Source organism: Cytobacillus sp. Hz8 (assembly GCF_042263505.1).
Classification (GTDB): Bacteria; Bacillota; Bacilli; order Bacillales; family Cytobacillaceae; genus Bacillus_BE.
This window is the reverse complement of the sequence record NZ_JBHKFI010000003.1, coordinates 1-115,343: the sequence shown is the minus strand read 5'-3', so window position 1 is coordinate 115,343 and position 115,343 is coordinate 1. Positions and strand designations below refer to the sequence as shown.

At 39.6% G+C, this 115,343-nt stretch carries 112 protein-coding genes (1 of these 112 running past the window's edge); 99 read left to right on the top strand and 13 right to left on the bottom strand.

The genetic code is table 11. The features are described from left to right. The 8 genes from ACE38V_RS05725 to ACE38V_RS05690 all read left to right on the top strand — a co-directional run. Nucleotides 1-165, top strand: the 3' end of a protein-coding gene (locus ACE38V_RS05725; protein WP_375840246.1) for an NAD(P)/FAD-dependent oxidoreductase. The gene continues 729 nt to the left of window position 1, outside the view; only the last 165 of its 894 coding nucleotides appear in the window; the start codon falls outside the window, past its left edge; it ends in the stop codon at nt 163-165. A gap of 433 nt (nt 166-598) precedes the next feature. After that, nucleotides 599-2,260, top strand: coding sequence for a glycoside hydrolase family 13 protein (locus ACE38V_RS05720; RefSeq protein ID WP_375840245.1), 1,662 nt, complete (start codon nt 599-601; stop codon nt 2,258-2,260). A gap of 113 nt (nt 2,261-2,373) precedes the next feature. Beyond that, nucleotides 2,374-2,853: a Cys-tRNA(Pro) deacylase gene (ybaK, locus tag ACE38V_RS05715; RefSeq protein WP_375840244.1), complete on the top strand. Its 480-nt coding sequence runs from the start codon at nt 2,374-2,376 to the stop codon at nt 2,851-2,853. Between the two features lie 120 nt (nt 2,854-2,973). Next, nucleotides 2,974-4,065, top strand: coding sequence for a PRK06851 family protein (locus ACE38V_RS05710; RefSeq protein WP_375840243.1), 1,092 nt, complete (start codon nt 2,974-2,976; stop codon nt 4,063-4,065). Nucleotides 4,066-4,430: 365 nt separating this feature from the next. Then, nucleotides 4,431-5,096: a DNA alkylation repair protein gene (locus tag ACE38V_RS05705; RefSeq protein WP_375840242.1), complete on the top strand. Its 666-nt coding sequence runs from the start codon at nt 4,431-4,433 to the stop codon at nt 5,094-5,096. Nucleotides 5,097-5,125: 29 nt separating this feature from the next. Beyond that, nucleotides 5,126-5,989, top strand: a complete 864-nt coding sequence (locus tag ACE38V_RS05700) for a Cof-type HAD-IIB family hydrolase (RefSeq protein ID WP_375840241.1) — start codon at nt 5,126-5,128, stop codon at nt 5,987-5,989. Next, on the top strand, nt 5,990-7,066 hold the full coding sequence (locus tag ACE38V_RS05695; protein WP_375840240.1) for a PQQ-dependent sugar dehydrogenase: 1,077 nt from the start codon (nt 5,990-5,992) through the stop codon (nt 7,064-7,066). A 686-nt stretch (nt 7,067-7,752) separates the two neighbouring features. After that, nucleotides 7,753-8,487 carry a Crp/Fnr family transcriptional regulator gene (locus ACE38V_RS05690; protein WP_375840239.1) on the top strand — a complete coding sequence of 245 codons (735 nt, stop codon included), beginning with the start codon at nt 7,753-7,755 and terminating at the stop codon, nt 8,485-8,487. 53 nt (nt 8,488-8,540) lie between these two features. Here ACE38V_RS05690 and bshB2 read toward each other — a convergent pair whose 3' ends face one another. The 3 genes from bshB2 to pdxK all read right to left on the bottom strand — a co-directional run bounded on the left by bshB2 (nt 8,541) and on the right by pdxK (nt 10,830). Next, the gene (gene bshB2, locus ACE38V_RS05685) at nt 8,541-9,206 is read right to left on the bottom strand and encodes a bacillithiol biosynthesis deacetylase BshB2 (RefSeq protein ID WP_375840238.1); all 666 of its coding nucleotides are present in this window, start codon (nt 9,204-9,206) and stop codon (nt 8,541-8,543) included. Between the two features lie 101 nt (nt 9,207-9,307). Next, on the bottom strand, nt 9,308-9,655 hold the full coding sequence (locus tag ACE38V_RS05680) for a YojF family protein (protein WP_375840237.1): 348 nt from the start codon (nt 9,653-9,655) through the stop codon (nt 9,308-9,310). Between the two features lie 338 nt (nt 9,656-9,993). Next, nucleotides 9,994-10,830 carry a pyridoxine/pyridoxal/pyridoxamine kinase gene (pdxK, locus tag ACE38V_RS05675; RefSeq protein WP_375840236.1) on the bottom strand — a complete coding sequence of 279 codons (837 nt, stop codon included), beginning with the start codon at nt 10,828-10,830 and terminating at the stop codon, nt 9,994-9,996. 193 nt (nt 10,831-11,023) lie between these two features. Between pdxK and ACE38V_RS05670 the strand changes: the two genes are divergently transcribed. The 13 genes from ACE38V_RS05670 to ACE38V_RS05610 all read left to right on the top strand — a co-directional run bounded on the left by ACE38V_RS05670 (nt 11,024) and on the right by ACE38V_RS05610 (nt 21,200). Then, a complete protein-coding gene (locus ACE38V_RS05670) occupies nt 11,024-11,695 on the top strand; it encodes a response regulator transcription factor (protein WP_375840235.1) in 672 nt (223 codons plus the stop codon). Further along, nucleotides 11,692-13,047, top strand: a complete 1,356-nt coding sequence (locus ACE38V_RS05665) for a HAMP domain-containing sensor histidine kinase (protein WP_375840234.1) — start codon at nt 11,692-11,694, stop codon at nt 13,045-13,047. Before ACE38V_RS05670 ends, ACE38V_RS05665 begins: the two co-directional genes overlap by 4 nt. A 97-nt stretch (nt 13,048-13,144) precedes the next feature. After that, nucleotides 13,145-14,059, top strand: coding sequence for an ABC transporter ATP-binding protein (locus tag ACE38V_RS05660; protein ID WP_375840233.1), 915 nt, complete (start codon nt 13,145-13,147; stop codon nt 14,057-14,059). Beyond that, nucleotides 14,059-14,769, top strand: coding sequence for an ABC transporter permease (locus tag ACE38V_RS05655; RefSeq protein ID WP_375840232.1), 711 nt, complete (start codon nt 14,059-14,061; stop codon nt 14,767-14,769). The genes ACE38V_RS05660 and ACE38V_RS05655 overlap by 1 nt, the downstream gene beginning before the upstream one ends. 10 nt (nt 14,770-14,779) lie before the next feature. Further along, nucleotides 14,780-15,496 (top strand): ABC transporter permease, encoded by a 717-nt coding sequence (locus ACE38V_RS05650; RefSeq protein ID WP_375840231.1) that lies wholly within the window; start codon nt 14,780-14,782, stop codon nt 15,494-15,496. Nucleotides 15,497-15,684: 188 nt separating this feature from the next. Further along, a complete protein-coding gene (mobA, locus tag ACE38V_RS05645; protein ID WP_375840230.1) occupies nt 15,685-16,302 on the top strand; it encodes a molybdenum cofactor guanylyltransferase in 618 nt (205 codons plus the stop codon). Between the two features lie 25 nt (nt 16,303-16,327). Beyond that, entirely contained in the window at nt 16,328-16,789 is a 462-nt protein-coding gene (locus ACE38V_RS05640; RefSeq protein WP_375840229.1) for a molybdenum cofactor biosynthesis protein MoaE, read from the top strand. After that, entirely contained in the window at nt 16,786-17,019 is a 234-nt protein-coding gene (moaD, locus tag ACE38V_RS05635) for a molybdopterin converting factor subunit 1 (protein ID WP_375840228.1), read from the top strand. Before ACE38V_RS05640 ends, moaD begins: the two co-directional genes overlap by 4 nt. 59 nt (nt 17,020-17,078) lie before the next feature. After that, the gene (locus tag ACE38V_RS05630; RefSeq protein ID WP_375840227.1) at nt 17,079-18,098 is read left to right on the top strand and encodes a thiazole biosynthesis adenylyltransferase ThiF; all 1,020 of its coding nucleotides are present in this window, start codon (nt 17,079-17,081) and stop codon (nt 18,096-18,098) included. A gap of 151 nt (nt 18,099-18,249) precedes the next feature. Beyond that, nucleotides 18,250-19,011 carry a DUF4230 domain-containing protein gene (locus tag ACE38V_RS05625; protein WP_375840226.1) on the top strand — a complete coding sequence of 254 codons (762 nt, stop codon included), beginning with the start codon at nt 18,250-18,252 and terminating at the stop codon, nt 19,009-19,011. Nucleotides 19,012-19,022: 11 nt separating this feature from the next. Next, nucleotides 19,023-19,700, top strand: a complete 678-nt coding sequence (locus ACE38V_RS05620; protein WP_375840225.1) for a uracil-DNA glycosylase — start codon at nt 19,023-19,025, stop codon at nt 19,698-19,700. 697 nt (nt 19,701-20,397) lie between these two features. Further along, entirely contained in the window at nt 20,398-20,691 is a 294-nt protein-coding gene (locus tag ACE38V_RS05615; RefSeq protein WP_375840224.1) for a YwdI family protein, read from the top strand. 137 nt (nt 20,692-20,828) lie between these two features. Further along, entirely contained in the window at nt 20,829-21,200 is a 372-nt protein-coding gene (locus tag ACE38V_RS05610) for a DUF423 domain-containing protein (protein ID WP_375840223.1), read from the top strand. Nucleotides 21,201-21,244: 44 nt separating this feature from the next. On the opposite strand, the gene gerQ is transcribed toward ACE38V_RS05610, so the two are convergent. Next, nucleotides 21,245-21,754: a spore coat protein GerQ gene (gene gerQ, locus ACE38V_RS05605; protein ID WP_375840222.1), complete on the bottom strand. Its 510-nt coding sequence runs from the start codon at nt 21,752-21,754 to the stop codon at nt 21,245-21,247. Nucleotides 21,755-21,966: 212 nt separating this feature from the next. Beyond that, entirely contained in the window at nt 21,967-22,713 is a 747-nt protein-coding gene (hemQ, locus tag ACE38V_RS05600) for a hydrogen peroxide-dependent heme synthase (RefSeq protein WP_375840221.1), read from the bottom strand. A 288-nt stretch (nt 22,714-23,001) separates the two neighbouring features. Between hemQ and pta the strand changes: the two genes are divergently transcribed. The 3 genes from pta (at nt 23,002) to lipL (ending at nt 26,109) form a co-directional block, all read left to right on the top strand. Next, a complete protein-coding gene (pta, locus tag ACE38V_RS05595; protein ID WP_375840220.1) occupies nt 23,002-23,979 on the top strand; it encodes a phosphate acetyltransferase in 978 nt (325 codons plus the stop codon). A gap of 575 nt (nt 23,980-24,554) precedes the next feature. Next, on the top strand, nt 24,555-24,824 hold the full coding sequence (locus ACE38V_RS05590) for a hypothetical protein (RefSeq protein ID WP_375840219.1): 270 nt from the start codon (nt 24,555-24,557) through the stop codon (nt 24,822-24,824). Nucleotides 24,825-25,275: 451 nt separating this feature from the next. Further along, a complete protein-coding gene (gene lipL / locus ACE38V_RS05585) occupies nt 25,276-26,109 on the top strand; it encodes an octanoyl-[GcvH]:protein N-octanoyltransferase (RefSeq protein ID WP_375840218.1) in 834 nt (277 codons plus the stop codon). Between the two features lie 561 nt (nt 26,110-26,670). On the opposite strand, the gene ACE38V_RS05580 is transcribed toward lipL, so the two are convergent. Then, nucleotides 26,671-27,405 carry an RsfA family transcriptional regulator gene (locus ACE38V_RS05580; protein WP_375840217.1) on the bottom strand — a complete coding sequence of 245 codons (735 nt, stop codon included), beginning with the start codon at nt 27,403-27,405 and terminating at the stop codon, nt 26,671-26,673. A gap of 365 nt (nt 27,406-27,770) precedes the next feature. Between ACE38V_RS05580 and ACE38V_RS05575 the strand changes: the two genes are divergently transcribed. From ACE38V_RS05575 to ACE38V_RS05565, 3 genes are all read left to right on the top strand, one after another. Continuing rightward, complete coding sequence (locus ACE38V_RS05575; protein ID WP_375840216.1) at nt 27,771-27,995, top strand: YuzB family protein; 225 nt, start codon at nt 27,771-27,773, stop codon at nt 27,993-27,995. A 170-nt stretch (nt 27,996-28,165) separates the two neighbouring features. Beyond that, nucleotides 28,166-29,464 carry an HD domain-containing protein gene (locus ACE38V_RS05570; protein ID WP_375840215.1) on the top strand — a complete coding sequence of 433 codons (1,299 nt, stop codon included), beginning with the start codon at nt 28,166-28,168 and terminating at the stop codon, nt 29,462-29,464. A 43-nt stretch (nt 29,465-29,507) separates the two neighbouring features. Next, a complete protein-coding gene (locus ACE38V_RS05565) occupies nt 29,508-30,020 on the top strand; it encodes a YwgA family protein (protein ID WP_375840214.1) in 513 nt (170 codons plus the stop codon). A gap of 403 nt (nt 30,021-30,423) precedes the next feature. Here the strand turns inward: ACE38V_RS05565 and ACE38V_RS05560 are convergent, their stop codons facing one another. Continuing rightward, on the bottom strand, nt 30,424-30,609 hold the full coding sequence (locus ACE38V_RS05560; RefSeq protein WP_075983231.1) for a 2-hydroxymuconate tautomerase: 186 nt from the start codon (nt 30,607-30,609) through the stop codon (nt 30,424-30,426). Between the two features lie 285 nt (nt 30,610-30,894). On the opposite strand from ACE38V_RS05560, the gene ACE38V_RS05555 reads away from it, so the two are divergent. Next, nucleotides 30,895-31,494, top strand: a complete 600-nt coding sequence (locus ACE38V_RS05555; protein WP_375840443.1) for a site-2 protease family protein — start codon at nt 30,895-30,897, stop codon at nt 31,492-31,494. Between the two features lie 21 nt (nt 31,495-31,515). Further along, on the top strand, nt 31,516-32,025 hold the full coding sequence (locus ACE38V_RS05550; RefSeq protein WP_375840213.1) for a YwhD family protein: 510 nt from the start codon (nt 31,516-31,518) through the stop codon (nt 32,023-32,025). 290 nt (nt 32,026-32,315) lie between these two features. On the opposite strand, the gene ACE38V_RS05545 is transcribed toward ACE38V_RS05550, so the two are convergent. Next, nucleotides 32,316-34,394 (bottom strand): transglycosylase domain-containing protein, encoded by a 2,079-nt coding sequence (locus ACE38V_RS05545; RefSeq protein ID WP_375840212.1) that lies wholly within the window; start codon nt 34,392-34,394, stop codon nt 32,316-32,318. Between the two features lie 253 nt (nt 34,395-34,647). Here ACE38V_RS05545 and speE point away from each other — a divergent pair, with 253 nt between their 5' ends. From speE to ACE38V_RS05520, 5 genes are all read left to right on the top strand, one after another. Continuing rightward, nucleotides 34,648-35,475 carry a spermidine synthase gene (speE, locus tag ACE38V_RS05540; protein ID WP_375840442.1) on the top strand — a complete coding sequence of 276 codons (828 nt, stop codon included), beginning with the start codon at nt 34,648-34,650 and terminating at the stop codon, nt 35,473-35,475. 40 nt (nt 35,476-35,515) lie between these two features. Continuing rightward, complete coding sequence (gene speB / locus ACE38V_RS05535) at nt 35,516-36,388, top strand: agmatinase (RefSeq protein WP_375840211.1); 873 nt, start codon at nt 35,516-35,518, stop codon at nt 36,386-36,388. A gap of 214 nt (nt 36,389-36,602) precedes the next feature. Continuing rightward, on the top strand, nt 36,603-37,046 hold the full coding sequence (locus tag ACE38V_RS05530) for a YwiB family protein (RefSeq protein ID WP_375840210.1): 444 nt from the start codon (nt 36,603-36,605) through the stop codon (nt 37,044-37,046). Continuing rightward, on the top strand, nt 37,043-38,713 hold the full coding sequence (gene argS / locus ACE38V_RS05525; protein WP_375840209.1) for an arginine--tRNA ligase: 1,671 nt from the start codon (nt 37,043-37,045) through the stop codon (nt 38,711-38,713). The genes ACE38V_RS05530 and argS overlap by 4 nt, the downstream gene beginning before the upstream one ends. A gap of 208 nt (nt 38,714-38,921) precedes the next feature. Continuing rightward, nucleotides 38,922-39,101, top strand: a complete 180-nt coding sequence (locus ACE38V_RS05520) for a XapX domain-containing protein (protein ID WP_375840208.1) — start codon at nt 38,922-38,924, stop codon at nt 39,099-39,101. Nucleotides 39,102-39,278: 177 nt separating this feature from the next. Here ACE38V_RS05520 and cls read toward each other — a convergent pair whose 3' ends face one another. Then, complete coding sequence (cls, locus tag ACE38V_RS05515; RefSeq protein WP_375840207.1) at nt 39,279-40,475, bottom strand: cardiolipin synthase; 1,197 nt, start codon at nt 40,473-40,475, stop codon at nt 39,279-39,281. Nucleotides 40,476-40,724: 249 nt separating this feature from the next. On the opposite strand from cls, the gene ACE38V_RS05510 reads away from it, so the two are divergent. The 10 genes from ACE38V_RS05510 (at nt 40,725) to ACE38V_RS05465 (ending at nt 55,288) form a co-directional block, all read left to right on the top strand. Continuing rightward, the gene (locus tag ACE38V_RS05510) at nt 40,725-42,836 is read left to right on the top strand and encodes a (Fe-S)-binding protein (protein ID WP_375840206.1); all 2,112 of its coding nucleotides are present in this window, start codon (nt 40,725-40,727) and stop codon (nt 42,834-42,836) included. 552 nt (nt 42,837-43,388) lie between these two features. Continuing rightward, complete coding sequence (locus tag ACE38V_RS05505; RefSeq protein WP_375840205.1) at nt 43,389-44,576, top strand: acetyl-CoA C-acetyltransferase; 1,188 nt, start codon at nt 43,389-43,391, stop codon at nt 44,574-44,576. 67 nt (nt 44,577-44,643) lie between these two features. Then, the gene (locus ACE38V_RS05500; protein ID WP_375840204.1) at nt 44,644-45,495 is read left to right on the top strand and encodes a 3-hydroxybutyryl-CoA dehydrogenase; all 852 of its coding nucleotides are present in this window, start codon (nt 44,644-44,646) and stop codon (nt 45,493-45,495) included. Nucleotides 45,496-45,544: 49 nt separating this feature from the next. Then, complete coding sequence (locus ACE38V_RS05495; protein WP_375840203.1) at nt 45,545-46,675, top strand: acyl-CoA dehydrogenase; 1,131 nt, start codon at nt 45,545-45,547, stop codon at nt 46,673-46,675. Nucleotides 46,676-46,888: 213 nt separating this feature from the next. Further along, the gene (locus tag ACE38V_RS05490) at nt 46,889-48,031 is read left to right on the top strand and encodes an acyl-CoA dehydrogenase (protein WP_375840202.1); all 1,143 of its coding nucleotides are present in this window, start codon (nt 46,889-46,891) and stop codon (nt 48,029-48,031) included. A gap of 71 nt (nt 48,032-48,102) precedes the next feature. Beyond that, nucleotides 48,103-48,723 carry a TetR/AcrR family transcriptional regulator gene (locus tag ACE38V_RS05485; protein ID WP_375840201.1) on the top strand — a complete coding sequence of 207 codons (621 nt, stop codon included), beginning with the start codon at nt 48,103-48,105 and terminating at the stop codon, nt 48,721-48,723. Between the two features lie 118 nt (nt 48,724-48,841). Next, nucleotides 48,842-52,108, top strand: coding sequence for a fused isobutyryl-CoA mutase/GTPase IcmF (icmF, locus tag ACE38V_RS05480; RefSeq protein WP_375840200.1), 3,267 nt, complete (start codon nt 48,842-48,844; stop codon nt 52,106-52,108). A 331-nt stretch (nt 52,109-52,439) separates the two neighbouring features. Continuing rightward, nucleotides 52,440-52,640 (top strand): hypothetical protein, encoded by a 201-nt coding sequence (locus ACE38V_RS05475; RefSeq protein WP_375840199.1) that lies wholly within the window; start codon nt 52,440-52,442, stop codon nt 52,638-52,640. A gap of 228 nt (nt 52,641-52,868) precedes the next feature. Further along, on the top strand, nt 52,869-53,426 hold the full coding sequence (rpoE, locus tag ACE38V_RS05470; protein WP_375840198.1) for a DNA-directed RNA polymerase subunit delta: 558 nt from the start codon (nt 52,869-52,871) through the stop codon (nt 53,424-53,426). A gap of 257 nt (nt 53,427-53,683) precedes the next feature. After that, the gene (locus ACE38V_RS05465; protein ID WP_375840197.1) at nt 53,684-55,288 is read left to right on the top strand and encodes a CTP synthase; all 1,605 of its coding nucleotides are present in this window, start codon (nt 53,684-53,686) and stop codon (nt 55,286-55,288) included. A gap of 116 nt (nt 55,289-55,404) precedes the next feature. Here ACE38V_RS05465 and ACE38V_RS05460 read toward each other — a convergent pair whose 3' ends face one another. Then, nucleotides 55,405-55,935 carry a DUF2529 domain-containing protein gene (locus ACE38V_RS05460; protein ID WP_375840196.1) on the bottom strand — a complete coding sequence of 177 codons (531 nt, stop codon included), beginning with the start codon at nt 55,933-55,935 and terminating at the stop codon, nt 55,405-55,407. A gap of 306 nt (nt 55,936-56,241) precedes the next feature. Between ACE38V_RS05460 and ACE38V_RS05455 the strand changes: the two genes are divergently transcribed. From ACE38V_RS05455 to ACE38V_RS05300, 32 genes are all read left to right on the top strand, one after another. Further along, a complete protein-coding gene (locus ACE38V_RS05455) occupies nt 56,242-56,613 on the top strand; it encodes a response regulator (RefSeq protein WP_375840195.1) in 372 nt (123 codons plus the stop codon). Between the two features lie 224 nt (nt 56,614-56,837). Next, a complete protein-coding gene (locus ACE38V_RS05450) occupies nt 56,838-57,695 on the top strand; it encodes a class II fructose-bisphosphate aldolase (RefSeq protein WP_375840194.1) in 858 nt (285 codons plus the stop codon). Nucleotides 57,696-57,848: 153 nt separating this feature from the next. Continuing rightward, entirely contained in the window at nt 57,849-58,490 is a 642-nt protein-coding gene (gene fsa / locus ACE38V_RS05445; RefSeq protein ID WP_375840193.1) for a fructose-6-phosphate aldolase, read from the top strand. 603 nt (nt 58,491-59,093) lie between these two features. Continuing rightward, nucleotides 59,094-60,380 carry a UDP-N-acetylglucosamine 1-carboxyvinyltransferase gene (locus ACE38V_RS05440; RefSeq protein ID WP_375840192.1) on the top strand — a complete coding sequence of 429 codons (1,287 nt, stop codon included), beginning with the start codon at nt 59,094-59,096 and terminating at the stop codon, nt 60,378-60,380. Nucleotides 60,381-60,462: 82 nt separating this feature from the next. Then, entirely contained in the window at nt 60,463-61,425 is a 963-nt protein-coding gene (glpX, locus tag ACE38V_RS05435; protein ID WP_375840191.1) for a class II fructose-bisphosphatase, read from the top strand. A gap of 361 nt (nt 61,426-61,786) precedes the next feature. After that, a complete protein-coding gene (rho, locus tag ACE38V_RS05430; protein ID WP_375840190.1) occupies nt 61,787-63,052 on the top strand; it encodes a transcription termination factor Rho in 1,266 nt (421 codons plus the stop codon). 158 nt (nt 63,053-63,210) lie between these two features. Further along, the gene (rpmE, locus tag ACE38V_RS05425; RefSeq protein WP_375840189.1) at nt 63,211-63,411 is read left to right on the top strand and encodes a 50S ribosomal protein L31; all 201 of its coding nucleotides are present in this window, start codon (nt 63,211-63,213) and stop codon (nt 63,409-63,411) included. Nucleotides 63,412-63,565: 154 nt separating this feature from the next. Next, nucleotides 63,566-64,183: a thymidine kinase gene (locus tag ACE38V_RS05420; RefSeq protein WP_375840188.1), complete on the top strand. Its 618-nt coding sequence runs from the start codon at nt 63,566-63,568 to the stop codon at nt 64,181-64,183. Nucleotides 64,184-64,339: 156 nt separating this feature from the next. Beyond that, the gene (locus tag ACE38V_RS05415) at nt 64,340-64,780 is read left to right on the top strand and encodes a putative periplasmic lipoprotein (RefSeq protein WP_375840187.1); all 441 of its coding nucleotides are present in this window, start codon (nt 64,340-64,342) and stop codon (nt 64,778-64,780) included. Between the two features lie 259 nt (nt 64,781-65,039). Beyond that, complete coding sequence (prfA, locus tag ACE38V_RS05410; protein ID WP_375840186.1) at nt 65,040-66,113, top strand: peptide chain release factor 1; 1,074 nt, start codon at nt 65,040-65,042, stop codon at nt 66,111-66,113. After that, complete coding sequence (prmC, locus tag ACE38V_RS05405) at nt 66,106-66,987, top strand: peptide chain release factor N(5)-glutamine methyltransferase (RefSeq protein ID WP_375840185.1); 882 nt, start codon at nt 66,106-66,108, stop codon at nt 66,985-66,987. Before prfA ends, prmC begins: the two co-directional genes overlap by 8 nt. A 743-nt stretch (nt 66,988-67,730) precedes the next feature. Next, a complete protein-coding gene (gene spoIIR, locus ACE38V_RS05400; RefSeq protein ID WP_375840441.1) occupies nt 67,731-68,495 on the top strand; it encodes a stage II sporulation protein R in 765 nt (254 codons plus the stop codon). Between the two features lie 149 nt (nt 68,496-68,644). After that, nucleotides 68,645-69,088 carry a GNAT family N-acetyltransferase gene (locus tag ACE38V_RS05395; RefSeq protein ID WP_375840184.1) on the top strand — a complete coding sequence of 148 codons (444 nt, stop codon included), beginning with the start codon at nt 68,645-68,647 and terminating at the stop codon, nt 69,086-69,088. A 189-nt stretch (nt 69,089-69,277) separates the two neighbouring features. Further along, nucleotides 69,278-70,333, top strand: a complete 1,056-nt coding sequence (locus tag ACE38V_RS05390) for an L-threonylcarbamoyladenylate synthase (protein ID WP_375840183.1) — start codon at nt 69,278-69,280, stop codon at nt 70,331-70,333. A 113-nt stretch (nt 70,334-70,446) separates the two neighbouring features. Next, nucleotides 70,447-71,004, top strand: coding sequence for a manganese efflux pump MntP (locus ACE38V_RS05385; protein WP_375840182.1), 558 nt, complete (start codon nt 70,447-70,449; stop codon nt 71,002-71,004). Between the two features lie 266 nt (nt 71,005-71,270). Next, a complete protein-coding gene (locus ACE38V_RS05380; protein ID WP_375840181.1) occupies nt 71,271-71,717 on the top strand; it encodes a low molecular weight protein arginine phosphatase in 447 nt (148 codons plus the stop codon). A 20-nt stretch (nt 71,718-71,737) separates the two neighbouring features. Further along, a complete protein-coding gene (locus tag ACE38V_RS05375; RefSeq protein ID WP_375840180.1) occupies nt 71,738-73,033 on the top strand; it encodes a methyl-accepting chemotaxis protein in 1,296 nt (431 codons plus the stop codon). A 124-nt stretch (nt 73,034-73,157) separates the two neighbouring features. Further along, a complete protein-coding gene (gene rpiB, locus ACE38V_RS05370; protein WP_375840179.1) occupies nt 73,158-73,601 on the top strand; it encodes a ribose 5-phosphate isomerase B in 444 nt (147 codons plus the stop codon). Between the two features lie 34 nt (nt 73,602-73,635). After that, nucleotides 73,636-74,211 carry a TIGR01440 family protein gene (locus tag ACE38V_RS05365; protein WP_375840178.1) on the top strand — a complete coding sequence of 192 codons (576 nt, stop codon included), beginning with the start codon at nt 73,636-73,638 and terminating at the stop codon, nt 74,209-74,211. A 270-nt stretch (nt 74,212-74,481) separates the two neighbouring features. Further along, entirely contained in the window at nt 74,482-75,723 is a 1,242-nt protein-coding gene (glyA, locus tag ACE38V_RS05360) for a serine hydroxymethyltransferase (RefSeq protein WP_375840177.1), read from the top strand. A gap of 711 nt (nt 75,724-76,434) precedes the next feature. After that, the gene (upp, locus tag ACE38V_RS05355) at nt 76,435-77,064 is read left to right on the top strand and encodes a uracil phosphoribosyltransferase (RefSeq protein ID WP_375840176.1); all 630 of its coding nucleotides are present in this window, start codon (nt 76,435-76,437) and stop codon (nt 77,062-77,064) included. Between the two features lie 20 nt (nt 77,065-77,084). Beyond that, nucleotides 77,085-78,227 carry a non-hydrolyzing UDP-N-acetylglucosamine 2-epimerase gene (gene wecB, locus ACE38V_RS05350; RefSeq protein WP_375840175.1) on the top strand — a complete coding sequence of 381 codons (1,143 nt, stop codon included), beginning with the start codon at nt 77,085-77,087 and terminating at the stop codon, nt 78,225-78,227. 457 nt (nt 78,228-78,684) lie between these two features. Then, nucleotides 78,685-78,906 (top strand): AtpZ/AtpI family protein, encoded by a 222-nt coding sequence (locus ACE38V_RS05345; protein WP_375840440.1) that lies wholly within the window; start codon nt 78,685-78,687, stop codon nt 78,904-78,906. Nucleotides 78,907-78,909: 3 nt separating this feature from the next. Beyond that, nucleotides 78,910-79,284: an ATP synthase subunit I gene (locus ACE38V_RS05340; RefSeq protein ID WP_375840174.1), complete on the top strand. Its 375-nt coding sequence runs from the start codon at nt 78,910-78,912 to the stop codon at nt 79,282-79,284. A gap of 20 nt (nt 79,285-79,304) precedes the next feature. Beyond that, the gene (gene atpB, locus ACE38V_RS05335) at nt 79,305-80,018 is read left to right on the top strand and encodes a F0F1 ATP synthase subunit A (RefSeq protein WP_375840439.1); all 714 of its coding nucleotides are present in this window, start codon (nt 79,305-79,307) and stop codon (nt 80,016-80,018) included. A gap of 69 nt (nt 80,019-80,087) precedes the next feature. Next, nucleotides 80,088-80,300: a F0F1 ATP synthase subunit C gene (gene atpE, locus ACE38V_RS05330; RefSeq protein ID WP_375840173.1), complete on the top strand. Its 213-nt coding sequence runs from the start codon at nt 80,088-80,090 to the stop codon at nt 80,298-80,300. Between the two features lie 161 nt (nt 80,301-80,461). Beyond that, complete coding sequence (gene atpF, locus ACE38V_RS05325; RefSeq protein ID WP_375840172.1) at nt 80,462-80,992, top strand: F0F1 ATP synthase subunit B; 531 nt, start codon at nt 80,462-80,464, stop codon at nt 80,990-80,992. Beyond that, nucleotides 80,989-81,525 (top strand): F0F1 ATP synthase subunit delta, encoded by a 537-nt coding sequence (locus ACE38V_RS05320; protein ID WP_375840171.1) that lies wholly within the window; start codon nt 80,989-80,991, stop codon nt 81,523-81,525. The genes atpF and ACE38V_RS05320 overlap by 4 nt, the downstream gene beginning before the upstream one ends. 24 nt (nt 81,526-81,549) lie before the next feature. Beyond that, a complete protein-coding gene (gene atpA / locus ACE38V_RS05315; protein WP_375840170.1) occupies nt 81,550-83,058 on the top strand; it encodes a F0F1 ATP synthase subunit alpha in 1,509 nt (502 codons plus the stop codon). 139 nt (nt 83,059-83,197) lie between these two features. After that, nucleotides 83,198-84,064 (top strand): ATP synthase F1 subunit gamma, encoded by an 867-nt coding sequence (gene atpG, locus ACE38V_RS05310; RefSeq protein WP_375840169.1) that lies wholly within the window; start codon nt 83,198-83,200, stop codon nt 84,062-84,064. 86 nt (nt 84,065-84,150) lie between these two features. Further along, nucleotides 84,151-85,572 (top strand): F0F1 ATP synthase subunit beta, encoded by a 1,422-nt coding sequence (gene atpD, locus ACE38V_RS05305; RefSeq protein WP_375840168.1) that lies wholly within the window; start codon nt 84,151-84,153, stop codon nt 85,570-85,572. Between the two features lie 22 nt (nt 85,573-85,594). Continuing rightward, nucleotides 85,595-85,999 (top strand): F0F1 ATP synthase subunit epsilon, encoded by a 405-nt coding sequence (locus tag ACE38V_RS05300; RefSeq protein ID WP_375840167.1) that lies wholly within the window; start codon nt 85,595-85,597, stop codon nt 85,997-85,999. Nucleotides 86,000-86,381: 382 nt separating this feature from the next. Here the strand turns inward: ACE38V_RS05300 and ACE38V_RS05295 are convergent, their stop codons facing one another. Further along, nucleotides 86,382-86,999 (bottom strand): PBECR4 domain-containing protein, encoded by a 618-nt coding sequence (locus ACE38V_RS05295; protein WP_375840166.1) that lies wholly within the window; start codon nt 86,997-86,999, stop codon nt 86,382-86,384. Nucleotides 87,000-88,969: 1,970 nt separating this feature from the next. On the opposite strand from ACE38V_RS05295, the gene ACE38V_RS05290 reads away from it, so the two are divergent. The 16 genes from ACE38V_RS05290 (at nt 88,970) to spoIIQ (ending at nt 107,074) form a co-directional block, all read left to right on the top strand. Beyond that, nucleotides 88,970-89,344: an NADH-quinone oxidoreductase subunit A gene (locus tag ACE38V_RS05290; RefSeq protein WP_375840165.1), complete on the top strand. Its 375-nt coding sequence runs from the start codon at nt 88,970-88,972 to the stop codon at nt 89,342-89,344. Beyond that, entirely contained in the window at nt 89,335-89,847 is a 513-nt protein-coding gene (locus ACE38V_RS05285; RefSeq protein WP_375840164.1) for a NuoB/complex I 20 kDa subunit family protein, read from the top strand. Before ACE38V_RS05290 ends, ACE38V_RS05285 begins: the two co-directional genes overlap by 10 nt. Before the next feature lie 3 nt (nt 89,848-89,850). After that, on the top strand, nt 89,851-91,098 hold the full coding sequence (locus tag ACE38V_RS05280) for an NADH-quinone oxidoreductase subunit C (RefSeq protein ID WP_375840163.1): 1,248 nt from the start codon (nt 89,851-89,853) through the stop codon (nt 91,096-91,098). A 4-nt stretch (nt 91,099-91,102) separates the two neighbouring features. After that, entirely contained in the window at nt 91,103-92,203 is a 1,101-nt protein-coding gene (locus ACE38V_RS05275) for an NADH-quinone oxidoreductase subunit D (protein ID WP_375840162.1), read from the top strand. After that, nucleotides 92,203-93,210 (top strand): NADH-quinone oxidoreductase subunit NuoH, encoded by a 1,008-nt coding sequence (nuoH, locus tag ACE38V_RS05270; protein WP_375840161.1) that lies wholly within the window; start codon nt 92,203-92,205, stop codon nt 93,208-93,210. The genes ACE38V_RS05275 and nuoH overlap by 1 nt, the downstream gene beginning before the upstream one ends. Nucleotides 93,211-93,294: 84 nt before the next feature. Further along, nucleotides 93,295-93,714, top strand: a complete 420-nt coding sequence (nuoI, locus tag ACE38V_RS05265) for an NADH-quinone oxidoreductase subunit NuoI (RefSeq protein WP_375840160.1) — start codon at nt 93,295-93,297, stop codon at nt 93,712-93,714. Beyond that, nucleotides 93,711-94,232 carry an NADH-quinone oxidoreductase subunit J gene (locus tag ACE38V_RS05260; RefSeq protein WP_375840159.1) on the top strand — a complete coding sequence of 174 codons (522 nt, stop codon included), beginning with the start codon at nt 93,711-93,713 and terminating at the stop codon, nt 94,230-94,232. The genes nuoI and ACE38V_RS05260 overlap by 4 nt, the downstream gene beginning before the upstream one ends. After that, on the top strand, nt 94,229-94,543 hold the full coding sequence (gene nuoK, locus ACE38V_RS05255) for an NADH-quinone oxidoreductase subunit NuoK (RefSeq protein ID WP_375840158.1): 315 nt from the start codon (nt 94,229-94,231) through the stop codon (nt 94,541-94,543). The genes ACE38V_RS05260 and nuoK overlap by 4 nt, the downstream gene beginning before the upstream one ends. A gap of 1,286 nt (nt 94,544-95,829) precedes the next feature. Further along, nucleotides 95,830-97,698 carry an NADH-quinone oxidoreductase subunit L gene (gene nuoL, locus ACE38V_RS05250; RefSeq protein WP_375840157.1) on the top strand — a complete coding sequence of 623 codons (1,869 nt, stop codon included), beginning with the start codon at nt 95,830-95,832 and terminating at the stop codon, nt 97,696-97,698. Next, the gene (locus ACE38V_RS05245; RefSeq protein WP_375840156.1) at nt 97,695-99,215 is read left to right on the top strand and encodes an NADH-quinone oxidoreductase subunit M; all 1,521 of its coding nucleotides are present in this window, start codon (nt 97,695-97,697) and stop codon (nt 99,213-99,215) included. The genes nuoL and ACE38V_RS05245 overlap by 4 nt, the downstream gene beginning before the upstream one ends. A gap of 6 nt (nt 99,216-99,221) precedes the next feature. Then, complete coding sequence (gene nuoN / locus ACE38V_RS05240) at nt 99,222-100,736, top strand: NADH-quinone oxidoreductase subunit NuoN (protein ID WP_375840155.1); 1,515 nt, start codon at nt 99,222-99,224, stop codon at nt 100,734-100,736. A gap of 685 nt (nt 100,737-101,421) precedes the next feature. Beyond that, nucleotides 101,422-101,661, top strand: a complete 240-nt coding sequence (locus ACE38V_RS05235; RefSeq protein ID WP_375840438.1) for a DUF1146 family protein — start codon at nt 101,422-101,424, stop codon at nt 101,659-101,661. A 332-nt stretch (nt 101,662-101,993) separates the two neighbouring features. Then, complete coding sequence (locus ACE38V_RS05230; protein ID WP_375840154.1) at nt 101,994-102,737, top strand: YwmB family TATA-box binding protein; 744 nt, start codon at nt 101,994-101,996, stop codon at nt 102,735-102,737. A gap of 32 nt (nt 102,738-102,769) precedes the next feature. Then, on the top strand, nt 102,770-104,080 hold the full coding sequence (murA, locus tag ACE38V_RS05225; protein WP_375840153.1) for a UDP-N-acetylglucosamine 1-carboxyvinyltransferase: 1,311 nt from the start codon (nt 102,770-102,772) through the stop codon (nt 104,078-104,080). 250 nt (nt 104,081-104,330) lie between these two features. After that, nucleotides 104,331-105,362 carry a stage II sporulation protein D gene (gene spoIID, locus ACE38V_RS05220; protein WP_375840152.1) on the top strand — a complete coding sequence of 344 codons (1,032 nt, stop codon included), beginning with the start codon at nt 104,331-104,333 and terminating at the stop codon, nt 105,360-105,362. 782 nt (nt 105,363-106,144) lie between these two features. Then, nucleotides 106,145-107,074 carry a stage II sporulation protein SpoIIQ gene (spoIIQ, locus tag ACE38V_RS05215; protein WP_375840151.1) on the top strand — a complete coding sequence of 310 codons (930 nt, stop codon included), beginning with the start codon at nt 106,145-106,147 and terminating at the stop codon, nt 107,072-107,074. Between the two features lie 107 nt (nt 107,075-107,181). Here spoIIQ and ACE38V_RS05210 read toward each other — a convergent pair whose 3' ends face one another. Further along, a complete protein-coding gene (locus tag ACE38V_RS05210; RefSeq protein ID WP_375840150.1) occupies nt 107,182-108,468 on the bottom strand; it encodes an N-acetylmuramoyl-L-alanine amidase family protein in 1,287 nt (428 codons plus the stop codon). A gap of 585 nt (nt 108,469-109,053) precedes the next feature. Here ACE38V_RS05210 and spoIIID point away from each other — a divergent pair. The 7 genes from spoIIID (at nt 109,054) to ACE38V_RS05175 (ending at nt 115,143) form a co-directional block, all read left to right on the top strand. Next, nucleotides 109,054-109,326, top strand: a complete 273-nt coding sequence (spoIIID, locus tag ACE38V_RS05205; RefSeq protein WP_075983156.1) for a sporulation transcriptional regulator SpoIIID — start codon at nt 109,054-109,056, stop codon at nt 109,324-109,326. Between the two features lie 455 nt (nt 109,327-109,781). Further along, on the top strand, nt 109,782-110,783 hold the full coding sequence (gene mreB / locus ACE38V_RS05200) for a rod shape-determining protein (protein ID WP_375840149.1): 1,002 nt from the start codon (nt 109,782-109,784) through the stop codon (nt 110,781-110,783). 259 nt (nt 110,784-111,042) lie between these two features. Continuing rightward, complete coding sequence (locus tag ACE38V_RS05195; protein WP_375840148.1) at nt 111,043-111,879, top strand: flagellar hook-basal body protein; 837 nt, start codon at nt 111,043-111,045, stop codon at nt 111,877-111,879. A gap of 53 nt (nt 111,880-111,932) precedes the next feature. Continuing rightward, nucleotides 111,933-112,775: a flagellar hook-basal body protein gene (locus ACE38V_RS05190; RefSeq protein ID WP_375840147.1), complete on the top strand. Its 843-nt coding sequence runs from the start codon at nt 111,933-111,935 to the stop codon at nt 112,773-112,775. Between the two features lie 14 nt (nt 112,776-112,789). Beyond that, on the top strand, nt 112,790-113,068 hold the full coding sequence (locus ACE38V_RS05185) for a DNA-directed RNA polymerase subunit beta (protein WP_375840146.1): 279 nt from the start codon (nt 112,790-112,792) through the stop codon (nt 113,066-113,068). Between the two features lie 889 nt (nt 113,069-113,957). Next, on the top strand, nt 113,958-114,383 hold the full coding sequence (gene fabZ, locus ACE38V_RS05180; protein ID WP_375840145.1) for a 3-hydroxyacyl-ACP dehydratase FabZ: 426 nt from the start codon (nt 113,958-113,960) through the stop codon (nt 114,381-114,383). Nucleotides 114,384-114,807: 424 nt separating this feature from the next. Then, entirely contained in the window at nt 114,808-115,143 is a 336-nt protein-coding gene (locus tag ACE38V_RS05175) for a hypothetical protein (protein WP_375840144.1), read from the top strand. A gap of 113 nt (nt 115,144-115,256) precedes the next feature. Here ACE38V_RS05175 and ACE38V_RS05170 read toward each other — a convergent pair. Continuing rightward, the coding region (locus ACE38V_RS05170; protein ID WP_375839666.1) for an IS3 family transposase at nt 115,257-115,343 on the bottom strand (87 nt) is incomplete at its 5' end.

Sequence of the window (115,343 nt, the reverse complement as noted above, 5' to 3'; positions counted from 1 at the left end):
CGTTTGGAAAATAAACATATCGTAACGAACCCAAGAACCAAGATGACAAGTGTCCAAAATGTTTGGGCTGCCGGGGATGTTGCAGCACATTCGGAGCAGGTCACCATTGCTATGGGAGAAGGATCCCAAGCGGCTATTTGGATTCATAAATCAATCATAAAGTGAAACTTCCATCAGTGGGGGTTTTCGACGCACAGGACGTGAAGCGTGCAGACGTTGTGATTGACATCGCGCTTTTAGTCTGCCATTCATCCCCCACTGATGGTTAGTCACGCAGAGCCTGATTGATTTTTCTAAGGGCTGAAGCCCAAAGAAAAATCTTATTTCACTTATCACGCTCATAACGCCACGTCCTGTGGCTTCGCCTGACTAGGACCTCCAGTCCGTCGTCGGACCTTTACGGACAGTTGATCTCCCACTTACCTTCTTCGTATTCTCAGAATTTTGAAGTAGGAGTCAAAATGTCCGTTAAGAGTGGGATAAATGAATAGAAGCAAATAACGAGGATTGAAAAAGGATTGGCTGACGGTACACTAATAGTACAAGGGAAATGCAAACGATTGCACAATAAAATTTTTTCTAAAAAAGGAAGTAAGATATGGAGAAAATTTGGTGGAAAGAAATAGTGGCGTATCAAGTCTATCCTCGTAGCTTTCAAGACTCGAATGGTGATGGAATTGGTGATCTTCAAGGGATGATTCAAAGATTGGATTACATCAAGGATTTGGACATTGATGTCATCTGGATTTGTCCAATGTATAAGTCGCCCAATGATGATAACGGCTATGATATTTCAGACTATCAGGATATTATGGCTGATTTCGGGACGATGGCTGATTTTGAACAGCTATTAACGGAGGTTCATTTGCGAGAGATGCGCTTAATCATTGATTTAGTTCCGAATCATACTAGTGATGAACATCCATGGTTTATTGAATCCCATTCCTCAAAAGAAAGTTCAAAACGAGATTGGTATATATGGAGAGATGGGAAAAATGGAGCCGAGCCAAATAATTGGGATAGTATATTTGAAGGTTCTGCGTGGGAATATGATGAACGGACCCAACAGTATTATCTACACATTTTTTCAAAAAAACAGCCCGATTTAAACTGGGAGAACTCAGAGGTTCGAGGAGCCATTTATGAAATGGTGAACTGGTGGTTGGATAAGGGGATTGATGGCTTTCGCATTGATGCCATCAGTCATATTAAAAAGCGGCATGGTCTTCCCGACATCCCGAATCCTGAAGGGAAAAGATATGTCCCCTCCATTGATATGCATCTAAACCAAGATGGAATTCTTGACTTTTTGCAGGAGTTTAAGGAGAAAACCTATGCAAATTATGATGTTATGACAGTGGGTGAAGCCAATGGGGTTTCGGCAGATGAAGCCCATCTTTGGGTTGGCAAGCAAGGAAAAATGGATATGATCTTTCAATTTGAACATTTAGGCCTGTGGGATGCAGTAAAAAGCAAAGAAATGGATATTGTCAAATTAAAGCAGGTGCTTACCTGCTGGCAGAATTCGCTTGCTGAGGATGGCTGGAACGCCCTATTTGTCGAAAACCATGATAAACCAAGAATCGTATCAACCTGGGGTGATGAGGGAGCATATTGGAAGGAAAGTGCTACTGCAATCGCCTCGATGTATTTTCTTATGCAAGGAACGCCGTTTATTTATCAAGGTCAAGAAATTGGAATGAAGAATGTTCATTTCCCTTCCATTGAGGATTACGATGATGTTCAAGTCAAAAATCAATACCGAATCTGGAAGGAGCAAGGAATGGCAGAAGAGGAGATTATGGAAATCATTTGGGCTTCTGCACGGGATAATAGCAGAACTCCCATGCAATGGTCTGATGCCCCTAATGCTGGTTTTACAGAAAGCATTCCATGGATGAAGGTCAATCCGAATTACAAGGAAATTAATGTTTACAAGCAAATTTCTGAGGAAGATTCGATTTTATCTTTTTATAAAAAAATGATCCGTTTGAAAAAGGAAAATGACATTTTTACTTATGGAAGATATGATCTTCTATTAGAGAAAAATAAGCAGATCTATGCTTATACAAGAACACTTGGTGAGGAGCAAGTGTTGATTATCACAAACCTCACAAAAAGGGAAGCCTTGTTTACTGAGGTTGACTTGATGCTGGAAATAGATCATTTATTATTAAATAATTATCCAGTAGACTACCATGAGCCGCTCCAAAGCTTTAGCTTAAGACCGTTTGAAGCAAGAGTATATCGTGTTAAATAAATTTACGTGAGCTCCAATGATTTGGGGCTCTTTTCTATGGTGCTAGATCATTTTTTTCTTAATGTAGATGGTGATAAAATGAAGATAACTAAATTTGTTGGAGGCATGAACTTATGGCACAGGGGAAGACCAATGCAATGCGAATTCTGGACGCAAATAAAATCAACTATCAGATGATTACCTATGAAAATAAAGATGGAAAAATAGACGGTTTATCCGTTGCTGGAAAAATTGGCAGAGACCCGAAAAGCGTATATAAAACTCTTGTTGCTCAAGGGAGCAGTAAAAATCTTTATGTGTTTGTGATCCCTGTCGCAGCTGAGTTGGATTTGAAAAAGGCAGCAAAGGCAGTTGGAGAGAAAAAGGTTGAAATGATTCATGTCAAGGATATTCAAAAATGGACAGGCTACATTCGCGGAGGCTGTTCCCCAATCGGGATGAAAAAGCAGTATCGGACGTTGATCGATCAAAGTGCAGAAAATCTTGAGACAATCATTGTCAGCGGTGGAAAAATAGGCATACAGATTGAGTTAACGGTTCCGGATTTACAAGCTGCTACTGAAGCAGGGCTGGAGGCAATCATTAAAGATTAAATGGTATCTCCAATGCAAAATGTATCAGATTTTCTCCATATGGGCATACACCTATGTCAGATTTTCTCCATAAATTAAAATGTGAAATGAAAAACGCTATAAGTGAAAAGGAGTGTTATAGTGGCTGGGAAAATCAAGAATTACTTTGCAGGTGGAAATACAGCTCGTGGATTTTTCAGCTTATATGAATCAAATCTTCAAGGATTATCCCGTGTATATATACTTAAGGGAGGACCTGGGACAGGAAAATCAACGCTAATGAAAACAATTGGCAATAATTGGTTGAAAAAAGGGTTTAATATTGAATTCTTGCATTGTTCCTCCGATAATGATTCCATTGATGGCGTGATTATTCCAGCCTTAAAGGTAGGAATTGTTGACGGAACTGCTCCCCACATTATTGAACCAGCGGCCCCTGGTGCCATTGAGGAGTATGTAAACCTTGGTGAAGCGTGGGATTCAGAAAAATTATCTTTACAAGCAAGTGAAATTATCTTCCTAAATTCACAAATAAAAGAGGCCTTTCAATCCGCATATCGAACCTTTAACAGCGCACTTTCCATCCATGATGATTGGGAGAAAATCTATATTGAAAATATGGATTTTAAAAAGGCAGATGAGCTAACCGCGACGCTTAAAAAATCATTTTTTGCCAATATGTCATTAAATAAAAAGGCAGATATTCGCCATCGTTTTTTAGGTGCGGCCACTCCAAAGGGAGCAGTGGATTTTGTTCCAAATCTGACGGAAGATATTCCGAAAAGGTATTTTATTAAAGGTAGAGCAGGAAGCGGCAAATCTACACTACTCAAGGAACTGGCCACTAAAGCAGAAGCACGCGGCTTTGATGTGGAGATTTATCATTGCGGTTTTGACCCTCATAGCTTAGATATGGTGATTGTAAGAGAATTAGGGATTGCGATATTTGATAGCACAGCCCCACATGAATATTTTCCATCACGTGATGGCGATGAAATTGTGGATATGTATGAAAAAGTCATCATGCCAGGAACGGATGAGATTTATGCAGAGCGAATTGCCGAAATCGCAAAGCTTTATCGTGCAAAAATGAATGAAGCTACTGGATATCTCGCACAGGCTAAGGAACTGCATGATCATCTTGAAGCTATTTATTTGGAGGCCATGGATTTTCAAGTGGCGGATGGAATTCGTGAAAGAATAGATCAAAAAATCCAGCAACTTGCCAAGTAATAAAATAGGAAGAGCTGACTCACAATGTTGGGTCAGCTTTCATTTTTCAGGGTGAATATTTCTCCTTTGTAAAGGGATCTAATTTCTCCTCTATTCGATCTAATTGTACTTTTTATTTTTTTAAGGAACGAATGAAGAAAATGATCAAAATAATGAAAAATATAGGAACAAGAAGGGCGAATAATTGAAAAATGATATCTCCAATATTATAGTGCAACTATAAACACCTCCACAGAAACAGTATGCTAAAATGAAATCAAAAATTTTATTTTGGTTAATAGCTAATTATCATGAGAATGTGGCAGCGAAGAGAATGGTGCCTAGGCCTTAAAAGATGACGATAATAAAATCTATTAGGAGGAAATATGGAACCAATCGACGCAATCCGCCTATTATTAGAGGCACATCAAAATGAATCGAATGCCATTCCAATGGGAAACTATATGAAAAACCATTTTCCTTTTTTAGGGATAAAAAAACCGGAGCGCGAAAAGCTTGTGAAGCAATTTTTCAAGGAAAGTGAAATCCTAAAGCAACCGCTGGATTTTGATTTTATTCAGGAGCTCTGGAAAAAAGATGAGCGAGAATATCAATACACTGCCTTAGATTATTTAGAAAAATCACTAAAAAAGTTGAAAAAGGACAATCTTCCCTTTCTTGAAAAGCTAATTACAACCAAATCATGGTGGGATACCGTTGATATCATTGCACCAAAGCTAATCGGTAAATTAGCCCAAGATTACCCTGAAATCATAGAAGAGGTGATTAACGGTTGGGCGGTGAGTGAAAATTTTTGGCTTATACGGGCGGCAATCTTATTTCAACTAAAATGGAAGGATCGTACAAATGAAAAACTTTTATATCACTATATTGAAAAAAACGCCAGTACTAAGGAGTTTTTTATTCAGAAGGCGATGGGATGGGCGCTTAGAGAATATTCGAAAACCAATCCCGATTCAGTCAAGCAGTTTATAGAAGGACATGCCCTTCCAAAACTCACGATACGAGAAGGAAGAAAATACTTAACATAAGAAAATACTGACATAGAAGGAGAATGTAAATGATTAAATGTATTGCAACCGATATGGATGGAACATTGTTAACCGCACAGCAGAAAATTACAGAGGAAAATATTAAAGCCATTCGAGAAGCACAGTCAATGGGAATTGAAGTGGTGGTCGCAACAGGGAGATCTTATTCAGAAGCCTCTTCTGTTCTGAAAGAGGCAGGATTAACGGTTCCCTATATTTGTGTGAATGGAGCCGAGGTGAGAACATCTAAGGGGGAAGTATTAACTTTCAATCCATTGGAAAAGAAGATTGCTCGGGAGGCAACGAAAACCCTCGAACAACATGATGTTTATTATGAAATCTATACGAATCATGGAACATTTACGAATAGCTTTGCCCAATCCGTCCGCATTTTAGTAGATATCATTACGACAGCCAATCCTAATGTAGACCCAAGTTTTATTACAAAGAGGGCTGAGGGACGATTACATAATGGACGAGTAAAGGAAGTCCATCATTATGATTTACTCCTTAATAGTGATGATCACCATATTTATAAGCTTCTGGCATTTGCCAAGGGCGAGGAGCAGTTAGCAGCTTCTGCAACCAATCTTAGGAAAATTGCAGGTTTATCTGTGAGCTCATCTGGTTATAACAATATTGAACTAACTAGTATTCATGCACAAAAAGGCATTGCGTTAGAGGCATTTATTAATGAAAGAGGAATATCATTAGAAGAAACAATGGCGATTGGCGACAATTATAACGATCTTTCCATGCTATCAAAAGTAGGGAGATCCGTCGCGATGGGGAACGCAGATGAAAACATTAAGGCTCAATGTCACTTTGTAACGGCATCAAATGAGGAAAGCGGGGTGGGAAAAGCGATATTTGAAGCAATAAGGAGGAACTAAATGAAAAAAGGGTTGTTGGTTGGACTGTGGGCTATGATTTTTTTGGTAGGTTGTTCGATCGGAAATCACCATAATCAGGCGGATGATGAAAAGGAAACGGTTGCACCTTCAAAGGATGTCAAGGTGATAGCCAATCAACTGCAAATTCCATGGGCAATTGCCAAAATTGGCGATACTTTTTACATAAGTGAAAGAACAGGAACCATTGTGAAATATTCAGGTGAGGGTAAAATTCGACAGAAGGTGTACTTAAAGAAGCCATTAGCACAGGCAGCTGAGGCAGGATTGTTAGGATTTGTACTTTCTCCTGATTTTCAAAAAAATGGGATTGCCTATGCCTATTATACTTATAAGGATGAGAGCGGGCAGTTTAATCGGATTGTCACTCTTCATTTATCCGGAAATGAATGGCAAGAGGAGAGCCTTTTACTCGATAGAATTCCAAGTGGAGCCTATCACCATGGTGGGAGACTGGCCATTGGCCCTGATGGCATGCTCTATGCGACCGCAGGAGATGCTGCAAAAAATCCTGAAGTAGCTCAAGATCTTCATTCTTTAGCTGGAAAAATATTAAGATTAAATTTAGATGGCTCCATTCCAAAGAATAATCCCTTTCCCAATTCCTATGTGTATAGCTACGGCCATCGCAACCCTCAAGGGCTCACTTGGGCACCGGATGGCACCCTCTATGCCAGCGAGCATGGTCAATCGGCCCGCGACGAAATTAATCGCATTCAGAAGGGGCACAATTATGGTTGGCCGGTGATTCAAGGAGACGAAAAAAGCGAGGGGATGGAAACACCGTTATTTCATTCAGGTGCAAACGATACATGGGCACCATCTGGCATGGCCTATTATAATGACAAGCTTTATGTTGCCACTCTCCGAGGTAATGCCGTCCGCGTTTTTGACTTAAAGTCTGGAACTACGGAAAAGGTCATTACGGGTTTAGGACGAATCCGCGATGTCTTCATCGAAGGGAATACTCTTTATTTTATCAGTAATAATACGGACGGACGCGGCACCCCGGATGAAGAGGACGATAAGCTTTATCAAGTTTTACTAGAGGAATTATAAGATCCTTGAGTGATAGCTTAGTTTACTACTTGCCATAAGTGAAGAAAAAATGGTATAGTGACAAAGCGATGAGCTAAATTGTGTAAGTCGACAGACACTCCATTTATGGAAATGCACGATGTGGCGTGCAGTCTCGGTCGCCTCAATACGTAAAAAAGATGTCCTTTCTTGTGAAGGGCATCTTTTTTGTTTGAATGAAATTGAAGCTAAAGATAAAAGATAAACGGGAGTTGGTTCCATCCATTGTGGGCAGCAGAATAAGAAAACGGGTAAAATGCATGTTAATAAGGAGCTATAATTAAGCTAAAAGAATTAAAAAGGGCATCATGCTCTGTTCAACTTTCACAAAACACAATGCCTCCTTATAACGAATTAAAAAATCTCAATCCCAGAGAATTCACTTGTGAAACAAGTAAGTCCTCATATTTCTTTTGCGCTAAATAATAGATTTCCTGGTCACTGACCTTGAATGAATATAAGTACATTTCTAATCTTAAGTGGAAGAAAATGGTGTGTTTGTGATGTAAATCATATTTTCCTGTGAAGTTTCTGTGAAAAATAAATAATGACAAGGATGGAAGCGCTTAATAAATTGTTGATAAATTGTGAAAAAAATCACGCAAAAATAGGATTATACCATTTAGAATAAAAGAAACAGAGAAAAGCAGGAAAATGGGGTGATACACATGTTTGATGAAGTAGTAGATCCACATATCAGAATTATAAAAAAATCAAATATCGAGGAATTTCTAGGAAAAATAAAGGCCTTTAAAGATCTTTCAAAGGAATCCATTAGACTTTTAGATAAACGAATTCAAAAGCTAAAGTTCAAAAAGGGCGAAATCTTATTTACGGAATTTGATGAAGCAAGAGGCGTCTTTTTTGTCGATCATGGAATCGTAAAGCTCACCAAATTAGACGAAAATGGGAATGAAATTATTGTCTGTATTAAGAAGGAGGGCGAAATCTTTGCGGAGGCTTGTCTGTTTAATGAGCAGATGAGCAACTATCCGGCAACAGCCACAATGGTCCAGGCTGGGGAAATTTTCTTCCTCAATACCGAGAAATTAGAGCAGGAATTATTGCATTCACCGGAGCTTGGGGTCAGAATCATTCATTATATGAGCGAAGCGTTAAGAGATATGACGCTCTCATTGCGGGATGTGACCATGCTTGATGTTCAAACCAAAACAATAAAGACACTTGAGAAGCTCGCAAGGAAATTCGGCGAAAGAGTCCATAATGAAGTCCATGTGGAGCTTCCAGTTACCGTTCAAGAATTTGCCTCCTTAGTTGGCAGTTCACGGGAAAGCGTCAGCAGGGTATTTTCAAAATTGAAAAAAGAAGGAATTATTGTGGCATCTGGGAAAAAAATAATTATCCCCGACTGGAATCACTTTTGTTCGCTGACAACAAAATAAAAATAAAAATAACCCTAGTGTATCCCTAAGCATCACTAGGGTTATTTCGTTTATTATATTTGATAAGTCCAGAAGCGTTCCGTGTTAATTCTCGCCATCACTTGTGGATCCTTACTATTTAGCTTTTCTTCCGTGTCTGAAATCATGAACTGTGTTTGAGAGAGATGGGCTTTCATTGCTGCAATTTTTTGATCAGCAACGGCGCTTACATCATTCATGATATCGGGCTCACCTAGTTCTTCGATGCAATTATTGGAAAATGCGACACAGTGGAGTCTTGGCCTTTTTTCTTTAGGCATGCTCTTGACGGCTCTAATGACTGCCGCACCGGTGGCATCGTGATCAGGATGGACAGAATAACCTGGATAGAAGGTGATAATTAAGGATGGCTGGGTTTCAGCGATAATCGCGGAAATATCATTTGCTAATGCTTCCTCGTCTTCAAATTCTACGGTCTTATCTCGATATCCAAGCATGCGCAAATCCTGAATTCCGATGGCTTTGGCCGCATTTATTAATTCCTGCTTCCGAATAAGTGGAAGCGATTCACGGGTAGCAAAAGGAGGATTTCCTAAATTTCTCCCCATTTCTCCGAGCGTTAAGCATGCATAGGTAACGGGTGTCCCATTTTTCGTATGGGATGCAATCGTACCCGAAACCCCGAAGGCCTCATCATCCGGATGAGGGAACACAACTAAAACATGACTTTCTTTTCCCATTTTGGAGCTCCTTTCTAATTTAGGGTTTGGTTTATCATATGACTAACGTTTATCAGTGAATTCAACTCTCTTTGCCCATGCTACTATCGAGCTGTCTGCCATTATTCAAAAGGTGTTTTGCTAATTTCTAATGCAACCGCGAGTTTTCCTTCAAAATCATGCCCCGCTAAAAGCAGACGATCCTTCTCATCAACCTCAAAATGAGTTATTCCTTCTGCATAAACCCAACCAATTCCCATCTTCAGGCCAATTCGATAGGGACCGCTACCTGTTATTTTTCCATGCTCATATTGAATGAGTGCATTACGAATATAGGCACCAGAAGAAAAGAAAGACTCATCACGATGCGCGGCATAGGCACCATTGGTTGTTTCTAAATGAAGATAAACATCCTGCTTGCTAAATCGATCCAACTCTTTTTGAACTTGTTCGGTAATGACCTTTTCCATTTGCATGACCTCCTTTGATATAGGGTAGAAGTGTATGGACTTTAAAGATAATAATATCTTACTAAAAAGAGGGGAAAAAGCGAAATAGATTGGCTTGAGATTTTGGAAAGAGCGGAGGACAGAAGGAAGGAAAGTATGGGAGCGAAAAGGATCTCAAAGGGCAACAGCCAAGAAAATATAAGAAAATTGTCCGAAAACAGCAGAAAAACATGAATAATATAGGGGTCCTAGAAAAATGTATCATTAAAATCAAACTCAATTAAATCTGCAATTGCCCGTTACGAAAAAGGCACAAAAAAAGATAGATAACGTCTTCGTCACCTATCTTCAAGATCTCATTATTTAGAAGTTTGCTCTGCTTCCAAGCGACCAGCACCAAAGATACGGTAAGCGCCATGCATTGTAGGACCAACATATTCATTAAGTTTAAATCCGTGGCTGATGGCAGCTGTAATAAAGTCTTTAGCTACCGCAATCGCCTCAATAACAGATTTTCCTTTTGCTATTTCAGCTGTAATAGCAGCGGAGAAAGTGCATCCGGCTCCATGAATATACGTGGTATCGATTCGTTCACTTTCGTATAGTTTAAAATCATTGCCATCAAATAATAGGTCAACCGCTTTTTCATGTTGTAGCTTGCTGCCACCTTTAATCATGACATATTTTGCACCAAGTTCATGAATTTTTACAGCGGCTTCCTTCATGTCGCTAACGGTGCGAATCGGGCCAGTTTTCGATAATTGCCATGCTTCAAAAAGGTTTGGTGTCACAACGGTTGCACGTGGAACTAGGAGTTCACGAAGGGCATCGGCAGTATCTGGCTGAAGTACTTCATCTTCACCTTTACATACCATAACCGGGTCAATGACTACTTTATCCAATTTGTTTTCGTCAATCGCTTTTGCCGTAAGTTCAATCGTTTCAACAGAGCCTAACATCCCTGTTTTCATCGCATCAACACCTATGGAAAGAACCGTATCTAGCTGTGCTTTTAATGTTTCAATCGCAATAGGAGTAACGTTATGATGCCATCCGTTTGGCTCCATCGTTACGATCGTTGTTAAAGCGGTCATTCCATAGACGCCAAGTTCTTGGAATGTTTTTAAATCTGCCTGCATGCCTGCGCCGCCACTTGTATCAGAGCCGGCAATTGTTAAAGCTTTTTTCATGGTCATATGTAAAAAACCTCCTGCACCTTAAATAAGTTAAGCTATTAGAGTTTAGTTTATCACATCTGTCTTCTTATAAAAAAGAATGTGGATGGATTTTTGCTATCAATTAAAATTTTTGCCCAATTAGAAAAAAATGGCTAGTATTTCAAAAATTCATTTACTATGATAGGTCTGTGGAAAGGTTAGGTGAAGACGGATGAAATCTATTTTATACATAGAAGATGATCTTGAAATAGGCAAATGGGTAAAGGATGACTTAGAGGCAAGGGGTTATAAAGTGAATTGGCTAGTATCCGGGGAGAAAGCGATGAGCTTTATCAATGATGTAGATTTAGCAGTATTAGATATCATGCTTCCGGGGCTAGATGGGTTTACGATTGGGCAAAGGTTGAAAAAGGAAAGAGCAGAGGTTCCGATTCTGTTGCTTTCTGCGCGCACAGCGGTGGATGACAAGCTGCAAGGGCTTCAGTTTGCCGATGATTATTTAACAAAACCTTTTCACCCAGAGGAACTAGCCGCTAGAATTGAAGTCCTGCTTAGAAGATTTGGCCATAATTTGAAACAGGAAATACAACTTGGTCATATCAAGGTGTTATTAAATGAAAACCGTATGATAGATGGTAGAACAGGTAAAGAATTGATTTTAACAGGGAAGCAATATCAAATCTTTATGTTTCTCTTAAAACATCCAAATCAAATTTTAACGAAGGAACAGATTTATGAAGCTGTTTGGGGTGAACCATACTTGGAAGGAGATAAGACTCTAATGGTTCATATTCGTTATTTACGAGAGAAAATAGAAGAAAATCCAAGTGCTCCAACAATTATTGAAACTATTCGTGGAATTGGGTACAGGATAAAATTATGAGATTAAAGAGTTCCTTACTATCCAAGTATTTATTGCTTATTTTCATAGCGATTATGATTATGCCTGTCACATTTCCTATCCTTAGTTTGTTAATTTATGTTCCTAATGATGACGCTCAGAATCAATATAAAAATGGGACGGATATAGAGAAACTATGGCATCAGGAGGCAGGAAGGCTTAATCAGGCTTCAGATAATGAAATCAATTTGCGAATAGAAACTCTTCACAGGAAGTATAGGAAAGCAATTATGTTTTGGGTTGATCAAAAGGGGAATACAAAGTACAGCATCCCCTTCCAAAAATCTATTCCTGCTCATTGGAATAGTAGTTATACGATTGATTTTTTGAAGAAGAGCTACGATGGGGACCCTTTTACTGTAGTGGCTTTTATTGGTGCTAATAAAAATCAGGGATTTATGGTGATGCAGGTCCCACGGTCAGAAATGAAAGCTTCTGGGAATCAAGCTCAGGAGAAATACAATTATATTATCATTATTGGATTGTTCCTCATTTTGGCAGCTTTTATATTTGTGTCATGGATTTTTTTCTACCGAATTCGAAAAAGGCTATTGCGTTTACAAGGGGCAATGATTGAACCAACGGACAGAGGAATACCAACTGCCCTTCAAGTAGGGAGATTGGATGAGATTGGGAAATTGGAACAGTCCTTTAATGGGATGATTGGAAAGCTTGAGGAAGGAAGAAAACGAGAGCAGGAAGAAGAAGACTTAAGGCGTCGATTAATCGCGAATTTATCCCATGACTTACGAACTCCTTTGACAACGATGAGGGCCCAGGTCTATCAGTTACAAAAGGAGCCGTTAAATGAGGATGGGAAGCAGTCATTAAAACTGATTGATAATAAGATTTCATTTCTTGCAGAATTAATTGAGAATTTGCTGTCATACTCTCAATTAACATCCGGGAAGTATCCTTATCATCCTCAACTTATTGATATTGTGAGGCAGATTCGCGCCTCAATCGCAAATTGGTATCCTGTTTTTGAAAAGGATGGATTTATTATTGATGTTGATTTACAGGACGAGCCGATGCAATGGTTGATAGACCCTCTTTGGTTGGAAAGAATTCTTGATAACTTCTTTCAAAATATTAATAGGCATGCTAAAAAGGGGAAATATATTGGGGTTAAACTGCAAAAACAAAAATCCGGTAAGATGCTAGTGATAGAAGATAAGGGGCCCGGTATAGAAGCTGATTCTACTGAGAAGGGAACGGGAATGGGGTTAACCATTGTCACTCTCATGCTAAAGGAAATGAATCTAGATTGGGAGATTGAAAGCAATCAACAAGGAACAAAGGTCATTATATGGTTCAAGGAAGAAGTTGCCTAGTTTAAATAGGGCAGCTTCTTTTTTTAAACAAAATTTAACCTTCCTAGACCTCTTGATTTAACCTTCAAAGGATAAAATCCGTATTGAGGTGAAGGAAATGAGTGACATAATTGTTCAAACAAATGGATTAACTAAGAATTTCGGGTTAAGAACGGTGGTCGAGAATGTTGACTTGCAAATAAGAAAAGGGGATATATATGGATTCCTTGGTCCAAACGGGGCGGGAAAGACAACAACCATTAAGATGCTTCTTGGCCTTTCTAAGGCAACAAAAGGCTCTATTCAAATTTTTGGTCAGGATTTGAAAAGGGAAAAATTGAGCATTTTGAAAAAGGTGGGTTCTCTTGTTGAATATCCTTCTTATTATGGCCATCTGAATGCTTATGAAAATTTAGAAGTTTTAAGAAAATTACTGGATGTACCAAAATCTAGAATAGATGAAGTATTGTCTATTGTTCGTTTGAAGCATGAGGCGAAGCGTCCTGTAAAGGGATTTTCCTTAGGAATGAAGCAAAGATTAGGAATTGCAATGGCCCTTCTGGGAAATCCGGAGTTATTGATTCTAGATGAACCAACAAATGGATTGGATCCGGCTGGAATTATCGAAATTCGCGAGCTGATTAAAAGGATGCCAAAGGAAAATGGAATCACGATTCTTGTTTCCAGTCATCTTTTGTCGGAAATAGACCAAATGGCGAATGAAGTTGGAATTATATCCAATGGAAAGATGATCTTTCAAGATTCCATTGAAACCTTAAGGAAAAGCTCTTCTAATCAAATACGCTTAAATGTGAGCCATGAATCCGGTGCATTATCTCTTTTGATTGCAAATGGTTATAAAGGAGAGCTAAAAAACGGACAGATCTATTTTCAAGGAATTGATGATGAACGTGTTGCAAAAATGATTCATATCCTTGTCGACCATTCTTATTCGATTTATCGAGTGGAAGAAGAAAAGCAATCACTAGAAGATATTTTTCTAAAGCTTACGGGGAAAGGAGGGGGCCTATAATGATGGGTATCTTTGCTTCTGATTTCATTAAGATTCGAAGGAAAGGGATTATCTTTCTAATGATTCTTGGCCCAGTGGGAGTGATTGGTTTAGAGGCTGTAAACTTTATTCTTCGCTATGATTATTTAACAAAGGAATATGAAAAGGATTTGTGGAGGGGTCTTATTGATGATGCCCAGTTCTTGGCGGTCCCTACGTTAGTGATTGGTTTAACGATTATCATCTCAATGATTGCTAATATTGAGCACCAAACAAATTCGTGGAAGCAATTGCTGGCATTGCCAATTTCAAGATGGAAGGTCTTTACAAGTAAATTCACACTAGCTTTTGTCCTTCTTTGTACCTCAAGTATCCTTCTTGCTGTAGGAACCGTAGTTTTAGGGTATGTATTACAGTTTGGAACGGATATTCCCTTTTCGTATTTAATTAGAATGTGCTTTTATCCATTTCTTGCAGCAATGCCTTTTATCGCCTTACAGATGTGGCTTTCCATTATGATTCAAAACCAGGCCATTCCCCTTACGATAGGCATTCTTGGAACGGCTCTCTCTCTTTACGGATCTGCTCTTCCTGATTGGGTCCCTTATAAATGGCCGACTTTAATCAATGATTGGAATGAACCCCTTTATTCGGTTGTAGCAGGTATTTTTGTTGGAGCGGTGATCTATGCGATTGGGATTTTCAATTTTGTGAAGAGGGATGTGAAATAGGGTGCTAAAGATGTTTCAATCAGAGTTTCTAAAAATCAGAAAATCATCCATATGGTTGTTAATCTTTGTGAGTCCGCTATTAGCTACAGTGGCAGGTTTTGCTGAGCCAATTGTGAAAAATGAAGGTCAATGGGCATTTACGCTTTCCTTGATGACTTTTGTACACGCTCTGCTTTTTTTACCGCTGTTAGCAGGTGTTTTCTCTGCCTTTGTTTGTCGGTATGAGCATATTGGAGGTGGCTGGAAGCAAATGCTCTCTATGCCTGTTTCAAGGCACCATATTTATATAGTTAAATTCGGCATTGTAATTGGATTGCTTTTTTTAACACAGCTTTTATTTTTAGTGGGACTTTTGTTTATTGGTGAGGTAAGAGGTTTTTCTGGAGATATCCCATGGAAAATGGTATTGATAAGTGTTATGGGCGGCTGGATTGCGACCATGCCAATAGCTGCGTTACAAATGCTTGTTTCTGTTGCCTGGTCTAGCTTTGCTGCCCCTTTAGCTATCAATGTTATTCTTACACTCCCCAATATTTTGGTGGTTAATTCGGCAAAGTATGGTCCCGTCTATCCATGGGCACAGCCTTTCTTAGCCATGATTCCACATAGGGGTGATGCTTATTTTGCTCTTAATATTTCGGTAGAAACTTTGTTTTTTGTCATTTTAGGAAGTTTATGTGTCTTTTTCTTGTCAGGAATTATTTATTTCCAGAAAAAAGAAGCATAACGGTTATTTTATGAATCATTTCCTCCTAAAATGGATGGGAGTGACACCATAGACTAGTTTTTTATTTTTGAAGGAATTTGAGATAAAAAAGAAAGAAAAAGCATAAAAGTCATATTATATCGAACGTAAATCAGGTACATTAGTATAGATAGGCTCCTGAACTTTACAAGAATAGAGAAGGTGAAAGCATGGAAGCAACGGCCATCATTCTTGCTGGAGGGAAATCTAGTCGAATGGGTAGGAATAAGGCCCTCCTTGAAATAGGGGGTATGTCAGTTATTGAGAGAATTGTAACGGAATTATCGAAAGTGACGAATGAGATTATACTGGTTACGAATTCCCCTGCGGAATATCAATTTCTAAACCTCCCGATGGCTGAAGATGAATGGAAGGGTATGGGACCTCTTGCCGGGATTCATGCAGGTCTCCATTTTTCCAAAACAGAAAAAAATCTTGTTGTGGCATGTGATATGCCGTTTATTTCACCTGCATTAGCTTCTTTTATACTGGGAGGCTTGAGTGATATTTACGATGCAGTAGTGCCAGAAATAGCGGGTAAGCTTCATCCTCTTTTTGCGGCTTATCATAAAAGGATTCTTCCTGTTATATCAGAGTCATTACAGAATAAACAGCTCCGAATTCGTAGTATTTTTGAGCAAATTCCTGTTAAGATAGTGAACGAGGGAGATTTTCTCCATGTTCAAGATATGAGGAATGAGTCTAGTTTTTATAATATGAATGAACCTCATGATTTCAAAAGAGCTCAGTTGATCATGCAGGAATTAAAAGATTTAGATAGAATGTAAGAAATCAATAAATGAGGTGTGCAGATTGAATTACCAAATTTCAAAAGAACCGATTAACATTCAATCCGTGATCGAGAAGGTTGTAGCACGGGAGGCTGGGGCAATTACCACCTTTATAGGAACAGTGAGAGAACTAACTAAAGGAAAGAAAACGCTCTATTTAATTTATGAAGCATATGAATCCATGGCAGTGAAAAAGCTAGAACAAATTGGTAAAGAAATAGAAGAGCGCTGGAACGGTACAAAGGTGGCCATAACGCATCGGGTCGGAAAGCTAGATATTACGGATGTGGCGGTTGTTATCGCGGTCTCAACCCCTCATCGTGCAGATGCTTATGAAGCCAATCGTTATGCTATTGAACGAATTAAGGAAATTGTACCAATTTGGAAAAAGGAACATTATGAGGATGGAGTAGAATGGGTGGGAAATCAGCTAGAAACGGTAGCCTATCCATCTGGAAAGCCGCAAGAGGAGGATTTGAAATGAATAAAATCTTATTTTTTGCTCATTTAAAGGATATCGTAGGAAAGGACTTTATTTTGCTTGATTTAGCAGGGAAATCTGTGGCAGAGGTAAAGCAAATCATTTCTGAAACCTATAAGGTCATGAATCTGGAGACTGTGATGACGGCGGTCAATGAAGAATTTGCATCAAATGAGGAAATCATTCGAGCTGGGGATGAAATTGCCTTTATCCCTCCTGTTAGTGGTGGCTGATTACATATTTAGGGGAGATTAACTCGTAAAGATAGAATACAAACGGAGATGAGCTCAAAATGCAAGAGCGCTATTCAAGACAAACATTATTTGCTCCAATCGGCCTATCAGGTCAAGCAAAAATCAGATCCAAGCATGCACTGATTATCGGTGCGGGTGCTCTGGGCTCAGGGAATGCAGAAATCCTCGTAAGATCAGGAATTGGCAAGCTGACGATTATAGACCGCGATTATATTGAGGCATCCAATTTACAAAGGCAGCAGCTCTACACGGAAAAGGATGTCGAGGATAAATTGCCAAAAGCCATTGCGGCAAAAAAACGTCTGCAAGAAGTAAATTCCGATGTTGAAGTGGACGCCATTGTTGGTGATGCTACCCCTGAGGTGTTAGAGCAATATGGTCAAAATGTTGATCTCATCCTTGATGCAACGGATAATTTTGAAACAAGGATGGCCATTAATGATATCTCACAAAAGTACCAAATTCCTTGGGTTTATGGGGCCTGTGTTGGCAGCTTTGGGATGAGTTTCACCATTATTCCGGGAATAACGCCATGCTTAAACTGTTTGCTTAAAACTATTCCCATTCAAGGAATGACTTGTGATACAGGAGGAATAATTGCCCCTGCAGTCCAAATGGTGATTGCTCATCAAGCAGCAGAGGCCCTAAAGGTTTTAGCTGAGGATTGGAATGCGATAAGACAAACGCTTGTAAGCTTTGATTTATGGCGCAATCAATACACGGCGATAAAGGTATCCAAAGCAAAGGATGAGCATTGTTTATCCTGTGGGTCAAACCCAACCTATCCTTATTTAGCGAAAGAAAATTTAACGAAAACAGCTGTGCTGTGTGGAAGAGATACAGTGCAAATACGTCCTCCAAAAAAGATTATGATTCAGCTTCAGCAGCTAGCTGATAAGCTGCAACAACTAGGATATGAAGTGAAAGGCAACCCTTATTTATTATCGGTTGATATCGAGGAGAAGAGAATGGTTATTTTTCAAGATGGAAGAGCTTTGGTTCATGGCTTAAAAAATGAAGACCAAGCGAAATCCATTTATCAGCGTTTATTAGGATAATTGTACCTGCAGCTTATTAGCTTGCAGGTTTTTTTGCCTTTACAAAAACCACTACCAGCAAAAATTCGATTCATTTCAACAAAATTAAACAAAAAATGCACCGTTCCACTTATAATGAAGGAGAATGCCGTTTTAGAGAGGTGTGATAATGATGAGTGAAAAAGATCAAGAATTACATGATCAGCTAGAAGCCATTAGGAAGGAATTACATGAAGCAAAACAACAATCGGCAAGTGCCATCGCAATAGATCAAGGGAATGCCACCTTTACCTTTCCCCGCTCTTTGAAATGGGGCATGAAGAAATGGAGCGGGAAGCTAGTATTGTTCTTTGTTATTTTTCTTCTCCTAGGAGTTTTAATTGGCTCTGGCTTGTTTTATCTTTTTTCTGGAGGAAAGGCGGAAATAGCAAAGGGCAGCTTTGTGGAGCAAATGCGTGATTTATCCTCTCTTGCTACTTCCCAGGCCTATGTAAAGGCTGTGATTGAAAAAGAAGATAATCAATTGTTTGGGAAAGAAATTCAAACCAATATCCCAGGAACGAAAAGGAAGCTGCTCTTGATTGTACCAGGGACAGTCACAGCGGGCGTTGATTTTCAAAAGGTAGGTAAGAAGGATATCGATATTAATCAAGAACAGAAAAAAATAACGATTACCCTCCCTAAGGCAACGATGATTCAAGAGCCCTCTCTTGATTTAAAGAATGCGCAAACCTTCTCTGTGGAAGGAATTTTTCGGAAGGACGTTAATTGGGATGAGGCATATAAGCTGGCGGATGAAGCCAAGGATCAAATAGAACAAGAGGCCATTACCCAAGGAATTTTACAAATAGCAGAAAAGAATGCGGAAAAAACATTAAAGGGATTCACCAAGCAACTGGGTTATACCATGGAAATCAACTACCGTCATGAATAGAGATGAAAAGAATGAAGAAGAAAATAGTTTTGCCGGATGATTGGTTAGAGATGCTTGAGGAGGAGTTTGAAAAACCATATTTAATAAATCTTAAGCATTTTTTACTAAAGGAATACAAGCAGGGTACGGTCTATCCAAAACAGTCAGATGTGTTTAATGCTTTAAACTATACACCATATAAAAATGTGAAAGTTGTTATTCTTGGACAGGATCCTTATCATGGGGAAAATCAGGCACATGGCTTAAGCTTTTCAGTTAAGAAAGGTGTTGATATTCCTCCATCCTTGAGAAATATTTTTAAAGAATTGCGGGATGATTTAGGATACGAGATTCCGCATCATGGAAATCTGCTTAAATGGGCACAGCAAGGAGTGCTATTATTAAATACGGTTCTTACCGTTCGAGCGGGGGAAGCCAATTCACATAAAGGGAGAGGCTGGGAGAGGTTCACGGATGAAATAATCCGGAAATTAAATAATCGGGAAAAACCTATTATTTTTCTCCTTTGGGGACGTCCGGCACAGGCTAAACAAGGCTTGATCGATCGGAATAAGCATATTATTATTACATCCTCACATCCTAGTCCATTATCTGCACACCGTGGTTTTTTTGGCAGTCGGCCTTTTTCACAAGTTAATCACTTTTTAAAAGAAATGAATGAAACAGAGATCAATTGGAAAATCGAATAAAGTGAAACTTCCATCAGTGGGGGTCTTCGACGCACAGGACGTGAAGTGTGCAGACTTATGTGTTGACATCGCGCTTTTAGTCTGTCATTCATCCCCCACTGATGGTTAGTCACGCAAAGCCTGATTGATTTTTCTAAGGGCTGAAGCCCAAAGAAAAATCTTATTTCACTTATCACGCTCATAACGCCACATCCTGTGGCTTCGCCTGACTAGGACCTTAATCCCTCGTCGGACTTTTACGGACAGTTGATCTCCCACTTATCTTCTTCGTATTCTCAGAATCTTGAAGTGGGAGTCAAAATGTCCGTTAAGAGTGGGATAAATCTGACTTCATTTGACATGTTTCACGTGAAACAGACAAAAAAGGCTATTTTTCGCTCATGGAAAATGGCCTTTTTCATAAGGGGTTGAATTAGTACAGAGGGGGAACATAATTGGAGCGTGTGGATTGCTATAAATGTCGTTACTTTTTTGTCACATGGGACCCCAACTTTCCAAAGGGGTGTAAGGCTTATCAATTTAAAACAAAGCAGCTACCGGCGATAGAGGTAAAGAAGGCCTCTGGACAGGTCTGTCTTCGATTTGAAAAGAAGTAATCGCTTTTTAAGGTTATGAGTTTTATCTTCAACAGGAAAAAATAGATAAAGTAGTTTACTATAGAGATAAAAAAAACATGAATGAAAAAGAGGTGTAAAGATTGGCTATTTCGATTCAGCAAATTATGACAAAAATCGAAGAGGAGCTTAAATCTGCAAAGGCGAGCTCTTCAGAGGAAAAAATAAGAGAAAGAATTTATTCAATTAAAACTTTATGTGAGCTTGTGCTTGAGGAACAACCCAGTCAGGCGCATTACTTTCAAGAAGCGAAGAGGATGTCAGTGACACCTCTCCATTCTCCTTTACCAACCTCTGTTCAGCCTCTTGCCACTTCCCAACCGAAAAAAATGGAAATGGATGATGAAGCAAACGGCGATTCCCTCCTGGATTTTTAATTTAGCTATGCAATCAAAATGGTTTCATTTCAAATAGGCTTGTGTTTAAATAAAATTGCAGAATAATTTTCTTAATTTTCATATTTTAACGTGGGAAACTGCTTATTTTTTGGCTTTGGGGAGGAGAATACGAACACATGAAAACATTTATTGTAATTGGGGCCATTAGTGCGTTATTATCAGTCGCATTTGGAGCTTTTGGGGCACATGGTCTAGATGGGAAAATTGAGCAAAAGTATTTAGACATTTGGAAGACCGGTGTGACTTATCAAATGTTCCATGCGACAGGATTACTTATCATTGGGATTTTATTAGGAAAATATCCATCCAGTTCTTTATTAACCTGGTCTGGATGGCTGATGTTAATTGGGATCATTTTATTTTCAGGAAGTCTTTATATCCTTAGTGTAACGAAAATTGGAATCTTAGGGGCGATTACACCATTTGGTGGAGTTTCTTTTATCGTCGCCTGGGCATTAATAGCCATTGCGGCTGCTAAATTATTCTAACAATAAAAAAGATGCTGAATGAGGTGCTCAGCATCTTTTTTATTTTATCTTGGAGGAAAAGTTGTAATCCCCGGAGATGCTCCGTAAGGATACTCGTATTCGAGCTCCTCATCAAATGTAGCGTAGTTAAAAAATACCATTGGAATTAAGGTTCTTCTGCCTGTTTGCGGATCACTTAAGATGAGATGGTCGCGTCCAGCCGCTTCGATAATGCCTGTAAATACTTTTCTGTCTGTCGAACCTTCACCATCAAAAGAGGCATAGACGGTTGTCAGTTTCCCTTTGTTTAATCGTAAAATATTTTCAATATAGGATTGCTCCAAAGGCAGCATTCCTGGTATTTGGGGGGCAGCTGCCCCAGCGATTGTGACTGTACTAGGTGGAGGTGGTGAAGGTATAGGTGTAGTTGGTACTCCAGCACCTGTTGGCATTTGCGGAAAAAAGGGCTGTGCTCCAAAGGAAGGAGCTTGACCTGTTCCTCCATAATAAGGCTGCTGATAGCTTATTCCTGTTTGCCGATAATCAACATATTGATTTTGATATGGTCCTTTCAAACGTTTTCCCTCCTAAAACATTCAGTTTAAGTATCGTTTTGACATAGGGGTATGGCTTTTTGAAAAACTTTTAAAGATGGCTTAACGATCTGTAAATGGACATGCGGATATGAAGTTGATGAAGACTCACTAATTTAAGTTATGAAGGGTTTAATGGATTTATGACAAAAAAGGCTAACTCTATTAGAGAAGAGTTAGCCTAGAATGATTTATTAGTTGATATGAAGGAATGGAATGATACGGTCTTCATCTAGTAGATTTCCAACAAAGAAGGAACCGAATTCTCCATATCGTGCGCTCACTTCATCAAAACGCATTTCATAGACAAGCTTTTTAAATTGCAGAACGTCATCTGCGAATAGGGTAACGCCCCATTCATAGTCATCGAAGCCGACAGAGCCTGTAATGATTTGTTTTACCTTTCCGGCATATTTACGACCAATCATACCATGGCTGCGCATTAAATTGCGGCGATCCTCCATCGGAAGCATGTACCAGTTATCCTCTCCTTGGCGTCGCTTATCCATTGGATAGAAGCAAACATGCTTTGCTTTAGGTAGGATTGGGTAAAGTCTAGCTAATACATCAGGGTTTTGATATGGATCCTGATCAGAAGGTAGATAGTTGCTAAGTTCGACTACGGAAACATAAGAAGTCGTTGGAATCGCATACTCCGCTAATTTGGATTTATTAAATTCCGTTTCGATTTCATTTAATTCTTCCATCGTAGGTCGTAAAATCATCATCATAAAGTCCGCTTTTTGACCAACAATCGTATATAATGCATGACTTCCTTCCTTATCAGCCTGAGTTGTATTCCATTTTTCAACAAGACCTAGAAATTCATTGATGGCTGCTTGACGTTCATCAGGGGGTAACATTTTCCATGATGTCCAATCAATCGCACGGAAGTCATGAAGACAATACCAACCATCAAGCGTAGTTGCTGCTTCACTCATTGCAATCACTCCTATTATTTTCATTAACACCATTTTCACCATTACTATATCACAGTTTCACCAAGACGCCCTTGATTAAACCTTGAAGATCGACAAGATTCGCGGGACATATGGAAAAATTTGAAAACAAAAGTAAAAATAGGTCTATTAAAATTGCATTTCTAACATTTATAATATTTTAAAAAAAGAGACTTTTCAATGTAAACGATAACAATTTCGATATTTGTTGAAATTATTAAAAAGAGATGGGTATGCTAAGGACGTATTGTAAAAGGAGGATATATAAAGATGAGTGATCTATTTTCAAGCTTAAAGGAAAAAGTAACAGGACAAAATCTAAGAATTGTTTTTCCAGAAGGTCTTGATGAAAGAATTTTAAAGGCAACTAGTAGATTAGCTTCCGACAAAGTTCTTACACCAATTTTAATAGGAAATAAGGAGGAAATCGAAGCAAAAGCTAGTGAATTACAAATTTCTGTTGAAGGAATTGAAATTCATAATCCAAAAGACTATGGGTTGATGGACGAGCTAGTTGCTTCTTTTGTTGAGAGAAGAAAAGGAAAAGCAACAGAAGAAGACGCGCGTCGTATTTTACTAGATGAGAATTATTTCGGTACGATGCTCATTCATACAAATAAAGCAGACGGATTAGTAAGTGGGGCTGCCCATTCTACTGCAGATACAGTGCGTCCAGCATTACAAATTATTAAAACAAAACCAGGCGTGAAGAAAACATCCGGTGTTTTCATTATGGTTCGCGACGACGAAAAATATGTATTTGCTGATTGTGCCATTAATATTGCCCCAGATAGCCAGGATTTAGCAGAAATCGCAATTGAAAGTGCAAAAACAGCAAAAATGTTTGACATTGAACCAAGAGTTGCCATGTTAAGCTTTTCAACAAAAGGTTCTGCGAAATCTCCTGAAACAGAGAAGGTTTCCGATGCCGTTGAAATCGCCAAGGAATTGGATGCTAACCTTGTTTTAGATGGGGAATTCCAATTTGATGCAGCGTTCGTTCCATCTGTTGCACAGAAGAAGGCTCCAGATTCTCCACTTCAAGGGGATGCCAATGTATTTGTATTCCCAAGCCTTGAAGCAGGAAATATTGGTTATAAAATTGCACAACGCTTAGGCAACTTTGAAGCAGTTGGACCAATTCTTCAAGGTTTAAATCGTCCTGTGAATGATCTTTCTCGTGGCTGTAATGAAGAAGATGTTTACAAATTAGCTTTGATTACAGCAGCACAAGTGCTAAGTAAATAAACAATGAATAAACGATGGCTGTCTCAATTAGCGAGACGGCCTTTTTTTTGTTGTTTTGGAAAAATATTACTTTCTAAGACTGTGAGGTTAAGCGAGAAGAGTTCAAGAGGTGTCCGGTATTGGACAGGAGTCGAGGGAAGAAGAGAAAGTGAGCTGTTAATGGACAGGAAAGCAGGAAAAAGAAGAGACGGGGTCCATAAGCGAGCTGTTAATGGACAGGAAAGCAGGAAAAAGAAGAGACGGGGTCCATAAGCGAGCTGTTAATGGACAGGAAAGCAGGAAAAAGAGGAGACGGAGTCCATAAGCGAGCCGTTAATGGACAGAAATGCGGGAAAAGGAGGAAAAGGAGTCCATAAGAGTGCTGTTAATGGACAGGAATTAGGGAAAAAGAGGAGACGGAGTCCATAAGCGAGCCGTTTATGGACAGAAATGCGAGAAAAAGAGGAGACGGAGTCCATAAGAGTGCTGTTAATGGACAGGAAAGCAGGAAAAAGAGGAAAAGGAGTCTATAAGCGAGCTGTTAATGGACAGGAAACGAGGAAAAAGAGGAAAAGGAGTCCATAAGAGTGCCGTTAATGGACAGGAACCAGGGAAAAGAAGAAAAGGAGTCCATAAGAGTACCATTTATGGACAGGATTGCAGGAAAAGGTCGGAAAGGAGTCCCAAAGCGAACCGTTAATAGACAAAAATCAAGGAAAATGACCAAAAAGGAGTCCAAACAGATTCAGACGTCCAAAATGGATTCTGCAGCAACCGAATCCGAAACAAGCCCCATCCGGACAGTTTACATAATTCCAAAAGCAAACAAACCAAATTCGAAAAGCCCGTCGATGAAATCCATGTAAGAGTTCCTTGAAAAGCAATCCTTGCAAAAATAGAAACAGCATCTCTACCCTCAACAGTCATGATGCACCCCTTTTAATCCAAAGGCTAAGGGGGGACTGTTCCATTCAACCGCAATTGATCATGCTTTTTTTAACCCAATAATTCGCGATTTCTGCAAAAAGCTAGGTAGTTGAGCAACTAAATCTCACGGTGCTCAATAGGATACAAGCCATAATCAATAAACCAATCAAGGTTGTCGTAGGAATGACAAAAAATAAACCGATCCAAACATCGGAAACATCCTTGCAAACGGGGCTGGTTCCTAAGTGATTCTATTCAAAGCATGGATTTGTTTTACCGCAAGCTTTTCCCCTTCATTAAGAAATCTTTTATGGAAAATGGTATAATGATATCTCCAAAGAAAACGGGATAGTGAGAAATTTTTTAAATCAGGAAAAAGGAGCTAAAGCCATGGATGAAGCACAAGAATTATTGTATCAGAAGGAATGGAGGGTCATTGACCAATCTGTTACGGGACTCCATTTAGATCCCCTTCAATCATTTGGAATGGATGATACATTATGTGCATCAGTTGGTTCTGGTACTACTCCTGCAACAGCAAGGGCATGGGTCCATCACAATACGATCGTATTAGGGATACAAGATACAAGATTGCCTTATTTAGCGGACGGACTAACTTATCTAAAAGAGCAAAACTATCATTACATTGTGCGGAATTCAGGTGGGCTTGCGGTTGTCCTTGATGAAGGGGTATTGAATCTCTCATTAATTTTTCCTGAGAAGGAAAAAGGAATTGATATTAATCGGGGATATGAAGCAATGTTTCAGTTAATCAAGGAAATGTTTGCCGATTTCCATCAAGAAATTGAAGCAAGGGAAATCGAAGGGTCCTATTGTCCAGGAAGCTATGATTTGAGTATTGATGGAAAAAAATTCGCAGGAATCTCCCAGCGCAGAATCAGAAATGGTGTGGCTGTTCAAATCTATCTTTGCGTGAAAGATAGTGGCAGCAAGAGAGCGGAGCTGGTGCAAAACTTTTATTTCCTTGCACAAAAAGGCGAAGAAACGAAGTTTAAATACCCCTTTATCAATCCGAGTGTAATGGAATCTTTATCGGAGCTTCTTGGCGTATCATTATCTATTCAAGATGTTATGCTACGCTTTTTGCAAGCTCTTCAGAAAAAGAGTGAGACTTTGTATATGGGACAACTAATGGATCAAGAATGGCCCTTATTCGAAGAGTATTATCAGCGGATCATTGAGCGGAATGAGAAGTTTTTTTGAGAATGTGGAATTTTTCTTCAGTTTGTGCGGGAATAGCGTTATAAAGATGTGGTGTTATGGTATGGCAGATTGCGAATAAGTGTTGGGAAGTGCGAGAAGGGCAGGCAGGTCGCGAATAAGTGTTGGGAAGTGCGAGAAGGTTAGGCAGATTGCGAATAAGTGTAGAAAATCGCGAGAAAGCTGGGCAGACCGCGAATAAATGTAAGAAGTCGCGAGAATGCTGAGAAAATCGCGAATAAACGGCCTATTTCGCGAATAAAATCAGCGCTCGCGAATAAAAGTACCATTTTCGCGAATAAAAATTAAAAGTCGCGAACAAATATAGGAGATTCGCGAATAAAAATCAAATATCGCGAATAAATAGTTCCCATTGCTCTATTTTCATATCCTAAAGCTTGAATCCATCAAATAAATGATGTTTTTTGCATAAATTAGGCGTTTTCCACTCTAAAAGGCTGCTGCCAAAACTAAATCTGGTAGCAGCCTTTCTAAATTCGAGGGATTGTTGCCGAATACTCCTTGGGTTTTTTGCATTTAGGCGGTAGGCCCTGAAAGAACCGATTATTCAGCGACCTTTTCCAAGTTGCCGTTTCTGTCCATCTTGAACTTCGTGGTGGCTGGCCTTTCTTCTTCATCAAATAAGACTAGCTTTCTTGCACGGTTCATGATTTTCATTAATGTCTCGTAATCTTCTTGCATTGTGACGGAGTTTTGCTCTAACTCCCCTATCTTTTTCTCTAATGATTCATTGCGATTTTTGATTTCAGCCATTTCTCTTTTTAATCTTTCATTCTCACTTTTCAAAATATCCACTTGAAAATTGGAATTTTTTAAGCGATGTAAATAACCAATCACTTGGTCGAGATTGAGATCACTTTGAACCGGCTGATATGAAGGTGGAATGGTTGGAGCCATTTCCTGGCTCATTTCAACGGTTTCCATCACTTCGTTCACATCAGTAGTTGCAGGCTCAGAGACCTCAGAAACGATAGGTTCTACTTCTTCCATCGTTGGAATCGGTGGAGCATATAGTAGTTTCTTTTTCCCACTTTGTTCTTTACCTAGCATTCTTTGTCTTTGCTTTCGTTGCTTTTTAGCAAGGGAAAGGGCTTTTTCATAGCGGTGACGCACAACGGCATTCCATCTGAAACCGCAGGCTGCGCTTGTTCTATTAAGTTTGTCACCCACCTCTTCAAAGGCATTTAGCTGCGTGCTTCCTTCTCTTACATGTCTAAGCACTGTTTCAGCTAGTAATAAATCATTTTCATCTGTCCAAGCATCTTGGCGAACTTTCATATTTCCTCAACTCCCATTTTTTAGTATATTTTTGAATGTTCTAGTCTAATGATTGCCAGAATCTGAAAGCTTTATACAAAAAAGGTTTGAAAGGATAGTAGATTTTTTACAAGTAATAAGAAAAGAAGGTCACATGCGGAGATGAACTTAGCCTTAGAAGAATCAAATTGCACGGGCTCCATGAATATTTTTTTCATGAAAGACAAAAGCTTTTACTAATGATTTCAACTTGCATTAAAAAATAAGAAAATGTAAAATACCCTGTAGATTAATTTTTCAATCGGAAGAACATGCGCTTTTTTAGAAGTGATAAAATAGAGCTTGAATCGTTCAAGCATGTTGTTCAGTAGAAAGGGATGTAAAGAATGGCAAACGAATTTCGAGTTTGCGATGATTGTCAGGGAGTAAATTTAAAAACGTTAATTCCTATGCTAAAAGAGATTGATCCAGATGCTAAGATTGAAATTGGCTGTCAATCTTATTGTGGACCAGGAAGAAAGAAAACATTTGCTTTTGTCAATAATCGCCCAGTTGCAGCATTATCAGAAGCTGAATTAAAGGATAAAATCAATCAAAAATTAAAAAAATAAATGAGAATCGCCTTGTGGATCAACGCTTAGGCGGTTTTTCTTTTTCTGTTCATCGCTTTAAGCCTGTCTTTTGGCAGAATAATTTTTGTCGAAAGGACATGAATTTTTTAGCAAATTGTGGAGATTTGGCTTTATAATAAGAATAAGATTACTAGGAAGTGGGGGAGAAGATGGTTTATTCGGCTGAAAAACTGATGGAAGAAAAGGTTTTTAAGGATCCAGTTCATCGCTATATTCATGTACGCGATCGAGTCATCTGGGATTTAATCGGTACGAAGGAATTTCAGCGGCTAAGAAGAATCAAACAGCTCGGTACGACCTATTTGACCTTCCATGGTGCCGAACATAGCCGATTTAACCATTCTCTAGGTGTTTATGAGGTGGTCCGAAGAATTGTGGATGATGTGTTTGAATGGCGACCAGATTGGAACCATGATGAAAGACTTCTAACCTTATGTGCAGCGCTGCTTCATGATTTAGGGCACGGTCCTTTTTCCCATTCCTTTGAAAAGGTTTTTGATCTTGATCATGAATATTACACCCAGCAGATTATTTTAGGAGATACCGAGGTTCATCAAATCCTAACAAGGGTTAGTGCGGATTTTCCCAAAAAGGTGGCAGAGGTGATTGCCAAAACTTATGAAAATAAGCTTGTCATTAGCCTTATTTCTAGTCAAATTGATGCCGACCGTATGGATTATTTGCAAAGGGATGCCTACTTCACAGGGGTGAGCTATGGTCATTTTGATATGGAACGGATTTTGCGTGTTATGCTCCCAAAAGAGGATCAAGTGGTGATTAAGCATACCGGAATGCATGCTGTTGAGGATTACATTATGAGCAGATACCAGATGTACTGGCAGGTCTACTTCCATCCAGTCACAAGAAGCGCAGAAGTGATTTTGACCAAAATCCTTCATCGAGCGAAGTATTTGTATGAGCATGCTTATTCCTTTAAACAGCACCCCATCCATTTTTATTCATTGTTCGAGAACAAAGTAACGTTAGAAGATTATTTAAAGCTAGATGAAGGGGTTATCCTCTATTACTTTCAAATCTGGCAAGAGGAAGAGGATGTCATCTTAAGAGATTTGGCCAATCGCTTTATGAACAGAAATTTGTTTAAGTATGTCGAATTTGACCCTGCTAAGGAATATAAGAAACTGACGGAACTTTCCATGCTCTTCACCAAAGCGGGTTTGGACCCGGATTATTATTTAGTTGTGGATTCTTCTTCAGACCTCCCTTATGACTTTTATCGTCCAGGTGAGGAAGAAGAGCGTTTGCCGATTCAGCTTTTGATGAAAAATGGCGAGATTCATGAGCTATCACGAGAATCCGAGATTGTCGATGCCATTTCAGGTAAAAGGCGAACCGACCATAAATTATATTTTCCGATGGATTTACTATTCGATGAAAGGTCTAAACGCAATATTAAAAGACAAATACGGATGATTTTAGATATTTAAAGGGTTTAGTTTGTGGAATTAATGGAGTAGGAGATGACAAGTAGTGCTTAAAGACCACGCCAAGATCATGCACGCTATCGAAGTTTCTGGCGAGATTGCCGGAAGAAAAAAGCTGCAGAAAATGATTTATATTGCCAAAAAAATATCTTTTCCATTTCAAGAAAGATTTCAATTTCATTTTTACGGACCTTACTCCGAAGAGCTTACCTTACGAGTGGAAGAACTGTGTAATATGGGATTTTTACATGAAGTGAAAGAGAAAAAAAGCGGGTTTTATCAATATCGCTACACATTAACGGAGAACGGGAAGGAATTTTTAAATCTGAATGAGGATATTGAAATGCCCTCTTTAGAGGATTGCTTAACGGATATGAATCGTCAAAATGCTAGATTTCTTGAGCTCGTCTCTACTGTATTATTTTTCGATAATTTGCTGCGTGAAGAGGTGCAGGACAAGATTTTTACCTTAAAAAGCAAACAGCATTATACTGAAGAAGAAATTGAAGAGGCTTATCAATATATTGAGAGTCTTAAGGGGAAAGTGAAGATTTCATAGCGAGAATGGTTTAAGCTGGGTCTCTATCGGGGCTTGGCTTTTTTGTTCTGGAGAGGGGATAAGTGGAGGGGGCGGGCAAATTAAAGAGAGAAGCGTTCTCAATAAAGTGTAAATGTAGCGCTCATAAGAATAAACGATTTTTCTAAGGGTAAAATCAAAGTAAATATTGTTCATTAGAGGAATCAACCCGCCTTGCAGTCAATAAAAATCAAAATAACGACCATAAATCCCCAAAAAAAAGAGACTTTTGGACAACCAACAATGGTTGTCCAAAAGTCTCTAATAATTTATCAACACTACTCATTAGGCATTCCCTCGATTGACTTATTATTCTCTTTAAAGGGCTGCCGAATGGATAGGTAAAAATCATGTTCTTGCTCAAATTCCCAAAATAATCATATGCTTATTCATCACTTAAACGTTTTCCGCCAACTGCATAATGATTTTTTGTCATTTCCTCAATAAACACAACGATTTTTTCCTTTGGTGCCCCTGTTGTTTCATTGACAGCATCCGTTACTTTTTCAACTAATGCCTTTTTTTGTTCTTCGGTACGGCCTTCTAGCATTTTTACGGTTACGTATGGCATGAAAATCAAGCTCCTTCATATGGTTTAGTATGGTGGCAACCTTAGATAGGAATAACAAGTCTTCACTAAAAGGTTGCTTTTGTTCTATAGTTTTTCATTATTTTGCAAAAATTGCAACCACGATGAGGGACTCCTTTTTCACATCAGGACCAGAATCATGTATAATTTAGAAAAATAAAGCGATCATTTCATTTGGAATATATAAAGGGGGGATAATGATTGGATCAATGGAGTCAGTTTCTTGCTTATGATATAAGACAAATACCCTATGTGGCCATTACTTTGATGATTGCCTTTTCGCTTCATGAATTCTCTCATGCTTTTGTGGCTTATAAATTTGGTGATATGACGGCCAAAAATCAAGGGAGGCTAACACTTAATCCATTGCAGCATTTGGACCCTCTTGGAACTCTTTTCATCTTTATTGCAGGGTTTGGTTGGGCCCGACCTGTACCGGTGAATCGTTATTTTTTTAAAAAACCAAAGCTTGCAGGGGTTTTAGTTTCGATTGCGGGGCCAATAAGTAATTTATTGCTCGTTATTCTGGCCATTCTCATTTGGTACAGCTTGGCAGCCAGTGGGATTGCTTCAACCCTTCCGACATTTGTACCGGATTTCTTGAACATTTTTATTAGCTTGAATGCCCTCTTGTTTATTTTTAATCTATTGCCTTTTCCGCCACTTGATGGCTATCGAATTATTGAGGACTTAGCACCAGTGAATGTTCGGGCAAAGATGACGCAATATGAGCAATATGGGGCGTTAATCTTTTTGATTTTGGTGGTGACACCTCTGGATCAATATACGATCCATCCCATTTTGAATACCGTTACACCTTATATTGTGCAAACCATTGATCAGTTTTTCTATCAATTGCTGATGTAAATAGATGGAGGTTTTTAGGGAATGGAAGAAAAAAAGAAAAAAAACATTGGTTTTAATATTATTAAAAATGACCCAATGGATGGGCATAAAGGTTTTGGAAAGGGGTCATTAAGTCTCGATAATGTCTCACCAGTTATCATTGATGTTGATGAAGGAGAAGCTTTTGTTGATATCGGAGCCATGCATGCCAGAAGTACGGTCGAGAAAGGTATTAAGTTTTTACCGAATAAGGATGAGGTGCCAAATGGCAAGCCTTATTGGATAGTCTGGGTTACAATCGATCGGAAAGAGGAAGGTTCTTATTATGCAGGAGTGGCAGCTTGCGAGATGACGGTGGACCGTGAAATTCGTAGAGGATATAAGCTATTGCCTGAGCATGTAAATCGTTTGGATAAATCAATTAAACGTCATATCATCGTCGATCATATGGACGCAAAATCGAAGCAGATATTGGCCCAGTTTCTTCGCCAACATGATGAAGGAATGTGGGACCTTGCAGAATCCAAGCTGAAACAGGATTTGCAAGCTTAATTTTTCTAAAAAACAATGTCCTATCTTCAAAGTATTGTCTAAAAAAACTGTTTTATTTGAAATGTGACAGTTTTTTGAATTTCATTTAGCATCTACTTGCTCATTTAATCGAAAAAAAGTAAACTTAAAATCAGTTCAAAGCACGCAGTAATACTAGGACAGGAAAAGCCTCGGATCTCATGCACCCGAGGCTTTTCTATTTCTACTGTTGCAACAGATAAGATAGGGAAAACTTATATTCTTTAGCATTCCCTCATCACGAATTGTAAGGAGGCGAACCTGCCCAAATTTCACGCACCCCATTTGAATAATTTTTTATACCAAGGAGACTTTTCTTGCTCCGGTTTCTTTTCTTTGTTCTTCGTTTTTTGGCTCTCATTTTCAGATAAATGATCGGTACAATAGTCAGTCGGTTCGGTTCCTGAGACAAAGTAAGTTAATCTCTTAACAGGACAGTTTTTGGTAGCAAGTTTGCCGTTTTCAGGATCGAGATAGACTCCGACCGTTTCTTTTGGCGCCTTAAAATTCTTCTTTGGCTCTTTCTCCAATGCTTTTTCCATAAAATGAACCCATATGTTTTTTGCATAGGATTTTTCCGCTGTTAATTCGATTGGTTTTCCTTTGTCATATCCTGTCCAAACGGCAGAAACGAGCTGTGGTGTATAGCCAATCATCCAGCTATCCGACTCCGTCGTACCTGATTTACCGGCATAATGCCTCGTCATATCTTTAATAATCGAATATCCCGTCACATGAGCATAACCATTTAATTTTGGGTCGAACATTCCTGTCAGCATATGAGTCATGACAAAAGCCGTTTTCGGATTAAGCACCTGCTTTGTTTCATGCTCATTCTCATAAATGACTTCTCCCTTATGATTGACGACCCGTTTTATGAAAATGGGAGAGACTTGTTTTCCGCTATTTGCGAGCATACTGTAGGCATTTGCCATTTCGATGACTCGAACCCCTGAGGTCCCCAGTGCAAGTGATGGAACCTTGGCCATAGGCGTGTGGATTCCAAACTTCTTTGCTGCTTCAATCAATGTATCCTCACCTAAAAAAAGGTGAGTTTTGACCGCAAACACATTATCAGATAGGGCAAGTGCCTGAGCCATGGTGATATCGGATTCCGCATATTGGTTATTGAAATTATGCGGGGTGTAATCGTCCCGTTCGTCATCAAAGCGGAATGTGGTTATTTCGCTACGCATTAAGGTAGCTGGAGTAAATCCATGCTCTAAAGCAGCGTAATAAAGGATCGGCTTGATGGTGGAACCCGGCTGGCGAACCGCCTGCATCGCACGATTATAAGGGCTTTTTTCGTAATCCCGTCCACCAATCATCGCCCGGACATAGCCTGTTTTAGGGTCCATCGCAACCATTCCTACCTGGATATCCGATTCGTCTGAAATAAGTTTGGATACCGTACTTTCAGCTTCTCTTTGTTTGTCTAAATCAAGCGTTGTATAGACTTTTAACCCTCCAAGCTCAATTGTTCGCTCATCGAGATGCAGCTCCTTTTTTAAGGCTTGGCGAACAGCATCCTGGAAATAAGGGGCAACAGCGGCCTTTGGATTTGGATATTCGCCCACTAAATGCAATTTCTTCTTCATTGTAGAATCCGCCGTTTTTTGATTGATATATCCGTCGCGGACCATGGACTGTAAAATAATCCTTTGCCGTTTTTTTGCATCTTCTAGGGAAACGAATGGGGAGTAGATTCCTGGCCCTTTAGGGATTCCCGCAAGTATCGATGCTTCTGCCAGATTGAGCTTTGCGGCGTCTTTTCCAAAATAATATTGGCTTGCTGCCTGAATTCCATATCCGCCATTTCCATAGTAAATCGTATTTAGATATCCTTCCAAAATATCATGCTTCGAATAATTCATCTCAATTCGAAGGGTATAAAAAGCCTCTGAAATCTTCCTTTCCCATGTTTTGTCATGCTCAAGGAATAAATTTCGCGCATATTGCTGGCTAATTGTGCTTGCCCCCTGAACCTTTGAGAAGGCCTTTACATCGGCAAGAGCAGCCCCGGCAATACGTTTGAAATCAAAGCCATGGTGGTCATAGAAGCTTTTATCCTCAATTGAAAGAGTTGCTTGAATTAAATCAGGTGAGATTTTTTCAAGTGGAACCCAATAGCGCTTTTGGCCATTATTGCTTTCTCCCATTAATTTTCCATCCTCGGAAAAATACAAAGTCGATTGCGGGACGGCCAGAGGAGGAGGACCGAGAATTTTGGCATAGACTAAAATGCCAAGCACGAGAACAAAGCTTATGGCTACAGCAAATGAACTGATAATGATGATTGCCCGTAAATACTTCAATGTCTTTCGAAACCGATGGTCGGTCATGAGTTCCATTTTGAGTCACCTCGCTGTTTTTCAACTAAGGAAAAACAATCCAGTAAAGTTTGTATTCTCAGTATGAAAAAATCAGAAGGGTTTTAAACCCATTTCTATTAAAAATAAGAAATTTTTCTTGCTTTTTTGCTAGATTCAACTATACTTTTTCTGATGTTTGTAAAATTTTTGTTAGGGTAGTATAACAATAAAAGAAGCATGGCTTAAAGGATGAGCCAAAAGCTTGAATGTACTTGTGAAAGGGATGATTGATTTGAGTATTTGGTTTACAGAAAAGCAAACAGAGAATTTTGGGATTACAATGAAAATAAATCGTACTTTACATACGGAGCAAACGGATTTTCAAAAGCTTGATATGGTGGAAACAGAACAATGGGGCAATATGCTTCTTTTAGATGATATGGTGATGACAAGCGTGAAGGATGAGTTTGTCTATCATGAAATGGTCGCACATATCCCATTGTTCACACATCCAAATCCAGAGAATATTCTTGTTGTTGGTGGTGGCGATGGCGGTGTCATTCGCGAAGTATTAAAGCATCCAAGTGTGAAAAAAGCAACTCTTGTCGATATTGATGGAAAAGTGATCGAGTATTCTAAGAAATTTTTGCCTGAAATTGCAGGTAAATTAGATGATCCCCGTGTAGAGGTCAAAGTGGACGATGGCTTCATGCATATTGCCCAAAGCGAAAATGAATATGATGTCATCATGGTTGATTCAACAGAACCTGTAGGACCAGCAGTAAACTTGTTTACAAAAGGTTTTTATGCTGGAATTGCAAAGGCGTTGAAAGAAGATGGACTATTTGTTGCTCAGTCTGATAACCCTTGGTTCAAAGGAGATTTAATCCGTCATGTTCAAAAAGATGTAAAGGAAATTTTCCCAATTACGCGCCTTTATGTGGCCAATATTCCGACATACCCAAGTGGCCTTTGGGCATTCACATTAGGTTCAAAGAAATATGATCCTCTAGAAGTAAGCGAAGACCGCTTCCATGAAATTGAAACAAGATATTATACGAAAGAGCTTCATAGAGCAGCCTTTGTTTTACCTAAATTTGTTCAAGACCTTGTGAAATAATCATACTCCCTATAAGCTCGTAGGATTGGAGGATAAGAACATGCGATTTGATGAAGCCTATTCTGGCAATGTATTTATTGGCAGTCATCCCAATTTTGAAGAAAGCAAGGTCGTACTATATGGGATGCCAATGGATTGGACCGTGAGTTATCGTCCTGGATCTAGATTTGGTCCAGCGCGCATTCGCGAGGTTTCCATTGGGCTTGAAGAGTATAGTCCTTATTTAGACCGAGAATTACAGGATGTTAAATATTTTGATGCCGGAGATATTCCACTTCCATTTGGAAATCCCCAAAAAAGCTTAGACTTGATTGAGGAATATGTGGATAAAATATTAGCCCATGATAAGTTTCCGCTTGGCATGGGGGGAGAACATTTAGTTTCTTGGCCTGTGTTTAAAGCGATGTATAAAAAGTATCCGGATTTAGCGATTATCCATATGGATGCTCACACCGATTTACGTGAGAGCTATGAGGGAGAGCCGCTTTCTCATTCAACCCCGATTCGAAAAGCGGCTGATTTAATCGGACCTGAAAATATTTATTCTTTTGGCATTCGTTCAGGAATGAAGGAGGAATTTGAGTGGGCAAAGAAGGTTGGACTTCATATTTCTAAGTTTGAGGTTCACCAGCCGCTTAAAACGATTCTTCCAAAGCTTGCAGGACGTCCAGTCTATGTGACGATTGATATCGATGTTTTGGATCCGGCTCATGCACCAGGAACCGGAACCGTCGATGCAGGTGGCATCACATCGAAAGAATTGCTTGCTTCTATTCATGAAATTGCTCATTCTGATGTGAAAGTAGTGGGGGCCGATTTAGTCGAGGTGGCACCTGTTTACGATCATTCAGAACAAACTGTTAATACCGCCAGCAAATTAATCAGAGAAATGATATTAGGCTGGGTGAAATAAGATAAGCGCAGGCACCAACTACTATTTGTTGGTGCCTGCGCTTTGTTGCATCTCCAATCCAAAATAATTATAATAATTGGGTTCACCACAAATTCTTATAAAAGCCTCTTGAATGAGGAGATTAATTGTTGCGATCTTGTGCATATTTGAACAAAAACCCAACACAAAAAGAGAAACTTCGATTATAATAAGCGAAGTAAAGGAAGTGTTGCCATTGCAGGTAAAGCGTGCCGAACAAGTCCCAATACAAATAAAAGTAAAAACCATGATTCAAAATGAAGAAGAGACTCAGTCTTTTGAATTAACTACCTTTGGTCAATACTATCAGAAGGACCAATCTTATTATTTACAGTATGAGGAAGTTCTTGAAGAGGGAACGATTAAAACAATTGTAAAAGTAACCGAGGGAGCTGCGTTAATTTTACGAACAGGCGCCATTCAAATGAGGCTGCCCTTTAAATTAAAGCAAAGGCTGCGAGGTAGCTATGAGACCCCTTATGGTACACTTGATACGACTACATATACAAAGCAACTTGAACACTCTTTGGCTCAGGAAAATAATGAAGGTTCAGTGGACATTATTTATGATTTAGCCATACATGGTTCAATTGCAGGCATTTACCATATTAACATCACGTTTAAGGAGGAGAATGAATGAACATCGTCGAGCAAATCCAAGCAAAATTAAAAGCTGAAATTAAAGCAGCAGTAATCAAAGCAGGCCTAGCAACGGAAGAAGAAATCCCATTTGTCATATTAGAAACTCCTAAGGATAAATCTCATGGAGATTATTCTACTAACATGGCGATGCAACTGACAAGAATGGCGAAAAAGGCTCCCCGAATGATTGCAGAGGATCTTATTTCTCATTTTGACCAATCAAAGGCTTCTATTGAAAAAATTGAAATTGCGGGTCCTGGTTTTATTAACTTTTATATGAATAATAGCTATTTAACTGATTTAGTGCCTGTGATTTTAGAAGCGGGAGAAAGTTATGGAGAAACCAATGTGGGAAACCACCAAAAAATCCAAGTAGAATTTGTTTCGGCTAATCCAACGGGAGACCTTCATTTAGGACATGCCCGCGGTGCAGCTGTTGGGGATTCACTCTGCAATATTTTAGCGAAAGCCGGATATGATGTTTCTCGTGAATATTATATTAATGATGCGGGAAATCAAATTAATAATTTGGCATTATCTGTTGAAGCCCGTTACTTCCAAGCTTTAGGCCTTGAAAAAGAAATGCCGGCAGATGGATATCATGGGGAAGACATCATAGGCATTGGGAAAAGACTAGCAGATGAATTTGGAGATCGTTACGTTCATGCAGATGAACAGGAACGTTTTGATTTCTTCCGTGAGTATGGTCTTAAATATGAAATGGAAAAATTGAAAAAAGATTTAGAGGATTTCCGAGTTCCTTTTGATGTGTGGTATTCCGAAACCTCCCTTTACAATGACGGGAAAATTGATAAGGCTCTCGATAAATTAAGAGAAAATGGCCATATATATGAAAAAGACGGAGCAACCTGGTTCCGCTCCACTACCTTTGGTGATGACAAAGACCGTGTATTAATCAAACAGGATGGTTCTTACACGTATTTAACACCCGATATTGCTTATCATAAAAATAAATTGGATCGTGGCTTTGAACAGCTTATTAATATTTGGGGTGCTGATCACCATGGCTATATCCCAAGAATGAAAGCAGCCATCCAAGCCTTAGGCTTTAGCAAAGAGGCATTAGAGGTAGAAATTATCCAGCTTGTTCACCTATATAAAAATGGTGAAAAGATGAAAATGAGTAAGCGTACGGGTAAAGCAGTGACGATGCGTGATTTAGTAGAGGAAGTAGGCTTAGATGCTACACGTTATTTCTTCGCTATGAGAAGTGCGGATACTCATCTTGATTTTGACTTAGATTTAGCGGTTTCTCAATCTAATGAAAATCCTGTATTTTACGCACAATATGCTCATGCACGTATTTGCAGCATCTTGCGCCAAGGAGAAGAAAATGGTTTAGTGCTTGATAGCGAGGCTAATTTCTCATTACTACAAGCGGAAAAAGAAATTGAAGTATTGAAGAAATTAGGCGAATTCCCGCAAGCAGTTGGCGAAGCAGCGTTGAAACGCCTGCCTCACCGTATTGCCAACTATATCTTTGAACTGGCATCCACGTTCCATAGCTTCTACAATGCGGAAAAGGTATTGGATATGGAAAATGTGGAAAGATCGAAAGCACGCTTAGCGCTAATTAAAGCTGTACAAATTACATTAAGAAATGCATTAGCCTTAATTGGTGTATCCGCGCCAGAAAAAATGTAGGCTGAAGTTTAACAGGTAAACTTGAGATCCTGCCTGTGATAAAGGCCCTTCTAAAAGGAAACGTCCTTTTGCGTCGTTTGGATTCATACTTCTTATTAGGTGGGACAGAAATCTTAGCGAAAAAACATGATTGTTTGGATGCTAAAAAATTGGCAGATGAAATGCCCCAAAAATATTGAATCGAAAGTTTTTAGAGGAGGAAGTCAGCATGAAGATTGTCATACTATCCATTATTACAGGTTTTATAGTGGGATTCCTTTTTTCCTTGTTTAAATTACCAATTCCTGCTCCTCCGGCATTAGCAGGTGTTATGGGAATCGTCGGAGTTTATCTTGGCTTTGTGGTGTTCCAAAAGGTATCACCATGGCTGCAAAGCTTGTTTAGTTAACATATCCTTGATTTGAATAAAAGCAATAAGAGAACACAGCCGATTATTTTAATATTCGGCTGTTTTTTGATTTGAAAGGGAAAAGAACTGAAGGACAATTTTCAAACATTTGGGAAAGGAAAAAAGTCGTTCTAGGGAGATGAACGACTTTTTTGCCCATATGGAAAGTGATAAGGCTTACAAAAAGTAGGAAATGGGTCTAGCAATCATTTCTTTCACCCGAATAAACAGCGAGGGCTGATCGAGAGCATCGACAGCTAATAACCTGGCATCTCCTAAATCCTTATGAACAACTTGTTCTACTTCTTTTAAAAAGGGTTGATTAAAAATATAACAATTCATTTCTAAATTTAGGAAGAAGCTGCGTTTATCGAAATTGGCGGTTCCAATATCGCAAAATTCTTCATCAATTATTAAGATTTTGGCATGATAAAAGCCGTTGACAAATTGATACACCTTTGCCCCTTTTTTAAGAAGAGGGCGTAAATAACGGAACGATGCCTCTTTGACGAATAGATGATCGCGTTTTTGCGGGATGAGAATTTTAACCTGAACTCCACGATTAATCGCCTCGATTAAATCCTGAAAAACCTTGCTGCTTGGAATAAAATAGGGGGTTCCAATAAAGATCGTTTTTTGGGCATTTTGAATAAGTTCTGAAAAATAATCCTCAAGTAGAATTCCCTCCGTTGGAACGAGTTGGTGCCGGACAGCCCCTGGAGAAAGTTCAGGGAAGTAGGTTTTTTCAGGAAGTAAATTTTGATTAGTAGCCATTTGCCAATCAATGAGGAATTCATGCTGTAAATCACGAACGCCTTCACCCGCGAATTTCAGGTGGTAGTCCCGCCAAGGAGTGAGCTTGGGACTCATATCAATATACTCTTTGCCAATATTAAATCCACCCATGTAACCAATTTTTCCATCAATAACCGTAATTTTTCGATGATTACGAACTTGACTGGTGTAGAAGAAGAAGGGTGGTTTCATTTTGTTACAGTAGAAAAATTCCACGCCGGCTAATTTTAATTGTGTTTGCATGTCTTTTGGCACTTTATGGCTTCCAACCCGATCGAGAAGGAGCTTTACCTCTACTCCTGCTTGGGCTTTTTCCATTAATGCTTCAAAAAAACGTTTGCTAACTGTGTCCTTCTTAACGATAAAAAACAAAATATGAATATGATGCTTTGCTTTTTGGATTTCCGCAAAGAAATCCTCAAACAGTTCCCCTCCTTGAGTAAAAAGGGTGATATCACTATTCCTAATAGGGTGCTGTCGTTTTTGAAAAGTTGCGAGATGCCTTTTTCTTCCAAAATGAAAATCCGCCCAAAGGTAAATCACAAAGATGGCAAGGATGAAGGTAATGAAAAATATCATAATTTGATTGACTCCCTCGCAGTATTTTTTCTTATTGTAAACAGAAGTACAGTAATTTATAAGTATTTTCGGGCAAGGAAAAAGCGATTTAGGAAATGAAAACGTTCTAATTTCCTGTTGACTGAATAGTCATTCATTATATAATGGAGATAAGCAGTATTTTCAGAAAATTTATTCTGTTATAATATTTAGTTAATAAAGGGGTTTAAAAAGGGGACATCATGAGACCTCGTGAAAGGAGAAGGAAGGATGAACGGTCTATTGTGGCTGAACTTAATTGCGTTTTTATTCGTAACCGCTTACGCAATTAATTTGTTTGTGTATTTAGTAAGGACAAGAACAAAATTTATTAAACTTGGGAAAAAGACTGAGTTTGATAATGATGTGAAGAAACGGCTTGGAAAAATTTGGGTAAATGTTTTCGGACAAAAGAAGCTTTTGAAGGATAAGAAAAGTGGAGCTATCCATGTGATGCTTTTCTATGGCTTCATTCTTGTTCAATTTGGGGCAATTGATTTTATTATAAAAGGGATTAAACCGGGCGCCCACTTACCTTTAGGACCTATTTATTCCGCGTTTACTTTTTTTCAGGAAATCGTAACCTTCATTATTTTAGTGGCAGTCGTATGGGCCTATTATCGCCGCTATATTGAAAAGCTTGTACGTTTAAAAAGAGGATTTAAAAACGGACTTGTTCTCATATTTATCGGTGGATTGATGTTATCTGTTCTTGTTGGAAATGGAATGGGCATGATCTGGCATGGGGAAGAAGCCGTATGGACGGAACCAATTGCTTCTTTAATCGGAACGGGATTATCAGGAATTGGGGAAACGGCCTCTATTGTCATTTTCTATATTGCTTGGTGGCTGCATTTATCATTTCTATTTGCTTTCTTAGTGTACATTCCACAAGGAAAGCATGCTCATTTAATTGCAGGTCCAGCCAATGTTTATTTGAATCGATTAGATAAACCAGGAAAATTAAGAAAAATTGATTTTGAGGATGAAACCCAGGAATCCTTTGGGGTTGGAAAAATTGAAGACTTTACACAATTACAATTAGTTGATCTTTATGCCTGTGTGGAATGTGGACGTTGTACGAATATGTGTCCGGCAACTGGTACTGGTAAGATGCTTTCTCCAATGGATTTAATTTTGAAGCTGCGGGATCATTTAACCTTCCATGGGGCAGCAATTACATCTAAGCAGCCATGGGTACCGACATTTGCTTTTGCCAACACAAAAGGGAATCAGATTGCGCTTAGCGCATCAGGTAAAGGGGCAGCGGAAGCCGCAGCTGGTCTTGCTTATAATCCAAGCTTAATTGGTGAGGTTATCACGGAAGAAGAAATTTGGGGTTGTACAACCTGCCGAAATTGTGAAGACCAATGTCCAGTAATGAATGAACATGTTGAAAAGATTATCGACCTTCGCCGTTATCTTGTGTTGACAGAGGGAAAAGTAAATCCTGATGCAAAGCGGGCGATGTCCAATATCGAGAAACAAGGAAATCCTTGGGGATTAAACCGGAAAGAACGTGAAAACTGGCGTGAGGCTCGTGAGGATGTTTATGCTCCGACTGTGAAGGAAGCGAAAAAGGCCGGAGAAGAATTTGAATACCTATTTTGGGTTGGTGCTATGGGTTCCTATGATAATCGCAGTCAAAAGATTGCACTATCCTTTGCAAAGCTATTAAATGAAGCTGGCGTTAAATTTGCCATTCTTGGCAATAAGGAAAAGAACTCTGGAGATACATCAAGAAGACTTGGAAATGAATTCTTATTCCAAGAACTTGCCACGAAGAATATTGAAGAGTTCGAGAAGAATGAAGTGAAGAAAATCGTCACCATTGACCCACATGCTTATAATATTTTCAAAAATGAATACCCTGACTTTGGACTTGAAGCAGAGGTTTACCATCATACAGAGGTTCTTTATCAGCTAGTGAAAGATGGACGCCTAAACCCGCAATATCCTGTGAACGAAACGATTACCTTCCATGATTCATGTTACTTAGGGCGTTACAATGATGTCTATGATGCACCACGGGAAATCTTAAAATCCATTCCAGGTGTTAAATTAATCGAAATGGAACGGAAACGGGAAACAGGTATGTGCTGCGGTGCTGGTGGCGGATTAATGTGGATGGAAGAAGAAACCGGCCATCGTATTAACGTAGCTCGAACAGAACAAGCTTTGGCTGTTAATCCAACGGTCATTAGTTCAGGATGTCCGTATTGCTTAACCATGTTAACGGATGGAACAAAGGCAAAAGAGGTTGAAGACAAGATTTCAACCTATGATGTGGCAGAGCTTCTTGAAAAATCCGTCTGTGGCGAGCCTAAAACTTTAGTATCCTAAGTGTCTTTTGTGAATGAAAAAGAGCAGAAAAGGAAACACCTGCGGAGAATGATAAAAAATTAAGAATTTTTCGTATAGTGTTTCAATTTCTGCCGCTTTTCGGTAAAATAGATTTAGAAAACGATTACAATCCATCATGTTAGAAATGGCGAAGGCGCCCTTTAAGGGCGCTCCAAGCTAAAAGAAGATGATCGCTTCGGCAGATCCAGTATCAGGATGTGGTCGCTTTATCTTTTTACGTTTTTAGTTATCCTCATATCATAAAAGGTTCTTTAATCAGTAGGAATACTTTTTTTTTGAGATTCTTTCGAACGAGCGTTCAGTCAACAGAACAAATATGTCACAAAATAACTGAATATACCCTTGATTTGGAAAATTCGGTTAACAAGAATTGTATAGGTGGTAATAGGCATCTATATTCTTTTTACATGTAGACTTGAACTGCTGTCAGCCTCAAACATCATTTCATCAAGAATTCACTTCATCTATGTGCCATTAGGCATTTTTCCTAATAATTGACTTGTGTTGAACAAATGAATAGGGGGAATTTTTTTGGGTAAAACGGTCATTTTGGGTGGAGCTCGGACGCCATTTGGAAGGCTTGGAGGAGGGCTGAGCAGTTTTTCAGCATCCGACCTTGGTGGTATTGCAGCAAAGGAAGCCTTAAATCGAGCAAATGTTAAGCCTGAAGAGGTAGGAGAATTTATTTTTGGAAGTGTACTTCAAGGGGGCCAAGGGCAAATTCCATCAAGGCAAGCGGCAAGAAAAGCGGGATTACCTTGGGAAGTGAAGACAGAGACCATTAATAAAGTGTGTGCCTCGGGAATGAGAAGTGTAACGCTCGCAGATCAAATTATTCGTTTAGGTGACGAAGAAGTGATTGTTGCTGGTGGCATGGAATCGATGAGCAATGCCCCATACATTCTACCCAAAGCGCGCTTTGGCTATCGCATGGGGGATGCAACAGTCTTAGATTTAATGATCCATGATGGATTAAGCTGCAGCTTTTCTGGTGTTCATATGGGGACATATGGAAATGCTGTTGCCAGTGAGCTCGGGATCAGCCGCAGGGAGCAGGATGAATGGTCTTTAAGAAGCCATAAACGCGCGCTTGCGGCAATGGAATCCGGTAAATTTGCTGAGGAAATTGTTTCGGTTGCAGTTCCACAAAGAAAGGGAGATCCCTTAATCGTTGCAAATGATGAAGGCCCTAGAAAAGATACCTCATTAGAGAAATTAGCTAAGCTTTCACCCGCATTCAATAATGAAGGAACTATTACTGCTGGAAATGCTCCAGGAGTAAATGATGGTGCCTGTGCACTTGTCTTGATGAGCGGGGAGCGAGCCAAAAGAGAAGGAAGAAAAATTGAAGCTACTATTCTTGCGCATACAGCTGTTGCGACAGAGGCGAAGGATTTTCCCAAAACGCCAGGAATTGCTATTAAGGAGCTTTTGAAAAAGTCGGGTAAAAGCATCGAAGATATTGATCTTTTTGAAATAAATGAAGCTTTTGCTGCTGTAGCTTTGGTTAGCAGTCAAATTGCCAACCTAGATTTAAATAAGGTAAATATCAATGGTGGCGCGGTTGCACTTGGTCATCCAATCGGAGCAAGCGGTGCAAGAATTATTTTAACTTTAATTCATGAGCTTAAATCTCGTGGCGGTGGAATTGGAATTGCTGCCATTTGTAGTGGCGGAGGGCAAGGAGATGCCGTGATGATTGAGGTTCCGAGGGTTTAATAGAATTCGAGAAAAAAGGCAAATCAATGAAATGGGAATAAACTGTATTGATACGGAGGAAAAAAACATGGAAATCAAAAAAATAATGGTTATTGGTGCTGGACAAATGGGTTCTGGTATTGCACAAGTTTGTGCAACAGCAGGTTATGAAGTAATTTTAAATGACCTAAAAGTGGAATTTGTAGAACGAGGATTAGGGACGATTCAAAAGAATTTAGCCCGCCAAGTGTCCAAAGAACGAATAACCCAAGAAAAACTGGATGACATCTTAAATCATCTTACCGCTTCCGCTGATCTTCAGGACGCTTCGAATGTAGATCTTGTAATCGAAGCAGCTGTTGAAAATATGGACATTAAAGCGAAAATATTTGCGCAATTAGATGAGATTGCCCCAGCACATGCGATTTTGGCAAGCAATACCTCATCTTTACCTATTACAGAAATCGCTGCTGTGACAAAAAGACCTGAAAAGGTCATTGGCATGCATTTTATGAATCCAGTTCCAGTGATGAAATTAGTAGAGATTATTCGTGGATTAGCAACTGCAGACGAAGTTTATCAAGAAATTGAAAGCATTACAAAGAAGATTGGAAAGGTTCCTGTTGAAGTTAATGATTTTCCTGGATTCGTGGCAAACCGCATTCTCTTGCCAATGATTAATGAGGCAGTCTATGCACTCTATGAGGGTGTAGCAACGAAAGAAGCCATTGATGAGGTTATGAAGCTTGGTATGAATCATCCGATGGGGCCACTAACATTAGCTGATTTCATTGGACTAGATACTTGCTTATACATTATGGAAACACTGCAAGAGGGACTTGGTGATGATAAATATCGCCCATGCCCATTACTTCGTAAATATGTCAAAGCGGGATGGCTCGGCAAAAAAACCGGTCGTGGCTTCTATGTTTACGAATAATCTTTTTCCGTATGAGGAGTGTTAGTTATCATCATTCTGGAGGGGAAATATGGTCTTACATCTGACAGAAGAACAAAGCATGATGAAGAATATGGTCCAAGAATTCGCCCAAAATGAAATTGCTCCATTTATAGGCAGAATGGAGCAAGGGGAGTTTCCAAGAGAAATTCTCAAAAAAATGGGGGAGCTTGGCTTAATGGGAATTCCAATCCCTGAAAAATATGGGGGAGCTGAAATGGACTTTATCTCCTATATTATTGCGATACATGAGATTTCAAAGGTAAGTGCTACGATCGGCGTGATTTTATCCGTCCATACCTCAGTGGGGACGAATCCTATTGTGTATTTTGGTACGGAGACGCAAAAACAGAAATATGTTGCAAAATTAGCTACTGGAGAATATTTAGGAGCATTTTGCTTAACAGAACCGAGTGCTGGCTCAGACGCTGGTAGCCTAAAGTCAAGAGCTGTCTTGGATGGTGACCATTATGTCATTAATGGTTCAAAGGTCTTTATCACAAATGGTGGAGAAGCAGATGTCTATATTGTATTTGCTAAGACCAATCTGGAAGCAGGGAAGAAAGGGATCTCAGCCTTCATCGTGGAAAAAGGGACTCCTGGACTGATCTTTGGGAAGGATGAAAGGAAAATGGGCCTTCATGGCTCAAGAACTCTACAATTAACGTTTGAGGATATGCGTGTCCCAAAAGAAAATCTCCTTGGTCAAGAAGGAGAAGGCTTCAAAATCGCTATGAGTAATTTAGATGTAGGCCGTATAGGGATTGCTTCTCAGGCTCTCGGAATTGCAGAGGCCGCTTTTGAAGCAGCGGTGAAGTATGCAGGGGAACGCAAGCAATTTGGTAAGCCAATTGCCGCTCAGCAGGCAATCGCTTTCAAGCTTACTGATATGGCAACAAATATAGAGGCTGCAAAGCTATTGATTTTTCGTGCAGCTCAAATGAGAATGAATGGTCAAAGCTGTGGAAAAGAAGCCTCAATGGCAAAGCTGTTTGCTTCAAAGACGGCAGTCGAGGTCACAACAGAGGCTATCCAAGTTTTCGGTGGTTATGGCTATACCGAGGATTATCCAGTTGAGCGCTTTTTCCGTGATGCGAAAATCACTGAAATTTATGAAGGTACGAGTGAAATTCAACGTATTGTTATTCATAAGCATCTATAGCGCAATTTACAATCTTAAGTTCAATTGCTACCGTAAAGATTGCATTTTTATTGATAAAAAAAGGTTGTCAAGTTCAAAAATACTAGAAAATGAACAGTTGAAAATAAGACAATGATTTATCTCGCAGGACATTCGCTTAGGATTAGTTGTTTTCAAATGACGGAGATAACTAATTTAAATAAATTAATGAATCAATCAGGGGAGGAAGCAGAAATGAATTTTCAGCTTACAGAAGAACACGAAATGATTAGGAAAATGGTTCGGGACTTCGCAAGAAATGAAGTAGCTCCAACTGCCGCAGAGCGGGATGAGGAAGCTCATTTTGACCGCACCATTTTCGAGAAAATGGCAGAGCTTGGTCTAACAGGTATTCCTTGGCCAGAGGAATACGGCGGGATTGGAAGTGACTTCTTAGCTTATTGTATTGCTGTAGAAGAACTATCAAGAGTAGACGCATCAGTGGGGGTAATGCTATCTGCTCATACATCTTTAGCCGGATGGCCTATTTATAAGTTTGGTAATGAAGAACAAAAGCAAAAATATCTTCGTCCTATGGCACAAGGGGAAAAAATCGGTGCTTATTGCTTAACAGAGCCAGGAAGCGGATCTGATGCTGGTGGTATGAAAACAACAGCTCGTCTTGAAGGCGATCATTATGTGTTGAATGGCTCCAAAATCTTCATCACCAATGGTGGAGCAGCCGAAACTTATGTTGTTTTTGCGACAACAGATGCTGAAAAAGGAACAAGAGGCGGACAAACCGCATTTATCGTTGAAAGCGACTTCCCTGGATTCTCAGTAGGGAAGAAAGAAAAGAAACTAGGCATTCGTTCATCACCTACAACAGAAATTATCTTTGATAATTGCCATGTTCCTGTTGAAAATATCCTTGGCAATGTAGGAGATGGCTTCAAGATTGCGATGATGACTCTTGATGGAGGACGTAATGGTATCGCTGCGCAAGCTGTTGGGATTGCTCAAGGTGCATTAGATGCAGCTGTGGACTATGCAAAGGAAAGAGTTCAATTTGGGAAGCCAATTGCTGCACAACAAGGGGTTGCCTTCAAGCTTTCTGATATGGCAACAGGCGTTGAAGCGGCAAGACTATTAACCTATCAAGCAGCATGGCTTGAATCAAATGGCCTTCCTTACGGTAAGGAATCAGCTATGTCTAAGCTTTTCGCTGGTGATACAGCCATGAAAGTGACAACAGAAGCAGTTCAAGTATTTGGTGGCTACGGTTATACAAAAGATTACCCTGTTGAAAGATTCATGCGTGATGCAAAAATCACTCAAATCTATGAGGGTACTCAAGAAATTCAACGACTTGTTATCTCAAGAATGCTTACAAAATAATCATTTAAGTATCTGGTGTCCAAGATGGTGATCCATCTTGGACACCAGGATACTTCATAAAGGGGGATTACATGGAGGAAAAACGTGAAGTTCATGCATCAGTAAAAGATGAACGTCTTGTAAAAATGAGAAGGAATCAAATGATTAAAGGGGCGATCTCCCTTTTTAAACAAAAAGGCTATCATCGTACCACAACGAGAGAAATAGCCAAAGCGTCTGGCTTTAGTATTGGGACGCTTTATGAATATATCCGCAAAAAAGAAGATATCCTCTACCTAGTGTGCGATTCGATTTATGATGAAGTTCGTGATAGATTGCAGAATAATATCGACACCAGCCTTGGAACATTAGAAAGTCTGAAGCTTGGCATTGCTAATTACTTTCGCATCGTCGATGAAATGCAAGATGAAGTACTTGTCATGTATCAAGAAGTAAAATCACTGTCACACGATGCACTTCCCTATGTGTTGAAGAAAGAAATGGAAATGGTTGCGATGTTTGAAAACTTAATCAAGATTTGTGCGGAAAATGGCGAGCTGCTGTTAACAGCCACACAGGTGCAGCTATTGGCTCACAATATTTTTGTTCAAGGTCAAATGTGGGGATTCAGACGATGGATTCTTCAAAAGATGTATACGCTTGAAGAATACATAGAGCTGCAAACCAATTTGATCATTCAAGGTATTGAGTAATACCTCTATAAGCACGAGGATTACGATATATATAATTTAAAATGGCAGGGTGGGAGATTCAGAATATCTGTATTCGGTATTTTGCGAAAAGCCTGCTCTAAATGATTGGGGGAAAATAATGAGTAAGGTTCAAGTCTATAAACCAAAACATCATATCCGCTTTGTTACCGCTTCAAGTCTTTTTGATGGGCATGATGCCTCGATTAATATTATGCGCAGAATTCTTCAAGCAAGTGGAGCGGAAGTCATTCATTTGGGTCATAATCGCTCTGTTGAAGAAGTTGTGAATGCAGCTATCCAAGAAGATGTTCAAGGAATTGCGATCTCGTCCTATCAAGGCGGTCATGTGGAATATTTTAAGTATATGTATGATTTATTAAAGGAAAAGGGCGCACCTCATATTCTCATTTTTGGGGGTGGTGGCGGTGTTATCATCCCGAAGGAAATAAAAGAGCTACATGATTATGGCATTGCCGGAATTTTCTCCCCAGAGGACGGAAGAAAACTGGGCCTTCAGGGAATGATTAATAGGATGCTGGAACAATGCGACCATCCGACTATCACTGATGAAGCAACAGAATATATTGAAAAACTTCCATCTGGAGATGTGAATGCCGTTTCTAAGCTCATATCTCTCGCTGAAAATCATTTGGAGGTTCTACAAGTTGGTGCTGCAACCGTCGAATTGATCCTCGATCAAATTAAAAGTCTAGAAAGATCAGTTCCTGTCATAGGAATTACAGGGACCGGTGGGGCGGGGAAAAGCTCGCTGACAGATGAATTGATTCGCCGCTTTTTAAATGAAATTCCAGAAAAGCGAGTCGCCATTCTTTCTGTCGATCCAACAAAACAAAAAACAGGTGGCGCATTATTAGGCGATCGAATTCGCATGAATGCTATCTTTTCTCCCAGAGTATTTATGAGAAGCTTAGCAACAAGGAGTTCTAAAACAGAGCTCAGCCTAGCAATCAAGGATGCCATTACGGTAACAAAAGCAGCAGGCTTTGATTTAATCATTGTCGAAACAAGCGGAATTGGTCAAGGGGATGCGGAAATAACGGAAATCTGTGATATCTCGATGTATGTCATGACCAGTGAATTTGGGGCACCATCTCAGCTTGAAAAAATCGATATGATCGATTATGCCGATTTGGTTGTGATTAATAAATTTGAACGAAAGGGTTCAGAAGATGCAAGACGCCAAGTTCAAAAGCAATTTCAGCGCAGTCGGGAGCTGTTTGAACAGGAATTTGAAAATATGCCAGTCTATGGTACGATCGCCAGTCAATTTAATGACCCAGGAACAAATGCTTTATTTGCCGCATTAATTGAAAAAATAAATGAAAAAACCGGAATGAATTGGTCCACATCCTTTAGTAAAAATGCCTTAGTAGAAAAACAAAATATCATTATCCCCAATGATCGTCGCTACTATTTAAGAGAAATTTCCGATGCCGTAAGAAATTATCATAAAAAAATGAAACAAGAAGCACAAATAGCCCGTAGATTGTTCCAGCTTGAAGGGGCAATTGAAGCGGTGAAAGAAAAAGAAATAAACGAAGAAATTATTACCTCCCTTGTTGCTGTTAAGCAAGAGACAGAAAAGAAGCTGTCACAGGATTCAAAGCAGATTTTACAAACTTGGGGAGAATTGAAAGCAAAGTACACTTCAGATAAATTTGTGACCAAAATACGCGATAAAGAGATCGTCACGGTTTTGAAGACAAAGAGCCTTTCCGGAATCGATATTCCGAAGGTCTCTCTGCCGAAATATCAAGATTACGGTGAGATTTTAACATGGGTATATAAAGAAAATGTTCCAGGTGAATTCCCTTATACAGCAGGAGTATTTCCTTTTAAACGCGAAGGAGAAGATCCTAAGCGGCAGTTTGCTGGGGAAGGGACACCGGAAAGAACGAACCGCCGTTTTCATTATCTATCAAAGGATGATGCGGCAAAACGGTTAAGTACAGCATTTGACTCTGTCACTTTATATGGAGAAGATCCAGATTATCGTCCAGATATTTATGGAAAGGTAGGCGAAAGTGGCGTTAATGTGTGTACCCTAGATGATATGGAAAAACTCTACAAAGGGTTTGATTTATGTCATCCGTCCACTTCTGTTTCGATGACGATTAATGGTCCGGCACCTATTATTCTTGCGATGTTTATGAATACCGCGATTGAACAGCAGATTGAACGGAAAGAGATTGAGCTTGGTCGCAAGCTTTCGGATGCTGAACTTGCGGAAGTGAAAGAGAAGACTTTGCAAACAGCTCGCGGAACGGTACAGGCGGATATTTTAAAGGAAGATCAAGGTCAAAATACTTGTATATTCTCAACAGAATTTGCGTTAAGAATGATGGGGGATATTCAGCAATATTTTATTAATCATAAAGTCCGAAACTATTATTCTGTATCGATTTCTGGCTATCATATTGCAGAAGCAGGAGCGAATCCGATTTCTCAGTTGGCATTTACTTTATCCAACGGGTTTACTTATGTGGAATATTATTTAAGCAGGGGCATGAACATAGATGATTTTGCGCCAAACCTCTCCTTTTTCTTTTCGAACGGTCTCGACCCGGAGTATACAGTCATTGGCCGGGTAGCAAGAAGAATTTGGGCAACTGTGATGAGGGAAAAGTATGGTGCAAATGAACGTAGTCAAAAATTAAAATATCATGTCCAAACCTCAGGTCGCTCCCTTCATGCACAAGAGATTGATTTTAATGATATTCGCACGACCCTGCAAGCGTTAATGGCGTTGCATGATAATTGCAACTCCTTGCATACGAATGCCTATGATGAAGCGATAACGACCCCAACAGAAGAATCTGTAAGACGCGCAATGGCCATTCAAATGATTATCACGAAGGAACATGGCTTAACGAAAAATGAAAATCCATTACAAGGGTCTTTTATTATTGAAGAGCTTACCGATTTGGTGGAAGAAGCGGTACTTCAGGAATTCGATCGCATTAATGATCGCGGTGGCGTTTTAGGGGCGATGGAAACGCAGTATCAAAGAGGAAAAATTCAGGATGAATCTATGTATTATGAAATGAAAAAACATACGGGAGAGCTTCCGATTATCGGTGTGAATACGTATTTGAATCCAAATCCGCCTTCTGAAGAAGAAGTCGATAATATGGAATTAGCAAGAGCGACAAAAGAAGAAAAAGAGCTACAGATTCATAATTTACAGGACTTCCAAAAGCGCCATGACAATCAAGCAACAAAAGCCCTTCAAAAGTTGAAGGAAGAAGCAATGAGTGGTGGCAATATCTTTGCTGAACTAATGGAGACTGTGAAAGTTGCAAGCCTTGGTCAAATTACAAAGGCCTTATATGAGGTAGGGGGCCAGTATAGAAGAAATATGTAAGAGGAATATTGGTCAGATTCTTGAATGGACAGCGAAATTTAGGAATTGATTCAAGAAATCTGACCAAACTATGTTGAAGAAAAGAGCTACAGTTTTCAAAAAAAGAAAATATCGTGAATATGTTCATATTTTATCTTTATTTCCTGTATAATCGGAGTGAGATAAGAGGTTTTGACTTTTTAACTGATAAAGTGAAACTTCCATCATTGGGGGTTTTCGACGCACAGGACGTGAAGTGTGCAGACTTATGTGTTGACGTCGCGCTTTTAGTCTGTCATTCATCCCCCACTTATCTTCTTCGTATTCTCAGAATCTTGAAGTGGGAGTCAAAATGTCCGTTAAGAGTGGGATAAATACATACTTATGGTTTGAAGCCTATTTGGGAAGTGAAAAGGGTGAAGCGTTTATTTCTTTTCGGGACTTTCGTATGCCTGATCATCATGACATACTTCTTATACCAACTGCAGCTGGGAGCCATTGGCTTTTTGCTCATATCCATCTTTTTCTTTTTTTTAGCATGGAAACGATTTAACTATGGGAAACGTGAAAAAAAGAAACAGACGGGCAAATAAATTTTAAAAAAAGAATTCGAAATGAACGCAGAAAAAAGTAAATGAAACGATAATTGAACTAGCATAAACCCACTATTTTTGTTTATAATGAAGAATATGCATTCATGGGAATCCTTATTTTAGCATGAAAAGAAAGTTTTACATTTATATGTTCGTTGCAGGAGTGTCTTTAGAAAGGAAGTGCAGTGATGAGTTTGAAACAGTACTCAAAGGAACAGTTGCAGGAAATGTCTTTTATTGAAATTGCTTATGAAATATTAGAAGGTAGTAAGCAACCGGTCTCTTTCAATGAAATGATGGATGAAATTAAGGGGATTCTTGAGCTTTCAGAGAATGATGTAAGAGCAAAAATTGCCCAATTTTATACAGATTTAAATATCGATGGCCGTTTCCTAGCGTTAGGTGAAAATCGCTGGGGTCTTCGTGTTTGGTACCCAATTGACCAAATTGAAGATGAAATCGTTGCACCTGTGAAGCCGAAGAAGAAAAAGGCGAAGAAGGTTGTCGAAGAGGAGGAAGTTGTCGATGACTTTGAAGATACAGATGAAGATCATGATTTTGATGACACCGATGACTTTGATGCAGATGATGACTCGGATGATGACGATCTCTTAGAAGATGATCTAGAGGAAGAAGATTTCGAAGAAGCGGATGAGGATCTGTTAGAGGAAGACGAGTATGATATTGAAGATGAAGATCTTGAGGATGAGGATCTTGATGAAGACGAAGAGGAAAAAGAGAGATAATTCTACATCTTGACTTTTATTTTTTATGCTTGTAAAATAACTTTTGGGCTCCTTAAAAAAGGAACGATAATTATTATACGCTAAAATAGCGCTCCCTTACTTAATAAGTAAGAGGGCGTTTTTGCTATTTTTAGGGAGTATTTCTATAGCAGTTTTAAGGAAATAATGTTCGCCACCCCCTATCATGAATGAATAAACAATAGTCTTTATTTAAATAGCGACGAATTGTACAAACTGTAACTAAGGGGGATTTGAACATGACAAAGTATATTTTTGTAACTGGCGGGGTTGTGTCATCGCTGGGCAAAGGAATTACTGCAGCAAGTCTAGGAAGACTATTAAAAAATCGAGGTTTGAATGTAACCATCCAAAAATTCGACCCGTATATTAACGTCGATCCAGGGACGATGAGCCCGTATCAACATGGAGAGGTTTTTGTAACTGGTGACGGTGCGGAAACAGACTTAGACTTAGGACATTATGAACGGTTTATTGATATTAATTTGACGAAGTACAGTAATGTCACAACCGGAAAAATCTACTCAACGGTTTTAAAGAAAGAACGCCGTGGAGATTACTTGGGTGGAACCGTTCAAGTTATTCCTCATATTACAAATGAGATTAAAGAACGAGTTTTTCGTGCAGGTAGAGAAACAAATGCAGACGTGGTTATTACGGAAATCGGTGGAACCGTTGGGGATATTGAGTCACTCCCATTCTTAGAAGCGATTCGCCAAATCAAAAGTGATATCGGCCGTGACAATGTGATGTATGTTCACTGTACTCTTGTTCCATACATTAAAGCAGCAGGGGAAATGAAGACAAAGCCTACACAGCATAGTGTAAAAGAGCTTAGAAGCTTAGGAATTCAACCAAATGTCATCGTCGTTCGTACGGAAATGCCAATGACTCAGGATATGAAAGATAAGATTGCCTTATTCTGTGATATCGATGCAAAGGCCGTTATTGAGTGTCAAGATGCGGATACATTATATACCATCCCACTTGCCCTTCAAGAACAAAACTTCGACCAAATTGTGTGTGACCATTTGAAAATCCAAAGTCATGAAGCGGATATGACCGAATGGAAGAAGCTTATTGAAAAAGTGGTCAATTTATCACGAAAAACAAAAATTGGTCTTGTCGGAAAATATGTGGAATTGCAAGATGCTTACATTTCTGTTGTAGAGGCATTAAAGCATGCCGGTTATTCATTCGATAGTGATATCGAGATTAAATGGATAAATGCAGAACATGTTACTTCTCAAAATGTAACGGATTTATTAGATGATGTTGACGGAATCCTTGTACCAGGTGGCTTCGGGGACCGTGGAATCGAAGGGAAAATTTTAGCTATCCAATATGCGCGTGAATCGAAAAAACCATTCCTTGGCATTTGTCTTGGTATGCAGCTGGCATCAATCGAATTTGCCCGTAATGTTCTTAAATTGGACGGAGCACATACAGCAGAAATTGATCCTGATACATTGCATCCAATCATTGATTTATTGCCTGAACAAAAGGATATTGAGGATCTTGGTGGAACCTTGCGTCTTGGTTTATACCCATGTAAGTTGGAGGAAGGAACAAAGGCCTTCGCCGCTTATAATGATAAAGTGATTTATGAGCGCCATCGCCATCGCTATGAATTCAATAATCAATATCGTCAAGAGATGGAAAAAGCAGGATTTATCTTCTCTGGAACAAGTCCTGATGGCCGCCTCATTGAAATTATTGAATTAAAGGATCATCCTTGGTTTGTAGCATCCCAGTTCCATCCAGAATTTACATCGCGACCAACAAGACCTCAACCATTATTTAGAGATTTTGTAGAAGCCTCACTAAAAATGAGTGAAAAATAAAAGGAAAAAGGCTGATTCCGATTATGGAACAGCCTTTTTTTATAAAGTTATTTTTTTCGAACAAAAGCACTTCTAACAAATTTTACGAAATGGAGCAGTCAAGCGAAATGGTTGGATTATTCATATTCCTCTAAGATTTCTTCCAACGTAAATTTGAGACCAAAATAAACATAAAGGGCAGCCATGGAGGATGGAAATCCGAAACGCTGACCATCCTCTCTAGGTAACAAACCCTTGGTAAGCTTCAAATCAATATGAACATCGGCTAGATTGGCTATACTTTCATCGTTAGAGTCGGCTTCAGTTGCAATAGAAACAAAGGGAACTCCTCTATCGGCCAAAGCCTTCGCAATTGTCAGTGCTTCCTGATCATGAGAAAACCGAGAGATAAGAAGGACGCGGTCGGCATCAGTGAAATGATCGATTTGCTCAGCTCCTTCAAAAGGATAGAGTCCTTTTAATGGCTCCGCTCCATGCAGGGCCTCTGTTTCTACTGCTTTCATTTCCTGTATCCCAATCATGTATATTTTTCCTTCTCCAACAGCTGCTTGCGCAAGTAAACGAGCACCGTCTTCCATTGCCATCCCCTCGCGATCCTGAATCCGATTAAGCAAGCCCTGTAGCTGGGTTGTGAACATTTTTAACATAAATAAGCACATCCTTTAAAAACAAGTCTTCAACCATTGATTATAGAGAAAATGGATGAGAAGGTAAAATAATCGAAAGAAAGCACGCGGTAGGGGTTGATTCTTGAAAAATTGGGTTTACTATTAAGGACGTAGATGCTAAAAAATTGTTTGAAAAATAGCAGGAATATGAATGGTTAAAATAGAAGTAATTGGATATGAAAAAAAGGGAAGAATGCATATTTAACCCGAACCATAAGGTTAAACCTAAAAATACATAGTTTTTACATCTAGGCTTTTTCTATCAAATAGAGAAGAGGTGGCTTAATGAAAGGGAAAATTTTAATCATTGACGATCAGTTTGGCATTCGTATACTCCTTAATGAGGTCCTCCAGAAGGAAGGATATACCACTTTTCAGGCCGCAAATGGGGTACAAGCACTTGATATTGTCAAAACGCATGCGCCTGATTTAGTCCTCCTCGATATGAAAATACCAGGAATGGACGGTATTGAAATTTTAAAAAGAATGAAAATCATTGATCCGGAAATCCGTGTCATTATCATGACGGCATATGGTGAGCTGGATATGATTCAAGAGGCAAAAGATCTTGGGGCTTTAACCCATTTTGCTAAGCCATTTGATATTGATGATATCCGAGGGGCTGTCAGGAAATATCTACCGGTGCATTTAATTTAAGCCAGTGGTACCGCTTCCTTTATAGCGAAATTATGACACTTCATAAAAAATGGTATGTTTAATAGAAATTCCTAGTTCAATTTGGTATGATTACAGATGAATGAGATGATTCGTCTTCTATAAGTTTCATTCTGGTAAGTTTACATACTTCGCTTTTACGTAGGGAATACTTACTAAGAAATGTTTGCACCCTGAGGACAATCATCAATGAAGGAGGAATTATAATGCCTTTAGTATCTATGAAGGAAATGCTCATTAAAGCAAAAAACGAAGGTTATGCTGTTGGCCAATTTAACCTAAACAACCTTGAGTTCACTCAAGCCATTCTACAAGCAGCAGAAGAAGAAAAATCACCTGTAATCCTAGGTGTTTCTGAAGGTGCAGGTCGTTATATGAGTGGATTTAAAACCGTTGTGAAAATGGTAGAAGGCTTGATGGAAGATTTAAAAATCACTGTTCCTGTAGCGATTCATTTAGACCACGGTTCAAGCTTTGACAAATGTAAAGAAGCAGTCGATGCTGGCTTCACTTCCGTTATGATCGACGCTTCTCATCATCCATTTGAAGAAAACATTGAAATTACTTCTAAAGTAGTAGAGTATGCTCATTCAAAAGGAGTTTCTGTTGAATCAGAATTAGGAACTGTTGGCGGTCAGGAAGATGATGTTGTTGCTGAAGGCATTATCTATGCAGATCCAAAAGAATGCGAAGAGCTTGTTAATCGTACAGGCATCGATGCTTTAGCTCCAGCTTTAGGTTCTGTTCATGGACCATACAAAGGCGAGCCAAAATTAGGCTTCAAAGAAATGAAAGAAATCGGTGAGATTACTGGTCTTCCATTAGTATTACATGGTGGTACTGGAATCCCAACAAAAGATATCCAACAAGCTGTATCATTAGGAACTGCAAAAATCAACGTAAACACTGAAAACCAAATTGCCTCTGCTAAACGTGTACGCGAAGTACTAGCTGCAGATTCTGAAGTTTACGATCCACGTAAATATTTAGGACCTGCACGTGAAGTAATTAAAGAAACGGTTATCGGTAAAATCCGCGAATTCGGTTCTTCAAATAAAGCGTAATAAAAAAATACATGTTGAAACCGTCTTTTTATAGGCGGTTTCAATTTCATCTTAATAAAAATTAAAAACCTTATATTTGAAAGAGATTGAATATTTTTTATACATGAAAAATATCAGATCGTCATCGGGATTTGAATGGGGGAGAGATAGAAGATGAAGTTTTTTATAGACACTGCTAATATGGATGAAATAAAAGAGGCATATGCCCTTGGAATTATTTCAGGAGTCACAACGAATCCGTCATTAGTCGCAAAGGAAAAAAATGTTTCCTTTCATGATCGCCTTAAGGAAATTACTGATCTCGTGCCTGGATCCGTCAGCGCAGAAGTAATTGCACTGGATGCAGAGGGGATGATTAAAGAAGGTCGTGAGCTCGCTAGTATTGCTCCGAACATAACAGTTAAGGTTCCAATGACTCCAGAAGGTCTAAAAGCGGTCAATGTCCTTTCAAAAGAGGGCATTAAAACAAATGTAACTCTCATTTTTAGTGCGAACCAAGCCTTGCTTGCTGCAAGAGCAGGTGCCACCTATGTTTCTCCATTTTTGGGAAGACTTGATGACATCGGGCAAAATGGCTTAGACTTAATATCTACCATTGCTGATATTTTTACCATTCATGATATTAAATCTGAAATTATTGCAGCATCTATCCGTCATCCTCAGCATGTAACGGAAGCTGCACTTAGAGGCGCTCATATTGCGACGATTCCATATAAAGTCATCCTTCAATTATTTAAGCATCCTTTAACAGACAAAGGGATTGAAGCCTTTTTAGCAGATTGGAGCAAGCGCTAATCAGAAATAGCAAGATTGACTATTGATATGAGCTTAAGTTCATATAAAAGATTAACCCGAATTTTCGGGATCCATTCGTTTCATTGAGAAGAAGTTTCTCCAAATTTGCCCTCACCTTCGAAAAAGGTGAGGGACCTTTTCTTATCCATCAAATGCACCACTTATAATCAAACTCCTAATTGCTTTATTCATCCTTCAAATATTTTTCTTTTTATTTATTTGAAAATAAAGAATGTTTTGATTTATACACTTTATTGAATCTTTTTTGAATATCCACACATGAAGTAGATATTTTCGTGTAAACTAAAGGGTAGGATAATAGTGTCGGAAAATTCTTGGTGTGTCTCATAAATGCTTATTTATAATCTATTATTTTGTAATCCTTTTCAAATAGTACATAGCTTTTGCATTCTGATGATTATCTTCAGACAAGTTTGGAGAAATATGATAATGAGAGTGCTATTATGAAGGGTGAAAGGACATTTGCGATAACTATCATTATGATTAGTAACGATAGCCTCTTGGATTTAGAGGGAGTATTGTGTTTTCGTTTTACGTATAGAAAAGTTCATGGACTATTATTGACGTAGAAGGGAGTCTAACATGGAAAAGCTAATGATCGCAGGGGGTTACCCTTTAAAAGGAACAGTTCGGATTAGTGGAGCTAAAAATAGTGCTGTTGCACTAATTCCTGCAACCATTCTTGCAGATTCCCCTGTCACAATTGAGGGTTTACCAGATATTTCTGATGTTCATATTTTAAAATCGTTGCTAGAAGAAATTGGGGGAGTCGTAGAGTTTCGTGAAAATGATATTACAATTAACCCTTCTTCAATGGTTTCAATGCCACTCCCAAATGGAAGTGTTAAAAAGCTTCGTGCCTCCTACTATTTAATGGGGGCGATGCTTGGCCGCTTTAAAAAGGCAGTTATTGGGCTTCCAGGTGGCTGTCACTTAGGACCAAGACCTATTGACCAGCATATTAAAGGCTTTGAAGCCTTAGGGGCAAAGGTTACCAATGAACAGGGAGCTATTTATTTACGAGCAGAAGAGTTAAGTGGAGCAAGAATTTATTTAGATGTTGTGAGTGTGGGGGCCACGATCAATATCATGCTTGCGGCTGTTCGAGCAAAAGGTAGAACCATCATTGAAAATGCTGCAAAAGAGCCTGAAATCATCGATGTAGCGACATTATTAACGAATATGGGGGCGAAAATTAAAGGTGCTGGAACAGATGTCATCCGAATTGACGGAGTGGAACATTTACACGGCTGCAGACATACGATCATTCCTGATCGTATTGAGGCTGGAACCTATTTGATTATAGGGGCAGCAGTTGGGGAAGGAATCCTTATCGACAATATTATTCCTCAGCACTTAGAATCCTTGATTGCAAAGTTGAGGGAGGCAGGTGTTCAGATAGAAACAAGTGATGATCAAGTATTTGTTGGACATACGGACAGATTAAAGGCGGTTGATATTAAGACGCTTGTCTATCCTGGATTTCCAACGGACCTGCAGCAGCCTTTTACCGCATTATTAACAAAAGCGGAAGGGACAAGCATGGTGACGGACACCATTTATGGAGCAAGATTTAAGCATATTGATGAATTAAGAAGAATGAATGCCAACATCAAGGTTGAAAGCCGTTCCGCCATTATTAATGGTCCCATTAAGCTACAAGGGGCAAAGGTAAAAGCAAGTGACTTGCGTGCGGGGGCTTCTTTAGTCATAGCAGGGTTGCTCGCAGAGGGGATTACAGAAATAACTGGGATGGAACATATTGACCGGGGATACAGTCATCTCGTAGAGAAATTAAATGGCTTAGGAGCGACGGTTTGGCGCGAAGCATTGACACCTGAAGAAATTGAACATATGAAAAACGCCTAAAGCATTTTTCCACCAGTTTGACAACATAGATTAAACATAGATGAAGAAGAGAAGTTGTTGTATAAATGGGGAGGAATTGGAAATGGAAAGAAGCTTAACAATGGAACTGATCCGTGTAACTGAAGGAGCTGCATTGGCATCAGCCCGTTGGATGGGGAGAGGAAAGAAAGACGAAGCAGATGATGCTGCCACCACAGCAATGAGAGGTGTGTTTGACACAGTCCCAATGAAAGGAACGGTTGTCATCGGAGAAGGAGAAATGGACGAAGCTCCAATGCTCTATATTGGTGAAAAGCTAGGAACGGGTTACGGACCTCGAGTCGATGTAGCAGTCGACCCATTAGAAGGAACCAACATTGTTGCATCAGGTGGCTGGAATGCATTAGCTGTTGTGGCAATCGCCGATAATGGGAATCTTCTTCATGCACCAGACATGTATATGGAAAAAATCGCTGTTGGTCCTGAAGCAGTGGGTAAAATTGATATTAATGCTTCTGTCACCGATAATTTAAAGGCGGTTGCCAAAGCGAAAAATAAGGACATAGAAGATGTGGTTGCAACGGTATTAAATCGTCCGCGTCATGACCAAATCATTGCTGAATTAAGGGAAGCCGGGGCGAGAATCAAGCTCATCAATGATGGCGACGTGGCAGGTGCCATTAATACAGCCTTTGACCATACCGGTGTGGATATCTTATTTGGAATCGGAGGCGCACCAGAAGGCGTGCTCTCAGCAGTTGCGCTAAAATGTCTTGGCGGTGAAATTCAAGGTAGACTTCTTCCGCAAAATGATGAAGAGCTAGCCCGTTGTATTAAAATGGGCTTAGATGTCAGCAAGATTCTCCTTATGGATGATTTAGTGAAGGGTGACGATGCCATTTTCGCAGCAACAGGTGTAACGGATGGAGAATTGCTTCGTGGGGTGCAATTTAAAGGCTCCTATGGTTCTACACATTCCATTGTGATGCGTGCAAAATCAGGAACCGTTCGATTTATCGATGGACGTCATAGCTTGAAAAAGAAACCAAATCTAGTTATGAAATAATTTATGATCAAGAGGTTAGCTAAAGAAGATTGATTTCTTTAGCTAACCTTGAAAGAATAAAATAGACAAAAAATTGTGACATTCTCCCTAATTATTTCTTCCCTTACTGGTTTTTCCTATTTTATTAAAAAAATGTATTGATTATTTTCCTTTCAAAAGGGTAAAATAAGATTGTTTTTTATTATTTTAAGATTGTGTGCATGAACATGCATTTTTTCATCTATTTTCCATCTGTTTTTCTTCTTTTACTTCAAGAAACCTCCGTTTAGGATTTTTTTCCTTTTCGACCATAATTTTTTAGAAGAATGTCAATTAAATAGGTATGGTGGAAATGCTTAATACTATAAAGAGTGGTGCCAAAATGGAATTAACAATTTCAGGATTAGAAAATTTAAAATTGAAGGAGCTTTATGAGCTTGCCAAGACTTATAAGGTTTCTTACTACAGCAAACTGACAAAAAAAGAGCTGATTTTTGCGATCTTAAAGGCTCGAGCTGAACAAGAGGGTTTCTTCTTCATGGAAGGCGTGCTAGAAATTATCCAGTCGGAGGGATTCGGATTTTTAAGACCGATTAATTACTCTCCAAGTTCTGAGGATATTTATATTTCAGCATCGCAAATTCGCCGTTTTGACTTACGTAACGGTGATAAGGTTTCAGGAAAAGTAAGACCCCCAAAAGAAAATGAACGATATTATGGATTATTACATGTCGAGGCTGTCAATGGGGACGACCCAGAATCAGCAAAAGAAAGGGTTCACTTTCCAGCCCTAACACCTCTTTACCCCGATCGTCAAATGAAGCTTGAAACAACACCCAAACATATTTCAACAAGAATCATGGATTTAATTGCACCTGTTGGATTTGGACAACGTGGTTTGATTGTGGCTCCTCCTAAAGCAGGGAAAACGATGCTTTTAAAGGAAATAGCCAATGCCATTACAACCAATCATCCAGAAGCTGAATTAATTGTCCTTCTTATTGATGAACGTCCAGAAGAAGTAACGGATATTGAACGCTCCGTAGCAGGCGATGTCGTTAGCTCAACCTTTGATGAAGTCCCAGAAAATCATATTAAAGTAGCTGAGCTTGTTCTAGAAAGAGCGATGCGCCTTGTCGAACACAAGCGGGATGTTATTATCTTAATGGATAGTATTACTCGTCTTGCACGGGCCTACAACCTGGTTATTCCTCCAAGTGGTCGTACATTATCTGGTGGGATTGACCCGGCAGCCTTCCACCGACCAAAGCGCTTCTTTGGGGCAGCCCGTAATATCGAAGAGGGCGGTAGCTTAACGATATTAGCAACAGCACTTGTTGATACGGGTTCAAGAATGGATGATGTTATTTATGAAGAATTTAAAGGTACCGGGAATATGGAGCTCCATTTAGATCGCTCTCTAGCGGAAAGAAGAATCTTCCCAGCGATTGATATTCGCCGTTCTGGAACACGTAAAGAAGAGCTCCTTCTTCCAAAAGATCATTTGGATAAATTATGGGCGATTCGTAAATCCATGTCTGATTCACCTGAGTTTGTTGAAAAATTCTTGCGTAAATTAAAGCAAACGAAATCGAATGAAGAATTCTTCGCGCAATTAGGGGAAGAAATGAGGGCCAAAAGATCGTAAGGAAGTAGTGGTCGTTTTCGGGAGCAATTCCCATATTGCAAAATGATATAGTCCTTGCTATAATAGTCACAGTATGTTTTTGAAATATTTTACGGGTATCCTATCCGTAACCATATAACTCTGTTTCGAATGATTCAGGGCGGAAGGAGATGAAAAGAATGAAAGCAGGAATTCATCCAAACTATAAAAAAGTAATGGTGAGATGTGCTTGTGGTAATGAGTTTGAAACTGGTTCTGTAAAAGAAGAGTTAAAAGTAGAAACTTGTTCTGCTTGTCATCCATTCTATACGGGTCGTCAAAAATTCGCTGAAGCTGGCGGACGTGTTGACCGATTCAATAAAAAATACGGTCTTAAGTAATTTGAAAATAACAAAGACAGGCAAGAAGCACCATGACTTGCCTGTTTTTTATTGGTAACAAGAGCTTATTACATAATGATTTCTAGCATTTTTGGAGAAATAATGTAGTAAACTCATGAGCTAGTAAAGAAATGTGAGGAAGGAGAGGCCGTACATGTATGTAATGAATCATCACGGCTGGGTTGAAGTAATCTGCGGCAGTATGTTTTCCGGCAAATCAGAGGAATTGATTCGACGGGTACGCAGAGCACAATTTGCGAAGCAGAAAATTGTCGTTTTCAAACCGAAAATCGATAATCGTTATAGTGAGGACTCTGTTGTGTCACACAATGGGACTTCTTTTATAGCAATCCCTATTTCCCGTTCAACGGAGATTTTTCAACACATTGATTCAGATATAGATGTCGTTGCTATTGATGAAGTTCAATTCTTTGATCCGGAGATTGTGAAAGTGATTCAGCATTTAGCTGATAGTGGACATCGAGTCATTGCAGCTGGTCTTGACCAGGATTTTCGTGGCGAACCATTTGAGCAAATGCCTGCAATTATGGCGATTGCTGAACTAGTAACCAAGCTTCAAGCGGTATGCGCAGTTTGCGGTTCACCATCAAGCCGAACACAACGATTAATAAATGGGCAGCCTGCTTCCTATGATGATCCCATTATTCTTGTCGGTGCCTCAGAAAGCTATGAACCTCGGTGTAGACATCATCATGTCGTACTGAAGTCTCCAAATGTAATGGAGAACTCTACTGCCTCAAAAAGGGCATAATCGTTTTTAAAACGTTTTATATAGATTCTTTGAGAAATAAGCTGACTTTGGTTGGCTTATTTTTTTGTTCCGCAAAAATCTTTTGCTAATTGGAAATAAATCATTTACACGTTTCCAATGAAAATGGGGAATCCTTCTAAGTAGGAGGTGTTAGCTTTGAAAAAAGGATCTGTCTTCATCCTTTTTCTTATTCTACTCGCAGGATGTAATCAAAATGTAGATGGCCTTTATGAGCAGGATGAGGATCAACATGCAAGAGCGTTTGTTAATAATAATCAATCACTCGATTCCGGTACTGGAGGAACGGGTGTTACCATGTCTGATCAAAATCCAAACCTAGTTCCAGTCGATAAGGAGCGGAGTCAAAGAAATCAAAAATCTGATGTCGATCAGGCAAGAAAGGCCATTTTAACCACGAAAGAATTTAAACCGGGCTCTGTTTGGATTAATGCAGGTGAAATGACTGTTACAGCCTATAAAAATGGTTATCTGACGAATTCCGAAGAAAGAGCGGCGGAAAGAAGGCTTCATCATGTGCTTGTCCATGCGCTCCCACGTTATGATATTAATGTACATGTAGAAGGAACAGAAAAATAACATGTCCTAAGTGGGACGTGTTATTTTTTTGAATCATGTGAGGGGAATATCAATGGTAGATGGATTTATCAAGAGGAATGTCCAATTTGAACGTAGCGGATTATAGATAGCTTTGACGTGCACACTCCCCTATAATATAATTAGAATGTTATGGATCTGAACGGGAAATAAATTTTTATATAAAAGAAGGTATCATGGGATTTTCCAATGATGGATCTTAAAATATAGGAAAGAAATTGAAAAAATAGAGGTGGATATTGTGTTTGATCGTCTACAAGCTGTGGAAGATCGCTATGAGAGATTGAATGAGCTCTTAAGTGATCCAGATATTGTCAATGATCCGAAGAAACTGCGCGAATATTCAAAAGAGCAGTCCGGAATACAGGAAACGGTAGAAACCTATCGTGAATATAAGGAAGTACGGGACCAATTACATGACGCAAAGGCTATGCTTGAGGAAAAGTTAGATGCTGAGATGCGTGATATGGTAAAAGAGGAAATTTCGGAACTTGAGGGAAGAATTGAAGAACTACAAGCTCGATTAAGAATATTGCTCATTCCGAAGGACCCAAATGATGATAAAAACGTTATTATGGAAATCCGTGGGGCAGCTGGTGGAGATGAAGCCGCCCTATTCGCTGGCGATTTGTTCCGTATGTACAGCCGTTATGCGGAAAGCCAAGGCTGGAAAATTGAAATCATTGATTCAAATACAACTGGGGTTGGCGGTTATAAGGAAATTATTTTTATGATTAATGGCGATTCAGCTTATTCTAAATTGAAATTTGAAAATGGGGCTCACCGCGTTCAGCGTGTTCCTGAAACGGAATCAGGCGGTCGCATCCATACATCCACGGCAACCGTTGCCGTTTTACCAGAAGCAGAAGAGGTAGAAGTTGAGATTCATGATAAGGATGTTCGGGTTGATACATTTGCGTCTAGCGGTCCAGGAGGACAAAGTGTTAATACGACTATGTCTGCCGTGCGCTTAACGCATTTACCAACAGGGATCGTCGTATCTTGCCAAGATGAGAAATCACAAATTAAGAATAAAGAAAAAGCCATGAAGGTTTTACGTGCCCGTGTCTATAATAAATTCCAACAGGAAGCTCAAGCTGAATATGATCAGCAACGGAAGTCAGCTGTTGGTACCGGTGATCGTTCTGAACGGATTCGTACGTACAATTTCCCGCAAAACCGCGTAACGGATCATCGCATCGGCTTAACGATTCAAAAACTTGATCAAATTCTTCAAGGAAAGCTCGAGGAAATTATTGAAGCTTTAATTATGGAAGAGCAATCCCAGAAGTTAGAAAATGCATCCAATGAGTAAAAAAGTGTACGAAGCCCTGAGTTGGGCTTCTTCTTTTTTAAAGGAGAATCATCGCGATGAGAATGCGGGAGAAATATTATTGCGATATTTTTTAAATCGGAGTCGAGCCCAGCTTTTTTCTGAACTGCGCGAAGAAGTTCCCTCTGATAGATGGGAGCTATTTGAACAGGCCGTGTTCGCTCATGTAGCAGGGAAACCTATTCAATATATTATGGGGCAGGAAGAGTTTTATGGCCGTGTTTTTTATGTCAATGAAGAGGTGCTCATTCCAAGACCTGAAACAGAGGAACTTGTCTATGGAGCTTTACAGCGTATCGTTCGCCTGTTTGCTGATAGTCAGTCGGTTAAGGTACTCGATGTGGGCACAGGAAGTGGAGCGATTGCGATTTCGTTGAAATTGGAAAATCCGAATCTTGTGGTGACAGCTTCTGATATTGCTGAGAAATCTTTATTGGTGGCGCAAAAAAATGCTGCGGACCTTGGGGCGCAAATTGAATTTGTTCATGGTGATTTATTGCAGCCGTTTATTTCTGCAAAGGAAAAATTTGATGTGATGATTTCCAATCCGCCGTATATACCAACAGGGGATATGGAAGACATGTCCGAAGTTGTGGTCGGACATGAACCTCATCGAGCGCTATTTGCCGGGGAAGATGGACTGGATTTATATCGACGCTTTATGGACGAGCTCCCACAAGTTCTGAATGAACAATTTATGGTTGGTTTTGAGGTAGGGGCAGGACAAAGTGAAGCTGTAAAAGAGCTCTTACAATCCGCATTTCCCCAAGCAAAAGTGGAAGTTGTTTATGATATCAATGGGAAGGATCGCATGGTATTCGCTGAATATATTGGGCAGTGTCAAACGCATGAATGATGTTTCATGCGTTTTTTGTTGTGGATTTAGGGATATATTCAGTTTCAGATGAGGGGGGTAGAAGAGTTGATGTCGAGGAATCGATATATGCTTGGAAGTTGAAAATATAAATCACGACCTTAAACGATAAAGTGAAACTTCCATCAGTAGGGGTTTTCGACGCACAGGACGTGAAGTGTGCAGACTTATGTGTTGACGTCGCGCTTTTAGTCTGCCATTCATCCCCCGCTGATGGTTAGTCACGCAAAGCCTGATTGATTTTTCTAAGGGCTGAAGCCCAAAGAAAAATCTTATTTCACTTATCACGCTCATGACGCCACATCCTGTGGCTTCGCCTGACTAGGACCTCCTGTCCGTTAAGAGTGGGATAAACCCCATCATCTTGACAATACCTTTCCAACAACAATATCCTTGCTAAATAAATAGTTCTACAATTCCGCTTATCCGCAATATCCACTAAATAACTTTACAAACAAATCCGGCATCTTCATCCATCAAGCCACTAAAACCATCACTCTGCAAGATTTCAATCTATTTTTTTATTTTACTAGTGTTTAAGAATTCGACTTATTGTCCACAATATTTCTATCAAGTAAAACGGGCAGAACGTTCTTTCAACTTAAAGAAAAAATTTGAGAACGAAACTGCCCTTGATAACAAATATTAGCGATCTCCCATACGGGGGATGGGAGTTTCATAATGGGGAAGGGTCGGTGTCTAGGTTGATCACAAGTTCAAAGCATATGGCAAAATTGTATATTTTAATTCTAGCAATCGGTACGATTCTTAGTTTATATATTCCGAAAAACGAAGTGACAGCAAAAGAGGAAGTCGTGATTCCAAAGGAAGCTATTCGGCTTCGAATATTGGCAAACAGTGATAATGAGAAGGACCAAGAATTAAAGAGACATGTGAGGGATGCGGTTAATCAGGAAATTAATCAATGGGTTGCAGAGCTGACATCAGTAGATGAGGCTCGAAAACTAATTCGTTCCCGCTTACCGGAAATACAGCATATCGCGGAAGAGGTGGTGGCTCGTGAAAAATCCAATCAAACCGTACATACGGAATTTGGGAAAGTAGAGTTTCCAACTAAACTATATGGACAATTTTTATATCCGGCGGGAGAATATGAAGCCATTCTCATTACACTTGGGGAAGGAATGGGGGCGAATTGGTGGTGCGTTCTATTTCCTCCATTATGTTTTTTAGATTTTTCCAACGGCTTAGCAGTAAAAGAGGGCAAAAAAAAAGAAGATACTCAAGAAAAATCTGAGAAGAATCAAGTAAAAAATCAACCACAATTAAAGAATCAACAAGTTGTAGTAAAACAAGATGAAACGACCAAAAAATCAAATGACAAGACGCATTCCACCAATCTAGAAGAAAAGAAGGAGAATCATCCAAAGCCATCTCAATCAAAGTCTGAACCGGTTTATACATCCGAAGATGAACAGCCAATCGAAGTAAGATTTTTTATCAAAGATCTGTGGAATAAATTATTTTAAGAAAATGATTTTTCATAGACGTAAAAATAGAATATTAACCTGGCCCACCTTTAAAGGGGGCCTTTCCTCATTCTAGTAATTTTTTTAGTTCTACTTCCACCAATCTATCATATGAATTTAATAAAAAATAAGAGAGGCTAGGTGGGAGAATGGAGATGGTGGTACGTGGTGGAAGAATTGAAGATGTGGATAAATTGAATGATTTTTTATCGGATGCTGAAGTGGGAACAGAAGGGATCGAGGAGTTCATTGAATACTTTCTGATTTTGGAGGATCAGGAAGGCAGAATTCAGGCAACATTAGGAATAGAGCCGTTCGGGGATCACGGATTGCTGCGCTCATTAGTGATGAGCCCAAGGCTAAAAGAGCATGATTTGCTCATTATGATTGAGCAAATTTTTCGGCTTGCCAAAGAAAGAAATTTATCCTCTGTTTACTTAGCAACCAATAAAACAAAATCACTAGATTTCTTTTCCATCATGGGTTTTCAAAAAGAAGAACGAGAACAGCTTCCAAGGGAGTTGTTGCAATCCAAACATGTCGAGCACATCCTTTCTGTGGATAACTCCGTTTTTATGAGGCTTTTATTATGAAACTGTGGATATTTAGCTAAAGTTATCCACGAAATCATCATATTTATACACAAAATGTGGATAAGACTTGAGTTATCCTCTTTCTTCTTTTATACTTTCATACGTATAAAGGAAGTTAAGTGTTTGAAATCGACGTGATGACGGAGTTTTTCACGGAATTCAAATCCTTATATTTAAAGGTGGATAAAAATGAAAACAACGATATGGACAGTGGATAAAAATGTGGATAAACAAGAGGGTTATCAACAAATTGCACAGGCTGCACATTTTTTAAAAGAAAATGAAGTCATTGCCTTTCCAACTGAAACGGTATACGGTCTTGGAGGCAATGCCAAAAGTGATGTGGCCGTTGCGAAAATATTTGCAGCGAAGGGAAGACCGAGTGATAATCCGCTCATTATGCATATTGCCGATAAAAATCAGTTAAAGGATATCGTGGAAGAAATCCCGGAGAAGGCTCATCTTTTAATCGATCAATTCTGGCCTGGCCCGTTAACCATTATTTTTCGAAAAAAGGAAGGGGTTCTGTCAGAAAAAGCAACGGCTGGATTACCGACAGTGGCTGTACGGATGCCAGACCATCCCATTGCTCTTGCGCTTATAGCCGAATCCGGTCTACCAATTGCGGCACCAAGTGCGAACCGTTCGGGAAAACCAAGTCCAACAACAGCGAATCACGTATTTGAGGATTTAGATGGACGGATCCCTGGGATTGTTGACGGTGGAAGTACAGGTGTTGGCGTTGAATCTACGGTGGTTGATTGTACGGAAGAAATTCCTACAATCTTAAGGCCAGGTGGGATTACAAAGGAACAGCTCGAGGCAGTAGTGGGTGAAGTTAGAGTGGATCCTGCTTTAGCTGATGAAAATCAAGCACCAAAGGCTCCTGGAATGAAATATAAACATTATGCTCCGAATGCCCCACTTTATCTTGTTAATGGAACTCAATCCTTTATCCAAAAGCTTGTGGATGAAAAGCAAAAGCAAGGCCAAGTCGTGGGAGTTTTAACAACGGAAGAGCATCAAGGAGATTACCGAGCAGATTATATTTTTGCTTGTGGAAGAAGAAGCGACCTGAAAACCGTGGCGAATTTCTTATATAAAGTATTAAGAAGCTTTAATCGATCTTCTGTTGATGTAATTTATAGTGAGATGTTCCCAACCGAAGGGGTTGGACAAGCCATCATGAATCGTCTTATGAAAGCAGCGGGCGGTAAAATAATAGAAGAAACTAGTGAAAAATAGGTTTTTCCATCGAAAACGATTACATTATTTTAGCTAAAAAAGTAAATTGTCTTATTCTAAACCCTTTTGGACGTGCATATCTTGAAATAGCAAGTCCCGAGGGGGGGAATGGAATGTCTACAATCGTTGGTGAAATCGTTACACTTGTTTTGATGGCATTTGCTTTAAGTATGGATGCATTTTCGATCGGGCTAGGAATGGGAATGTATCAAATGCGGCTAAGGCAAATTTTTAAAATAGGATTGACGATCGGTATCTTTCATGTGTGGATGCCACTATTAGGGATTATGGCTGGTAAGCTTTTATCTGAGAGGTTAGGAACGATTGCAGGCTTCTTGGGAGGAGGCCTTTTAATCTTATTGGGGATCCAAATGCTGTGGTCCAGTATGAAAAATAGTGAGAAGGCGCTCATTACACCCACGGGTATTGGGTTATTTATCTTTGCAATTGGTGCCAGTCTTGATAGTTTTTCTGTGGGTCTTACATTAGGAATATACGGTGCGAAAACCATTATCGCACTTGTGTGCTTTGGAATAGGGGCAACGATTCTCACATGGTTGGGTTTGTTGATTGGGCGAAGAGTTCAAGGTCTGCTTGGTACATATAGTGAAGCGCTAGGCGGAGGAATTTTGCTCGCGTTTGGTGTTAAACTTCTCTTATCTTTTACTTAAATCATCTAAAAAGGGCTATTCTTTACATAAAGATGGTCTTTTTTGTTATATGGAATAAATTGCTTGAGAATTATAAAAAATTAATGAAAGCCTCTTCATTATCATGGTGAAGTAGGATATTCTTATTAAGATAGAGAAAAAATACAAATCATAGGACTTTTATCACAAATTAAGAGATATTAGTTATCGGAATTTTTAAGAATCTTCCACAAAATGCTATTGACAGTATTATTTTAATATTATAATGGAATTAAGGAGGAGTAGGAATGACTCATATTCTATTCGTTTGTACAGGTAATACCTGCCGTAGTCCGATGGCAGAAGCTATATTAAAAAATAAAGCCATTCCTAATATCGAGGTGAGGTCGGCGGGAGTATTTGCCATGGATGGTGGCGGAGCCTCCGAGCATACGCAAGCGGTCCTCATTGAGAACCAAATTAAACATGATCATCGTTCATCGATGTTATCGATTGAAAATGTGGAGTGGGCAACCTACGTTTTAACTATGACCCGTGGCCATAAAAGTACGGTTATTCAAATGTTTCCGGAAGCGGCAAAGAAAACGTTTACGATTACAGAGTTTATAGGGGAATCTAGTAATCAGGATATAACTGATCCGTTTGGCGGAACAATTGAACATTATCGACATACATACAAGCAGCTTAATGAAAAAATAGAGAAAATAATCGAGCGAATACAAAAAGAGAAATAAGCAGTAGGGAGAGAAGAGAGATGGAGGAAAAACAAAAATTAAAATTTGGATTGCGTAAAAAGCTAGTTTTATTCACAACCATTTTGGCCTTGATTACGTATTCCACAAGTGCCTTTTTTATCTATGTGCTTTACCCAATTGCTAAGGATTATATCAATATAGGAGAAGGTCTTTTTACGATTATTACCCTTAGCCTTGGTATTATTTGGTCTGGGATATTAGCCTTTTTCTTTGCGGGGGTCATTATCAGACCATTGCAGAAGGTTGAAAAAGTTGCTCTTAAGGCAGCGCACGGAGATATTCGGGAGGATGTGGAATTATCTCGAACAGATGATGAAATTCGCTCATTAGGTGTTGCTTTTAACCATATGCTTTTTTCTTTACGGGATATGGTTCAAAAAATCGATGAAAACTTTCAAGAGACCAATGAAAAGGTTATTGCCATCTCTCAAGAAGCTTCTGCTGCTGCAGAGCAAGCGTCCTCTATCTCTAGAACGATTGGTGAAATTTCACATGGAGCAGATAACTCAGCCATCTCGATTCAAAATACAGCAGAGGCTGTGGAAGATGTGATTCGAATTGCGGAAGAAGTACAAGAAAAAGCTAGGGCATCAGAACTGGTATCAAAGGATATGGTTCAAGAGCTAGAGCAATCAAAAAAGGTTGTTCATTCTTTAATTTCAGGAATTGAACGTTTAGCAACTGATAATCAACATTCCCTACAATCTGTAAAAAAATTAGAGAAAAATGCCGAGCAGGTTGGGGAAATTATTCAGCTCGTTGGAGATATTGCGGCTCAAACGAATCTATTAGCATTAAATGCTTCGATTGAAGCAGCCCGTGCAGGGGAACACGGGAAAGGCTTTGCCGTGGTTGCGGAAGAGGTTCGTGTGCTAGCCGATGAAAGTGCGAAGGCCGTGCAAGGGATTTCTGAATTAGTCCAAAATATTCAACATGAAGTCATTAATGTCGTCAATCAGATTTCTCAGCAGGTCCAAATTGCTAATAGCGAAGTGAAAAAAGGAACGGAAACGAAGGAAGTCATTGAAAATATGACCAATACCATTAATGAAATGGCAGAAGCGATTTCAACGATTACCAAATTAGTCGATCAACAAATGATTGATATCAAACATACATCCACACAGTCTCAGGAAGTGGCAGCCATTGCAGAAGAAACCTCTGCAGGAGCACAAGAAGTGACCAATGCTACCGAACAACAGACGATAGTTATGCAAAATGTTGAGCAACTGGGAACAGAGTTAAAACATCAAGCGGAAAAATTAAAGGAAACGATTACGCAGTTTAAGTTGTAAGTGGTTTTGTCAGGGTTATGCCGATGGTAACAGAAGTTCTTTATATTTAGAAGTGAATGTGTCAAAATAAAATAATGAAGGTACAATCAACGACAAATATCAGAGCAGGTATGGAGGAAGAAGAATGAAAATAGCAATCGCATCTGATCATGGCGGCGTGAATATTCGCGAAGAAATTAAAAAACTATTAGACGAAATGGGATTACAATACGAAGATTTCGGCTGCAATTGCAGCACCTCTGTGGATTATCCGGATTATGCCTTACCGGTTGCCGAAAGAGTAGCCAATGGGGAATTTGATCGTGGTATTCTGATTTGTGGGACAGGGATTGGCATGAGCATTGCAGCCAACAAAGTAAAAGGAATTCGTTGTGCGCTTGTTCATGATACTTTTAGTGCAAAAGCAACCCGTCAGCATAATGATAGTAATATTTTATCGATGGGAGAACGTGTTATCGGCCCTGGACTTGCACGTGAAATCGCTCAAGTTTGGCTAACAACAGAATTCGAAGGTGGACGTCATCAAAACCGCATTGATAAAATTACACAAATTGAAGAAAAATATTAAGAACATTCGCTTGTCATAGAAGGAGGAAATTCAATTGCCTGATTCCATCGAACAATGGGAGAAGCAATTGCATGCCATTTTGCAAGATTTCCAAAAGCAAGCTAATTTAACAAGTAAACATTTGTTTGTGATTGGGTGTAGTACAAGCGAAGTAATTGGCAAGAAAATCGGCACGGCAGGCTCAACTGAGGTTGCGGCCATGATTTTCCGTCAGTTGAAGAGCTTTCAAGATATCACAGGTGTGCAATTAGCCTTTCAGTGCTGTGAACATTTAAATCGTGCGTTAGTTGTAGAAAGGAATGTTGCTGAAGCAAAGGGATACGAAGAAGTGACGGTTGTTCCTGTGCGCCATGCAGGTGGTTCAATGGCAACATATGCCTTTCATTATTTCGAGGATCCGGTTGTTGTGGAAAGGATTCAAGCGGATGCCGGAATCGATATTGGAGATACTTTAATTGGAATGCATCTGAAAATGGTTGCTGTTCCGATTCGTGTTATGGAGAAAGAGATTGGAGAAGCTCATGTCACTTTAGCCAAATGTCGACCTAAGCTAATCGGAGGAGAAAGAGCCGTTTATGAGCGAAATTCCTTCAATCAATCATGCAGCTAAAAATCGTGTGGGGTGCCGATGAAGCGTCCGGATAATAAGTGTAAAAAAAGCATTTTTTTGAAATCGCCAGGCCCGATGCGGAGTGTGATTCATTTTCAACATCTGTATGAGGGTTTGGCTTTTTTGATTGAAAAGGAGATTTTTTATGAGATACTTTTGTAATTTTCATTCTATTCAATCAGAAAACATGCTAGAATAGGTATGAATTTTTGTAAGCGTGAGCGAGAGAATGTATATATAAAAAAGGGCTCAGATAAAGGGAGGATTTAAATGAAGCATTTATCACAGCAGGATCAACAGGTATTTAAAGCAATTCAAGATGAATTAGGAAGACAAAGGGCAAAAATTGAATTAATCGCCTCTGAAAACTTTGTTAGCGAAGCGGTCATGGAAGCACAAGGCTCTGTTTTAACGAATAAGTATGCAGAAGGTTATCCAGGAAGACGTTATTATGGTGGCTGTGAATATGTCGATGTTGTCGAGGACTTAGCTCGCGAACGCGCGAAGGAAATTTTCGGGGCGGAATATGTTAATGTTCAACCACATTCTGGTGCGCAAGCCAACATGGCTGTTTATTTCACTATTTTAGAGCAAGGAGATACCGTGTTAGGGATGAATCTTTCCCACGGTGGTCACTTAACTCATGGAAGTCCGGTTAACTTTAGCGGAATTCAATACAAATTTGTTGAGTACGGAGTAGATCCAGAAACTCATCGCATTAATTATGATGATGTTTTGGCAAAAGCGCGTGAGCATCAACCAAAATTAATCGTTGCTGGTGCTAGTGCATATCCACGTCAAATTGACTTCAAGCGTTTCAGAGAAATTGCGGATGAAGTGGGAGCATATTTAATGGTCGATATGGCTCATATTGCCGGACTAGTTGCCGCTGGTTTACATCCAAATCCAGTTTTATATGCGGATTTCGTTACGACCACAACACATAAAACATTACGTGGTCCACGTGGTGGAATGATTCTATGTAAGGAAGAGTTCGGCAAAAAAATTGACAAATCCATCTTCCCTGGAATTCAAGGCGGACCATTAATGCATGTCATTGCCGCAAAGGCCGTTGCATTTGGCGAAGCATTGCAGGACAGCTTTAAGGAATATGCGCAAAATATTATCGATAATGCAAAGCGTTTAGCTGAAAGCTTGAAGAAGGAAGGAATTGATCTTGTTTCAGGCGGAACAGATAATCATCTCTTGCTTCTTGATATGAGATCATTAGGCCTAACAGGAAAAGTAGCAGAAAAGGTTTTGGATGAGGTCGGTATCACCGTGAATAAAAACACGATTCCTTTTGATCCGGAAAGTCCATTTGTAACAAGCGGTATTCGTGTGGGAACAGCTGCTGTAACTTCTCGTGGATTTGGTTTAGCGGAAATGGATGAAATTGCTTCTATTATAGCCTTCACCTTGAAAAACCATGAAAATGAAGAAAAATTGAAGGAAGCAGCACAAAGAGTATCCGATTTGACGAGCCGGTTTGTGTTATATCCAGAAAAATAATCGACTTGATCCTGAGTTTTAGGTAATCGTTTGAGGTAATTGGAGCCCTCTATTAAATATGTACTTGGTGTCAGAATTCTTATTTTGGATACAATAGAAAACGAATGTTTCTCTATGTATCGATTAAGAACTCTGACACTTTTTTTGTATTTTCAAACGAATTTATTTGAATCTCACGGTGAGGGGTTATGATTTGGACTCGGGAGGCGTTGTGATTCGTCTAAACGGTCCAAGAGTGCCTTTGATTTGGACACGAAAGGCTAGAAATTCATCCGAGCAGTCCGAAAGAGCCCGTGTTTCGGACTCAGAAGGCTAGAAATTTGTTTAAGTAGTCTCAAAGAGCCATCTTATTGGACACGAAAGGCTGGAAATTCATCCAAGCAGTCCAAAAGAGGCATCTTATTGGACACAAAAGGCAAAAAATTCGCCCAAGCAGTCCAAAAGAGTTTTTGATTCAGTCACAAATGTCTTTCAATGCATCCAGAGCTGTCAGAATAAGCCTCTAAATAATTTATTTCAAGAACAAAAAGGACATTAAGAACCAGAATATTAAAATTAAGTGAAAATATTGAACGTGATGGAGAAGAGTCTCAATTTGTTGATATAATGTAGGCAAATCTGTCTTGCTCAAGGGACTATTTTTCTGTAAAATTAAACGCAGTGTGAAAAATATCTACATAAGGTTTGTTTATTAATAAAGGAGGAATAAGAATGGCTAAAGTATACGTTTTTGATCACCCACTCATTCAGCATAAGCTTACATACATCCGTCAGAAGGACACAGGAACAAAGGATTTTCGTGAATTGGTTGATGAAGTGGCAACCTTGATGGCATTTGAAATTACTCGTGATATGCCTCTTGAAGAAATCGAAATTGAAACTCCTGTGAGCACAACAAAATCAAAGGTATTATCTGGAAAGAAAATTGGCCTTATTCCGATTTTGCGTGCCGGAATTGGAATGGTTGATGGCATTTTAAAATTAATTCCAGCAGCGAAAGTGGGTCATATTGGTTTATATCGTGATCCAAAAACGTTAAAGCCAGTGGAATACTACGTGAAACTTCCTAGTGATGTTGAAGAAAGGGATTTCATCGTTGTAGATCCAATGCTTGCAACAGGCGGGTCTGCGATTGAAGCCATCACTTCTTTAAAAACTCGTGGTGCAAAGCATATTAAATTTATGTGTTTAATCGCGGCACCTGAAGGAGTAGAAGCCGTGCAACAGGCACATCCGGATGTCGACATCTTCATTGCGGCACTTGATGAAAAATTGAATGAAAAAGGCTATATTGTTCCTGGTTTAGGAGATGCAGGCGACCGTTTATTCGGAACAAAATAATTTTCTAAGAAGGTATTGGGATGAAACAACCGATTAAGGTTATGACGATTTTTGGAACAAGACCGGAAGCGATTAAGATGGCTCCGCTTGTTCTTGAACTGCAAAAAAATCCAGAGTATTTCACACCAATCGTAACAGTAACTGCACAACATCGCCAAATGCTTGATCAGGTTTTACACATATTCGGCATTACACCAGACTACGATTTGAACATCATGAAGGATCGGCAAACATTAATTGATATCACAACCCGTGGTCTTGAAGGTTTAGATGAAGTGATGAAAAAAGTAATGCCTGATATCGTTCTCGTCCATGGAGACACGACGACGACCTTTATTGCCAGCCTTGCAGCATTTTATAATCAGATTCCGGTTGGACATGTGGAAGCAGGCCTCAGAACGTGGAATAAGTATTCTCCATATCCGGAGGAAATGAATCGACAATTAACGGGTGTCTTATCCGACTTACACTTTGCACCAACACAGAAATCTGCCCATAATCTCATGGCTGAAAATAAAGACAAGCTGCAAATCTTTATTACCGGAAATACAGCGATCGATGCTTTAAAAACGACCGTACGTAAGGAATACCAGCATGAGGTTCTCGACCGACTTGGTGATGATCGATTGATCCTCCTTACGGCCCATCGCAGAGAAAACCTCGGTGATCCGATGCGAAACATTTTTCGGGCCGTGAAGCGAATTGTTGAGGAACAACCTGATATTCAAGTGGTTTATCCAGTACACTTAAATCCAGTAGTAAGAGAAATCGCTGCAGAGATTCTCAAGGATGATCCAAGGATTCATTTGATTGAACCGCTTGATGTTATCGATTTTCATAATTTTGCTTCAAGAGCATATCTGATTTTGACAGATTCCGGTGGAGTCCAGGAAGAGGCGCCATCTCTTGGAGTACCGGTTCTTGTTCTTCGCGATACGACAGAAAGACCTGAGGGAATAGACGCAGGCACTTTAAAGCTGGTCGGGACGGATGAAGAGACAATTTATCAGGTAGCTACCCAATTATTAATCAATCAAGCTGCTCATGATGAGATGAGTCAAGCGACAAATCCATATGGTGATGGACATTCGTCGAAACGAATTTGCCAAGCGATCCGTTACTATTTTCAGCAAATTTCAGACCGACCTGATGAATATCAATGAAACAGACCCAGTTTTGGGTCTGTTTTTTTACAACAATTCCAAGAAATGAATAGAATTGTCAATCTCGACAAAATATAGTTAACAAAGTTAACAAAAAAGTTCCTTGACAATCATAAAATACTGAAAAATATTTGCGAAAAATGACGAAAAGGAAGATAATATCTAAATATAAGGTTGGTGAGGAAATAGGGAAATATTTCAATTAGTGGGGGTTACTGGATTAACATAACTTTCAATAAGGAAACCAATAATATTATGGATATTTTGTGAACAAAAAAAGTTTACAAACTAGTCTGTAAACTTTTTGGGGGTAAACGCATTGACATTGACAACTACCTATTGTATGCTTACAAAGGATATCGGTGATAGGGTTTTCAATCTTGATTCTACTAGATTTTCCACTTTTTTTTGCTGGAAAATAGTTCTCCCACTCTCTATTGGAGAGGATGCGTTTTTAATGAATAACAAGAATCGCCACCCGTTCCAAGCGATGGCATTAATGTCTGCGATATTATCCCAATTAGTAGGTTCCATTCTCATTGGTATCTTCCTAGGAAGATGGTTAGATGGATTGATAGGGACTGAACCTCTTTTTCTTATTATTGGTTTACTACTTGGATTAGCTACAGGTATCTATGCAATGCTTCGCTTAATTCGACATTTCTTTTCAGGAGAATAAATCATGCCAGAACTACATGCCATGTATATACGGGAGCGCAAATACATATTATTCCTATTGTCTTTCTATGTTTTAGGCTGGGGATTTACGTCGTATAAAACCATTTTTTTGGGGCTTATTTTGGGTACAAGCTTAAGCCTTTTTAATTTGTGGTCAATGGCTAGTAGAGTGCAAAAATTCGGCGATGCTGTCGTACAAGGGAAAAAAGCGCGATCTCTTGGAATGTTTTTGAGAATGTTTGCAGCTGTACTTGGAGTAGCCATCGCATTGAAGTTTCCTGAATACTTTCATCTTATAAGCGTGATTTTGGGATTAATGACGACTTATGTGGTCATTATGATAGATTTGTTTTTTCAGACTTTTCAGAAACGTAAATAGCGGGAAGAGAGGTGAATATTGTGAATCATGAGGCTCCGTTAGTTGAATTTTTGGGACTTACCTTTAACTTAGCAAATGTGCTAATGATAACAGTTGCTAGTGCGATAGTGTTCATTATTGCAGTTATTTCAACTCGAAAGCTAGCTTTAAAACCTACCGGAATGCAAAACTTCTTTGAGTGGGTCATGGATTTTGTGAAGAATCTTATTAATAGTGCAATGGATTGGAAGGATGGGGGTCGATTCCACGTATTAGGAATTACTCTGATCATGTATATTTTTGTCTCAAACATGCTGGGGCTTCCGTTCTCAGTTGTGATTGATGGCAAATTATGGTGGAAATCACCAACAGCTGATCCAGTTGTTACTTTAACATTAGCAGTTATGATTGTTGGGCTTTCCCATTATTATGGTGTGAAGCTAAAAGGGACAAAGGAATATGGAAAAGGCTTTTTCAGCCCAATGGCTTTTTTATTCCCGTTAAAAATTATTGAAGAGTTTGCAAACACATTAACACTAGGTTTGCGGCTTTACGGTAATATTTACGCAGGTGAGCTGCTTCTTTCGCTTTTAGCAGGAAGTCTTGCCAAAATTAGCATTTTAGGTTTTATAGCTGCCATTCCATTAACATTAGTATGGCAAGGTTTTTCAATTTTTGTTGGTAGTATCCAAGCATTTATCTTTACTATGTTAACAATGGTTTATCTGTCTCACAAAGTGAGTCATGACCATTAATAATAAACCTGTTCAAACTTTGAACAAAAAATATATCTTAATTTATACATTTGAAGGAGGAACTTTATAATGGGTCTTGTAGCAGCAGCAATTGCAATCGGGTTAGCAGCAGTAGGTGCCGGTATTGGTAATGGTTTAATCGTAGGTCGTACAGTTGAAGGTATCGCTCGCCAACCAGAAGCTCGTGGTATGCTTCAAACTACAATGTTTATCGGGGTTGCGTTAGTTGAAGCGTTACCGATTATCGGGGTAGTTATTGCGTTCATGGTTCTTGGACGCTAATTTATCAATAAAAGTTCAAATGGCGAAGGTCTTTCATAAAAACTTCGCCATTCCTTTATGCCTATTATTTCAAAATAACAATATTGTTTTAACAGAATACAAACGTTTTTAATCATTGTTGTTTTCGTAAGTGAACGACTCTTGAAGGGAGTGAATCGTAAATGTTAACAAGCAGTTTAGTTTTAGGTGCAGCTGAACAGGCTACTCATGGGGTTAATTTTGGAGATATCATTTTCCAATTAGCAATGTTCCTAATCTTGTTAGCATTGCTTAAAAAGTTTGCGTGGGGTCCATTAATGGGCATTATGAAACAACGCGAAGAGCATATCGCTAATGAAATTAATGAGGCTGAACAAAGCCGCTTAGAAGTGAAAAAGCTCCTTGATGAGCAACAAAGCATTCTTAAAGAAGCTCGTCTTGAAGCCCAAAATCTAATTGAAAACGCGAAGAAGCAAGGGGATGTCCAACGTGATGAAATTATTGTGTTAGCACGAACTGAAGCTGAACGCGTGAAGGAATCTGCGAAGCTTGAAATTGAGCAGCAGAAGGAAAAAGCCGTTGCCGCTATTCGCGATCAAGTGGCTTCTCTATCTGTATTGATTGCTTCTAAAGTAATTGAAAAAGAATTATCAGTGGAAGATCAAGAAAAACTTATTAATGAATATATTCAAGAGGCAGGAGAAGAGCGATGATGGGCTCAACTGTAGCAAGACGCTATGCGCTCGCTCTTTTCCAAATCGCGAAAGAACATCAGATTCTGGATCAATTGGAAGAAGAACTGCGTGTAGTGCAAGAAGCCGTTAGAAATAATGAGGATTTACAAGCAGTTTTGAAATCTCCCAAGCTTACGAAAGAAAAGAAGAAAGAGATTCTAGCAACTGCGTTTGCTAATGTTAATCCTTATGTATTAAATACATTAAAGTTATTAATCGATCGACATCGCGAAAATATGATTGCCGATGTCGCTTACGATTTTCTTGAACTAACAAATGAAGAAAAAGGGATTGCGGATGCCAAAGTTTATTCCGTTCGTCCTTTAACGAATGAGGAGAAAGAAGCATTTTCTTCCTCATATGCAGCAAAAGTTGGAAAAAAATCTCTTCGTATCAAGAATATTGTGGATACTGACTTGCTAGGCGGAATCAAGATTCGTATCGGCAACCGTATTTTAGATGGAAGCCTTAAAGGAAAACTTGATCGTCTGCAACGTCAATTGCTAGGCTAAGATTGGAAGATAGGGGTGAAACTCATGAGCATCAATGCTGAGGAAATTAGCGCGCTGATAAAAAAGCAAATTGAAAACTATCAGTCTGAAATTCAAGTGAGTGATGTAGGTACGGTTATCTCTATTGGTGACGGTATCGCTCGTGCTCATGGCCTCGACAATGTCATGGCTGGAGAACTTGTTGAATTTTCAAACGGCGTTATGGGTATGGCGCAAAACCTTGAAGAAAATAACGTCGGTATTATTATTTTAGGACCTTTCACTGAAATTCGTGAGGGTGATGAGGTTCGTCGTACTGGTCGTATCATGGAGGTTCCTGTTGGGGAAGAATTAATCGGACGTGTTGTTAACTCATTAGGACAACCAGTTGATGGAATGGGACCAATTAATACAACAAAAACTCGTCCAATTGAAAGTAATGCTCCTGGTGTAATGGATCGTAAATCCGTACACGAGCCACTTCAAACTGGTATCAAAGCGGTTGACGCCCTTGTACCAATCGGACGTGGACAACGTGAGTTAATTATTGGGGACCGTCAAACAGGTAAGACATCTGTTGCGATCGATACCATCATTAACCAAAAGAACGAAAACATGATTTGTATCTATGTAGCGATTGGACAAAAAGAATCTACCGTTCGTGGAGTTGTCGAAACTTTACGTAAAAATGGCGCATTAGATTATACAATCGTTGTAACAGCATCTGCATCACAACCAGCTCCATTGCTATTCTTAGCTCCATATGCTGGGGTATCAATGGCTGAAGAATTTATGCATAACGGAAAACACGTGTTAGTCGTATATGATGACTTAACAAAACAAGCATCTGCTTATCGTGAACTTTCCTTATTATTACGTCGTCCTCCAGGTCGTGAAGCATATCCAGGGGATGTATTCTACTTGCATTCACGTTTATTAGAACGTGCAGCTAAATTAAGTGACGCGAAAGGCGCTGGTTCAATCACAGCTCTACCTTTCATTGAAACACAAGCTGGTGACGTTTCAGCTTATATTCCAACAAACGTTATCTCTATTACAGATGGTCAGATTTTCTTACAATCCGATCTATTCTTCTCAGGTGTACGTCCGGCGATCAACGCAGGTCTTTCTGTATCTCGTGTAGGTGGATCCGCACAAATCAAGGCGATGAAAAAGGTTGCTGGTACACTGCGTGTGGACTTAGCGTCTTACCGTGAGTTAGAAGCATTTGCACAGTTCGGATCTGACTTAGATAAAGCAACACTTGCAAAACTTGCTCGTGGGGCACGTACTGTAGAAGTATTAAAACAAGATCTTAACAAACCATTAAAAGTTGAAGAGCAAGTGGCTATTCTTTACGCCCTTACTCGTGGATTCCTAGATGATATTCCTGTTCAAGATATTCGTCGTTTCGAAGCGGAATACCTTGCATGGTTAAGTCATAACCGCAAAGAATTGTTAGACACTATTGTCGCAACAAAGGATCTTCCTGCTGATGAAGATTTTGCCGCTGCGATTAATGAATTTAAAAAGTCTTTCGCAGTTTCTGAGTAATAAGGATCTGACATTAGGAGTTTAATGGGTTTCGTTTTTAGCCCCTCTCACTTTTTCCTCAAGACTTTCTTGGGAGTCATAAAAAGGATGGGGCTAGACCTTGAACTGGACAATTCTTTGGTAAGGGTGGTGAGAACCTATGGCATCATTACGTGATTTGAAAAATAAAATTGCTTCAACGAAGAATATGAGTAAAATTACTAAAGCCATGCAAATGGTTTCGGCTTCCAACTTTAACCGTGCAGAGGTAAATGCGAAAGCTTTTGTCCCTTACATGGAAAAAGTTCAGGAAGTAACCGCAGCTGTTGCAGCCGGAAGTAAGGGTGTGAAACATCCCATGCTTGTTGCCCGTCCAATTAAAAAGACAGCTTATGTTGTCATTACTGGAGAACGTGGCTTGGCCGGGGCTTTTAATAGTAATGTTTTACGTCTTGTGTTACAAAGAATTCAAAAACGCCATAAATCAAAAGATGAATATGTCATCATTGCACTTGGAAGAATGGGTCGGGACTTTTTTGTGAAACGTAATATGAACGTAATTCTTGATGTAACGGGGATTGCTGACCAGCCTGTATTTGAGGACATTAAAGCAACGGTAAATCAAACGATTCACATGTTCGCTGATGGGGCTTTTGATGAATTGTATATGTATTACAATCATTTTGTCAGTGCGATCCAGCAAGAAGTAACGGAGAAAAAAGTATTGCCACTCACTGATTCCGATGTATCATCTTCATCAAAACCGGTCGCTACATATGAATTTGAGCCGTCACCGGAGGAAATCCTTGATGTGCTTTTACCACAATATGCAGAAGGTTTGATATATGGTGCACTTTTAGATAGTAAGGCTAGTGAGCATGCTGCGCGTATGACTGCAATGAGTAATGCAACTGACAACGCAACTGAGCTTATTGGTAACTATAGCTTAATGTATAACCGCGCTCGTCAGGCTGCAATCACGCAAGAAATCACTGAAATTGTTGGTGGAGCTGCAGCGTTAGAATAAATTCTTTTGTCAAAATGCAAATTCGTGATTGGAAAAGTCTTTTCCAGGATTGTTTATTTGTGTAGAAAACGTTAGGAGGGAAAAAGATGAACAAAGGACGCGTACTTCAAATTATGGGTCCAGTTGTTGACGTAAAGTTCGAAAGTGGTCAACTTCCAGAGATCTATAATGCTTTAAAAATTGTAAAAAAAGCGTCTAACGAATCTGAAGTTAACATCAACCTAACACTTGAAGTTGCTCTTCACTTAGGTGACGATACAGTACGTACTATTGCCATGTCCTCTACTGACGGACTAACTCGTGGCATTGAGGTTGAAGATACTGGAAAGCCAATTTCTGTTCCAGTTGGGGACGTTACACTTGGACGTGTATTCAACGTATTAGGAGACAATATTGACTTAAATGAACCACTACCTGCAGACGCTCGTCGTGATTCCATTCATAGAGAAGCACCTAAATTTGAACAACTTTCAACTGAGGTTGAAATTCTTGAAACGGGTATTAAAGTAGTAGACCTACTTGCTCCATATATCAAAGGGGGAAAAATCGGTCTATTCGGTGGTGCCGGTGTTGGTAAAACCGTATTAATTCAGGAATTAATCAATAACATTGCTCAAGAACATGGTGGTATTTCCGTATTTGCCGGCGTTGGAGAACGTACTCGTGAAGGAAATGACCTTTATTGGGAAATGACAGACTCTGGCGTTATCAAGAAAACAGCGATGGTTTTCGGTCAGATGAACGAACCGCCTGGTGCTCGTATGCGTGTGGCTTTAACAGGACTAACCATGGCTGAATTTTTCCGTGATGAAGAAGGACAAGACGTTCTTTTCTTCATTGATAACATTTTCCGTTTCACTCAAGCGGGTTCTGAGGTATCAGCGTTGCTTGGTCGTATGCCATCTGCCGTTGGTTACCAACCAACCCTCGCTACTGAAATGGGTAGATTGCAAGAACGTATTACATCAACAAATAAAGGTTCTGTTACATCAATCCAAGCGATTTATGTACCTGCCGATGACTATACTGACCCAGCTCCAGCAACGACTTTCGCTCACTTAGATGCAACAACGAACCTTGAGCGTAAGCTTTCTGAAATGGGTATTTATCCAGCGGTGGACCCACTAGCTTCAACTTCACGTGCATTGTCACCTGATATTGTAGGGGAAGAACATTATGATATTGCTCGTCGAGTACAACAAACGTTACAACGTTATAGAGAGTTACAAGATATCATCGCGATCTTAGGTATGGATGAGTTGTCTGATGAAGATAAACTTGTCGTAGACCGCGCGCGTCGTATCCAAAATTTCTTATCCCAAAACTTCCACGTGGCTGAACAATTTACAGGTCAACCAGGATCTTATGTACCAGTAAAAGAAACAGTTAGAGGATTTAAAGAAATTCTTGAAGGTAAGCATGACAACCTTCCTGAAGATGCATTCCGTTTAGTTGGTCGTATTGAAGAAGCAGTCGAGAATGCTAAGAAAATGGGTGTAGAAGTCTAATTTCGGGACAGGAGGGTAAAAAATGAAGACAATTAAAGTCAGTGTTGTTACTCCCGATGGCCCAGTGTATGAATCAGATGTTGAAATGGTAATCACAAAGGCTAAAAGCGGTGAGCTAGGAATCTTGCCTGGTCACATTTCAATGGTGGCACCGCTCGAAATTACTTCTGTCCGTCTGAAAAAAGATGGGAAATATGAGTATATTGCCATTAGCGGTGGTATTTTAGAAGTGCGCCCAGATCAAGTGACGATTCTTGCACAAACTGCAGAAAAGGCAGAAGCAATCGATATCGATCGTGCTATTCGTGCAAAAGAGCGTGCTGAAGGTAGACTTCAAGATACGCATAAAGAAGAAGTCGATTTCAGAATCGCAGAACTTGCATTGCAACGTGCAATCAACCGTATATCAGTGGCTGAAAAAAGATAATGTTAAGCGAATAAAACATCTTCCGATTTGATGAAAATCAGGTCAGAAGGTGTTTTTTTGTTGGTTGGTGGTACACAGGGACAGGTCCCTTGTCCTGCAATATTGATTGGGTGGTACACACAGAGATAGGTCCCTTATGCCATCAAGAATACCCAATAGTGTAATATTATTGGGTATTTATTATTCTGATATAACAACTAATCATTATGGTCAAGAGTATCAGACTGTGGTGGGAATCATGCCATTTTTGACTTACATTGTTTGGGCCATTTTTCGTATGAATGATTACGTTAAGTCTCAAGTTACAGTTGTTTTTATTCTGTTGTTGGTCCTTAAGAAAAGGAATTGTAAAAAAATTAAACACCCATTCATGGGTGTCACTTTATTTCTTTATTATTACTTTTTTAACGCCAATGGTCTTTCTGCCTTCTATTAGAGACAGTCCATTGGATGTTTCATTAATTCGTTCTGTCATATAGAATTGGGGGAAATAGAGCCCAGTTTTCTTATCAATACTTATTCCTAAATGACCTACACCTGATTCGCATAGGTCATAGACTAAAAATTTTACGTTCACCCTTGTTCCTGGCTTTCCAATATAATCAACGAAGATATTAGAGTGTGGTGCTTCGACTATTCGATGTAAGAGGAAGAAAAACACTATTTTATCTTTGCTGCTCTTGAAACGGGTATTTCCGCCTGTCTTTTTGAGATGTTTGAAGTCAATTTTTCCGTTTTTAACGTTCTGATATCCTTTTGTTCCATAATAATTATGGTGTTGTGAGGGGTGAAGAGCTTTTTCAATAATCTTCTTAATTCCTAATAGATGGCAGAAATCCTTTTCTAGAAACTGCCAAGAGACAATATTTCCATCCTGCAGATGATATTCATAAGTATGATGCAATAAATAGTATTCATAATAGTCTTGAAGTAATTTTAATGATATTTCACTTATGGATGGGTTTCGAGTTAAATTAGCGAACGTATGGATATCCAACATCTTCTTTTTCCCCTAAAAAAATGAAAGCTCTTGATTTATTAAAATCAAGAGCTTTGAATGTTAAAATAATTGGCAGCAAGCTAAAGTTCCCAGCTTTTTTTAAGCTCCCCCTGGGCAGAGAAACGAGAGCTGCCGTCCCGTTGTCCTAACAGTGTATGCAAGATATTGTAAAAATATCCTGATGTACATGAAGAATTGAAAACATGTACAGTGTTATCCTGTACAATGTGGTAGCAAGCAGAAAGTTCCTAGCATTGTTTGCAGTCCCTCTAGGCAGGGAAACTGAGAGCTACCGTCCCAGCACCTTCGCGGTCCTTTTATCTGTTGATCCTCTATAGATTATCTTACATTGTGGATGGGGTTTTGTCTAGGAGGAATCTTGGGGGAAGTTCTTTTATGTGTGGGGAAATTGTATAGAGATTGTATTTATTTTTTAACGGGTTCCGTAACTATCGCAAAACGTCAATTTACACAGGAAAATGCAAACCAAAATGTAATCCTTTTTCACTAGAAAATGTAGGACAAATGGTAAGACTAATTCTTCGGATTGCGAATTATGCTCATTAAGAAGTTTACAAACCATTTTCGCCTTCTCCTTATCGATTTCGTGTAGGTATGAGAATACATAGGCGGAGAATTTCCTGCTAATGTATATAGAGGAAGCTTAAGAAGCAGATATAAGCGGAGATATTCCGATTAACTGCTCTAAATAAGACAAAATACAAAGATTTGGATAATATAAACGGAAAAACTCCTCTTATTTGTAAGGAAATATGGGTATTTCCCAATATAGACGGAATTTTTTCGTTTATTTTTCATACACAGTAAAATCAACATTCAGTACTAATCTAGCAGAGGCTAACCTTAAATTTAAAAAAACAATATTTTTCTGTATATCCATTTGCAAGTAAAAATGTAGTGTATTTTGCTGCGGTACACTGGATATTGTACCCCTACATTTTAATATATAAATTGCCCTACATATTCTCCAAAAATAATGATCGAAATCCCCTTATATCAACAAAAATAGACCTACAAATTACCATACAATTTGAAGGTCATTTTGCATTACATTTTTAATGTTTGCGATAGTTAACGGAACCCGTTATTTATTTTTACTCTTGTTTTTTGGGGATATTGGGTTTTGGAATAGGTGGAGGGTATTTTGTTGTATTTTTTAATATTGGGTAGTGGGGTATGTATAGATTGTGGGGTTGTTTTAATTTTTGGGGTTTGGTTTGTGGTTCTTGCGAACCTATGTGGGGGGCACGTCATCTTCCGCTGCGCTCCAGATCACGTGCGATTTGGTTTGGACTATTACTTATGGGATGAGGAGGGTTCGCTTATGCGTCATCTCTGGGGGTGGATTCGGGGAGGTTGAATCATTCGAGATCACGCAAACGCTCAGGGGGAGGGGGTACCATGTCGACGTGCAAGGGTTAGTGCGATGGAAAATCTTTCGTCGGTGCTGGCGCGATGATGTTTTTGTTGATACTGCGGTGGTAAATGGAGTGAGTGGGGAGGATGGGTTCTTGCGAACCTTTGAGGGGGGCACGTCATCTTCCACTGGCGCTCCAGATCACGTGCAAAATAATTTGGACTTATTTATATGGGATGAGGAGGGTTCGCTTATGCGTCATCTCTGGGGGTGGATTCGGGGAGGTTGAATCATTCGAGATCACGCAAACGCTCAGGGAGAGGGGGACCATGTCGACACCGGGGCTAGTGCGATGGAAAATCTTCCGCCGGTGCTGACGCACCTACGCCTCCGCTGACGCTGCGGCTAGCAACTTAAGAGTTTATTCCGCTTTTCGTGAGCGCGCTCACGAACGCTGCATAAACTCTTAAGTTGCTGGCGGAAGATTTTCCATAAATAGTTTTGGGTTTGTCGACATGGTTTTGGAAGGGTGCTATAATGTATTCGGTTACATTTTTAAGTAGAGAATATTTAGGCATTGGAGGGGATGGGCATGGAGTTTTTAAATTTATATCAGAATAATTATCTGATTGTTTTTATTTTTCTATGTCTTGGGGTTTTGTTGCCTGTGGTGGCTTTGTTTTTGGGGAAGTTGTTGCGTCCTTATAAGCCTAGTGAGGCGAAGTACACCACTTATGAGAGCGGAATTGAGCCGTTTCACGATTCGCGTGTTCAGTTCAATGTCCGCTATTATATTTTCGGTCTCATGTTTGTTATTTTTGATGTGGAGACTGTTTTTTTGTATCCGTGGGCGGTTGCTTATGAGAAGCTTGGAATCTTTGCGTTGATTGAGATGACGATTTTTGTTGTTATGCTTTTGATTGGTCTCATCTATGCATGGAGGAAGAAGGTGTTGAAATGGATTTAAAGTTGGATGGACTTTCAATGGATGAAATGGAAGAGCTTAAGCGAAATGTGTTTATTACGACCTTAGAACAAATTAAAGCGTGGGCGCGGAGTAATTCATTGTGGCCAATGACCTTCGGGCTTGCTTGTTGTGCCATCGAGATGATGGGGGTTGGGGGCGCCCATTATGACTTGGATCGTTTTGGTTCCTTTTTTAGGACTTCTCCGAGGCAATCGGATGTTATGATTGTTTCTGGTACGGTGACGAAGAAAATGGCGCCGATTTTGCGAAGATTATATGATCAAATGCCTGAACCGAAATGGGTGATTGCGATGGGTTCTTGTGCGACGGCTGGCGGACCTTATGTGAAGTCGTATGCGGTTGTTAAGGGTGCCGATCAGATTGTACCGGTGGATGTGTATATTCCTGGTTGTCCACCAAACCCTGCTGCTTTAATTTATGGCATTAATAAATTAAAGGAAAAGATTCGGTATGAGGCAAAGACTGGGAAGAAGGTGATTTAATCCATGAGTGGAGAGAAGAATCTAGACCAGTTAAAAAAAGAAGCGGCTCAGAAGGCAAAGGAGCTTGCGATGAAACGTTTAGCTGAAAAACAAGCTATAAACGATAGAAAAAGTGAAGATGTTAGTGAGAATAATGTAGAGGTACAAAAAGTAGAAATAGCACAAGAGGCTTCTAATGAAGATGAGATGGATCTAGCAAAGAAGAAGGCGGCTGCAGCAGCAAAAGCTAAGGCAGAGGCGCTTGCAAAAATGAAGGCAAAGGAAGCCGCAGAGTCTGTTCCGGAAACAGGGGCTGGGGAAGAGAATTTAGATCTAGCGAAGAAGAAGGCGGCTGCAGCAGCAAAGGCTAAAGCAGAGGCGCTTGCAAAGATGAAGGCAAAGGTAGCCGCAGAGTCTGTTCCGAAAACAGGGACTGAGGAAGAGGACTTAGATTTAGCGAAGAAAAAAGCAGCCGCAGCAGCGAAGGCAAAGGCAGCAGCAGCGGCAAAAGCAAAAGCGGCTGCATTGGCCAAACAGACAGATGAAGCTCCAGCAGCAGATGAAAAGGCAAAAGCGATAGCAGCAGCTAAAGCAAAAGCAGTAGCAGCGGCCAAGGCAAAGTCAGCAGCGGCCGCAAAAGCAAAGGCAGCCGTGCAAGCCGCAGATGGGGCTACGGATGATGCGAAAGCAAAAGCGATAGCAGCAGCAAAAGCAAAGGCAGCTGCAGCAGCAAAGGCCAAAGCAGCAGGTGCTGGTGCAAAAGCGGAGGTTTCGGCTGAGGAACAAACGCCTTCGAAAAATCAGCCTTATCTTGATAAATATGTCAAAGTCATCGAAGAGCATCTCGGAAAAGATGTTTTGGAAGACTCTTATATTAATAAACTCTCTAAAGATGTTCCGACTCTTGTAGCAAAGCCGGAATCCTATTATAAAATTGCTGAATTTTTAAAGTTTAACGAACAACTTAGTTTTGATTACTTATCAGAACTTCATGGTTCTGACTTTGAGTCACATATGGAAGTGTATGTTCATTTGTACTCGTATAAGAACCAACAATCTGTTGCTTTGAAGGTGAAGATTGATCGTGCAGAGCCAACCATTTTATCCTTAATGCCGTTATGGGCAGGGGCGAATTGGCCAGAGTGTGAAGCTTACGATTTATTAGGAATTCAATTCAAAGGGCACCCTAATTTAAATCGTATTTTACTTGGTGAAGACTGGGTGGGGCATCCTCTGCGCAAAGACTATGAACCTTATGATGTGGAGGTGTAGCCTAGTGTTACGTACAGAAGAAATGCTGTTAAACGTAGGACCCCAGCATCCTAGTACACACGGAGTTTTTCGTCTTGTGATTAAAATTGATGGAGAAATTATCAAAGAAGCAAGGCCTGTGATTGGTTACTTGCATCGTGGGACGGAAAAATTAGCAGAAAACCTTCAATATACACAGATTATTCCATATACAGACCGGATGGATTATCTTTCTGCCATGACCAATAATTATGTTCTCTGTCATGCTGTAGAAACGATGATGGGCTTAGAAATACCAGATCGGGCTGAATATTTACGCGTTATTGCGATGGAATTAGGAAGGGTTGCAAGCCATCTCGTTTGGTGGGGTACATTCCTGCTGGATATTGGGGCAACCAGTCCGTTTTTGTATGCCTTCCGGGAACGCGAGATGATTATTAACATGCTGAATGAATTATCCGGAGCAAGGCTAACCTTTAACTACATGCGTGTAGGAGGAGTTAAATGGGATGCACCTGAAGGTTGGATTGAAAAGGTGAAAGAATTCATTCCTTATATGCGCGAGCAGCTGAAAGGCTATCATGATTTAGTGACGGGAAATGAAATCTTTATGAACCGTGTCAAGGGTGTTGGAAAATATACAAAGGAAGATGCATTGAATTATTCCTTAAGTGGAGCGAATCTCCGTTGCACCGGCGTGAAATGGGATCTTCGCAAAAATGAGCCATATTCTATTTATGATCGATTTGATTTTGATATTCCGGTTCAAACCGGCGGAGACGCATGGGCAAGATATCATTGCCGTTTAGACGAAATAGAAGAATCATTGAAAATTTTAGAACAAGCAGTTGAACAGTTCCCTGAAGAAGGACCAATTCTAGCAAAGGTACCGAAAATTATAAAGGCACCAAAGGGGGAAGCATTTGTCCGAATTGAATCTCCTCGAGGTGAAATCGGTTGCTATATTGCTAGTGACGGTAAAAAAGAACCTTATCGCTTGAAATTCAGAAGACCGTCTTTTTATAATCTACAAATTCTTCCTAAATTATTAGAAGGACAAAATATCGCGAATTTAATTGTCATTTTAGGAGCGATTGATATTGTTCTAGGGGAGGTTGACGGTTAATGATTGAAGAATTATTGCATTCAGAGGCTGGTTTAATGAATTTTGGAATTTTCTTTTTACTGGCTGTTATCCTTCTTTTTGTTGTCCTTGGATTTGTTACATATGCCATTCTTGCAGAGCGGAAAGTAATGGGATTTATGCAGCTCAGGCATGGTCCGAATCAGGTCGGTGGACGATGGGGCTTATTACAAACGGTAGCGGATGTGCTTAAGCTTTTATTAAAAGAAGATACGATACCAAAGCTTGCCGACAGACCATTGTTTATCCTCGCACCTGTTATTGCCTTTGCACCTGCTTTTATGGTGCTGGCAACGATTCCTTTTACAGATAAACTGCAATTTGCAGATATTGGGGTAGGTCTTCTCTATTATATTGCGATTTCAGGACTTTCAACGATTGGAATTGTGACAGGTAGCTGGGCTTCAAATAACAAGTATGCCCTCTTAGGTGGAATGCGGGCAGCGGCTCAAATGATTTCTTATGAGATTCCACTCGTGATGAGTGTATTAGGAGTTATTTTATTATCAGGCAGCTTGAATTTAAATGAAATTGTCGCTGCGCAGGAACATGGATGGTTTATCATTGTTCAACCAATTGCATTTATTGTTTTTATCATTGCAGCAGTTGCTGAATTAAACCGGGTTCCATTTGATCTTCCTGAAGCGGAATCAGAGCTTATTGCCGGATTCCATACTGAATACTCCGGTTTCCGCTGGGCATTCTTTATGCTTTCAGAGTATGTGTATTTCTTTGCGATGGCTTCCTTAATTACGGTTATTTTCTTAGGCGGCTGGCTGCCCCTACCGTTTTTAGGCTTTATTCCAGGGGCTGTATGGTTTGCATTGAAATTTAGCGCGGTGGTCTTTTTCCTCATTTGGATTCGGGTAACCTTCCCGCGGATGCGGGCCGATCAATTGATGGAGTTTGGCTGGAAAGTGCTATTACCAGTGGCATTGGCGAATATTTTCTTAACTGCCATCATTAAAGAAATCGTGAATTTATTTTAATCGAATCGATAGGTTTGTGTTTTTTATAAACAGATAAGGGAATGGACCGTTTTTACGAAAACATTCGCATAAGGGGTGAGTGATGTGCTTGGATTAGCGAAGGGTTTGAAATATACCCTGAAGAACTTAGCGAGGGAAAAAGTCACGTATGATTACCCGAATGAGCCGCTTCCACTTCCGGATCGTTTTCGTGGGATTCAGAAATTTTACCCGGAAAAATGTATTGTTTGTAATCAGTGCTCAAATATTTGTCCAACCGATTGCATTCAATTAACAGGGAAAAAGCACCCGGATCCAACGAAAAAGGGAAAAATAATTGATACGTATGACATTAATTTTGAAATTTGTATTTTATGTGATTTATGTACCGAGGTTTGTCCAACTGAGGCTATTATTATGACCAATAATTTTGAGCTTGCTGAATTTAGTCGAGATCAATTGTTTAAAAATCTTGAGTGGTTAGATGAAAATGATGAAAATATACGGAAGGTGAATAAACCATGACAATATCGGGTGAATTTATAGCGTTTATGGCTTTGGCACTAGTCGCAGTCATCGGTGGCGTGCTTTTAATCAACCTGACAAAGGTTGTTCATATGGTTGTGGCTCTTGTTTTTACCTTCGTCAGTATCGCTGGCATTTACATCTTGCTTTCAGCTGAGTTTGTCGCAGCAGTACAGATTCTCATATATTCTGGTGCCATTACCATTATCATGCTCTTTGGCATCATGCTCACGCGGCATAATGACGAAGAAGAGGAGAAAAGTGGCCTATTCAAGAGAATCCTTCTATTTGTTGGAGTCCTTGTATTTGGCTGGGCCGTTTATATCGGCATTTATGATCTCGATTTATCTCCAGCCGCGAGCGATTTACATGTCAACAATACAGAGCAAATTGGTGTGGCGCTTTACTCAAAATATATCATTCCATTTGAGCTCACCTCTGTGGTTTTACTTGTGGCCTTAATTGGAGCGATTATTTTGGCGAAAAAAGATGATAAAAAGGAGGCGGATAAAAAATGAATTCCGTCCCACTTTCAGCCTTTCTGGCACTAGCCTTAATTCTTTTTTGCATCGGGCTTTACGGAGCGTTGACAAAAAGAAATACGGTGATTGTTCTTATTTCAATTGAATTAATGCTGAATGCTGTCAATATTAATCTAGTAGCTTTCAGTAAGCTTGGTGTTGCTCCATCCATTGATGGGCAAATTTTTGCCCTTTTTGCCATGGCAGTAGCAGCTGCAGAGGCGGCTGTTGGTTTGGCTATCCTGATGGCGTTATACCATAATCGTAAGACAGTGAATATTGATGAGATGGATTCGATGAAGCATTAGGGATGGGGAGCGTTCGGTTGTGCATTCGTGAATAGGTTTTTATTTTGTGTAAGGGAGTCTGCAATTTTCGCGAACAAATCAAGAAAGTCGCGAGCAACATGTGATTTTCGCGAACAACATCTAGTTTTCGCGAATAAATAAGGAACTCGCGAATAAAAGTGATGATTTCGCGAATAAAATTCGAAAGTCGCGAATAAACCCCGACTTTTCGCGAATAAATATTGAAAGTCGCGAATAAACCTCAATTTTTCGCGAATAAACTTTGATTTTTGGCAATTGGAATTAAAAATCGCGAACAAATCAAGAAAGTCGCGAGCAACATGTGATTTTCGCGAATAAATAAGGAACTCGCGAATAAAAGTGATGATTTCGCGAATAAAATTCGAAAGTCGCGAATAAACCCCGACTTTTCGCGAATAAATATTGAAAGTCGCGAATAAACCTCAATTTTTCGCGAATAAACTTTGATTTTTTGCAATTGGAATTAAAAATCGCGAACAAATCAAGAAAGTCGCGAGTAACATATGATTTTCGCGAACAAAACCTAGATTTCGCGAATAAATAAGGAACTCGCGAATAAAAATGATGATTTCGCGAATAAAATCCGAAAGTCGCGAGTAAACCCCGACTTTTCGCGAATAAATATTGAAAGTCGCGAATAAACCTCAATTTTTTGCGAATAAACTTTGATTTTTGGCAATTGGAATATAAAAATCGCGAACAAATCAAGAAAGTCGCGAGCAATATGTGATTTTCGCGAACAAAACCTAGTTTTCGCGAATAAATAAGGAACTCGCGAATAAAAGTGATGATTTCGCGAATAAAATTCGAAAGTCGCGAATAAACCCCGACTTTTCGCGAATAAATATTGAAAGTCGCGAATAAACCTTAATTTTTTGCGAATAAACTTTGATTTTTGGCAATTGGAATATAAAAATCGCGAACAAATCAAGAAAGTCGCGAGCAACATGTGATTTTCGCGAACAACATCTAATTTTGCGTAGCAACATTGAACTTCCCAAGTAACATACTCAAAATTTCGCGCATAAATAGGTATTCAGCACTAATAAACGTGAAGCTTTCGAATTCAGCCTCACGCTCAAAGCGAAAATATAGTCCAAAACATCATCGTTCTATCATAAAAAACAAGCAATAAAATAGATGGAATTTCCATTATCATTCTACAGAAGAATCAGGGCACATCAACCTAAGCCGCAGTCCGTAGTATATATTTAGCGGAGCTCAAGCAAAGTGTCCTGTTCATTCTAAAAAAGGGGATTGTGATATTGATGGAGAATGCATGGATCATACCGCTTTTCCCGCTTTTATCTTTTCTGTTCCTGCTTTTGTTCGGCAGACGCCTTAAAGAAGCGAGTGCTTATATTGGGATTATGCTCACATTGTGCGCATTTCTGTTCTCCCTGTTGGTACTCTTTGAACGGTTTACCGCACCGAGCTTCAAGGCTGAAGCAGAATGGTTGAAAATTGGGGACCTTGGATTAACAGCGGGTTTTGAAGTTAATCAACTAAATGCATTAATGCTAGTCATCGTGTCGCTCGTCAGCCTCCTCATACATACGTATTCAAAGGGGTATATGCGTGGCGACGAACGTTTTCCGGTGTTCTATGCGTATTTAGGATTATTTACTTTTGCAATGCTAGGCTTGGTGATTTCGCCGAATCTATTGCAAACTTATATTTTCTGGGAGCTTGTTGGTCTTGGATCCTTCCTATTAATTGGATTCTATTATTATAAAGAAGAAGCAAAGAAAGCTGCTAAAAAGGCGTTCATCATGACGCGGATCGGGGATGTTGGTCTCTTAATCGGCATGATTCTCCTATTTTGGCAGGTTGGTAGCTTTGAATATGGGGAAATTTTTCAGGCTGTAAATGAAGGGGCTATTTCCACCAATATGATAACGCTGACCGCGATTTTGATCTTTGTTGGAGCGGTTGGAAAATCTGGTCAGTTCCCGCTTCATACTTGGTTACCGGACGCGATGGAAGGTCCGACGCCAGTATCTGCATTGATTCACGCAGCGACCATGGTTGCCGCAGGGGTTTATTTAGTAGCGGCTCTATTTCCACTATTCACGGCAAGTAAAACAGCATTGTTGACGATTGCGATTGTCGGTGCCTTTACCGCCATTTTTGCGGCTAGCATCGGCTTGGTGCAAAAGGATATTAAAAGGGTACTCGCTTATTCAACGGTGAGTCAGCTTGGATACATGATGCTCGCCCTTGGCTCCGCTGGATATGTAGCAGGGGTGTTCCATTTAATGACCCATGCTTTTTTTAAAGCGTTATTATTCCTTGCTGCAGGAAGCGTGATTCACGCGGTTTCGACGCAGGATATTGAGAAAATGGGCGGTCTATGGAAAAAGTTGAAATTGACAGGTCCACTTTTTTTAATCGGGACTTTGGCGATTAGTGGCGTCCCGCTCTTTTCCGGGTTTTTTAGTAAGGATGAGATTTTAGTAGCAGCTTGGGAAGCTGGGCATCCGGTGCTCTTCATTCTCGCTGTGATCGCCGCCTTTTTCACGGCGTTCTATATGTTCCGCCTCTTCTTTATGGTGTTTACAGGGGAAGCCCGCAGTGAAATGAAGAATGTCCATGAATCTCCGTCATCCATGACTGGGCCGATGCTCATTTTAGGGATTTTGGCCATTGTTGCCGGTTATGTGAATACACCTTGGTTCGGATCCTTCTTAGGGGATTGGTTAGTGGATGGCAATGAAGCATTAGGACATGGACATATGGAAGGGCCTGCTTGGATTATGCTCTTAGCTACAGGTGTCTCCTTGCTTGGAATTTTTCTTGCGTGGCTCATTTATGGGAAAAAGATTATCGCAAGAGATTGGATTACAGGGAAGATCCCGGGAGTGTATGGGATTTTATATAATAAGTATTTTATCGATGAACTTTATGAATATACGGTTATCTATGCGACAAAGGTTTTCAGCCTATTCCTTCGCTATATCGAATTATTCCTTGTCGAGGGAATCGTTAAAGGGGTAGCGGTATTCGTGCACAAGCTGGGAAAAATCGGTTCAAAAATACAAAACGGTCAGGTTCAAGTATATGGAACCATCGCCTTTGTTGGTTTAGCGGTAATTATGGCGGTATTTGTTTTGGCAGGGGGGTACTTTCGATGAATCTCAATCATTTTCTTTCTTTGCTTGTATTCTCCCCATTACTTGGCATGGTGGTCCTTGCATTTATCCCAAAAACGCGAGAAGCAACCATCAAGGTTGTTGGTTTTCTTGCAACCTTGCCAGCAACGATTTTGGCGCTAACGGCCTTCATTCAGTATCAGGCAGGTACTAGTTTAAAAACACTTAGCGAAAAAATAGACTGGATTCGCTTTAGTGATTTGCAAGTGTTAGATGAAAATTTATATGCGGTCAAATATGAGCTAGGGGTCAATGGTTTTTCGCTCGTATTGATTGTGCTAACGGCAGTTCTGGCAACTCTCGCAGCCATTGCCGGTATTTATATTAAAAAAGAATGGAAGGGCTTCTTTCTCTTATTTCTTTTATTAGAAATCGGGATGCTCGGTGTCTTTGCAGCCGAAAACTTAATTCTCTTCTTCATCTTCTTTGAAATTACCTTAATTCCAATGTTCTTCCTTGTGGGCAAGTGGGGGTATTTTGAAAAAGAAAATGCGGCGTTCAGCTACTTGATTTATAACGGCATTGGCTCTGCGATTCTCTTGATTGTGATTATCATCCTGTTTGCAAGGACGGGAACAACCAATATTGAATCATTAAAGACTATTTTGAGTTCACCCAATGTTGATCTGATTGCACCTATTTCTGGATCGATGAAATATGGTTTATTCATAGCTTTATTGATTGCATTTGGAGTAAAGCTTCCGATTTTCCCTTTGCATAGCTGGATGCTGAGGGTTCACGTTCAAGCGCCACCAGCTATTGTTATGCTGCACTCTGGTGTCCTACTTAAAATTGGCGCTTACGGTTTAATCCGCTTTGGAATGGGAATCTTCCCGGAACAGTTTCAAAAGCTAGATGTCTTGATTGTGATTTTAGGAGTTATCAATCTCCTTTACGGAGCATTCCTAGCTTTAGTGCAAACCGATTTTAAAATGGTACTGGCATACTCATCCATTTCTCATATGGGCATTGTTCTAATGGGTCTTGGTGCGATGAATGAAGCCGGAATCCAGGGGGCCATTTTCCAAGTGGTTTCTCACGGATTAATTTCTGCTCTCCTCTTCTTCTTAGTAGGGGTCATGTACGAACGTGTTCACACTTCAATGATCGATCGCCTTGGGGGAATGGCCAAAGCCCTTCCTATAACATCCGGATTCTTACTGGCAGCTGCGATGGCTTCTCTTGGCTTACCAGGGATGTCCGGCTTTGTTAGTGAATTTATGGTGTTCCTAGGCTTATTCAATGAAATGCCAGTTCTTGCTGCCATCGGGTCTCTAGGGATTATCATCACGGCCGTTTATTTACTTCGAGCAGTCCTTGGCATGACCTTTGGAGCAGCCAATCGCTCTTATCAAGGGCTTGATGATATTCGGGCCATTGAATACGTTCCGGTCATTGTCTTAGTTGGACTGATTGTCCTAATTGGTGTTTACCCAAGTGTATTAAGCGAACCATTGAAAGCCACACTTGAGACTATCTTACTTGGGATTGGAGGGTGATGAAGGATGGATCTAGATACATTACTGTCATTTAAGTGGAGCGTGATGACACCAGAGTTCATCATCCTTGGCGTAGCGACCGTTCTTTCCTTATTGGATATATTTATGCCGTCTAAGGCAAAGGGTCGGAAAATATTAGGCTGGATTGGGTTTGTAGGAATTCTGGCAGCGTTAGCTTCTCTATTAGGATTGCTTCATCATGATACGGTAACGATTCTTTATAATACGTTCCGCTTAGATGCTTATGCGAAGGCATTCAAAATTTTATTATTAATTGGCGCAGCATTGGTTATGCTCCTTGCAATAAGTTATCAGCCAAAGACAGGCATGTCGGAATTTAGAGGTGAGTTCTACTATTTATTCTTAACGGCCTTGCTTGGGGCGATGATGATGGCATCAAGTGGAGATTTAATCACCTTATTTGTTGGCTTGGAGCTTTTATCCATTTCCTCTTATATCTTAGCAGGTATAAGAAAAAATCGGCTTGAGTCCAATGAGTCGGCGATGAAATATGTGATAACGGGAGGTATTTCATCAGCAGTCACTTTATTTGGAATGAGCTATGTATTTGGTTTAACGGGTACGACCAATCTTAATGATATGACCAAGGTGCTAGCAGCGATTATGGATGAGCAGCAGGTTTATCTTTTAGGATTAGCCTTTTTGATGATTTTTATCGGCCTATCGTTTAAAATTGCTACAGCTCCGTTTCATATGTGGGCACCGGATGTTTATCAAGGGGCACCAACCCCTGTCACAGCTTTCTTAAGCGTAGTGTCCAAAACAGCTGGATTTGTGATAATCATTCGCGTCATCCTATCTATTTTTGCCAATGTTCCTTCAGAAGGACCGAACTCGGTGTCCTTACTCGTGAATATGCAGGGTTATATAGCTTTCTTGGCTGGCGCCACAATGATCATCGGAAACGTGGTCGCGCTAAGACAAAGGAACATCAAGCGGTTATTTGCTTATTCCAGCATCGCTCATGCGGGTTATCTGCTTGTCGCGATTGCCGCCATGTCCTTTGTGATGTTTGATGCGATGTGGTTCTATTTAGGGGCCTATCTTTTCATGAATTTAGGGGCTTTTGCAGTGATTCAATTAATGACAGAAGCAACAGATAACGAGGATATTGGTCAATTCGCAGGACTTTATCGTCGATCACCGGTTATAGCGGTATCAATGGGGATTTTCATTCTTTCCTTAGCAGGGATTCCTGCAACGGCAGGATTTATCGGAAAGCTCAATATCTTTATTGGAGCCCTGGTTCAGGATCATTTTGTTCTTGCATCTGTCATGATTGCGACAACGGTCGTATCTTACTTTTACTACTTTGGCATTTTAACGCAAATGTTCTTAAGACCTGCACCACATGATCATGGGGAAATCAAAGTACCAGTTGGAACAGGAATAGTCATCGGGATTTGTGTCATTGCTACGCTCTTGTTCGGAATTATGCCAAACATCGGGCTAGACTTCTTGCATTCCAATTTTGACCAATTTACGGATTTCTTAAAATAATGAAGAAGGGGGAATGTTTCCTCCTTCTTTTTGCATATTCTAAAGAAGTGTATAAATATGGTAGGCCCCAGGATAAATGTCGAATTTAATCGAAATGCATTACAATTGTAAAATAAGCAATAAACTCTCACTGATACACTCTTCACACCAATTCTCTTGGATGTCTTGGTTAGCACTTGCGGTTCATTGGATTTGCCAAAAGGACAGTTTAATAGGCCGGATACTACAAAAGTGCCCATTGAGGAGAACATCTATAGGCCAGTCCAGCTACGGTTCATACATCTACCAAAAACACCGTTATCCCCAAATTCATTTTTATCGAAAAAATAAGTATATGCAGTCAAGCAATTACCTATGTTCAAAACGAATTTTTGTCATGAAAAAGTGATGAATTTTACAAAGTTGAAATATTTTTAAAATATTTTACATATATTTTTTTCAAAAGGGGTGGGATTACTTTCCTATTAAATCAAACGGTGCTAAAATGTATTTGGGATATGAGTTTTCAGGAAAAATTTTGGTAGTTATATCAAAAATCAATCATGGAGCAGATTGAATGAAGATGCCTATGATGATGGATGAAATTACAATGATATAGGTGAAAAAATGGTTAGCCTAATGTAAGAATTATGCCATCTGGCTCTTTTTTTTACGGAGAAAAAATGGAAGAAGGAGGGGAGAAATGATGATGGCTGATTTCGGACAGCAGGCATTAATAAGTATTTTCTCACACTTAGTTTTTATTGCTTTAGCGTGGTGGGCTTTGCAAGCGATTCAATTTGAACGATTGCTAAAGAAAAATCATGTATTCCAAGCAAGATTACTGTTTATATTATTGTCTATTGCCCTTGGATCGATTGTAAGTAACTTTTTCCTGGATTATCTTCTCTGGTCCCAGCAACTACCACAAATACTGCAAAGATAGTTTTATCCCAAAGGTAAAAATTGGACTTAATGAAGCGACAGTTCTTGTGATATAGTGATCATTTCTATATCACATTGATTTTATACATACCAAATGAATTCGTTAAAAGGATTTGAAAGGCCAAAATTCATTCATCGGTTAAAATGGTAAAAATTTAGGCCTTCATACATGTATCTTTTTCTTCCCAATTTAGGTAGAATTTAATTTGTGTGTGTTTAAAGTAAAATTGGAAAAGTAACCCTGCTTTTCGAGATTGTCAAAAAGTGACGACATTTCCCAAGTATGTCCCCTGAAACTTTGGTAACAATGGTATTAAGGGGAGGAGACATACTATGAAAGAAATGAAGCTTTATATTTCAATCATGGTTGTGATTGGCTTTCTGCTGTCAAGCCATGGGATCCAAGCAAAGGAAGCGAGCGCGGATACGGATTTAATGACGTTAGTAAGTGGAATTCAAGGCGAAAATATTATTATCAATGGATGGTCTCTGCATGCAAGAGAAAAATTGGAATTTGTTTCTAATCAAGCAGAAATCAAGAAGTATGTAAAAACACTTCAACAGCAATTTTCCGATTGGAAATGGAGCGCAGAAACGGACCAAAACCATTGGCAATCGAAAGCCGTTCTATCGCGAGAAAATAGAGAAGAAAGCATCACCATTCTTTCAACCCTCACAAATGACAATAAGGAAACGTACTTGTTATATGAGGTAAAGGGAAAGGATTTGGACAACAAAAGCAAGCAATTCTTAAAAAGTGAATTACCTGAAAAGCTTTCAGACATTTTTCGGGGAAATGCCACAATTTTCTCTTGTATAAAAGGCGAATTCAATGATAATATGGAAACGTCATTGCCTAATACTGTAAATAAATTATTGAAAGCATATAAGGCGAAAGAAATCGAAGGCTTAAAGGAAAAATCATTTATTTCGATCTCAGCCTATTCACCATTTTTTGAAGAATCTCTTTTCTCAAGCAGTCATGATATAAACATGCAAATTGGACTTAGAAATGAAGGATTGGGCTCGGTAACGACCTTCGTAGTTGGAACCCCAATCATAACGATTGAATATTAATATATAGATATTGGACGCGGAGGGGAATACACTTGGAAAAAATCATCGTCCGCGGCGGAAAAAGGCTTAGCGGTTCTGTAAAAGTAGAAGGAGCAAAGAATGCTGTTTTGCCAGTTATCGCCGCATCATTATTAGCAAGTGATGGAAAAAGCGTAATTCGTGATGTGCCAACTCTCTCCGATGTATACACAATCAATGAAGTATTACGCTATTTAAACGCTGATGTCGCGTTTAACAATAACGAAATCACTGTCGATGCATCTAGAGAGTTAAAGAACGAAGCACCTTTTGAATATGTACGTAAAATGCGTGCTTCTGTTTTAGTTATGGGATCTTTATTAGCGCGTAATGGCCGTGCTCGTGTAGCATTGCCAGGTGGATGCGCAATTGGATCACGTCCGATTGACCAGCATTTAAAAGGTTTTGAAGCAATGGGTGCAACTGTAAAGGTTGGGAATGGCTTTATTGAAGCAGAAGTAGAGGGTCGCCTGCAAGGAGCAAAGGTTTATTTGGATTTCCCAAGTGTTGGTGCAACTGAAAATATTATGATGGCTGCTACACTCGCAGAAGGCACAACGACGATTGAAAATTGTGCAAAGGAACCAGAAATTGTGGACTTAGCCAATTTCCTTAATAAAATGGGTGCAAAAGTAAGAGGCGCCGGCACAGGAACAATCCGTATTGAAGGCGTTAAAGTGCTTTTTGGTGCAGATCATATCATGATTCCTGATCGCATTGAAGCAGGGACTTTCATGGTGGCTGCAGCCATCACGGGTGGAAATGTACTCGTGAAGGGTGCCGTTCCAGAGCATTTAACTTCTTTAATTGCGAAGATGGAAGAAATGGGCGTTACGATTATTGAAGAAGATGATGGAGTTCGTGTCATTGGTCCTGATGAATTAAAGGCGGTGGATATCAAAACCATGCCGCATCCAGGCTTCCCAACTGACATGCAAGCACAAATGATGTCCTTATTATTACATGCTAAGGGCACAAGCATGATTACGGAAACGGTATTTGAAAACCGCTTCATGCATGTGGAGGAATTCCGCAGAATGAATGCAGATATTAAAATTGAAGGCCGTTCTGTTATTATGAATGGACCATCTAATCTACAAGGTGCCGAAGTAGCTGCAACTGACCTTCGTGCGGCAGCGGCCTTAATTTTATCTGGCTTAGTAGCAGATGGAATGACACGCGTAACGGAATTGAAGCATTTAGATAGAGGCTATGTCAATTTCCATCAGAAGCTAGCTGACTTAGGTGCAAATATCGAACGTATTAATGAAGCAGATGAAATTCCAACTGTTCCAAACACATTTGTATCTGATTTAAACGCATAATTTTTTATATGATATGGATCATGAGCCGTAGAAGTGGCTGCTTCTGCGGTTTTTTATTTTACGAAAAAAACAATGATATAAATAATATGGTCCAAAAACCAAAAAATTAAACCTCTGATTTTGCATAAAGGATGTTTTTTTTCATGTCATAAATGCTTGTCCAACTCCATAAGATTGAATGTAGAGAGCTCGGCATTCTTATTTAAGGAATCGTGTGCCTGAGATATTCATCGTATGGAGGCTCAAAAACATGACAAAAATCAAACCTATCATCACACTAGCCATTATTTTATTCACCGTCACCTTATTGGTACCATCATTACTCGTTATCCCTTTTTCCGGTGAAAGGGCGAGCGGGGAGTTCACTGAAAATCTAACGAAGGAAAAGGTACCAAAGAGGGAGGCCAAAGAGACAGGAACTGGACCAGCCGTAGAAGTGTCCGTCTATCGAACAGAGAAGGAAAAGCTAGAAAGACTCCCTCTTGATCAATATGTCATTGGGGTTGTAGCCTCAGAAATGCCAGCTGACTTTGAAATGGAAGCTTTAAAGGCCCAGGCCTTAACGGCAAGAACCTATATTGTAAAGCAGCTGATGAGCAACAAGAAATCGAACCTCCCTCAAGGAGCCCTAGTCTCCGATACTATTCTCCATCAAGTTTTTAAAAACACAAACGACTTAAAGCAGGAATGGGGTATGGATTATCAGTGGAAAATGAAAAAAATCCAAGATGCCGTTCATGCAACAAGTGGTGAAATCATTACTTATCAAGGAAGTCTGATTGATGCAACCTTTTATTCAACAAGTAACGGCTACACAGAGGATTCCGGAGAAATTTGGAGCAATCAATTTCCTTATTTAACAAGCGTCCCAAGCCCCTGGGATAAGGACTCACCAAAATTCAACAGTCAAAAGGTTATGACCATCTCGCAATTCGAGACCATCCTTGGCGTAAAACTAAGTGGGCAAAATATCGGAACCGTCACCGCCAGAACTGAAGGAAAACGGGTCTCTAAGGTGGAAGTCGGGGGAAAAACGTTTAAAGGAGAAGACATCCGCGAAAAACTAGGCCTCAAGTCAACCGATTTTAGCTGGGAACGTAAAGGAGAAAACATCATTATCAAAACCAAAGGCTACGGTCACGGAGTAGGCATGAGCCAATATGGCGCCAACGGAATGGCCAAGGCCGGCAAAACCTATAAAGACATCGTCAAATACTATTACAAAGGAGTCAGTGTTTCATCCTCAAGTCCTTTCTTAAATAAGATTATGGCGAAGAAATAAGGAGTATTGTCATGAGATCAAACCTGGGGTGGGTTTGGTCTTTTTTTTGAGGGGGGAGAAGGAGGTATGGGGTTATTAGTGTGAAGAAAGTGGAAGAATAAAGGCAACTGGCGAATGATGGGTGTGAAAAGGGGAGACTGATAAAAAAAGCTTTTGATCAGGGAGAGGAAGGAACGGAAAAAACCCGAATTGAAAGAAGAGAAACTGTTATCAATATAAAAGCTCGCGGGTCCGAAAGATTGGGAGTATTCGGACAGGAATCGGGGGAAACGAGCAAAAGGAGTCCGAAAGAGTGGTTCATTCACATTCAAGCAGGAATCAATAATAAAGAGTCCTTCCTCCGTGTCCGAATAAACGATAAATTCAAACGGAAGTCAACGGAAATTACTTTTAAAATGAAATTACCTTATAAAAAATCAATCCCCCTCAAACCAAACGAGAAGTCTAAGTCCATTCACTTAATCCAGTCACACACATTCAGAATGCCCAAAAAAATTTCCAACTCGCAAGCCCTAATCCTGGCGGTCCTTTATCCCAAGCTAGAAACTAAACAATGATTCCATCCCCCAAACCCTTATCCTACAAAAAAACAATAGCCCATCCCCCAAACCCTCGATAAAAGAACCTCCTAATCCTGGAACGAACCCCCCAGTCCCTTCAAAAAAATTCACCCCCCATGAATAATCCGTCATCCAATTGCAAAAACTAAGCAAAAAAAATTTTTTTCAAGCCATGTATATAATTTTTCAGAATTGTTCAGAATGATTGCTGAGGTGATGAAAATGAGAGAGGAAGAAAAGAAACAATCTTCTCAGAAGGCAGGGTTCAAGCGCTTCTTTAAAAAGCGTTGGGTATTCCCAGCAGTATACATTGCAAGCGCAGCAATCATTCTAACCGCGGTTCTTTGGTATCAAAACATCAGCAAGGATCAAAATACGGATAAGTATAAGTATGAGGCTACTAAGGATGCAGGGAAAAATAAGAAAGAACCTGCTGTTGAGGTCAATCGCTCCATGGAAAATTTTGTGATGCCTGTGACTAATCCCGATACAGTGGAAATAGACAAGCAATTCTATGATATGAATGGTAGCGAAAAAGAGCAAGAGGATGCTCTGGTGGTCTATAATAATACGTATTATCCGAGCACGGGAATTGATATCAAATCAAAAGACGGAAAAACCTTTAATGTGGTTGCCGCATTAAGTGGAACCGTTACAAGCGTGAAAGAGGATTCGCTATTAGGAAATGTGATTGAGATTGAGCATGATGAAGGCATTATCACGCAATATCAATCCATTGCGGACATCAGTGTGAAGGAAGGCGATCAAATCGAACAAGGACAAACCCTTGCTAAGGCAGGAAAAAGCCAATTTGATGAAAAAGCTGGCATCCATGTTCATTTTGAAATTCGCAAAGACAACGTCCCAGTCAATCCGTTAGATTATTTTAACAGACCTTTCAGTGCCTTGCAGGAAGCCGATGTCACTGGTACAACAAAGCCAGTGGATAACAGCGGTGCTACAGACAATTCAACTGAGGGTGCTGATAAAGCAACTGACCCAGAATCAAAGGATTCAACTTCTGACAAAAAAGTAGATTCTGATCAATCTAACCAAACAGACGAAGACGAAGTGAAAACCAATAACTCAGATGTCGACACGAATAGCCCCTCTGATGAAGAGAGCCTAAACAATGATTCAGTAGGTGCCTAATTGTAAAAGGCACAAACCTTCATTCTTAAAAATAGAAAAACCCCGCAGTCGTAATAATGACTGCGGGACTTTTTTCGTTTAAAAACAAATAGCCTGTCCATAACAACCTATTTATTTTCAAAGTATACTTTTAAACCCTCAACGACTGCACTTGCAACTTTTTGAAAGTAGGAAGTAGTTGAAATTTTGGTTTCTTCATTTGGATTAGAGAGGAATCCTAGCTCTAACAAAGTAGCTGGTTGATTATTTTCCCGTAAAACATGGAGGTCGCCATATTTGGTTCCTCTATTTTTCATGCCGGTGTAATCAATTAATACTTCGCGAATATAGTTGGATAATGGGTAATCCTTGCTCTTTGAATAATAGAAGGTTTCGATTCCCGCAGCTGTTTTGCTGCCGGAATTGAAGTGGATACTTACAAAAGCATCTGCCTTATATTGGTGGCTGATGGTCACACGAGCAGGTAATGAAATGTAGGTATCAGTTGATCTGGTTAAAACAACCTTTGTTCCTTCTTTTTCAAGAAGAGATTTAATTTGTTGGACTACTTTTAAAGTTAATGTCTTCTCATTAAATTTCTTTCCAAGTGCACCTGGGTCATATCCGCCGTGTCCGGCATCCAAAACGATGACTTTATCTTCAATTGACCTTGAAGAGGGATCATTGGAAGAAGGTTTGGCAGGAGGTGTTGATGGTTTTTTGGTACTTAGGTATGTAAGAGAAGCCCAGCCGGTTTTTCCCGCCTTTGTTTTGATTTTTCCCCAATTTCCCTGTGTGGCAGTCACCTGAACCGCTTCATTCTTTTTAATCGTGAAAAGAATATTTTTCGATGAGGACGTAGATGTTGATGAGCGAACATTTAATACATCTGCAGTCACATAATAGGTTTTCACGGTGTTTGATGGAGTCGCGACTGAAACTGGTTTTGTGGAAATATGATTTAGAGAAAGCCATCCATATGCCTTTTTGTTTGAAATATAAACCTTTCCCCAATTACCATGCTGACCCTTAATGGTCACTGTAGTTCCTTTTTTTAAACTAGTTAACTTGGCGCTGCTTGTACTTGGTGATTTTCGTACGTTAAGGTATGTGGCATTTACATACCCCTTCCAGCTAACATAAGCTAAATACTTTGATGAAACCCATCCTTTCGTCTTTCCGGCTGTTATGTAGGACCAACTGCCCGATACTTTAGAGACGGAAACCACTTGGTTTTTCTTTAAAGAACCAATGGCAGAATACTGCGTTCCCGCCTTTGAACGTACATTCAGCGATGTTGCGTTCACTTTACTTTTATAGGTTGTCGAGGCTTCTGCTGGTCTTTCCAGTAGCGTAAGAAAGGAAAGGAATAGGATAAAAGTTATAAAAACTTTTAAAAAAGAGTTTAGCTTCATCAATATTCACCCCTTTCCTAGAAACTTTTAGATATTTTCTATCTCTATATAACTATACAATATATATAAAAATTTTGGTGGAAAAAGTGGTAAAAGACCCAATTCTGATAAAAAAATGGGAAAAAACTCATATTTTATCAGATGATAGGAAATTTTCGATTAAAAAGGAAATTTATGAATATTTCCCGAGAAATTTGTCGGGAAAATGATCAATAAACGACGAATAAATACATAAGCATTGTGGAAAAATGAGTTTTTGTCGATTTGCCATTATTTGACGACGGAATACCGATCTTTTAATGGCAGGATAGGAGTGAAAAGGATCTAAAGCGTCCTATTTTTCAAAAAATTTATACAATGCCTTGTCCAGATTGGATTTTTCGTGCATAATCCCGTATCCAAGCTAATACAATGGTTACAAACCTATAAAGAGAGTGTTTGAGGTGGGGGATCGTTTGAACAGTATTTGAAGAGGATTTCGTTGAAGACCTGTTTATTTTTCGTAATAGCAGAAGGTGTGTCTGAAGGTAAAAGCGAGAGTCTCATTTCACGCTTCTCACATCCATTTTAGGGAGGGCGAGTGGTGTGCACGATTACATCAAAGAGAGAACTATCAAGATTGGAAAGTATATCGTGGAGACGAGAAAAACGGTTCGCGTGATTGCGAAGGAGTTTGGCGTATCCAAAAGTACGGTCCATAAAGACTTGACAGAAAGGCTTCCTGAAATTAATCCAGAGCTTGCTAACGAGGTAAAGGAAATATTAGATTATCATAAATCCATCCGTCATTTACGTGGCGGCGAAGCAACCAAGCTAAAGTATAAGAAAGAAGAACTGGAAGGGGAGCCTGTCCAATAAAGAGGAGGCACCCAACTGTGTCCATGAAAAGCGGAGTCTAGTCAGGCGAAGGAGTATATTTTGCCAGACTAGACTTTTGGCATGTAGGAAAGCCTGTTTTATAGTCCAACATCCCCCTCAATAAAAAAACGCCTCACAATCCTCAAAAGAGAAGATTAGACTCCCCTTAATTGGTCAAACTAAGGGCAAAGCCACGAATCTGACATAGGATAGGTCAAAATTTGACAAAATGTTACTTTCTTCTGACAAAGTATGATAGAATATTCAATTAGGGTAGCACATGATTTGAAAAGTTAATATGTAGTTCACTTGTTGGCGCCGTAAGTCATGGTTGAAGTGGCAACAAGCATATAGAGAATATAAAAATCTGCGAGAGTATGCTGCTGAATATGAGTCTAATAATTTAGGTGATCACAGGTCGAACCGGACTATTTGCTCAAGGAGGATATTAAGGAATGTTTGCTAGGGATATAGGAATTGATTTGGGAACGGCTAATGTACTGATTCATGTAAAGGGCCGTGGAATTGTACTGAATGAACCATCTGTTGTGGCGATTGATAAATCCACCAATAAAGTATTGGCGGTAGGTGAGGAAGCAAGAAAAATGGTCGGTCGTACACCAGGAAACATCGTAGCTATCCGTCCTTTAAAAGACGGCGTTATCGCTGACTTTGATGTTACGGAGGCAATGTTAAAACATTTTATTAACAAATTAAATGTTAAAGGCTTTCTTTCCAAACCACGCATCTTGATTTGTTGCCCAACAAACATTACAAGTGTGGAGCAAAAAGCAATTAAAGAAGCAGCAGAAAAGAGCGGCGGGAAAAAAATCTACTTAGAAGAAGAACCAAAGGTAGCTGCTATTGGCGCCGGCATGGATATATTCCAACCTAGCGGAAATATGGTCGTTGATATCGGTGGCGGAACCACAGATGTTGCCGTTCTTTCCATGGGGGATATCGTTACTTCCTCTTCTATCAAAATGGCTGGAGATAAATTTGATAATGAAATTCTCCAATACATTAAGCGTGAATACAAGTTATTAATTGGGGAACGTACAGCAGAAAATATCAAGATCAATATCGGAACGGTATTCCCAGATTCTCGACATGAAGAAATGGAAATTCGCGGCCGTGATATGGTTTCAGGCCTACCAAGAACGATTACAGTCCATTCTGAAGAAATTGAGCATGCCCTTCGTGAATCTGTTGCGGTCATCGTTCAAGCAGCAAAAAGCGTCCTAGAAAGAACACCACCTGAGTTATCAGCAGATATTATCGATCGCGGAGTTATCTTAACAGGGGGCGGAGCGCTTCTTCACGGAATTGATATGCTTTTAGCTGAAGAATTAAAGGTTCCTGTTCTTGTTGCAGAGGATCCAATGGATTGTGTCGCGGTTGGAACAGGAATGATGTTAGATAACATCGATAAGCTTCCAAAAAGAAGACTAGGTTAATTTATATAAGGGAAAAAGTGGCTCGCATTGGCAGAAACATAATAGTTTTCCAATGTTGGTCGCTTTTTTCTACTTTTTCGACACCTTTTTCGCAAAAATATACTGTTTATTCGAAAAAACTTTTTTATAATAGATATAAGTGAAAATCTGTCTAATGAATGTTCATGTAATATTTTTGATAAAATGAAATCAATTTGAGCGCAAAGTGGTTCTGATTATAGCAAAAAAGTGCGCTTCTATTTTACCTGAGGTGATGGATATGTTTAGAGGGTTCTATACCGTAGCGTCCGGAATGCTGGCCCAGCAGCGCAAAACAGAGATGCTTTCGAATAATATGGCAGGCGCAAATACACCGGGATTTAAGGCGGATCAAGCTTCCTTGAGAGCATTCCCAGCGATGCTATTAAATAGAATCGATCAAAAAACGATTCCCACAGAAAGCGGGTTAAATCTTCCCGTAAATAATCGAGTAGGTGCATTGAATACCGGTGTCTATATGCAGGAAGCCATTCCAAAATTCATTCAGGGTGATCCCCGCGAGACAGGATTAAATACCGACCTTGCGCTTATTGATATCAATATGCCGGTTAACCGTGAAAATGGGCAAAAAGGTTCTGTTTTTTTTACGGTTGAAGGTGCAGATGGAAAACCGCATTATACAAGAAACGGGAACTTTACCCTCGATGGTTTAGGCTTTTTAACAACGGCAAGTGGACAATATGTTTTAGATGATCAAGGAAATCGCATTCAACTTTCAAGCGAGAATTTTAAAGTGAATGATACTGGTCTTGTGACAGACGAAACAGGTGCCAGAGCAAGAATCGGCATCGGCTATTCTGATAATCCACTGGAGTTAATCAAAGAAGGCGATGGACTCTATCGGACAGAGGACGGGACTGCGTTGAATAGTGCTTATAACACAGAAGGCATCCAGTTCAAAACCCAGCAAGGCTTCTTGGAAGATTCCAATGTCGATATTAATCAGACAATGACCGACATGCTCTCTTCCTATCGTGCGTTTGAAGCCAATCAAAAGGTGCTGCAAGCTTATGATCGCAGCATGGAAAAAGCAGCAAATGAAATTGGAAAGCTTTAAGAATGGTTATTCTCATATAGAAATAGTCATCTTTTAGAAGGGGGGAGCAACGCTTGAATCGGGTAATGATTACAGCATCGAATACACTTTCACAATTGCAAAAGCAAATGGATATCATCAGTAATAATATTGCGAACGTGGATACCACAGGATATAAACGAAGAGAAGCACAATTTACAGATTTATTATATCAGCAATTTAATAACCAGCCAGTCAAAGGGAACGAGGTTGGACGTTTAACACCAAACGGAATTCGTCAAGGAAATGGGGCAAAGCTCGCTCAGTCAAAGCTCGTCATGACTCAGGGACCCATTAAGAGCACCTCGCGCTCACTCGATACAGCTTTTACAAAAGAAGGGCAGATGTATAAAGTTCTTGTGCAAAATGGAAACGAAATGGACATAAACTATACAAGAAACGGGGCTCTGTATTTATCACCTGTTTCAGACAATGAAGTGATGCTTGTTAACGGTGACGGATATCCTATTCTGGATGAAAATGACCAGCCAATTTCGATTACTGGGGATGTAGCGAATTATACCGTTACAGAAAATGGTCAACTTGTTGCCGATATGAGTAACGGCAGAAGACAAACCTTTAATCTGGGTGTTGTTCAGGTGAACAAGCCGCAATTCTTGGAGCAAAAAGGAAACAGTTTGTATGGAATGCCATCTAATTATGCCGAGCTTGATGCAACCGTGGATGATATTGTCACGGATTTAAATGGACCATTACGAAACCAAATCGGCATTCAAGGCAGTGCCCTCGAGCAATCCAATGTTGACTTGTCGAAGGAAATGACTGATTTAATCAATGTTCAAAGAGCTTACCAATTTCAATCTCGTTCCGTCACGTTATCTGACCAAATGCAAGGTCTTGTCAATGGAATTCGTTAAAAGGGGTTAAAATGATGTCAGTAAACAATAATAGCCATGAAGCTTCGGTAACACGTGAGCAGGTGAAAAAAGAACGTGATGCACAAACGGAGAAATTAAGTGAAAAAAGAAAAAGAATCCGCGTGCGCCTGATTCCCGTTTGGCTTCGGGTCATCATTGTTGCGGTTGTCATGGTACTCGCCTTATTGCTCGGTGCCATCATCGGCTACAGCGCCCTCGGTAACGGAAAACCCGGTGAAGTATTTCATAAATCAACTTGGACTCATATCGTTGATTTGGTAGATAAGGAATAGAGTTTTACGATTTTAGGTAGTGCAGGAAGAGGGAATATTCCTAACGGTTCTGCAACTATCGCAAAACGTCAATTTACACAGGAAAATGCAAACTAAAATGTAATAAAATGTAGGACAAATGGGAAGGCTAGAGAGATTAAAAAACATTAGAAATAGTAAGGGTTTATCCCCTTGCTATTTTTGTTTTTAATGGCTAATTCTTCGGATTGCGAATGACGAATGATCCTCATTAAGAAGTTTACAAACCATTTTCGATTTCTCCTTATCGATTTCGTGTATGTATGAGAATTCATAGGCGGAGAATTTCCTGCTAATGTATAGAGAGGAAGCTTAAGTAGCAGATATAAGCGGAGATATTCCGATTAACTGCACTAAATAAGACAAAATCCAAAGATTTGGATCATATAAACGGAAAAACTTCCCTTATTTTTAAGGAAATATGGGTATTTCCCAATATAGACGGAATTTTTCCGTTTATTTTTCATACACAGTAAAATCAACATTCAGTTCTAACAGAGGCTAACCTTAAATTAAAAATTTGCAAGTAAAAATGTCGTGTATTTTGCTGCGGTACACTGGATATTGTATTCCTACATTTTAATATCCAAATTCTCCAAAAATAATGATCGAACTCCCCTTATATCAACAAAAATAGACCTACAAATTACCATACAATTTGAAGGCCATTTCGCCTTACATTTTTAATGTTTGCAATAGTTAACGGAACCCGTTAGAACATTCCCCTCTTCCTTTTCTCATCTCAAAGGTGGGAGTTTTCGCCGTTATTTTGTACCAAAACAAAAGAAGAATTCATCTGAATCCATTTGGACATTTTCAAAAACTTCCATTACAATGTACATAGAACCTAATATTAGTAGGAGGTACTAAAATGCTAGATATTACACAAATCAAAGAAATATTGCCGCACCGTTATCCATTTTTATTAGTTGATAAAATATTAGAAGTCGAAGAAGGAAAAAGAGCTGTCGGCATCAAAAACGTCACAGCGAACGAAGAATTCTTCACCGGCCATTTTCCCAATTACCCTGTAATGCCAGGCGTTCTCATCGTCGAAGCGCTTGCCCAGGTAGGTGCCGTATCCGTTCTTATCAAAGAAGAGTACCGTGGAAAAATCGGCTTCTTTGCAGGTATTGACAACTGCCGCTTCAAAAGACAAGTAAAACCCGGCGACCAGCTTCGCCTCGAAGTAGAAATGCTTCGCCTACGTAAATCCTTCGGCAAAGCCAAGGCGATAGCTACCGTTGACGGAGAACTCGCTTGCGAAGCGGAAATCAGCTTTGGGTTTGGAGAATAAGATTTGATTTTGAAGGGACTGCTCTTGAATTGGAGAGTGGTCCTTTTATTTTGGCTGTTTTTTGCAAAAATTGTTAGTTTTTAGAGCGGATTATAGATTAACTATTATTGTAAGAGCTTCTATTTTGGAGATGCAAGTTATGGGGATTTGTTAAGGCTGTCTGAGCAGGTGCTTGATTTGGACTGGAAGCCAAGAAGATCCACCCAATCACTTCAAATGAAAAATTTTGTTATAAAGCCAAAAAATAGTCTTCTCAAAACGTGTCCCCTAATTCCTTAACCATCCAGCTCATTTTCCATTTCCCACCATGTAAAATATCCCCCACTACGGGGCAACCTACAAAAGACCAACGGCAACGTCGGTCTATGGGCATCAACTTCAGAGCAAAGTTTAGATTTACTAAGATGAAAGGAGGATTTTGCGAATGAAAAAGCTTTTATCGTTATTAGGTTGTTCTTTGTTATCAGCAATGTTTTTAGTGGGGTGTGGAATAAATGATGATGATGACGATCAAAATCCACCGCCAGATGTAGGGAACCCAGCGGATACCAATGATAATAATGTTAATAATGATGCAGACAACAACAACGATAACGACGATGCGGATGACAATGATGTAAACAATCCAATGGATCAAAAGGAAGATAACGATATCAATACAGATGATGATGGAGATCCGGCATCTGACAACAATGATCCGGGTGAAGAAATCATTGAAGACCAAAGAGATGCAAATGACAAGGACAATAAAGACCGCTAAAACAGCTGATCCAAGTCAGCGGGCGCAAATACATAAGGAATTTGTTTCCCGCAAAAAAAGAGGCTTACCAGCATTAAAGTGTACCCTTTGTAAAGGACATTTAAAAAAAAGGCCTAGGCTATCTGTAAAAGATGATTCCTGTACTGTACAGGAGTCATCTTTTTTAGGTTCCATTGGTATCTAGTATGGTTATAGTGTCG

Coding starts and splice junctions, on each gene's coding strand:
- ACE38V_RS05720 (WP_375840245.1), top strand. CDS start 599: ATGGAGAAAATTTGGTGGAAAGAAATAGTGGCGTATCAAGTCTATCCT.
- ybaK (WP_375840244.1), top strand. CDS start 2,374: ATGGCACAGGGGAAGACCAATGCAATGCGAATTCTGGACGCAAATAAA.
- ACE38V_RS05705 (WP_375840242.1), top strand. CDS start 4,431: ATGGAACCAATCGACGCAATCCGCCTATTATTAGAGGCACATCAAAAT.
- ACE38V_RS05700 (WP_375840241.1), top strand. CDS start 5,126: ATGATTAAATGTATTGCAACCGATATGGATGGAACATTGTTAACCGCA.
- ACE38V_RS05695 (WP_375840240.1), top strand. CDS start 5,990: ATGAAAAAAGGGTTGTTGGTTGGACTGTGGGCTATGATTTTTTTGGTA.
- ACE38V_RS05690 (WP_375840239.1), top strand. CDS start 7,753: ATGTTTGATGAAGTAGTAGATCCACATATCAGAATTATAAAAAAATCA.
- bshB2 (WP_375840238.1), bottom strand. CDS start 9,206: ATGGGAAAAGAAAGTCATGTTTTAGTTGTGTTCCCTCATCCGGATGAT.
- ACE38V_RS05680 (WP_375840237.1), bottom strand. CDS start 9,655: ATGGAAAAGGTCATTACCGAACAAGTTCAAAAAGAGTTGGATCGATTT.
- pdxK (WP_375840236.1), bottom strand. CDS start 10,830: ATGACCATGAAAAAAGCTTTAACAATTGCCGGCTCTGATACAAGTGGC.
- ACE38V_RS05670 (WP_375840235.1), top strand. CDS start 11,024: ATGAAATCTATTTTATACATAGAAGATGATCTTGAAATAGGCAAATGG.
- ACE38V_RS05665 (WP_375840234.1), top strand. CDS start 11,692: ATGAGATTAAAGAGTTCCTTACTATCCAAGTATTTATTGCTTATTTTC.
- ACE38V_RS05660 (WP_375840233.1), top strand. CDS start 13,145: ATGAGTGACATAATTGTTCAAACAAATGGATTAACTAAGAATTTCGGG.
- ACE38V_RS05655 (WP_375840232.1), top strand. CDS start 14,059: ATGATGGGTATCTTTGCTTCTGATTTCATTAAGATTCGAAGGAAAGGG.
- ACE38V_RS05650 (WP_375840231.1), top strand. CDS start 14,780: ATGTTTCAATCAGAGTTTCTAAAAATCAGAAAATCATCCATATGGTTG.
- mobA (WP_375840230.1), top strand. CDS start 15,685: ATGGAAGCAACGGCCATCATTCTTGCTGGAGGGAAATCTAGTCGAATG.
- moaD (WP_375840228.1), top strand. CDS start 16,786: ATGAATAAAATCTTATTTTTTGCTCATTTAAAGGATATCGTAGGAAAG.
- ACE38V_RS05630 (WP_375840227.1), top strand. CDS start 17,079: ATGCAAGAGCGCTATTCAAGACAAACATTATTTGCTCCAATCGGCCTA.
- ACE38V_RS05625 (WP_375840226.1), top strand. CDS start 18,250: ATGAGTGAAAAAGATCAAGAATTACATGATCAGCTAGAAGCCATTAGG.
- ACE38V_RS05620 (WP_375840225.1), top strand. CDS start 19,023: ATGAAGAAGAAAATAGTTTTGCCGGATGATTGGTTAGAGATGCTTGAG.
- ACE38V_RS05610 (WP_375840223.1), top strand. CDS start 20,829: ATGAAAACATTTATTGTAATTGGGGCCATTAGTGCGTTATTATCAGTC.
- hemQ (WP_375840221.1), bottom strand. CDS start 22,713: ATGAGTGAAGCAGCAACTACGCTTGATGGTTGGTATTGTCTTCATGAC.
- pta (WP_375840220.1), top strand. CDS start 23,002: ATGAGTGATCTATTTTCAAGCTTAAAGGAAAAAGTAACAGGACAAAAT.
- ACE38V_RS05590 (WP_375840219.1), top strand. CDS start 24,555: ATGGACAGGAACCAGGGAAAAGAAGAAAAGGAGTCCATAAGAGTACCA.
- lipL (WP_375840218.1), top strand. CDS start 25,276: ATGGATGAAGCACAAGAATTATTGTATCAGAAGGAATGGAGGGTCATT.
- ACE38V_RS05580 (WP_375840217.1), bottom strand. CDS start 27,405: ATGAAAGTTCGCCAAGATGCTTGGACAGATGAAAATGATTTATTACTA.
- ACE38V_RS05575 (WP_375840216.1), top strand. CDS start 27,771: ATGGCAAACGAATTTCGAGTTTGCGATGATTGTCAGGGAGTAAATTTA.
- ACE38V_RS05570 (WP_375840215.1), top strand. CDS start 28,166: ATGGTTTATTCGGCTGAAAAACTGATGGAAGAAAAGGTTTTTAAGGAT.
- ACE38V_RS05560 (WP_075983231.1), bottom strand. CDS start 30,609: ATGCCATACGTAACCGTAAAAATGCTAGAAGGCCGTACCGAAGAACAA.
- ACE38V_RS05555 (WP_375840443.1), top strand. CDS start 30,895: ATGATTGCCTTTTCGCTTCATGAATTCTCTCATGCTTTTGTGGCTTAT.
- ACE38V_RS05550 (WP_375840213.1), top strand. CDS start 31,516: ATGGAAGAAAAAAAGAAAAAAAACATTGGTTTTAATATTATTAAAAAT.
- ACE38V_RS05545 (WP_375840212.1), bottom strand. CDS start 34,394: ATGGAACTCATGACCGACCATCGGTTTCGAAAGACATTGAAGTATTTA.
- speB (WP_375840211.1), top strand. CDS start 35,516: ATGCGATTTGATGAAGCCTATTCTGGCAATGTATTTATTGGCAGTCAT.
- argS (WP_375840209.1), top strand. CDS start 37,043: ATGAACATCGTCGAGCAAATCCAAGCAAAATTAAAAGCTGAAATTAAA.
- ACE38V_RS05520 (WP_375840208.1), top strand. CDS start 38,922: ATGAAGATTGTCATACTATCCATTATTACAGGTTTTATAGTGGGATTC.
- cls (WP_375840207.1), bottom strand. CDS start 40,475: ATGATATTTTTCATTACCTTCATCCTTGCCATCTTTGTGATTTACCTT.
- ACE38V_RS05510 (WP_375840206.1), top strand. CDS start 40,725: ATGAACGGTCTATTGTGGCTGAACTTAATTGCGTTTTTATTCGTAACC.
- ACE38V_RS05500 (WP_375840204.1), top strand. CDS start 44,644: ATGGAAATCAAAAAAATAATGGTTATTGGTGCTGGACAAATGGGTTCT.
- ACE38V_RS05495 (WP_375840203.1), top strand. CDS start 45,545: ATGGTCTTACATCTGACAGAAGAACAAAGCATGATGAAGAATATGGTC.
- ACE38V_RS05490 (WP_375840202.1), top strand. CDS start 46,889: ATGAATTTTCAGCTTACAGAAGAACACGAAATGATTAGGAAAATGGTT.
- ACE38V_RS05485 (WP_375840201.1), top strand. CDS start 48,103: ATGGAGGAAAAACGTGAAGTTCATGCATCAGTAAAAGATGAACGTCTT.
- icmF (WP_375840200.1), top strand. CDS start 48,842: ATGAGTAAGGTTCAAGTCTATAAACCAAAACATCATATCCGCTTTGTT.
- ACE38V_RS05475 (WP_375840199.1), top strand. CDS start 52,440: ATGTCCGTTAAGAGTGGGATAAATACATACTTATGGTTTGAAGCCTAT.
- rpoE (WP_375840198.1), top strand. CDS start 52,869: ATGAGTTTGAAACAGTACTCAAAGGAACAGTTGCAGGAAATGTCTTTT.
- ACE38V_RS05465 (WP_375840197.1), top strand. CDS start 53,684: ATGACAAAGTATATTTTTGTAACTGGCGGGGTTGTGTCATCGCTGGGC.
- ACE38V_RS05460 (WP_375840196.1), bottom strand. CDS start 55,935: ATGTTAAAAATGTTCACAACCCAGCTACAGGGCTTGCTTAATCGGATT.
- ACE38V_RS05455 (WP_375840195.1), top strand. CDS start 56,242: ATGAAAGGGAAAATTTTAATCATTGACGATCAGTTTGGCATTCGTATA.
- ACE38V_RS05450 (WP_375840194.1), top strand. CDS start 56,838: ATGCCTTTAGTATCTATGAAGGAAATGCTCATTAAAGCAAAAAACGAA.
- fsa (WP_375840193.1), top strand. CDS start 57,849: ATGAAGTTTTTTATAGACACTGCTAATATGGATGAAATAAAAGAGGCA.
- ACE38V_RS05440 (WP_375840192.1), top strand. CDS start 59,094: ATGGAAAAGCTAATGATCGCAGGGGGTTACCCTTTAAAAGGAACAGTT.
- glpX (WP_375840191.1), top strand. CDS start 60,463: ATGGAAAGAAGCTTAACAATGGAACTGATCCGTGTAACTGAAGGAGCT.
- rho (WP_375840190.1), top strand. CDS start 61,787: ATGGAATTAACAATTTCAGGATTAGAAAATTTAAAATTGAAGGAGCTT.
- rpmE (WP_375840189.1), top strand. CDS start 63,211: ATGAAAGCAGGAATTCATCCAAACTATAAAAAAGTAATGGTGAGATGT.
- ACE38V_RS05420 (WP_375840188.1), top strand. CDS start 63,566: ATGTATGTAATGAATCATCACGGCTGGGTTGAAGTAATCTGCGGCAGT.
- prmC (WP_375840185.1), top strand. CDS start 66,106: ATGAGTAAAAAAGTGTACGAAGCCCTGAGTTGGGCTTCTTCTTTTTTA.
- spoIIR (WP_375840441.1), top strand. CDS start 67,731: ATGGCAAAATTGTATATTTTAATTCTAGCAATCGGTACGATTCTTAGT.
- ACE38V_RS05395 (WP_375840184.1), top strand. CDS start 68,645: ATGGAGATGGTGGTACGTGGTGGAAGAATTGAAGATGTGGATAAATTG.
- ACE38V_RS05390 (WP_375840183.1), top strand. CDS start 69,278: ATGAAAACAACGATATGGACAGTGGATAAAAATGTGGATAAACAAGAG.
- ACE38V_RS05385 (WP_375840182.1), top strand. CDS start 70,447: ATGTCTACAATCGTTGGTGAAATCGTTACACTTGTTTTGATGGCATTT.
- ACE38V_RS05380 (WP_375840181.1), top strand. CDS start 71,271: ATGACTCATATTCTATTCGTTTGTACAGGTAATACCTGCCGTAGTCCG.
- ACE38V_RS05375 (WP_375840180.1), top strand. CDS start 71,738: ATGGAGGAAAAACAAAAATTAAAATTTGGATTGCGTAAAAAGCTAGTT.
- rpiB (WP_375840179.1), top strand. CDS start 73,158: ATGAAAATAGCAATCGCATCTGATCATGGCGGCGTGAATATTCGCGAA.
- glyA (WP_375840177.1), top strand. CDS start 74,482: ATGAAGCATTTATCACAGCAGGATCAACAGGTATTTAAAGCAATTCAA.
- upp (WP_375840176.1), top strand. CDS start 76,435: ATGGCTAAAGTATACGTTTTTGATCACCCACTCATTCAGCATAAGCTT.
- wecB (WP_375840175.1), top strand. CDS start 77,085: ATGAAACAACCGATTAAGGTTATGACGATTTTTGGAACAAGACCGGAA.
- ACE38V_RS05345 (WP_375840440.1), top strand. CDS start 78,685: ATGAATAACAAGAATCGCCACCCGTTCCAAGCGATGGCATTAATGTCT.
- ACE38V_RS05340 (WP_375840174.1), top strand. CDS start 78,910: ATGCCAGAACTACATGCCATGTATATACGGGAGCGCAAATACATATTA.
- atpE (WP_375840173.1), top strand. CDS start 80,088: ATGGGTCTTGTAGCAGCAGCAATTGCAATCGGGTTAGCAGCAGTAGGT.
- atpF (WP_375840172.1), top strand. CDS start 80,462: ATGTTAACAAGCAGTTTAGTTTTAGGTGCAGCTGAACAGGCTACTCAT.
- ACE38V_RS05320 (WP_375840171.1), top strand. CDS start 80,989: ATGATGGGCTCAACTGTAGCAAGACGCTATGCGCTCGCTCTTTTCCAA.
- atpA (WP_375840170.1), top strand. CDS start 81,550: ATGAGCATCAATGCTGAGGAAATTAGCGCGCTGATAAAAAAGCAAATT.
- atpG (WP_375840169.1), top strand. CDS start 83,198: ATGGCATCATTACGTGATTTGAAAAATAAAATTGCTTCAACGAAGAAT.
- atpD (WP_375840168.1), top strand. CDS start 84,151: ATGAACAAAGGACGCGTACTTCAAATTATGGGTCCAGTTGTTGACGTA.
- ACE38V_RS05300 (WP_375840167.1), top strand. CDS start 85,595: ATGAAGACAATTAAAGTCAGTGTTGTTACTCCCGATGGCCCAGTGTAT.
- ACE38V_RS05295 (WP_375840166.1), bottom strand. CDS start 86,999: ATGTTGGATATCCATACGTTCGCTAATTTAACTCGAAACCCATCCATA.
- ACE38V_RS05290 (WP_375840165.1), top strand. CDS start 88,970: ATGGAGTTTTTAAATTTATATCAGAATAATTATCTGATTGTTTTTATT.
- ACE38V_RS05285 (WP_375840164.1), top strand. CDS start 89,335: ATGGATTTAAAGTTGGATGGACTTTCAATGGATGAAATGGAAGAGCTT.
- ACE38V_RS05280 (WP_375840163.1), top strand. CDS start 89,851: ATGAGTGGAGAGAAGAATCTAGACCAGTTAAAAAAAGAAGCGGCTCAG.
- nuoH (WP_375840161.1), top strand. CDS start 92,203: ATGATTGAAGAATTATTGCATTCAGAGGCTGGTTTAATGAATTTTGGA.
- ACE38V_RS05260 (WP_375840159.1), top strand. CDS start 93,711: ATGACAATATCGGGTGAATTTATAGCGTTTATGGCTTTGGCACTAGTC.
- nuoK (WP_375840158.1), top strand. CDS start 94,229: ATGAATTCCGTCCCACTTTCAGCCTTTCTGGCACTAGCCTTAATTCTT.
- ACE38V_RS05245 (WP_375840156.1), top strand. CDS start 97,695: ATGAATCTCAATCATTTTCTTTCTTTGCTTGTATTCTCCCCATTACTT.
- nuoN (WP_375840155.1), top strand. CDS start 99,222: ATGGATCTAGATACATTACTGTCATTTAAGTGGAGCGTGATGACACCA.
- ACE38V_RS05235 (WP_375840438.1), top strand. CDS start 101,422: ATGATGGCTGATTTCGGACAGCAGGCATTAATAAGTATTTTCTCACAC.
- ACE38V_RS05230 (WP_375840154.1), top strand. CDS start 101,994: ATGAAAGAAATGAAGCTTTATATTTCAATCATGGTTGTGATTGGCTTT.
- spoIID (WP_375840152.1), top strand. CDS start 104,331: ATGACAAAAATCAAACCTATCATCACACTAGCCATTATTTTATTCACC.
- spoIIQ (WP_375840151.1), top strand. CDS start 106,145: ATGAGAGAGGAAGAAAAGAAACAATCTTCTCAGAAGGCAGGGTTCAAG.
- ACE38V_RS05210 (WP_375840150.1), bottom strand. CDS start 108,468: ATGAAGCTAAACTCTTTTTTAAAAGTTTTTATAACTTTTATCCTATTC.
- mreB (WP_375840149.1), top strand. CDS start 109,782: ATGTTTGCTAGGGATATAGGAATTGATTTGGGAACGGCTAATGTACTG.
- ACE38V_RS05195 (WP_375840148.1), top strand. CDS start 111,043: ATGTTTAGAGGGTTCTATACCGTAGCGTCCGGAATGCTGGCCCAGCAG.
- ACE38V_RS05185 (WP_375840146.1), top strand. CDS start 112,790: ATGTCAGTAAACAATAATAGCCATGAAGCTTCGGTAACACGTGAGCAG.
- fabZ (WP_375840145.1), top strand. CDS start 113,958: ATGCTAGATATTACACAAATCAAAGAAATATTGCCGCACCGTTATCCA.
- ACE38V_RS05175 (WP_375840144.1), top strand. CDS start 114,808: ATGAAAAAGCTTTTATCGTTATTAGGTTGTTCTTTGTTATCAGCAATG.